Annotated in this window: 101 protein-coding genes (1 of these 101 running past the window's edge); 62 read left to right on the forward strand and 39 right to left on the reverse strand. The window is 49.3% G+C overall.

Translation table 11 applies throughout. The annotated features are described in order from the left end of the window. A protein-coding gene (locus tag ACTHR2_RS00550; protein ID WP_440375231.1) for an NAD(P)-binding protein crosses the window boundary here: on the forward strand, positions 1-1,466 show its 3' portion. The gene continues 139 nt to the left of window position 1, outside the view; only the last 1,466 of its 1,605 coding nucleotides appear in the window; its start codon lies off the left edge, out of view; the stop codon is at positions 1,464-1,466. 61 nt (positions 1,467-1,527) lie between these two features. On the opposite strand, the gene ACTHR2_RS00555 is transcribed toward ACTHR2_RS00550, so the two are convergent. Together ACTHR2_RS00555 and edd are read right to left on the reverse strand one after the other, a co-directional pair. Further along, the gene (locus ACTHR2_RS00555; protein ID WP_003745733.1) at positions 1,528-2,166 is read right to left on the reverse strand and encodes a bifunctional 4-hydroxy-2-oxoglutarate aldolase/2-dehydro-3-deoxy-phosphogluconate aldolase; all 639 of its coding nucleotides are present in this window, start codon (positions 2,164-2,166) and stop codon (positions 1,528-1,530) included. A 90-nt stretch (positions 2,167-2,256) separates the two neighbouring features. Continuing rightward, positions 2,257-4,092, reverse strand: coding sequence for a phosphogluconate dehydratase (gene edd / locus ACTHR2_RS00560; protein WP_263341058.1), 1,836 nt, complete (start codon positions 4,090-4,092; stop codon positions 2,257-2,259). 482 nt (positions 4,093-4,574) lie between these two features. On the opposite strand from edd, the gene zwf reads away from it, so the two are divergent. The 5 genes from zwf (at position 4,575) to pgi (ending at position 10,453) form a co-directional block, all read left to right on the forward strand. After that, the gene (gene zwf, locus ACTHR2_RS00565; RefSeq protein WP_263341062.1) at positions 4,575-6,020 is read left to right on the forward strand and encodes a glucose-6-phosphate dehydrogenase; all 1,446 of its coding nucleotides are present in this window, start codon (positions 4,575-4,577) and stop codon (positions 6,018-6,020) included. Between the two features lie 63 nt (positions 6,021-6,083). Beyond that, on the forward strand, positions 6,084-6,779 hold the full coding sequence (gene pgl, locus ACTHR2_RS00570; RefSeq protein WP_440375232.1) for a 6-phosphogluconolactonase: 696 nt from the start codon (positions 6,084-6,086) through the stop codon (positions 6,777-6,779). Beyond that, a complete protein-coding gene (locus tag ACTHR2_RS00575; protein WP_039861966.1) occupies positions 6,760-7,740 on the forward strand; it encodes a glucokinase in 981 nt (326 codons plus the stop codon). The genes pgl and ACTHR2_RS00575 overlap by 20 nt, the downstream gene beginning before the upstream one ends. Before the next feature lie 77 nt (positions 7,741-7,817). Then, positions 7,818-8,666: a DNA-binding transcriptional regulator HexR gene (gene hexR / locus ACTHR2_RS00580; protein ID WP_004519348.1), complete on the forward strand. Its 849-nt coding sequence runs from the start codon at positions 7,818-7,820 to the stop codon at positions 8,664-8,666. 143 nt (positions 8,667-8,809) lie between these two features. Next, positions 8,810-10,453 (forward strand): glucose-6-phosphate isomerase, encoded by a 1,644-nt coding sequence (pgi, locus tag ACTHR2_RS00585; RefSeq protein ID WP_440366145.1) that lies wholly within the window; start codon positions 8,810-8,812, stop codon positions 10,451-10,453. A 52-nt stretch (positions 10,454-10,505) separates the two neighbouring features. Here the strand turns inward: pgi and ACTHR2_RS00590 are convergent, their stop codons facing one another. The 6 genes from ACTHR2_RS00590 to ACTHR2_RS00615 all read right to left on the reverse strand — a co-directional run bounded on the left by ACTHR2_RS00590 (position 10,506) and on the right by ACTHR2_RS00615 (position 17,529). Further along, the gene (locus tag ACTHR2_RS00590; protein ID WP_440375233.1) at positions 10,506-11,603 is read right to left on the reverse strand and encodes an NnrS family protein; all 1,098 of its coding nucleotides are present in this window, start codon (positions 11,601-11,603) and stop codon (positions 10,506-10,508) included. Between the two features lie 295 nt (positions 11,604-11,898). Continuing rightward, complete coding sequence (locus ACTHR2_RS00595; RefSeq protein WP_070814486.1) at positions 11,899-12,513, reverse strand: CadD family cadmium resistance transporter; 615 nt, start codon at positions 12,511-12,513, stop codon at positions 11,899-11,901. Between the two features lie 312 nt (positions 12,514-12,825). After that, positions 12,826-13,518 carry an ATP-binding cassette domain-containing protein gene (locus ACTHR2_RS00600; protein WP_440375336.1) on the reverse strand — a complete coding sequence of 231 codons (693 nt, stop codon included), beginning with the start codon at positions 13,516-13,518 and terminating at the stop codon, positions 12,826-12,828. Further along, positions 13,518-14,315, reverse strand: coding sequence for an ABC transporter permease (locus ACTHR2_RS00605; RefSeq protein WP_440375234.1), 798 nt, complete (start codon positions 14,313-14,315; stop codon positions 13,518-13,520). The genes ACTHR2_RS00600 and ACTHR2_RS00605 overlap by 1 nt, the downstream gene beginning before the upstream one ends. A gap of 260 nt (positions 14,316-14,575) precedes the next feature. Further along, entirely contained in the window at positions 14,576-15,553 is a 978-nt protein-coding gene (locus tag ACTHR2_RS00610) for an ABC transporter substrate-binding protein (RefSeq protein WP_440375235.1), read from the reverse strand. Between the two features lie 56 nt (positions 15,554-15,609). Further along, positions 15,610-17,529: a TonB-dependent receptor gene (locus ACTHR2_RS00615; RefSeq protein WP_440375236.1), complete on the reverse strand. Its 1,920-nt coding sequence runs from the start codon at positions 17,527-17,529 to the stop codon at positions 15,610-15,612. Positions 17,530-17,837: 308 nt separating this feature from the next. Here ACTHR2_RS00615 and fumC point away from each other — a divergent pair, with 308 nt between their 5' ends. Further along, positions 17,838-19,226, forward strand: coding sequence for a class II fumarate hydratase (gene fumC, locus ACTHR2_RS00620; RefSeq protein ID WP_263341083.1), 1,389 nt, complete (start codon positions 17,838-17,840; stop codon positions 19,224-19,226). A 50-nt stretch (positions 19,227-19,276) separates the two neighbouring features. Here the strand turns inward: fumC and ACTHR2_RS00625 are convergent, their stop codons facing one another. Both ACTHR2_RS00625 and argH read right to left on the reverse strand, forming a co-directional pair. Then, positions 19,277-19,801 (reverse strand): hypothetical protein, encoded by a 525-nt coding sequence (locus ACTHR2_RS00625; protein WP_263341084.1) that lies wholly within the window; start codon positions 19,799-19,801, stop codon positions 19,277-19,279. A 171-nt stretch (positions 19,802-19,972) separates the two neighbouring features. Continuing rightward, the gene (argH, locus tag ACTHR2_RS00630; RefSeq protein ID WP_263341086.1) at positions 19,973-21,352 is read right to left on the reverse strand and encodes an argininosuccinate lyase; all 1,380 of its coding nucleotides are present in this window, start codon (positions 21,350-21,352) and stop codon (positions 19,973-19,975) included. A gap of 93 nt (positions 21,353-21,445) precedes the next feature. Here argH and ACTHR2_RS00635 point away from each other — a divergent pair, with 93 nt between their 5' ends. After that, positions 21,446-22,483 (forward strand): sensor histidine kinase, encoded by a 1,038-nt coding sequence (locus ACTHR2_RS00635; RefSeq protein WP_263341088.1) that lies wholly within the window; start codon positions 21,446-21,448, stop codon positions 22,481-22,483. A gap of 200 nt (positions 22,484-22,683) precedes the next feature. Next, entirely contained in the window at positions 22,684-25,269 is a 2,586-nt protein-coding gene (acnB, locus tag ACTHR2_RS00640; protein ID WP_263341090.1) for a bifunctional aconitate hydratase 2/2-methylisocitrate dehydratase, read from the forward strand. 183 nt (positions 25,270-25,452) lie between these two features. Here acnB and ACTHR2_RS00645 read toward each other — a convergent pair whose 3' ends face one another. Continuing rightward, positions 25,453-26,916, reverse strand: coding sequence for a DEAD/DEAH box helicase (locus ACTHR2_RS00645; protein WP_440375237.1), 1,464 nt, complete (start codon positions 26,914-26,916; stop codon positions 25,453-25,455). 359 nt (positions 26,917-27,275) lie between these two features. On the opposite strand from ACTHR2_RS00645, the gene ACTHR2_RS00650 reads away from it, so the two are divergent. After that, a complete protein-coding gene (locus ACTHR2_RS00650; protein ID WP_263341092.1) occupies positions 27,276-27,608 on the forward strand; it encodes a hypothetical protein in 333 nt (110 codons plus the stop codon). Positions 27,609-27,815: 207 nt separating this feature from the next. Here ACTHR2_RS00650 and clpX read toward each other — a convergent pair whose 3' ends face one another. After that, positions 27,816-29,081 carry an ATP-dependent Clp protease ATP-binding subunit ClpX gene (gene clpX, locus ACTHR2_RS00655; protein ID WP_263341094.1) on the reverse strand — a complete coding sequence of 422 codons (1,266 nt, stop codon included), beginning with the start codon at positions 29,079-29,081 and terminating at the stop codon, positions 27,816-27,818. Between the two features lie 313 nt (positions 29,082-29,394). On the opposite strand from clpX, the gene ACTHR2_RS00660 reads away from it, so the two are divergent. After that, positions 29,395-30,303: a serine hydrolase gene (locus tag ACTHR2_RS00660; protein ID WP_371440889.1), complete on the forward strand. Its 909-nt coding sequence runs from the start codon at positions 29,395-29,397 to the stop codon at positions 30,301-30,303. A 108-nt stretch (positions 30,304-30,411) separates the two neighbouring features. Further along, a complete protein-coding gene (locus ACTHR2_RS00665) occupies positions 30,412-31,185 on the forward strand; it encodes a M48 family metallopeptidase (RefSeq protein ID WP_263341098.1) in 774 nt (257 codons plus the stop codon). Positions 31,186-31,248: 63 nt separating this feature from the next. On the opposite strand, the gene ACTHR2_RS00670 is transcribed toward ACTHR2_RS00665, so the two are convergent. Then, entirely contained in the window at positions 31,249-31,743 is a 495-nt protein-coding gene (locus ACTHR2_RS00670; protein WP_263341913.1) for a DMP19 family protein, read from the reverse strand. A gap of 113 nt (positions 31,744-31,856) precedes the next feature. Between ACTHR2_RS00670 and ACTHR2_RS00675 the strand changes: the two genes are divergently transcribed. Then, a complete protein-coding gene (locus ACTHR2_RS00675; protein ID WP_003745781.1) occupies positions 31,857-32,054 on the forward strand; it encodes a zinc-finger domain-containing protein in 198 nt (65 codons plus the stop codon). A gap of 3 nt (positions 32,055-32,057) precedes the next feature. Further along, positions 32,058-32,414 carry a hypothetical protein gene (locus ACTHR2_RS00680; protein ID WP_263341105.1) on the forward strand — a complete coding sequence of 119 codons (357 nt, stop codon included), beginning with the start codon at positions 32,058-32,060 and terminating at the stop codon, positions 32,412-32,414. 6 nt (positions 32,415-32,420) lie between these two features. Here the strand turns inward: ACTHR2_RS00680 and mutY are convergent, their stop codons facing one another. Further along, positions 32,421-33,455 (reverse strand): A/G-specific adenine glycosylase, encoded by a 1,035-nt coding sequence (mutY, locus tag ACTHR2_RS00685; RefSeq protein ID WP_263341107.1) that lies wholly within the window; start codon positions 33,453-33,455, stop codon positions 32,421-32,423. Between the two features lie 162 nt (positions 33,456-33,617). Here mutY and ACTHR2_RS00690 point away from each other — a divergent pair, with 162 nt between their 5' ends. Further along, on the forward strand, positions 33,618-34,658 hold the full coding sequence (locus ACTHR2_RS00690; protein WP_107858123.1) for a zinc-dependent alcohol dehydrogenase family protein: 1,041 nt from the start codon (positions 33,618-33,620) through the stop codon (positions 34,656-34,658). A gap of 69 nt (positions 34,659-34,727) precedes the next feature. Here ACTHR2_RS00690 and trmA read toward each other — a convergent pair whose 3' ends face one another. The 7 genes from trmA to ACTHR2_RS00725 all read right to left on the reverse strand — a co-directional run bounded on the left by trmA (position 34,728) and on the right by ACTHR2_RS00725 (position 42,872). Further along, positions 34,728-35,810 carry a tRNA (uridine(54)-C5)-methyltransferase TrmA gene (trmA, locus tag ACTHR2_RS00695; protein WP_263341109.1) on the reverse strand — a complete coding sequence of 361 codons (1,083 nt, stop codon included), beginning with the start codon at positions 35,808-35,810 and terminating at the stop codon, positions 34,728-34,730. A gap of 117 nt (positions 35,811-35,927) precedes the next feature. Then, positions 35,928-37,430: a phosphate acetyltransferase gene (gene pta / locus ACTHR2_RS00700; protein WP_263341111.1), complete on the reverse strand. Its 1,503-nt coding sequence runs from the start codon at positions 37,428-37,430 to the stop codon at positions 35,928-35,930. A 161-nt stretch (positions 37,431-37,591) separates the two neighbouring features. Continuing rightward, positions 37,592-38,668 (reverse strand): peptide chain release factor 1, encoded by a 1,077-nt coding sequence (prfA, locus tag ACTHR2_RS00705; RefSeq protein WP_263341113.1) that lies wholly within the window; start codon positions 38,666-38,668, stop codon positions 37,592-37,594. A 155-nt stretch (positions 38,669-38,823) separates the two neighbouring features. Continuing rightward, the gene (locus ACTHR2_RS00710) at positions 38,824-40,092 is read right to left on the reverse strand and encodes an NRAMP family divalent metal transporter (RefSeq protein ID WP_263341115.1); all 1,269 of its coding nucleotides are present in this window, start codon (positions 40,090-40,092) and stop codon (positions 38,824-38,826) included. Between the two features lie 286 nt (positions 40,093-40,378). Beyond that, on the reverse strand, positions 40,379-41,146 hold the full coding sequence (locus ACTHR2_RS00715; RefSeq protein WP_440375238.1) for a TatD family hydrolase: 768 nt from the start codon (positions 41,144-41,146) through the stop codon (positions 40,379-40,381). A gap of 13 nt (positions 41,147-41,159) precedes the next feature. Beyond that, the gene (locus ACTHR2_RS00720; protein ID WP_263341119.1) at positions 41,160-42,143 is read right to left on the reverse strand and encodes an asparaginase; all 984 of its coding nucleotides are present in this window, start codon (positions 42,141-42,143) and stop codon (positions 41,160-41,162) included. 66 nt (positions 42,144-42,209) lie between these two features. Then, on the reverse strand, positions 42,210-42,872 hold the full coding sequence (locus tag ACTHR2_RS00725; protein WP_263341121.1) for a DedA family protein: 663 nt from the start codon (positions 42,870-42,872) through the stop codon (positions 42,210-42,212). A gap of 285 nt (positions 42,873-43,157) precedes the next feature. On the opposite strand from ACTHR2_RS00725, the gene ACTHR2_RS00730 reads away from it, so the two are divergent. Together ACTHR2_RS00730 and ubiD are read left to right on the forward strand one after the other, a co-directional pair. Further along, on the forward strand, positions 43,158-43,667 hold the full coding sequence (locus ACTHR2_RS00730; RefSeq protein WP_128580824.1) for a DUF2199 domain-containing protein: 510 nt from the start codon (positions 43,158-43,160) through the stop codon (positions 43,665-43,667). 326 nt (positions 43,668-43,993) lie between these two features. Next, the gene (gene ubiD, locus ACTHR2_RS00735) at positions 43,994-45,472 is read left to right on the forward strand and encodes a 4-hydroxy-3-polyprenylbenzoate decarboxylase (RefSeq protein ID WP_263341127.1); all 1,479 of its coding nucleotides are present in this window, start codon (positions 43,994-43,996) and stop codon (positions 45,470-45,472) included. Between the two features lie 267 nt (positions 45,473-45,739). Here ubiD and ACTHR2_RS00740 read toward each other — a convergent pair whose 3' ends face one another. Together ACTHR2_RS00740 and rpsO are read right to left on the reverse strand one after the other, a co-directional pair. Then, complete coding sequence (locus ACTHR2_RS00740) at positions 45,740-47,833, reverse strand: AsmA family protein (protein WP_440375337.1); 2,094 nt, start codon at positions 47,831-47,833, stop codon at positions 45,740-45,742. 178 nt (positions 47,834-48,011) lie between these two features. Beyond that, positions 48,012-48,281, reverse strand: coding sequence for a 30S ribosomal protein S15 (rpsO, locus tag ACTHR2_RS00745; protein WP_003679932.1), 270 nt, complete (start codon positions 48,279-48,281; stop codon positions 48,012-48,014). Between rpsO and ACTHR2_RS00750 the strand changes: the two genes are divergently transcribed. Beyond that, complete coding sequence (locus ACTHR2_RS00750; protein WP_039861972.1) at positions 48,280-48,489, forward strand: hypothetical protein; 210 nt, start codon at positions 48,280-48,282, stop codon at positions 48,487-48,489. The genes rpsO and ACTHR2_RS00750 overlap by 2 nt on opposite strands. Before the next feature lie 3 nt (positions 48,490-48,492). On the opposite strand, the gene ACTHR2_RS00755 is transcribed toward ACTHR2_RS00750, so the two are convergent. Both ACTHR2_RS00755 and nirK read right to left on the reverse strand, forming a co-directional pair. Then, positions 48,493-49,248 carry a formylglycine-generating enzyme family protein gene (locus tag ACTHR2_RS00755; protein WP_004519388.1) on the reverse strand — a complete coding sequence of 252 codons (756 nt, stop codon included), beginning with the start codon at positions 49,246-49,248 and terminating at the stop codon, positions 48,493-48,495. Between the two features lie 172 nt (positions 49,249-49,420). Next, positions 49,421-50,590, reverse strand: coding sequence for a copper-containing nitrite reductase (gene nirK / locus ACTHR2_RS00760; protein ID WP_004519389.1), 1,170 nt, complete (start codon positions 50,588-50,590; stop codon positions 49,421-49,423). Between the two features lie 399 nt (positions 50,591-50,989). On the opposite strand from nirK, the gene ACTHR2_RS00765 reads away from it, so the two are divergent. The 3 genes from ACTHR2_RS00765 (at position 50,990) to ACTHR2_RS00775 (ending at position 55,204) form a co-directional block, all read left to right on the forward strand. After that, positions 50,990-53,245: a nitric-oxide reductase large subunit gene (locus ACTHR2_RS00765; protein WP_440375239.1), complete on the forward strand. Its 2,256-nt coding sequence runs from the start codon at positions 50,990-50,992 to the stop codon at positions 53,243-53,245. 95 nt (positions 53,246-53,340) lie between these two features. Next, a complete protein-coding gene (gene prmB / locus ACTHR2_RS00770) occupies positions 53,341-54,240 on the forward strand; it encodes a 50S ribosomal protein L3 N(5)-glutamine methyltransferase (RefSeq protein ID WP_004519392.1) in 900 nt (299 codons plus the stop codon). 274 nt (positions 54,241-54,514) lie between these two features. Then, a complete protein-coding gene (locus tag ACTHR2_RS00775) occupies positions 54,515-55,204 on the forward strand; it encodes a toxin-antitoxin system YwqK family antitoxin (RefSeq protein ID WP_232502742.1) in 690 nt (229 codons plus the stop codon). Positions 55,205-55,253: 49 nt separating this feature from the next. On the opposite strand, the gene ACTHR2_RS00780 is transcribed toward ACTHR2_RS00775, so the two are convergent. Beyond that, positions 55,254-55,814 carry an adenine phosphoribosyltransferase gene (locus tag ACTHR2_RS00780; RefSeq protein WP_003682296.1) on the reverse strand — a complete coding sequence of 187 codons (561 nt, stop codon included), beginning with the start codon at positions 55,812-55,814 and terminating at the stop codon, positions 55,254-55,256. Between the two features lie 168 nt (positions 55,815-55,982). Between ACTHR2_RS00780 and gmk the strand changes: the two genes are divergently transcribed. The 3 genes from gmk (at position 55,983) to ACTHR2_RS00795 (ending at position 59,120) form a co-directional block, all read left to right on the forward strand. Continuing rightward, positions 55,983-56,600: a guanylate kinase gene (gmk, locus tag ACTHR2_RS00785; protein WP_063067948.1), complete on the forward strand. Its 618-nt coding sequence runs from the start codon at positions 55,983-55,985 to the stop codon at positions 56,598-56,600. Positions 56,601-56,652: 52 nt separating this feature from the next. Further along, entirely contained in the window at positions 56,653-56,859 is a 207-nt protein-coding gene (gene rpoZ, locus ACTHR2_RS00790; protein WP_003682294.1) for a DNA-directed RNA polymerase subunit omega, read from the forward strand. Positions 56,860-56,963: 104 nt separating this feature from the next. Further along, positions 56,964-59,120, forward strand: coding sequence for a RelA/SpoT family protein (locus ACTHR2_RS00795; protein WP_440375240.1), 2,157 nt, complete (start codon positions 56,964-56,966; stop codon positions 59,118-59,120). 119 nt (positions 59,121-59,239) lie between these two features. Here ACTHR2_RS00795 and ACTHR2_RS00800 read toward each other — a convergent pair whose 3' ends face one another. The 3 genes from ACTHR2_RS00800 to ACTHR2_RS00810 all read right to left on the reverse strand — a co-directional run bounded on the left by ACTHR2_RS00800 (position 59,240) and on the right by ACTHR2_RS00810 (position 60,751). Then, positions 59,240-59,401, reverse strand: coding sequence for a hypothetical protein (locus ACTHR2_RS00800; protein WP_039861975.1), 162 nt, complete (start codon positions 59,399-59,401; stop codon positions 59,240-59,242). 75 nt (positions 59,402-59,476) lie between these two features. Then, positions 59,477-59,938 carry a recombination regulator RecX gene (recX, locus tag ACTHR2_RS00805; protein WP_070734648.1) on the reverse strand — a complete coding sequence of 154 codons (462 nt, stop codon included), beginning with the start codon at positions 59,936-59,938 and terminating at the stop codon, positions 59,477-59,479. A gap of 99 nt (positions 59,939-60,037) precedes the next feature. Further along, positions 60,038-60,751, reverse strand: a complete 714-nt coding sequence (locus ACTHR2_RS00810) for a phosphoglycolate phosphatase (protein ID WP_263341148.1) — start codon at positions 60,749-60,751, stop codon at positions 60,038-60,040. Between the two features lie 421 nt (positions 60,752-61,172). Between ACTHR2_RS00810 and ACTHR2_RS00815 the strand changes: the two genes are divergently transcribed. The 4 genes from ACTHR2_RS00815 to ACTHR2_RS00830 all read left to right on the forward strand — a co-directional run bounded on the left by ACTHR2_RS00815 (position 61,173) and on the right by ACTHR2_RS00830 (position 64,837). Beyond that, positions 61,173-62,438 carry a Glu/Leu/Phe/Val family dehydrogenase gene (locus ACTHR2_RS00815; protein ID WP_107723550.1) on the forward strand — a complete coding sequence of 422 codons (1,266 nt, stop codon included), beginning with the start codon at positions 61,173-61,175 and terminating at the stop codon, positions 62,436-62,438. 160 nt (positions 62,439-62,598) lie between these two features. Beyond that, positions 62,599-63,414 carry an FKBP-type peptidyl-prolyl cis-trans isomerase gene (locus ACTHR2_RS00820; protein ID WP_070607922.1) on the forward strand — a complete coding sequence of 272 codons (816 nt, stop codon included), beginning with the start codon at positions 62,599-62,601 and terminating at the stop codon, positions 63,412-63,414. Positions 63,415-63,511: 97 nt separating this feature from the next. Continuing rightward, entirely contained in the window at positions 63,512-64,138 is a 627-nt protein-coding gene (purN, locus tag ACTHR2_RS00825; protein WP_263341916.1) for a phosphoribosylglycinamide formyltransferase, read from the forward strand. A gap of 30 nt (positions 64,139-64,168) precedes the next feature. After that, positions 64,169-64,837 carry a DUF3108 domain-containing protein gene (locus tag ACTHR2_RS00830; RefSeq protein WP_070765107.1) on the forward strand — a complete coding sequence of 223 codons (669 nt, stop codon included), beginning with the start codon at positions 64,169-64,171 and terminating at the stop codon, positions 64,835-64,837. A gap of 57 nt (positions 64,838-64,894) precedes the next feature. Here the strand turns inward: ACTHR2_RS00830 and ACTHR2_RS00835 are convergent, their stop codons facing one another. Next, on the reverse strand, positions 64,895-66,388 hold the full coding sequence (locus tag ACTHR2_RS00835; protein WP_070713423.1) for an Rne/Rng family ribonuclease: 1,494 nt from the start codon (positions 66,386-66,388) through the stop codon (positions 64,895-64,897). A 237-nt stretch (positions 66,389-66,625) separates the two neighbouring features. On the opposite strand from ACTHR2_RS00835, the gene grxC reads away from it, so the two are divergent. From grxC to recG, 4 genes are all read left to right on the forward strand, one after another. Continuing rightward, positions 66,626-66,883 (forward strand): glutaredoxin 3, encoded by a 258-nt coding sequence (grxC, locus tag ACTHR2_RS00840; RefSeq protein WP_263341919.1) that lies wholly within the window; start codon positions 66,626-66,628, stop codon positions 66,881-66,883. A 21-nt stretch (positions 66,884-66,904) separates the two neighbouring features. After that, positions 66,905-67,339, forward strand: coding sequence for a protein-export chaperone SecB (gene secB, locus ACTHR2_RS00845; protein ID WP_003745844.1), 435 nt, complete (start codon positions 66,905-66,907; stop codon positions 67,337-67,339). A 258-nt stretch (positions 67,340-67,597) separates the two neighbouring features. Next, positions 67,598-70,642, forward strand: a complete 3,045-nt coding sequence (locus tag ACTHR2_RS00850) for a TonB-dependent siderophore receptor (RefSeq protein WP_440375338.1) — start codon at positions 67,598-67,600, stop codon at positions 70,640-70,642. A gap of 249 nt (positions 70,643-70,891) precedes the next feature. After that, a complete protein-coding gene (recG, locus tag ACTHR2_RS00855) occupies positions 70,892-72,931 on the forward strand; it encodes an ATP-dependent DNA helicase RecG (protein ID WP_440375241.1) in 2,040 nt (679 codons plus the stop codon). Between the two features lie 70 nt (positions 72,932-73,001). Here the strand turns inward: recG and gdhA are convergent, their stop codons facing one another. Then, a complete protein-coding gene (gdhA, locus tag ACTHR2_RS00860) occupies positions 73,002-74,336 on the reverse strand; it encodes an NADP-specific glutamate dehydrogenase (RefSeq protein ID WP_107867725.1) in 1,335 nt (444 codons plus the stop codon). 413 nt (positions 74,337-74,749) lie between these two features. On the opposite strand from gdhA, the gene ACTHR2_RS00865 reads away from it, so the two are divergent. Both ACTHR2_RS00865 and smc read left to right on the forward strand, forming a co-directional pair. Beyond that, positions 74,750-75,544 carry a thymidylate synthase gene (locus ACTHR2_RS00865; protein ID WP_263341157.1) on the forward strand — a complete coding sequence of 265 codons (795 nt, stop codon included), beginning with the start codon at positions 74,750-74,752 and terminating at the stop codon, positions 75,542-75,544. A gap of 134 nt (positions 75,545-75,678) precedes the next feature. Beyond that, positions 75,679-79,164, forward strand: coding sequence for a chromosome segregation protein SMC (gene smc, locus ACTHR2_RS00870; protein ID WP_263341160.1), 3,486 nt, complete (start codon positions 75,679-75,681; stop codon positions 79,162-79,164). A gap of 93 nt (positions 79,165-79,257) precedes the next feature. On the opposite strand, the gene ACTHR2_RS00875 is transcribed toward smc, so the two are convergent. From ACTHR2_RS00875 to pmbA, 3 genes are all read right to left on the reverse strand, one after another. Then, positions 79,258-79,767 (reverse strand): cold-shock protein, encoded by a 510-nt coding sequence (locus tag ACTHR2_RS00875; RefSeq protein WP_263341162.1) that lies wholly within the window; start codon positions 79,765-79,767, stop codon positions 79,258-79,260. Positions 79,768-79,921: 154 nt separating this feature from the next. Further along, complete coding sequence (locus ACTHR2_RS00880; RefSeq protein ID WP_263341164.1) at positions 79,922-81,091, reverse strand: glycosyltransferase; 1,170 nt, start codon at positions 81,089-81,091, stop codon at positions 79,922-79,924. An 87-nt stretch (positions 81,092-81,178) separates the two neighbouring features. After that, positions 81,179-82,510 carry a metalloprotease PmbA gene (gene pmbA / locus ACTHR2_RS00885; protein ID WP_263341166.1) on the reverse strand — a complete coding sequence of 444 codons (1,332 nt, stop codon included), beginning with the start codon at positions 82,508-82,510 and terminating at the stop codon, positions 81,179-81,181. Positions 82,511-82,634: 124 nt separating this feature from the next. On the opposite strand from pmbA, the gene yjgA reads away from it, so the two are divergent. The 4 genes from yjgA (at position 82,635) to ACTHR2_RS00905 (ending at position 86,714) form a co-directional block, all read left to right on the forward strand. Next, positions 82,635-83,168 carry a ribosome biogenesis factor YjgA gene (gene yjgA / locus ACTHR2_RS00890; RefSeq protein WP_283255495.1) on the forward strand — a complete coding sequence of 178 codons (534 nt, stop codon included), beginning with the start codon at positions 82,635-82,637 and terminating at the stop codon, positions 83,166-83,168. A gap of 72 nt (positions 83,169-83,240) precedes the next feature. Then, positions 83,241-83,951: a hypothetical protein gene (locus tag ACTHR2_RS00895; protein WP_263341168.1), complete on the forward strand. Its 711-nt coding sequence runs from the start codon at positions 83,241-83,243 to the stop codon at positions 83,949-83,951. Between the two features lie 108 nt (positions 83,952-84,059). Next, on the forward strand, positions 84,060-85,760 hold the full coding sequence (gene recJ, locus ACTHR2_RS00900) for a single-stranded-DNA-specific exonuclease RecJ (protein WP_263341170.1): 1,701 nt from the start codon (positions 84,060-84,062) through the stop codon (positions 85,758-85,760). An 18-nt stretch (positions 85,761-85,778) separates the two neighbouring features. Further along, the gene (locus tag ACTHR2_RS00905; RefSeq protein WP_263341172.1) at positions 85,779-86,714 is read left to right on the forward strand and encodes a DMT family transporter; all 936 of its coding nucleotides are present in this window, start codon (positions 85,779-85,781) and stop codon (positions 86,712-86,714) included. Positions 86,715-86,809: 95 nt separating this feature from the next. Here ACTHR2_RS00905 and ACTHR2_RS00910 read toward each other — a convergent pair whose 3' ends face one another. Further along, on the reverse strand, positions 86,810-88,288 hold the full coding sequence (locus tag ACTHR2_RS00910; RefSeq protein ID WP_070584307.1) for an aldehyde dehydrogenase family protein: 1,479 nt from the start codon (positions 88,286-88,288) through the stop codon (positions 86,810-86,812). Between the two features lie 340 nt (positions 88,289-88,628). Between ACTHR2_RS00910 and adhP the strand changes: the two genes are divergently transcribed. Further along, positions 88,629-89,672, forward strand: a complete 1,044-nt coding sequence (gene adhP / locus ACTHR2_RS00915) for an alcohol dehydrogenase AdhP (RefSeq protein WP_263341176.1) — start codon at positions 88,629-88,631, stop codon at positions 89,670-89,672. 68 nt (positions 89,673-89,740) lie between these two features. On the opposite strand, the gene ACTHR2_RS00920 is transcribed toward adhP, so the two are convergent. Continuing rightward, positions 89,741-90,664, reverse strand: a complete 924-nt coding sequence (locus ACTHR2_RS00920) for an RluA family pseudouridine synthase (protein WP_440375242.1) — start codon at positions 90,662-90,664, stop codon at positions 89,741-89,743. A gap of 209 nt (positions 90,665-90,873) precedes the next feature. On the opposite strand from ACTHR2_RS00920, the gene ACTHR2_RS00925 reads away from it, so the two are divergent. After that, entirely contained in the window at positions 90,874-91,176 is a 303-nt protein-coding gene (locus ACTHR2_RS00925) for a hypothetical protein (protein ID WP_263341180.1), read from the forward strand. 55 nt (positions 91,177-91,231) lie between these two features. Here the strand turns inward: ACTHR2_RS00925 and ACTHR2_RS00930 are convergent, their stop codons facing one another. After that, complete coding sequence (locus ACTHR2_RS00930; RefSeq protein WP_440375243.1) at positions 91,232-91,738, reverse strand: hypothetical protein; 507 nt, start codon at positions 91,736-91,738, stop codon at positions 91,232-91,234. A gap of 257 nt (positions 91,739-91,995) precedes the next feature. Here ACTHR2_RS00930 and hisS point away from each other — a divergent pair, with 257 nt between their 5' ends. The 21 genes from hisS (at position 91,996) to ACTHR2_RS01035 (ending at position 112,325) form a co-directional block, all read left to right on the forward strand. After that, a complete protein-coding gene (gene hisS / locus ACTHR2_RS00935) occupies positions 91,996-93,291 on the forward strand; it encodes a histidine--tRNA ligase (protein ID WP_263341287.1) in 1,296 nt (431 codons plus the stop codon). Further along, complete coding sequence (locus ACTHR2_RS00940; protein ID WP_440375244.1) at positions 93,292-93,921, forward strand: YfgM family protein; 630 nt, start codon at positions 93,292-93,294, stop codon at positions 93,919-93,921. Positions 93,922-94,062: 141 nt separating this feature from the next. Then, entirely contained in the window at positions 94,063-95,520 is a 1,458-nt protein-coding gene (der, locus tag ACTHR2_RS00945; protein WP_049331367.1) for a ribosome biogenesis GTPase Der, read from the forward strand. A gap of 298 nt (positions 95,521-95,818) precedes the next feature. Next, complete coding sequence (hfq, locus tag ACTHR2_RS00950; protein WP_036493792.1) at positions 95,819-96,115, forward strand: RNA chaperone Hfq; 297 nt, start codon at positions 95,819-95,821, stop codon at positions 96,113-96,115. 78 nt (positions 96,116-96,193) lie between these two features. Next, entirely contained in the window at positions 96,194-96,763 is a 570-nt protein-coding gene (locus ACTHR2_RS00955; RefSeq protein ID WP_440375245.1) for a tRNA (mnm(5)s(2)U34)-methyltransferase, read from the forward strand. Positions 96,764-96,818: 55 nt separating this feature from the next. Further along, entirely contained in the window at positions 96,819-97,193 is a 375-nt protein-coding gene (locus tag ACTHR2_RS00960; RefSeq protein WP_003681989.1) for a SirB2 family protein, read from the forward strand. A 15-nt stretch (positions 97,194-97,208) separates the two neighbouring features. Continuing rightward, positions 97,209-97,697, forward strand: coding sequence for a 2-amino-4-hydroxy-6-hydroxymethyldihydropteridine diphosphokinase (gene folK / locus ACTHR2_RS00965; RefSeq protein WP_263341297.1), 489 nt, complete (start codon positions 97,209-97,211; stop codon positions 97,695-97,697). Positions 97,698-97,794: 97 nt separating this feature from the next. After that, positions 97,795-98,430, forward strand: coding sequence for a deoxynucleoside kinase (locus tag ACTHR2_RS00970; RefSeq protein WP_263341299.1), 636 nt, complete (start codon positions 97,795-97,797; stop codon positions 98,428-98,430). A gap of 36 nt (positions 98,431-98,466) precedes the next feature. Further along, a complete protein-coding gene (locus ACTHR2_RS00975; protein WP_003683206.1) occupies positions 98,467-98,910 on the forward strand; it encodes a peroxiredoxin in 444 nt (147 codons plus the stop codon). A gap of 75 nt (positions 98,911-98,985) precedes the next feature. After that, entirely contained in the window at positions 98,986-99,864 is an 879-nt protein-coding gene (xerD, locus tag ACTHR2_RS00980; RefSeq protein WP_440375246.1) for a site-specific tyrosine recombinase XerD, read from the forward strand. A gap of 227 nt (positions 99,865-100,091) precedes the next feature. Beyond that, on the forward strand, positions 100,092-100,292 hold the full coding sequence (locus ACTHR2_RS00985) for a (2Fe-2S)-binding protein (protein WP_003681978.1): 201 nt from the start codon (positions 100,092-100,094) through the stop codon (positions 100,290-100,292). A 131-nt stretch (positions 100,293-100,423) separates the two neighbouring features. Further along, positions 100,424-100,657 carry a glutaredoxin family protein gene (locus ACTHR2_RS00990; protein WP_263341304.1) on the forward strand — a complete coding sequence of 78 codons (234 nt, stop codon included), beginning with the start codon at positions 100,424-100,426 and terminating at the stop codon, positions 100,655-100,657. Positions 100,658-100,726: 69 nt separating this feature from the next. Next, entirely contained in the window at positions 100,727-101,326 is a 600-nt protein-coding gene (gene scpB / locus ACTHR2_RS00995; protein ID WP_263341306.1) for an SMC-Scp complex subunit ScpB, read from the forward strand. A gap of 251 nt (positions 101,327-101,577) precedes the next feature. After that, on the forward strand, positions 101,578-103,593 hold the full coding sequence (locus ACTHR2_RS01000) for a BCCT family transporter (protein ID WP_263341308.1): 2,016 nt from the start codon (positions 101,578-101,580) through the stop codon (positions 103,591-103,593). A 199-nt stretch (positions 103,594-103,792) separates the two neighbouring features. Next, complete coding sequence (gene recN / locus ACTHR2_RS01005) at positions 103,793-105,454, forward strand: DNA repair protein RecN (protein WP_263341309.1); 1,662 nt, start codon at positions 103,793-103,795, stop codon at positions 105,452-105,454. Positions 105,455-105,569: 115 nt separating this feature from the next. After that, positions 105,570-106,526 (forward strand): glutathione synthase, encoded by a 957-nt coding sequence (gene gshB, locus ACTHR2_RS01010; RefSeq protein WP_263341311.1) that lies wholly within the window; start codon positions 105,570-105,572, stop codon positions 106,524-106,526. Between the two features lie 68 nt (positions 106,527-106,594). Beyond that, entirely contained in the window at positions 106,595-106,978 is a 384-nt protein-coding gene (locus tag ACTHR2_RS01015; protein WP_263341933.1) for a diacylglycerol kinase, read from the forward strand. Positions 106,979-107,109: 131 nt separating this feature from the next. After that, positions 107,110-107,586 carry a copper chaperone PCu(A)C gene (locus ACTHR2_RS01020; RefSeq protein WP_004519448.1) on the forward strand — a complete coding sequence of 159 codons (477 nt, stop codon included), beginning with the start codon at positions 107,110-107,112 and terminating at the stop codon, positions 107,584-107,586. Between the two features lie 126 nt (positions 107,587-107,712). Continuing rightward, positions 107,713-108,816 carry a tRNA 2-thiouridine(34) synthase MnmA gene (gene mnmA, locus ACTHR2_RS01025; RefSeq protein WP_063076386.1) on the forward strand — a complete coding sequence of 368 codons (1,104 nt, stop codon included), beginning with the start codon at positions 107,713-107,715 and terminating at the stop codon, positions 108,814-108,816. 94 nt (positions 108,817-108,910) lie between these two features. Further along, positions 108,911-110,566: an AMP-binding protein gene (locus ACTHR2_RS01030; protein ID WP_263341314.1), complete on the forward strand. Its 1,656-nt coding sequence runs from the start codon at positions 108,911-108,913 to the stop codon at positions 110,564-110,566. Positions 110,567-110,690: 124 nt separating this feature from the next. Next, positions 110,691-112,325 carry a CTP synthase gene (locus ACTHR2_RS01035; RefSeq protein WP_004519451.1) on the forward strand — a complete coding sequence of 545 codons (1,635 nt, stop codon included), beginning with the start codon at positions 110,691-110,693 and terminating at the stop codon, positions 112,323-112,325. Positions 112,326-112,387: 62 nt separating this feature from the next. Here the strand turns inward: ACTHR2_RS01035 and ACTHR2_RS01040 are convergent, their stop codons facing one another. After that, a complete protein-coding gene (locus ACTHR2_RS01040; protein WP_070734635.1) occupies positions 112,388-113,134 on the reverse strand; it encodes a carbonic anhydrase in 747 nt (248 codons plus the stop codon). A gap of 388 nt (positions 113,135-113,522) precedes the next feature. Here ACTHR2_RS01040 and ACTHR2_RS01045 point away from each other — a divergent pair, with 388 nt between their 5' ends. Continuing rightward, positions 113,523-114,638: a porin gene (locus ACTHR2_RS01045; protein ID WP_263341320.1), complete on the forward strand. Its 1,116-nt coding sequence runs from the start codon at positions 113,523-113,525 to the stop codon at positions 114,636-114,638. Positions 114,639-114,701: 63 nt separating this feature from the next. On the opposite strand, the gene ACTHR2_RS01050 is transcribed toward ACTHR2_RS01045, so the two are convergent. Beyond that, positions 114,702-115,313, reverse strand: a complete 612-nt coding sequence (locus tag ACTHR2_RS01050; protein WP_063067910.1) for a CNP1-like family protein — start codon at positions 115,311-115,313, stop codon at positions 114,702-114,704. Between the last annotated feature and the right edge of the window lie 30 nt (positions 115,314-115,343).

The raw sequence follows: 115,343 nt of genomic DNA on the forward strand, positions 1-115,343 counted from the left end.
TGCGCGACGGGGAATTGCTCAGTCCGCCGACCAGTCGTTATGAATGCAATACGTTGATACTCGGTGGCGGTGCGGCGGGTTTGGGGGCGTTGTGGTATTTGGCGAAGCATCATCACCGCGATGTATTGTTGGCAGAAGGGTTTGAACGTAATGGCAACAATGCCGCCTATACGTCTTCAGACGGCCTGAAAGCGCCGAGTGGTGCGCATTATTTGGCTTTGCCGTCGAAAGAAAGCGTGTATGTGCGCGAGATGTTGGAGAATTTCGGTATTTTGCAGTCGGACGGCAGCTTTAGGGAAACCGATTTGGTCTATGCGCCCGAATCGCGCCTCTTATATCAGGATAAATGGGTGGAACATTTATTGCCGAAAGAAGATGCGGATTCCAAACGGTTTTTTGATTTAATCGGCCGTCTAAAACAAGCTTACGGCAATGACGGTAAGAAAATTTTTGCCATTCCAATTGCGCTGTCATCGACAGATGAAACATGGCGCAAACTCGATAATCTGACGTTTAAACAATGGCTTGAGCAAGAAGGTTACCACTCGACCGAGCTTTTATGGTATCTAGATTATTGTTGCCGCGATGATTACGGGCAAGGGATAGGGCAAGTGTCTGCCTTTGCCGGATTGCATTATTTTGCTGCCCGCAACAATGCAGAAACCGTCCTCACTTGGCCCGAAGGTTTGGCACATCTTTCCGAAAACCTGCGCCGTCATGCCGGTTTGCAGGAAGGCTGGCAATGGCCGTCTGAAAACCGTATCCGTTTGGAGAAGCCTGCTTCAATTAATGCTTCCGCCGTCAAAATCAAACCGCTTTCAGACGGCCGGATTGAAGTGTGGCTGCGTGATAATGCAAAAGGCGAAACCGTTGCCGTCACCGCACAACACGTTATCTCCGCCATGCCGCTGATGGTTGCCGCCCGCATTATTGAATCTCCCGAACAATTTGGTCTGGACATCCCAGAATACGCACCATGGCTGGTTTCTAATTTTGAACTGCACAGCTTCCCGAAAGAAAAAAACAACAGCGAACTTGCGTGGGACAATGTGGTTTATGGCAGCCAAGGGCTGGGCTATGTTGTTGCGACCAATCAGTTTATTCGGGTTGCCCGTCCTGAACGCACGATTTTTACTGCCTACGCCGCGCTCAACCACGATACGCCACAAGCCGTCCGCCGCCAGCTGCTTGAAGCAAGCGACGAAGAGCTGCTCCAGCTTGCCGCCCAAGATCTGCTTACCGCTTACGGCGAAGGCTTTTGGCGGCACGTTTCCCATGTTGACATTACCGTTCGCGGGCATGGTATGAGCGTGCCGAAACCCGGCTATTTAAGCGATGAGGCTTTATTAAAAATCAGAAACCGAAATGGCGGATTGTTGTTCGCACACAGTGACTTAAGCAGTTATTCGGTATTTGAAGAGGCTTTGTATTGGGGTGTGGAAGCGGCACGGAAAGTGTTGGCTTAATTGATATAAAAAGGCCGTCTGAAATCATATTCAGACGGCTTTTTTTAACCTTATAACCTGATTAGGCTTTTGGTTTCAAAGCGGCAGCTTCGCGAGCCAGACGGGTGATGGTGTCCCAGTCTTTGTTTTTGATGGCTTCTTTCGGAGTCAGCCATGAGCCGCCGACGCACAAGACATTAGGCAGTGCCAAGTACTCGGGTGCAGTTGCCAGGCTGATGCCGCCGGTCGGGCAGAAGCGTACGTCGGCATAAGGGCCGTAGAGTGCCTTGAGCATGGCTTTGCCACCAACGACTTCGGCGGGGAAGAGTTTAAGTGTGTCGATGCCGTGTTCCAAAGCCAGTTGGACTTCGCCCGGAGTGGCAACGCCGGGAATCAGGGGAATGCCGCTGTTGTGGCTGGCTTTGGCGAGGGATTCGTGCAAACCCGGGCTGATGGCGAAAACCGCACCTGCGTCTTCGACGGCTTTGAGCTGTTCGGGATTGGTTACCGTACCTGCGCCGACGATGGCGTTGGGCACTTCTTTGGCAATCAGGCGGATGGCATCGAGGCCGACAGGGGTGCGCAGGGTGATTTCGAGGGTGGGAATGCCGCCTTCGACAAGGGCGTGGGATAAATCGACGGCAGTACTCAAGTCGTCAATCGCCATTACCGGCACAACTGCGCCGGCAGTCAGAATTTCACGAGGGGTCAGTTTAGACATTTTAGGTCTCCGTTGGGGACTGTATCGTAATAGGGTCGTTAACATGGTTTCAGACGGCCTGATTGTTTTAAAAGGCCGTCTGAAAAGGGTTTAGGCAAATTCGCCGCCGAAGCTCATGGCACCGGTTTCGGCGCTGCTGGTCATGCTGCGGAAGTTTGCGAAGAGTTCGCGGCCGCAACCTTGTTGGTTCGCGCTCAAGTCGATACATTCGACTTCGCGGGCGTTCCATTCGGCTTCGTTGATCAGGACGTTGAGTTCGCCGGTAACAGAGTCGAAGCGGATCAGGTCGCCGGTACGGATTTTGGCGATGTTGCCGCCCATCAGGGCTTCGGGCGTCATGTGAATGGACGCGGGCACTTTGCCGGACGCGCCGGACATACGGCCGTCGGTCAGCAGCGCCACTTTGAAGCCGCGGTCTTGCAGGATACCCAAAGGTGGGGTCAGTTTGTGCAATTCGGGCATACCGTTGGCACGCGGGCCTTGGTAGCGGACAACGCATACAAAATCGCGTTCTAACTCGCCGCGTTCAAATGCGGCCAATACTTCGCGCTGGTCGTTGAACACGATGGCAGGCGCTTCGATGATGCGGCAGCCTTCGCGCACGGCGGATACTTTAATTACGCCGCGACCGATGTTGCCTTTCATCAGGCGCAGGCCGCCGTCCGGGGAGAACGGGTTGTCGGCTTTGCGCAGGATGTCGTCGTTGCCGCTGGTTTCGGGGGCTTCGCGCCATTCGAGTTTGCCGTCGATGAGGAAAGGCTCTTTAGTGTAGTGGCGCATACCGTGTCCGACGACGGTATCGACATCGTCGTGCAACAGGCCTGCGTCCAGTAATTCGCGGATAACGAAAGGCAGGCCACCTGCTGCGGTAAAGTGGTTCACGTCAGCTTTGCCGTTGGGGTACACGCGGATCAGCAACGGGATGATGGAAGAAATTTCGTCAAAGTCATCCCAGTTCAAAATCACGCCTGCGGCGCGCGCCATGGCGACGAGGTGCATGGTGTGGTTGGTCGAGCCGCCGGTTGCCATCAGGCCAATCAGGGCGTTGATGAAGGATTTTTCGGTCAACATTTCGCCCAATGGTTTGATGGTACCGTTTTTAATGCCGCGCGCGAGGTGTCCGGCAGCGTAGCGGGTCAGTGCCTCGCGCAGGTCAGTGTAAGGGTGGACGAAGGCGGCGGCAGGCAGGTGTACGCCCATCATTTCCATCATCATTTGGTTGGAGTTGGCGGTGCCGTAGAAGGTACAAGTACCCGGGCTGTGGTAAGAACCCATTTCGCTTTCAAGCAGGGCATCACGGCCGACTTTGCCTTCGGCAAAAAGCTGGCGGGTACGGGCTTTTTCCTTATTGCCGATACCGCTGGACATCGGGCCTGCCGGAACGAAGATTCCCGGAATATGGCCGAAAGACAAAGCACCAATCATCAAACCCGGTACGATTTTGTCGCATACGCCCATAAACAGGCTACCGTCAAACATTTGATGCGACAGACCGATGGCGGTACTCATGGCAATCACGTCGCGGGAGAACAGCGACAATTCCATACCGGCATAACCTTGCGTGATGCCGTCGCACATGGCGGGTGTGCCGCCGGCGACTTGGGCGGTAGCGCCGTTTTTTTGTGCTTCGTCTTTGATTTGGTCAGGGAAGTCTTTAAACGGCTGGTGTGCGGAAACCATGTCATTGTAGGCAGTGATGATGCCTAAGTTGGGGACGGTTTCCTGAAGCATTTCGATTTTGATGCTCTTAGGCATGGAGGCATAGCCGTGTGCCAAGTTGCTGCAGCCGAGCTGGTTGCGCTCTAAGCGTCCCATCTGTTTGGCGCTGCGGATTTTCGCCAGATACTTTTCACGCGTCGGGCGGCTGCGCTCGATGATGCGCTCGGTAATTTCGGCGAGTTTTGGGTGAATAGGAGTGGGGTTCATGTACGGTCTCCTGGCTAAACGATATGATAGGGATTTTGTTTGCGCGTTTCTGATTTTTGTATTGGGTGTTTTTCAGACGGCCTTGAGCTGTGGGAATGAATAATATGGGCCGTCTGAATATTTGAAGATTTTCTCTTCGAAGCGTCCGCATATTATAGTACAAAATCTGTAATTTTGTTACAAAATAATTTACTAAGTGGAAGAAATTTGATTTAAATCGAGGTATAGTCAATTCGTAAAACGATGAGCTGTAAAAGTCATCAAACTTTTATGTTAAATCAAACAATTTGTAAAAATGAGAATAGACAAAATGTGTAGCCATGTGTAGTATTACTACTCATTAGCCCGCTTGTTTGAAATTTTGGTGCAGGCGATTGGTTTTTTACTGCTTATTGCTTAAAGGCTTTTGATTCTAATCAATTTTTATAGATGATGACAGTCCAAAAGTTTTGAAGCAAGCTTCCTCAACGAGAGATGAAACAATGAGTACACAGACAAATTTTGATTTGGTGTTGTTTGGCGCGACCGGCGATTTGGCAATGCGTAAACTTTTGCCTTGCCTGTATCAGGCGCATGTAGCCGGTTTGCTTCATCCCGAAGGTCGTATTTTGGGCGTAAGCCGTAGCGAATTGGATACTGCCGGCTTTTTGGCCAAAGTGGAAACGAATTCTAAAATCCATGTCAAACAAAACTTCTCAGATGAAGCGTGGGCATCGTTCATCCAACGTCTCGAGTATTTAAAAGTCGATGTGACAAAGAAAGGCGATTTCATTACCTTGGGCGACTTGGTAAAAGCGCGCAAGAATACTGAAAATGTCGTGATCTACCTCTCAACTGCGCCGAAATTCTTTGCGCAAGCCTGTGAAAACCTTGCTGAAATCGGTTTGAATGCTGATAACGTACGCGTGGTTTTGGAAAAACCGTTGGGTACGGACTTGGCTTCTTCTCAGCAAATCAATACAGATGTGGCCCGTTATTTCAAAGAAGAACAAATCTACCGCATCGACCATTATTTGGGTAAAGAAAGCCTGCAAAACCTGCTGGCCTTGCGTTTTGCCAATGTGATGTTCGAGCCTTTGTGGAACAATAAATATATTGAAAGCGTACAGCTGACCATTGCCGAGCAGTTGGGCGTGGAAGAACGCGGCGAGTTTTACGATATTACCGGCGCGTTGCGCGATATGGTGCAAAACCACTTGATGCAAATGCTTTGTATGACTGCTATGGAAGCGCCGGCAAGCTTGGATGCGGATGCCGTACGCGACGAGAAAGTGAAAGTCATCAAATCGCTGAAACCGCTGACCATCGAATCCGTCAACGAAAATGTTATTCGCGGCCAATATGTTGCAGCAAACGGTATGAACGGCTATCTGGAAGAAGTCGACGTACCGAAAGACAGTTTCACTGAAACCTATGTTGCCATCAAAGCCGAAATTGAAAACGAGCGTTGGAAAGGCGTACCTTTCTACCTGCGTACCGGCAAACGCATGGCAGGAAAAGTGGCGGAAATCGTGTTGAACTTCCGTCCGCTGCAAAACCATATTTTTGACAACAGCCAACCTGCGCCGAATCGTTTGGTTATTGAACTACAACCGACCGAATCCGTCCGCCTTTACACGCAAGTGAAAACCCCGGGTGCAGGCAACAAAGTCGAAGTTACACCGATTGGCGTGGATTTGGGCACAGCCGTAGAGGGTCGTCGTGCCGAGGCTTATGAGCGCCTGCTGCTGGATGTGATTAACGGCAAACTCGCTTTGTTCAACCGTCGTGACGAACTCGAAGCTGCTTGGGAATATGTGATGCCTATCCTGGAAAACTGGGCGAACAATACAACGCCTCCGCATGCTTACGAAGCCCATTCTTGGGGTCCTGAAGCTGCGCGCGCGCTGTTGGCACGTGACGGCAACAAGTGGCACGAAGAGCAATAATATTTCTTTCAGACGGCCTTGTTTTCCAACAAAAGGCCGTCTGAAACCATGAAAGGACGAAACATGTTTGTTTGGCACGAACAAGAAAACGCTGCAACTGCCGCGCAAGCTCTCGCCGATGCTGTTGCCGCCGCATTGCAAACCGCGTTGAATGAGAAAGGCCATGCGGTTTTGGCTGTTTCCGGCGGTCGTTCGCCGATTGCATTTTTCGAGGCTTTGTCGCAAAAAGATTTAAATTGGCAAAACGTCGGCATTACTTTGGTGGACGAGCGTATCGTTCCGACCACGCATGCCGACAGCAATACAGGCTTGGTACGCGAATATCTGCTCAAAAATAACGCGGCCGTTGCCACATGGATTCCTTTTGTTGAAGACGGAAAGTCTGAAACTGAATTACAACCTGAAGTTGTCGTTGCTTATGCATTGAAACATTACAAGCAACCTGACGTACTGGTGTTGGGCATGGGTTCAGACGGACATACGGCGTCGTTGTTCCCTCAAGCGCCTCAATTACAGGCAGCAATCAATGAAGCCAATGACCCGACATTGATTCATACTACGCCAGTTACCGCGCCGCATGAGCGTGTGAGCATGACTTTGGGTGCGATTGCCAAAACGCCGAATGTATTTTTGGCTATTCAAGGCGCAGAGAAAAAAGCAGTATTTGATAAAGCCGCCGCAAGGGCCGATACCGAATATCCGACCAGTCTGATTCTCAATCACCAAGGAATTAACTGCCATGTCTACTATGCACACTGAAGCTTATCCTCGTTTGGTCGCCGATATCGGCGGTACGAATGCCCGTTTTGCACTTGAAACTGCACCACAGGTCATTGAAAAGGCTGAAGTCTTGCCTTGCCAGGATTACGACACCATTGTCGATGCCGCCAAAACTTATTTGGAACGCGCAGGCAGTCCGAAAGTCTTGCACGCCGCCTTTGCGATTGCCAATCCGATTTTGGGCGACTGGGTGCAGATGACCAACCACCACTGGGCATTCTCCATCGAAACCACCCGCCAGGCTTTGGGTTTTGAAACGTTGATTCTGTTGAACGACTTTACTGCCCAGGCTTTGGCGGTAACAAAAACCGATAAGAAAGACTTGATACAAATCGGCGGTCAAAAACCCATCGAATTTGCGCCTAAAGCCGTTATCGGTCCGGGTACCGGTTTGGGTGTCAGCGGTTTGGTGCACAGCGCTGCCGGCTGGGTGGCGTTGGCAGGCGAGGGCGGCCATACCAGCTTCCCGCCGTTTGACGATATGGAAGTATTGATTTGGCAATACGCTAAAAACAAATACGGCCATGTTTCTGCCGAGCGTTTCTTGAGCGGCGCAGGTTTGAGCCTGATTTACGAAGCATTGGCCAAACGCGACAACATCAAACAATGCCGTCTGAAGCCTTCTGAAATCACCGATAAGACATTGAGCGGAACATCGCCGATTTGCCGTCAGACTTTGGATATTTTCTGCGCCATGCTGGGTACGGTTGCTTCCAATTTGGCTTTGTCATTGGGTGCGCGCGGCGGCGTGTATTTGTGCGGCGGCATTATCCCGCGCGTGTTGGATTACTTTAAAACGTCTCCATTCCGCAGCCGCTTTGAAAATAAAGGTCGCTTTGAGGCTTATCTTGCCGCCATTCCCGTGTATGTCGTATTGAGCGAGTTTCCGGGCATCGTCGGCGCGGCGGTCGCATTAGACAATCATTTAAATAACGTTTAAACACACAAACGGCGGTGCAGGGTAGGGGGTGGAAAAAACCCTTGTCCTGAACGTCAAAAAATCAAAGGGTAGAGTATATGTTAAGCAAAATCAGCGAATCATTGTCCAACCTCTCCGGCGCAGAACGCAAAGTTGCCGAATCTGCGCTGGCCGAGCCGAAATGGTTCGTTCATGCCGCTGTGGCGGAAATCGCCGAGCGTGCGTCCGTCAGTCAGCCGACAGTAATCCGTTTCTGCCGCAGCTTGGGTTACAAAGGCTTGCCTGAGTTCAAACTCGCTTTGTCTGCCAGCATCGGCCACGAAGGCATGCCTTACGTTCATGAAGAATTAAACGCCGATGACAACATGGGCAGCGTGGTCGAAAAAGTATTGGGCAACGCCGCAGCCTCCCTCTTGGGCGAGCGCCGTTTCCTGAAAGAATCCGAACTGGAAAACGCGATTGCCATTCTGATGCACGCGCGACGCGTTGAGTTTTATGGTGTCGGCAATTCCGGCATCGTTGCCCAAGATGCGCAACACAAATTCTTCCGCTTCGGTATGTCCACCGTTGCCTATGTCGATACGCATACCCAGCTGATGGCGGCTTCCGTATTGACCGAGCAGGATGTGTTGGTGGCGATTTCCAATACCGGCTCATCTATCGAATTGTTGGACGCGGCCAGTATCGCCAAAGAAAACGGTGCAGCCGTTATCGCGCTGACCCGTAATGATTCACCGTTGGCCCAAATGGCCGACTGTGTATTGAGCATTGCTACTCAGGAAAATGCCGAGCTTTATACGCCTATGGTGTCCCGTCTTCTGCAGTTGGCCGTTATCGACATTCTTGCTATCGGCTTGGCTTTACGCTTGGGTGACACTGCCAGCACGCAACTGCAAAAAAGTAAAAAAAGCATACATAACAAACACATCGAATACGATAAAGATTGATTCTTCACTGACATTTTCAGACGGCCCCAACCCACATCAAGGCCGTCTGAAACCTCAAAAAACGGAAACCATCCCGTTCCCGTTTCAGACGACCTCACGGCCGTTTTCTCAACAAAACTGTCCACTATCCAGGAGAGCATCCGATGAAACACCTTCACGATTTACCAGCTTGGTCAAAATTATGGATACATTTTGACGAAACCAAAGAACAACACATGCGCGAAATGTTCGAGCAAGATCCCGAACGTGCCGAGCGCTACTGGCTGCAGGTTGGCGGCCTGACTTTGGATTATTCTAAAAACCGTATCAACGACGAAACCATGTCGCTTTTGTTCGAGTTGGCGCGTGAAGCAGGCGTGCCGGAACGGATGCAGCAAATGTTCCACGGTGAAAAAATCAATACGACAGAAAACCGCGCCGTACTCCACGTTGCCCTGCGCAACCGCACCAACGCCCCTATCGTCGTGGATGGCGAAGATGTAATGCCTAAGGTCAACCATGTCCTGCAACGCATGGGCGAGTTCGCGCATGAAGTCCGCAGCGGCAGCTGGTTGGGCTATACCAATCAAGTCATTACCGACGTCGTCAACATCGGTATCGGCGGCTCTGACCTCGGCCCTCTGATGATGTGTACTGCGCTCAAGCCTTTCGGCCATCCGCGTTTGAACATGCACTTCGTCTCCAATGTGGACGGCTCCCAACTGCGCGACGTATTGTCCAAAGTCCACCCTGAGACCACCCTCTTCATCATCGCCTCCAAAACCTTTACCACCCAAGAAACCCTGACCAACGCCCTGACTGCGCGTAAATGGTTCTTGGATCATGCAGGCGATGAAAGCGCCGTGGCCAAACACTTCGTTGCCGTATCGACCAACCAAAAAGCCGTTGCCGAATTCGGTATCGATACCGCCAATATGTTTGAATTTTGGGACTGGGTCGGCGGACGATACAGCCTGTGGTCGGCCATCGGCCTGCCGATTATGCTGTATCTCGGCGAAGAAAACTTCATCGAAATGCTCAACGGCGCACACCTGATGGACCAACACTTCATCAATACGCCGCTAGAGCGCAACATGCCCGTCATCCTCGCCCTTATCGGCATCTGGTACATCAACTACTACGGCGGTGGCAGCCACGTTATCGCGCCTTACGACCAACATCTCCACCGCCTGCCTAAATTCATTCAGCAGCTCGATATGGAGAGCAACGGCAAACAAGTTACCCTTGACGGTAAACCGGTCGGTTACGAAACTTCCCCGATTATTTGGGGCGAAACCGGTATCAACGGCCAGCACGCATTCTTCCAACTGCTGCACCAAGGTACGCACATCACGCCGATTGACCTCATCGCCTCTCTTGAAAAACGCAGCAATTTGCAAGGCCACCACGAAATCCTGTTGGCAAACGTCTTTGCCCAAGCCGAAGCCTTTATGCGCGGCAAAACGCCTGATGAAGTACGCGCCGAGCTTCAAGCCCAAGGCATGGATGAAGCGCGTATCGAAGAGCTGGTTCCGCACAAAACCTTCTCCGGCAACCGTCCGACCAACCTTATCCTCATGGACAAAATCAACCCGCGCAATATGGGCAGCCTAATTGCCATGTACGAACACAAAACCTTCGTACAAGGCATTATTTGGGGCATCAACAGCTTTGACCAATGGGGCGTAGAGCTCGGCAAACAACTGGCCAAAACCATTCTTGCCGAATTGACCGGCGAGACCGAAGTGCAAAAACACGACAGCTCCACTACACGTCTGATTAATCTTTATTTGAATGCCAACAAATAAAGCATTTAGTTAAATGCCAAGGCCGTCTGAAACTTTCAGACGGCCTTTTGTTTTATTCCGGATCATCCGTAAATGCATTATCCCGAAATATCGGTACAAATGTGAAAAGATATAGTACGAATACAGTGGCAGTCAGAATCGAAGGAATGGTGATGAAAAATATCGGGTTCACGTTCATCAAGAAAGCGCGCGAGACAGCAGCCATAAAGAGTAGGGGAACGGCAATGCGGCAGAGCTTGGGGTAGTCAAGTTTGGTAAAGCCGCTGTGCCACAGTCCGGCGGTCAGCCACACCATCATCACGCCGCCCATCATGCCGCCGAGGGTAATCAGGTGCAGGGGCGCGGAGGCAGGCAGATTTTGCAGTTTCGCCGCGCCTGTCCATAGATAGCCTGCGGCGGCAAAGAGCTGGAGCAGGTAATAAGTGCGGACGTAGTGTTTGCGCAGGAGTTCATGATGGTGAAGCTCACGCAGCTTGGCAAGCAAGATGAAGCCGACGGCAAGCGCGGTAAAACCGGCGGTTTGCGCAGGCAGCCAAAGTTCGGCGGCGGCGTGCAACAGCAGGAAAGTAATGGCGATGTTTTTATAAACGATATTTGGAATAAAAACAGGGTCTTTCAGATGGCATTCTTTAAGGGCTTCCGCGCCCAAAAGAATGCTGACGCGGACGGATACAAACATGACAGCCGCCATGTTCAGATGTACTTGCGCGCGCAGTAAGTTCAAATCGCCGCTGACGGCGTAGGCCGTCTGAAAAACGGTAAATGCAGCGAGCAGCACTAGTAGGGCAAAGTTGTCGGTGTTGCGGTCGAGCCAAATCAGCCAAGCGCAAAACAGTAGCAATACCAGCCAATAGCTGGCAACGAAAAATGAGGCAGTTTGCGGCGAAAAGGGCAGTATGGCGGATGCGGCGAGCAACAATGCCGCCATCAAAGTAGCGACAGGTTTCAGACGACCTTTATAACCCGTCCATTCGAGCATGGCGGCAGTCAGGAAGCCGCCGTATGCTGCAGGCAGCATGAGTTCTAAGAAGATTTGGCGGTGCAAAATGACGGCACCGGGGCTGATGAAAAACACCAACGCGCCGAGTATGGCAAGCACCGCCGCACCGACGAAAAACGGCCGCATGGGGTGGGTGAAAAACTTATTCATGGTTTGGCTTGATTCTGCATGAAGATGCTTTCGGATATAGATTTATTGGGAGGACAGGGTTGTATCTTGTATTGAAGAAGCAAACCTTCGGCTTGCTTGCCCTCTCCCTAACCCTCTCCCACGGGGAGAGGGAATTGGGCTGTCGAGCCTGAACATTTTCAGGTTTACCTGCCATCTAATTCCCAATCCTGCACTCTTTGATTTTCAGCAACTTGATTCCCTCTCCCCGTGGGAGAGGGTTAGGGAGAGGGCAACGAACCGCAAGGTTTGTCAGATACTCAAATGCCTGTATTATTCATATTATTGATATTATTGTTTGAATTGTATTATTTTCAATAATAATAAATAATCCTAAACCAATATAAATAACAGCCATTATCCAACGACTAAACTTCTCTACAATTTCACCAACACCTGAAATATTAGCCAATCTTTGTGCTGTATATACTAAAACAAAAATCAATATTAAAAATACAAGAAGAGTAACTAATAAGTCAACAAGATCTAAAGTCACAAAGTAAGGAACAAAAAGTCCAATATTATCTGCACCACAACTAGCAACTGTAACCAAAGCAACAATACCGACTAATTTTGACAACCCTTTTTCATCCAATTCTTTTTTAGCTCTTTTTTCGCCCTCACAATCGTCGTAAATAGCAACTTTAATACCTAAGTAAATAGGTATTAAACCTAATAAACCCAACACCCATTTTTCCGGAACATAATTCAAAACAAAAGCTAGAAATAAACTAACTAATATTAAAATTGCAGAACCTAAATATTGTCCGATATAAATATCTCGATATTCTTTTCTAGTATTTGCTCTAGCAAAAAATATTAATAGTATTACCAACAAATCTACTGCTGTAGCAATATATAAAACAGCAGCAGTAATCACAGTCGAAAACATAAAGCACCTCATAATGAATCCTCTGCCCCCTTGGCACCACGGCTTTTTCAAAAACCGAATCGCGTTCGGATAACAGATTCGTATCTTTCGCTAAAGAGGCAAGCCTGCGGCTTGCTTACCCTCTCCCTAGCCCTCTCCCACGGGGAGAGGGAATTGGGCTGTCGAGCCTGAACATTTTCGGGTTTACCTGCCAACTGATTCCCAACCCTACGCGCCCTCTGATTTTCAGAAACCTGATCCCCTCTCCCCGTGGGAGAGGGTTAGGGAGAGGGCAACGAACCGCAAGGTTTGTCAGATACTCAAATGCCCGTATCACTCATAATAATGAATCCCTTGAAACTCCCTTGCCACCACGACCTCTTCAAAAGCCGAATCGCGTTCGGACAGCGGCGTGGGCAGGGTTATCACGTTTTGCACGTTCATGCCCTTAGTGGAAAGCAGCATGATTTCATGGCTCAGGCGCGCGGCTTCGAAGCGGTCGTGCGTTACCAGCATACACGCCATGCCCTGCCGCTCGATTTTTTCCACCAGCATGGCAACCAAAATATCGCGCAAATCGCGGTCCAAACCGACAAACGGCTCGTCCAGCAAGGCAAGGTCGCAGCCGCACAGCAGCAGGCGCAAAAACGCCACCCGTTTCGCCATGCCGCCGGACAATTCGGTCGGATATTTGTTCAAATCACCCGCAGTCAACCCAACTTTCGCCGCCAGCGCGATGATTTTGCCTTCATCGGGTTTGTCCATAAAAATCGCGATATTCTGCATCGCGGTCAGGTTTTCCGGCAAGCGGTTTTCCTGAAACAGAAAACCCGTTTTGCGGAAAGTATTGCGTATTGTGCCCGATTTTGGCGTTTCCAAGCCCGCAATCAACCGCAAAACCGTCGTCTTGCCGCAGCCGCTCGGCCCGAACAAGGCCTTCACTTCGCCATGTTGCAAGTTCAAACTGAAATCGCGTACGATGGGGTCGCGGAGAATTTCAAAACGCACGTTTTCAAGACAGAGCATCATCTCCTCCACGGCATAAACAAAATTTCCAAAGGCTTGGTAATCAGGTATTCAAACAGCGACACAAACACGATAACCAACACCACATAAGCCATCACCGTCGAAGTCTCCAGCATCGCCCTTGCGTCTGCAATCCGCGCGCCCACGCCTTCGCTCGCGCCCAAGAGTTCCGCCATAATCACCACCTTCACCCCCATCGCCACCGCCACGCCGACACTGGAAATCACATAGCCCGTCAGATGCGGGATATACAGATAACGGATTTTTTTCAGACGGCCTAATTTATAAGCGTCAAACAATTCCTCATGCTGCTTGTTCACACTCGCCATCCCGACCGCCGCACTCGCAAACGTCAGCGGCGCAACCAATACAATGATGGTAAACAATACGCTCGGATTGCCGAAACCGAACCAAAACAACGCCATTACCACCCAAATAATCGGCGGCATCGCCAACAAAATTGTAATCACAGGCTTGAGCAACGCCATCGCCGTCTTAAAACTGCCCGCCACCAGCCCCGCTGTCAATCCAGCTACCAGCGCAACCGAAATACCCACCACCGATCGCCACAGCGAAATCCCGATTTCGTTTTCCTGAAAATGTTGCAATAAATCCAAAGACTTTTGAAACACCTCTACCGGCGCAGGCAGCATAAATTCGCCGAACACGGCACTGCCCCACGCCCACAACGCCACCACCACCATCGCCACGCTCAAACCGGCAAAGCCGCTCCAAAGGTAGTCGATGATGTAAAACAGCGCAGGCTGCGGTTTGCGGATTTTGTCGGTTTTAATCATGGTTTGAGTGTTGGTTTGTCGTTATGTTTTGGAAAGGAAAGGCCGTTATGTTTTGGCAAGGATAGGCCGTCTGAAAAAAAGTAGGTCGGATACTCGTATCCGACAGCCCCCGTTTAGCCGAAATGTCGGATTCAAGAATCCGACCTACGCTGCTGGGAATTGATTTAACCTACGCAGCGGATAATGCTCTGAGGTCGTCTGAAAATAGAAGATTGAATACTTGCAATTATTCTACACTTTCAGACGGCCTTTCTCCCATTTTAAGCCAAGAAGAACCCATTATCCGGCAGTTTACCGCCTAGAAGTTTCGGGTTGAACTGCATCAGGATTTCGTAAAACTTCAAAATCTCGTTCTTCACTTCGCTGCCTTTGGTTACCGTCAGCCGCGCGCCGTCCAAGCCCATGACTAGGGCGGGTTCGGGGGCCGGGAGGTAGTTTTTGCCGATTTTCGCCGCGCTTTGGCGGTTGGCAAGTATCCAGTTGAGCGCGTTTTTCAAATCCTGATGGAAGAGGTCAAATTGCGCTTTGTGCGCGTGGAAATATTCTTCGTTGGCGATGATGCCCGCCATCGGAATCAGCGGTTTGGTGTCAAACGCCTGCCCCCATGCTTTTACTAAGTCAAAACCGCGCACAACGTTTATGCCCATGGTTTTGCCTTTAAGTAGGCTGGCGGTTGCCATCGGCTCGGGCAGGATGGCGGCGTGGTAGTCTTTGCTTAAAAACAGTCCGACTGCTTCGGGCGGAGTGGCGGTGTAAGTGATGCCGACTTTGTGCGCGTCGATTTTCAGTTTTTTCAACAAGGCTTGCAACACGATGTCGGGCATGTCGTTTTTAAACGGCACGAGGATTTTTTTGCCGACCAAATCCTGCGGCGAGGCAATCGCGCTGCCTTTGCACATCAGCTGCGTGATGCCGTTGGTCAAAATATTGACCATGCCGACTTTCTGCCCTTGGTTGTGCAGGTTTACGCCGACATTGCTCGGACTCATCATCACTTTAAATTGCCCGCTCGCCACGCCCGCGCGCAGTTGGTCGGGCGAACGCCAAATTTTCAGCGACACATCAGCCTGTTTCGCCAGCTTGCCTTGCAACGCCGCTACGGCAATGGTTACGCTGGGCATCGCCGGCGCGCCGTATACGGTAAACTGCTCTTTCCCCGCCGCCAGCAGCGAAGGCGAAACGCTTGCTGCTGCCAGCGCGGCAGTCATTTTTAAGAAATCGCGTCTTTTCATATCCATTTTTATCTCCTAATTCTTAATAAGCCAATGCAGGCATTCTTTCAGACGGCCTGATTTTAAAACGCCGCATGCAAACTCAACCAATATGTCCTGCCCGGTGCATACACTACGCTGGGGGATAGGGCAAGGACGTGGTCGCCGCTGATGTATTCGGCGTATTTTTTGTTGAACACATTGTTCACGCCTAAGCGTAAGCCGTATTTGTCTTTGATGTTTACGCCTGCGTAAAGGTCGGCAACGGTAAAGCCTTTGGCGGCTTCGCGTTTGTCTATGCCCAGGCCGCTTGCCGCATCAAAATCGCCACGCGTTTGTTTGGCGACAAAGCGTGTTGCGGCACCGATGTTGTAGCTGCCGTGGGCAAAGTAGTTTTTGTAGTCGGCTTGGACGGCGGCTTCAAACGGACGGATTTGATAGAGCGGCCTGCCGTCGGTTTCGTTGTGCCCATAGTTGTAGGCGGCTTTGATGCCTGCCGCCCAATGCGGATTGAAGTTGTAACGCGCGTAGGCCTGCGCGGTAAACAATCGTGCGTCCACGTTGCGTGTGATGATGCCGCCGCCTTTGGAAGCCGTGCCGCTTTGTCCGTGGGCGCGGTCAAAAATAATCAGGTCTTTGACTTTGTCCGCCACAAGTGTGCCGCCCACGTTCCAGCCAGCTCCTGCGAGCGAGTTCATATAGCCGTTGTAGTAGTCGTTGCGGCTGTCGGCGGTGAGTTTGATGCGGTTGTGTTTTTCGGTTTTCAGCAGGGGATTGCCTGCGATGGCAGCGGTTGGGTTTGGGTTCATCAGCGCGCCGTTCATGCGGTTTTGCACGATGGCGGCAAGCGAGTTGAAGCGTTCGGTGTTGTCGCCGATGCGTTCTAAGTGAGCAAGGGAAACGCTGTATTTTTGCGTTTCAGACGGCGTGAAATCGTATTTGAGTTCGCCTGAGAAGGCATGACGGCGCACTTTGCCGTTGAAGTCGTAGCCGTAATGGGTTTTCCAGATTTGTTGCGATGAGGCGAAGGCAAGGTTGCGGTTCATCGGATGGGCGGGCTGCGCCGTATTTTTGCGAACGTCCGCTTCGTTGATTTCGTAGCTTAAGCCCAAGCCCAGTTTGTGTTGGTCGTCAAACTTGTAAGACAGGGTATCGGCGATGCGCCAGCGGTCGAGGTGTACATCGGCGAAACGGTAGCCGTTGAGGAAATCGCGCATGACGGTGTGGGCGTTGCGCTCGCCGTTTTGGCTGTCGTTGCGGTAGCTGACGGCAGCGGTGTTGTGGAATTTGCCGAAATCCGCATCGTGTTTGAGCGAGAAGTCGTACACTTTGCGGTCAAGCTCTACGAACACTTGCTGCGGCGTGTTGTTTAGGCGCAGGGAGTAATTGTCAGCATGGCGTTTGAGTTTGATGACACCTGCTTCTGCGCTGACCGTATTGCTCAAATCGGCATTACCCCAACGCGCGTTGAGTTTGGCGATGTGGCGTTCGGTATCTAATGCGTCGTTGACGAACTGCGGTTGGCGGTCGTTGTTGATGTCGTCGTGTAGGTAGGTGAGGCGGTATTCCTGATTTTCAGACGGCACAAAACCGAGTACCAAGGCTTGATTGAAACGGCTGTATTTCCAATCGGTTTGATTGCTGTCGCCGTCTTTGTAGCCGTTGGCCTTGGTGTGATTGAGGTTGGCCACGCCGTACACTTTTGCCCCGCGCGCTTGCGCGGTAACGGAATTGTAAAAACTTTTGCCGTAAAAGCCGCTGTTTGCTTTCAGCGGACGGAAGGCTTGGTCTATGTTTTCGGTAACAAAGTAGTGATCGTTGCGGTCGGTGCGGTCGAATTGGTTTTCGGGGAAATAGCCTTGTGCGGCGGTCGGTGCAATCGGTTTGGGAGGGGAGAAGGTTTTGACAGGCTGGATTTCATCGGGGTCTGCCAAGGTTTCGGCAAAGCCGTTTGCGGCGGCAAAACCGCTCATTAACAGGTAAACCAAATGTTTTCGTTTCATCTTCATCTCCTGATAATCATTTTTATTCATTATGCTCTTGGAGAGAAACAAAGTAAAGAAACGATAAGGTATTTATTGTCGATAAACACCTAGCGCAAAATACAAATCGGCAAGGAGGAAAATTTTTAGAAGAGGGGAGCGGCGGCGCAGGTTGTATTTGCTCCGAAATCGGGTTTTATCTTCTATTAATATTTCAGGTTGATAAAGCAAAAGGCCGTCTGAAAACCTCTCTCTTTTCAGACGGTCTTTTGCTGGGTATAATAAATTTACGAATCATTATTATTTCTGTTTAAATATAGGAGAAACGCATGAGTACCCGTACCGAACACGACACCATGGGCAATGTCGAAGTCCCGTCCGAAGCCTATTGGGGCGCGCAAACCCAGCGCAGCCGCAACAATTTCAAAATCGGCGGCGAAACCCTGCCGCAGCCGCTGATTTATGCTTTGGCGTTGGTGAAAAAAGCCGCAGCCGCCACCAATGTTGCCCTCGGCAGGATTAAGCCTGAACAGGCGGATTTGATTACTCAGGCGGCGGACGATGTGTTGAACGGCAAGCTCGACGGGCAGTTCCCCTTAGTGGTCTGGCAGACCGGCTCCGGCACGCAATCCAATATGAACATGAACGAAGTGCTGGCGAACCGCGCCAACGAAATCGCCGGTACGGGTTTGGCGGCGTATCAGCCCGTCCATCCCAACGACCATGTGAACCACGCGCAATCGACCAATGATGCGTTTCCGACCGCCATCCACGTCGCCGCCGCGATTGAAATCAACCGCCACCTTATTCCGGCGGTAAAAGCCCTGCGCGACACATTGGACAAAAAAGCCAAAGAATTTGCTCCCATCGTCAAAATTGGCCGCACCCATTTGCAGGATGCGACGCCGTTGACTTTGGGACAAGAGTTTTCCGGCTACGTTTCCCAGCTCGATCACGGTTTAGGCCGTCTGAACGATGCACTTAAAGACTTGTATGAACTTGCCTTGGGCGGCACGGCAGTCGGCACGGGTTTAAACAGCCATCCCGAATACGCCGAAAAAGCTGCTGCCAAACTTGCCGAATTGTCCGGTCTGCCGTTTGTCAGCGCGCCGAACAAATTTGAAGCCTTGGGTGGACGCGATGCCGCCGTTGCCGCTTCGGGCGCATTAAAAACGCTGGCGGCAAGCCTGAACAAAATCGCCAACGACATCCGCTGGCTGGCAAGCGGCCCGCGCTGCGGTTTGGGCGAAATCAAAATCCCCGAAAACGAGCCGGGTTCGTCCATCATGCCGGGCAAAGTCAACCCGACCCAATGCGAAGCGATGACCATGGTGTGCTGCCAAGTGTTCGGCAACGACGTTACCATCGGCATGGCGGGCGCGTCGGGCAATTTCGAGCTGAACGTCTATATGCCCGTTATCGCTTACAATCTCTTGCAATCCATCCGCCTCTTGGGCGATGCGTGCAACAGCTTCAACGAAAACTGCGCCGTCGGCATCGAACCCGTACCGGAAAAAATCGACTATTTCCTGCACCATTCCCTGATGTTGGTTACTGCGTTAAACCGTAAAATCGGCTACGAAAACGCCGCCAAAGTCGCCAAAACCGCCTATAAAAACGATAAATCGTTGCGCGAAACCGCCATTGAACTGGGCTTGTTGACAGGCGAAGAGTTTGATGAATTGGTTGTTCCTGCCGATATGGTTCATCCGCGTTAAGCTTTAATAATGAAACATGCCGTCTGAAAATGTGTTCAGACAGCATGTTTTTATGCTGCGCTTGTCTTTTCTTCGAATAGGGCAAAAATCATTGGCAGCAGATGGATGCCCATTAGAAATATTATTGAGCTCAAAAATGTACGCCGGGCATAATGCCACGCTTCCGTTCTGTCTGCTTGGGGGAGGAGCGATGCAGTATAGCGGTTGTGTAGGGTTTTTGCGGTGTCATTGTTTTCCAAATAATCCAACGAAAGTACCAATAATTTGCCCGTGTCTTTGTGTTGTAAGAATTTGGCATGTTCAACCCAGATGCCCGGCTTGGCGTGTTCGCATAAAGATTCAATGCCGACGCAAGAGGCTAAGCTGTTTTGGTTGTTTTGCAAAATCGACAGCTCGTTTTTTTCAGCCTGCATGGTGGCGGCGGAGGTTTGATGAAGGTATGCGCTCATACCGTTGCTCTCTATTGCTTGAAAATCATGGAGCTGGCTGAATCCGCCATTTTCCCAGGCAACGAATACGGCATAGCATCCGCAGCATAGGCAGATCATGATCAATTTTAAGACAATGTTTTTCATCCTTACTCCTTTTTTTGTTTGAAGACGGCGGCAAAGTCAGGAGGCGTGTTTTCTCGTTTGAAGGTAAGTTTAGGTTTTATCTGTTTTTATTGTGAGGTTGAGTGTAACACGGGCAATCAAAAGGCCGTCTGAAAATTTTCAGACGGCCTTTTATTATGTGTTTAGATGGGTTTAAGCCAACAATTCACGCCAGCGTTTCACTTGGAAACGGACTTGTTCAGGCGCGGTGCCGCCCAAGTGGTTGCGCGCGTTTAAGCTGCCTTCGGGTGTCAGCACAGTGTACACATCTTCGGCAATCAAACCGCTGAAACCTTGCAGGACTTCGAGTGGCAATTCGCTCAAATCAACGCCAGCTTCATCAGCATGGCGCACGGCTTGGGCAACGACTTCGTGGCTGTCGCGGAAAGGCATGCCCTTTTTCACCAAGTAATCCGCCAAATCGGTGGCAGTAGCGAAGCCCTGCATCACGGCGGCGCGCATATTGTCGGGTTTGACGGTTACGCCGCGCATCATGTCGGCGTAAATGCGCAGGGTGTCGATAAGCGTGTCGGCAGTGTCAAACAGTGGCTCTTTGTCTTCCTGATTGTCTTTGTTGTATGCCAAAGGTTGCGATTTCATCAGGGTAACCAGGCCGATAAGGTGGCCAATCACGCGACCGGATTTACCGCGCACGAGTTCGGGCACGTCGGGGTTTTTCTTTTGCGGCATGATAGACGAGCCGGTGCAGAAACGGTCGGCAATGTCGATAAAGCCGAAACGCGGGCTCATCCACAAAATCAATTCTTCAGACAGGCGGCTCAGGTGAACCATAATCAGCGAGGCGGCGGCGGTGAACTCAATGGCAAAATCGCGGTCAGACACGGCATCGAGCGAGTTTTGGCAGATTTGCTCAAAACCCAGCAATTCAGCGGTGATTTCGCGCTGAATCGGGTAGGTGGTACCGGCCAGTGCGGCGGCGCCGAGTGGCATACGGTTGACGCGTTTGCGGCAGTCGGCCATGCGCTCAAAATCGCGGCCGAGCATTTCAACGTAGGCGAGCATGTGATGCCCGAAGCTGACCGGCTGGGCGACTTGCAGATGGGTAAAGCCGGGCATGACCGTTTCGGCATTTTGCTCCGCCAAATCAACCAAGGCCGTCTGAAGGTTTTGAATCAGGCTTTGGATAACGGTAATTTGATCGCGCAGCCACAGGCGGATGTCGGTAGCGACTTGGTCGTTGCGGCTGCGGCCGGTGTGCAGGCGTTTGCCGGCGTCGCCGATTTTGTCGGTGAGGCGGCGTTCGATGTTCATGTGGACATCTTCCAAATCCAGCGACCAGGAAATAGTTCCTTCCTTGATTTCTGCTATAATCTCGGCCATGCCCTGACGGATGGCGGAGAGGTCGTCTTCGCTCAAAACGCCCGACTGTGTCAGCATTTGCGCGTGTGCCAGCGAGCCTTGGATGTCCCATTCTGCCAGCCGTTTGTCAAAATCAATCGAGCCGGTATATTTTTTGACCAGCTCGGAAACAGGTTCGTTAAAACGGCCTGACCAGGTTTTGTCCTTGCTCATATCAGCATCCTTAAAATATAAATAAAAAAACAGGGTCTACGTCTTCAATATAGCAGACCCGTCTATACATTATGAAAGAAAACGGTTGAAATCATGTCTATTATACGTCAAATAAACCAGAATTTCGCAGTGCCGGATTTGCGCAATTCCGCAACTTTGGTGCGCCTGCTTATTGTTTTATTAATCAGTTTGTTTATCTTTCCGTTGATGACGGTATCGGGCGTGCCTTATCCGGAACAGATTTTCCAACATTTTTCATGGGCTTGCCCCGTCATCCTCTTAATTTTACTTAAGGTCTATTTTTTACAGGCATTTGCGCCGTCCCTGCTTCGCTCGCAGTACAGCGTCGTGATTTCCTACGTCTCCAACCTGCTGATTTTTTTGTTTGTCGATGTAGTGATTTTGAAGACAGAGATGTGGCAGCTGATTCAACACTTCTTTTTGCTGACCTTTTTTTGTTTCAGTTTCATGTACATCGAAGCCGCCCGCCGCAACAGCCTTGCGCCTTCCATTTCCGAAGCCAGGCTGAGCGCGTTGACGGCGCGTATCCGTCCGCATTTCTTGTTTAACAGCCTGAATGCCGCCATCAGCTTAATTCGTCTGCGTCCGTATGATGCGGAAACTTTGCTGGAAAATCTGGCCAACCTGTTCCGCGCACAGTTGCGCGACGGCAGTCAAAACAGTACCTTGGGGCAGGAAATCGAATGGGCGCAGGAATATATTGCCATCGAGCAAATCCGCATGGGGCATATGCGCGTACAGGTTATGTGGCAACACCATGCGCCCGACGATGCGGAAACGCCGCATCTGCTGCTGCAGCCGCTTTTGGAAAATGCCGTCTTTCATGGTGTCGAATCCACCCACCGTCCAGGGATAATTACGGTATTAACAAAATTGGAAAAATCCTCTATTTTCATCAGTATCGAGAATCCGTGCGGAACGGAACCTAATGAAAATACCAAGCCGCATAAAGGCAATTCTATGGCCTTACGCAACCTGAAAGAGCGCCTGACTTTGATGTATGACACCGATGCGAAAATCAGAAGCCTCCAATCAGACGGCCTGTTCCGCGTTGAAATCATCTTGCCGTACCGTAAAAAATCAGCCGAAGTTTCCCGTCTGTTTGGCTAAAACATACAAGAGAGGGCGGCGTTAGATAGATTAAACTATTAATACATTAAATAAAATAGTTTAAATTTATTACATTCAGTAACATAACTGTTCCCATTTTTTGAAAACTGGTCTATGATGCTTAAAAGGATTGTTTACAATCTTTAATTGCAAATCATTTGCAACTGCCCAGAAGAAAAAACAGAAAAAGGAACAAAGAGATGTTAGAAGCCTATCGTAAAGCCGCCGCCGAGCGCGCTGCCCTTGGTATTCCCGCCCTTCCTCTGACTGCTCAGCAAACCGCTGATTTGGTTGAGCTGCTGAAAAATCCGCCTGCCGGTGAAGGTGAATTCTTGGTTGAGCTGTTGGCTCACCGTGTACCGCCCGGTGTGGACGATGCCGCCAAAGTTAAGGCCTCATTTTTGGCTGCCGTTGCCGAAGGCAGCGCATCCAGCCCGTTGATTTCCCCTGAGTATGCTACCGAGCTGTTGGGTACCATGCTTGGAGGTTACAACATTCATGCACTCATCGAACTCTTGGACAACGACAAACTTGCGCCTATCGCTGCAAATGGTCTGAAACACACTCTGTTGATGTTTGACTCTTTCCACGATGTTCAAGAAAAAGCCGAAAAAGGCAATAAATACGCGCAAGAAGTATTGCAATCTTGGGCTGATGCCGAATGGTTCACTTCTCGTGCCAAAGTTCCAGAAAAAATCACTGTTACCGTCTTCAAAGTCGACGGTGAAACCAATACAGACGACCTCTCTCCTGCACCTGACGCATGGAGCCGTCCTGATATCCCTCTGCACGCGCTGGCGATGTTGAAAAACCCGCGCGACGGCATCAATCCTGACAAACCGGGCGAAGTCGGTCCGATTAAATTGTTGGAAGAACTCAAAGCCAAAGGCCATCCGGTTGCTTACGTTGGCGACGTGGTCGGTACCGGTTCTTCACGTAAATCCGCGACCAACTCCGTCATTTGGCATACAGGCGAAGATATTCCGTTCGTACCGAACAAACGTTTTGGCGGCGTATGCTTGGGTGGCAAAATTGCGCCTATTTTCTTCAATACTCAAGAAGACTCCGGCGCATTGCCGATTGAAGTCGATGTATCTGCTCTGAAAATGGGCGATGTCGTCGATATCCTGCCTTACGAAGGCAAAATCGTGAAAAACGGTGAAACTGTTGCCGAGTTCAGCCTGAAATCTCAAGTATTGCTGGACGAAGTGCAAGCCGGTGGTCGTATTAACCTGATTATCGGTCGCGGTCTGACTGCCAAAGCGCGCGAAGCACTGAAATTGCCTGCTTCTACCGAGTTCCGTCTGCCTCAAGCGCCAGCTGAAAGCAAAGCCGGTTTCACATTGGCTCAAAAAATGGTTGGTCGCGCCTGCGGTTTGCCGGAAGGCAAAGGCGTGCGTCCGGGTACTTACTGCGAACCACGCATGACTACTGTCGGCTCGCAAGATACTACCGGTCCGATGACTCGCGACGAATTGAAAGACCTGGCTTGCTTGGGCTTCTCAGCAGATATGGTGATGCAGTCTTTCTGTCACACCGCTGCTTATCCGAAACCTGTCGATGTCAGAACCCATAAAGAATTGCCTGCCTTCATCTCTACCCGTGGCGGTGTATCTCTGCGTCCGGGCGACGGCGTGATTCACTCATGGCTCAACCGTCTGCTGTTGCCTGATACAGTCGGTACCGGCGGCGATAGCCACACCCGTTTCCCTATCGGTATTTCTTTCCCTGCCGGTTCGGGCTTGGTTGCTTTCGCAGCAGCTACCGGCGTAATGCCGCTCGATATGCCTGAGTCCGTATTGGTACGCTTCAGCGGCAAACTGCAACCGGGCGTAACCCTGCGCGATTTGGTGAACGCCATTCCGTTGTACGCGATTAAACAAGGTTTGCTGACCGTTGCCAAAGCCGGTAAGAAAAACATCTTCTCAGGCCGCATCCTCGAAATCGAAGGCCTGCCTGATTTGAAAGTGGAACAAGCCTTTGAATTGACTGACGCGTCTGCCGAACGCTCCGCTGCAGGCTGTACTGTGAAGCTCAATAAAGAGCCGATTATCGAGTACATGAAATCCAACATTGTGTTGATGAAAAACATGATTGCCAACGGCTATCAAGATCCTCGCACTTTGGAACGCCGTATCAAAGCCATGGAAGCATGGTTGGCAAATCCTGAATTGCTCGAAGCGGATAAAGATGCCGAATACGCCGCCGTGATTGAAATCAACATGGACGACATTAAAGAGCCGATTATTGCTTGCCCGAATGACCCTGACGATGTGTGCTTCATGTCTGAACGCTCCGGCACCAAAATTGATGAAGTGTTCATCGGTTCTTGTATGACCAACATCGGCCACTTCCGCGCCGCTTCCAAACTCTTGGAAGGTAAAACCGACATCCCTGTACGTCTGTGGATGGCGCCTCCGACCAAAATGGATGCGAAAGAGTTGTCTGACGAAGGTCACTACGGTGTACTCGGCCGTGCAGGCGCGCGTATGGAAATGCCGGGTTGCTCATTGTGTATGGGTAACCAAGCACAAGTACACGAAGGCGCGACTGTAATGTCCACTTCTACCCGTAACTTCCCGAACCGCTTGGGTAAAAACACCTTTGTTTACCTCGGCTCGGCTGAGTTGGCGGCAATCTGCTCCAAACTGGGTAAAATCCCGACTGTTGAAGAATACCAAGCCAATATCGGTATCATCAACGAGCAGGGTGACCAAATCTACCGCTACATGAACTTCAACGAAATCGACAGCTACAACGAAGTAGCCGAGAAAGTGAATGTTTAATATAGCAAGGTAAACCGATTTTCAGACGGCCTTAAATAATAAAGGCCGTCTGAAACGGAAAAATAAAGGACGTGTTCATCACGTCCTTTTTATTTTTAGTTTAATAAAAGGCCGTCTGAAAGATAAGTTTCAGACAGCCTTTGCTTAGGATAAATAATCAGAAAACCGAGTAAGCAGCGTTGTTTACTTTACTCCAAAACCAGGTTGGAGCAGGGCGCAAGACTGACGCTCGTGACGGCTGCGGCGTGTTCTGCCGGCAATTTTACCGCAGACAATACCCGGATCGTTTTTCTCTTCTACTTTTTTCGAGTTTTTGTCTGATTTATTCGCGTATTCGTTGCGTTTGTTTCTATCATCACGGCGAGAGCGGCTGTCGTTATGTTGAACCGGTTGCGCTTCGGCTTCATCTTGATTGTCGTTGCCCCACCAATGCGGCTCGAAGCCTTCGATGCGTTCCACATTCAAATCGCTGCCGGTCAGCTCTTTAATGGATTCAAACATTTTCTGTTCGGTTTTATCCATTAAAGAAATGGCAACGCCGTCGGCACCGGCTCGGCCGGTACGTCCGATGCGGTGGACGTAGTCTTCGGGTTGGGTTGGTAGCTCGTAGTTGATGACGAAAGGCAACTCGGCAATATCCAGACCGCGCGCGGCAACGTCAGTGGCAACCAAAACGCGTAATGTGCCTTCTTTAAAGGCGTTGAGGGTTTCCAATCGGCTTTGTTGGGATTTGTCGCCGTGGATGGATTGCGCGGCGATGTTGCGGCGGACGAGGTCGCGGGTAACTTGATCGACGCTTTGTTTGGTTTTGCAGAATACAATGACTTGATTCATATGCAAATCAACAATCAGACGTTCGAGCAGGTTGCGTTTTTTGAGTGCATCAACGGCAATGATGTGTTGCTCGACATTGGCGTTGGTGGTGTTTTGCGCAGCCACTTCAACCATTTCAGGCGTGTGCATAAAATCTTGCGCGAGCTTGCGGATAGGTGGTGAGAAAGTGGCTGAGAAAAGCAGGGTTTGCCGCTGTTTGGGCAGCATCTGCATGATTTTGCGGATATCGTCGATGAAACCCATATCAAGCATACGGTCGGCTTCATCGAGTACAACGATTTCAACTTTGTTTAAATTGATGTTTTTTTGTTTGACGTGGTCGAGCAGTCGGCCAACCGTGGCAACAACGATTTCACAACCGGCGCGCAAGTCGGCAGTTTGTTTGTCCATATTGATGCCGCCGAAGAGGACGGTATGGCGCAAAGGAAGATTTTTAATGTATGCCTGTACGTTTTGATCGATTTGATCGGCCAGTTCGCGGGTCGGGGTCAATACCAGCATGCGGACGGGGTGCATGGCCGGGGAAGTGCTGGATGTAGCGTAGCGTTTCAGGCGTTCGAGGCTGGGCAGCATAAAGGCGGCGGTTTTACCTGTGCCTGTTTGTGCTGCGGCCAAAAGATCGTGTCCTGCCAAGGCTTTAGGAATTGCTGCGGCTTGGATAGGCGTCGGGTTTTCATACCCTTGATCGGTCAGGGCAGAGACCAATTCGCTGCCTAAACCGAGTGAAGAGAAAGGATTCATGATGGTGGCTTTCTGTTCAGACGGCCTTTTGAATGATAGGCCGTCTGAAAAATCTGATTCTGAAATGGACAAACCGCAGTATGATGTTGATTCTGCGGTTTGAAAAAATGGGGAGCGGAATAATCCGTCAAGTAGTTCATTATGCCATAAAAAGAGGGACTCCCCAAATGATGGTTGCGGCTAGAATTGACCAAGTTTTGATATTTTTACAGTTCAAAAACAGAAAAAATGGCTGGCCTGCAAGGTTTTGAGTTTATTGGGAATTAAGCATTTGTCTTAACGTCAATAGAATTAATTTATCAAAAACTTACAGGCTGAAATGAAACTAAATTGTACTCACGTACTCAATATTGAGGTGCAGAGCTTGTTTTGTAGCCTGTATCTCCCGTTTAACGGTAAACCATAAAATCAAAATTTAGGAATATACAATTATGAAAACTTTATTAATCGCTCTTGCAACCGGTAGCCTGATGTTGGCAGCTTGTTCTTCTTCCAAACCTGAAGAAGCGGCAGCGCCACGCATCACTGTTGAAGAAGCAATGACTCAATGCCAACAAGCATCTGGTGAAAATGCTGATCGTGCTGTATTTGATGCCTGCATGAAAGGCAAAGGCTATCAACGTACCGCTGAATCAGCTGCTTCCGAGCCTGCTGCCTCTGAGCCTGTAGCTGATTCTGAAACTGCTGCTCCTGAAGTTGCAGCTTCTGAGCCTGCCGCCAAAGCTGTTCCTGCTAAAAAAGCTGTTAAAAAAGTAAAAAAATAAGCTTCATAAAATTCAAGGAAGTCACTCTCATCAATACTCCGGATGAAGGCAGACTTAGAGCAACTTGAAAACAAAGGCCGTCTGAATATATTTCAGACGGCCTTTGTTTTTTCAAGTATAAGACCATTATTAAAAGATATGCTTTTGGTTTTATTGAAAAATAAAAAAGACGTGTAACGGGTACACGTCTTTTTCGGAGAATGATCCTTATTGCTTATATTCGCTGCCGTCTGCACGGAAAAGTTTTGGCTGTTCGCCTTTTTCCACGACCTCTTTATTGATGACGACTTTTGCTACGCCTTTCAAATCTGGCAGGGCGTACATGGTGTCCAAGAGGCAACGTTCGACGATAGAGCGCAGGCCGCGCGCACCGGTTTTACGTTCCATCGCCAGTTTGGCGATGCTGCGCAAGGCATCTTCTTCAAACTCAAGGCCGACATTTTCCATTTCAAACAAGGTCTGATATTGTTTGACCAAGGCATTTTTCGGTTCGGTTAAAATGTTGACCAAAGCATCTTCGTCCAATTCTGCCAATGTGGCAATCACGGGCAGACGGCCGATAAGCTCAGGAATCAAACCGAATTTAATCAAGTCTTCAGGCTCGACTGTTTCAAACAGGGCTGAAATATCGGCGTTTTCATCTTTGCTGTGTACCGCTGCACCAAAGCCGATACCGCCTTTTTCAGTACGTTGGCGGATGACTTTTTCCAAGCCGGCAAATGCACCGCCGCAGATAAAGAGGATGTTGGTGGTATCAACGTTGATGAATTCTTGGTTCGGATGTTTGCGGCCGCCTTGAGGGGGAACGCTGGCTACCGTGCCTTCAATCAGTTTCAGCAAGGCTTGTTGCACGCCTTCGCCGGATACGTCGCGCGTGATGGACGGATTGTCACTTTTGCGTGAAATTTTATCGATTTCATCGATATAAACGATGCCGCGCTGGGCTTTTTCAACGTCAAAATCACATTTGCCCAAAAGTTTGGTGATGATTTGTTCGACGTCTTCACCGACATAACCGGCTTCGGTTAAAGTTGTGGCATCCGCCATGACAAAAGGCACATCCAGTTTGCGCGCCAAAGATTGCGCCAACAGGGTTTTACCTGAGCCGGTAGGGCCGATAAGCAGGATATTGGATTTGGACAATTCCACTTTGCCCTCTGCTTTCGGGTGGCGTAGGCGTTTGTAGTGGTTGTAAACCGATACTGCCAACGCTTTTTTTGCGTGTTCCTGACCAATAACGTGGTCGTTGAGGTTGGCAACGATTTCGGCAGGGGTAGGCAGTTTTTTCTCGGCGTTTTCTTCTTTCGCTTTGGCAAGCTCGTTTTCAATTTCGCCGGATTCGTTGTCTTGCAGCATTATGCCGCAAGTTTCTACACATTCGTTGCAGATAAAGGCGTGTTCGCCTTCGATCAGATTTTTAACGTCGTTTTCGGACTTCCCGCAGAATGAACAGGTGCGTTTTTCTTCAGACATAATAATTTCTTCGTATGGTTGTATGGAGGCTGTGTTGTAAAGGGGGAACAGATATTTCGGGCGTATTGCCGGATTGAGGGAATGCCTCTGACAAAGGAGCCTAAGTATAATGACTATCTTGTGTTTTTTCAAATCAGAGCAGGTATTGCGCCGTATCGTCTAAGAAACAGATGCGGACGCTGGATTTGAATATCTCGCAAACAAACGCAAAGTTTTCTCAACTCGCTTTACAATTGTCGAAAAATTTAACAGAATGTTGAATTAAATGTATTTTTTTGAATTGGCAGATATGAAAATCTATAAAACTTTAGGAATGGTATGGACAGGTGTGGCATTGGCCTTTGCTTCTGCGCCTGCCGTTGCCGATGATATGGATGTATTGGGACAGTTTTTGGAGCAAAATTTCCCAGTGCAAAATGACCCGATGGAAGCTTTTGCGTTGAGTCATGCCGACCAAGTCGAAGCTCAAGCCGCTTTGGCAGGTCCTCTGCTGTCTTCGCAATCTGCTTTGATTTTCAATAATAAAACCGGTGAAGTGCTGTATCAGAAAAACCCTGATCGTGTCATGCCGATTGCCTCTATTTCCAAATTGATGAGCGCGATGGTGGTGTTGGATGCGCATCTGGATATGAACGAGCCTATCACGATTACCGAGGCTGAAATCGACCGTCTGAAAGGTACGGGCAGCCGTTTGAGCATCGGCACGACGCTGACACGCGGCGAACTGTTGCACCTGAGCCTGATGAGCAGTGAAAACCGTGCTACTCATGCGTTGGGCCGTACTTATCCTGGCGGTATGAGCGCGTTTGTTGCGGCAATGAATGCCAAAGCGCAAAGCCTGGGTATGACCAGCAGCCGTTTCTATGAGCCTACCGGTTTGAATTTCCAAAACGTTTCAACTGCGCGCGATTTGAACCGCATGGTTGCGGCAGCCAGCAAATATCCGCTGATCCGCAAAAATTCTACTTCGAATTACGGCTCGGTTTGGACGGCAAACGGTCGTCAAAACTACAAAAACTCTAATGCCTTGGTGCGTGAGGGTAGCTGGAATATTGAATTGCAGAAAACCGGCTATATCCGCGAGGCAGGACGTTCTATGGTGGTTAAGGCCAATGTACAGAATCAGCCGATTACCATCGTATTGCTCAACTCTCCGTCTTCTACAACCCGCGTGAACGATGCGCGTAAGATTGAGTCTTGGATGTTGCAGCGCCGTTCTTAAATGTTACGCTTAAAGGCCGTCTGAAACCGTTCAGACGGCCTTTTGTGTAAAGTGTATTAAATTTGGGTACAATGTCGTTACATTAACTTAAAAACACAGAGAGAAAACATGTTGAAAAAATGGAATAAAAAATATTGGGCCGGCATGGGCGTGATTTTGGCGTTGACCGGCTGTACTTCTGTAGCGGATATGGTTGGCTACGATACTGCGACTTTGAATGAAGACGCGGCTAAAAGTTACTCACAAGTCATCCAAAAAGCGCGTGGTCAAAAAGTTTTGGATGTTTCATCTCCAACTGCTCAACGCGTTCAACGCGTGTTTGCACGTCTGCGTCCTCATGCTGAGCGCGCCAACAAAACCGGCGTGCCTTTCAACTGGCAGATGAACGTTATCCGCAGTGATGAAATGAACGCATGGGCAATGCCGGGCGGTAAAATGGCCGTGTACACCGGCATAGTAGAAAAATTGAAGCTGACGGATGCTGAAATTGCCGCTGTTGTCGGCCATGAAATGACCCATGCTTTGTTAGAGCACAGTAAAAAAGCTTTGGGCGGACAAGTATTGACCGGTTTAGGTGGTTCTATTTTGGCCAGCTCGACCGGTGTGGATGGTGATTTGGTCGGCTTGGGTGCAGATTTGTTGGCGACCAAACCGTTCTCACGCCATCAGGAAAGCGAAGCGGATGCCGGCGGTGTGCGTTTGATGGCTGAAGCAGGCTACAACCCTGAGGCTGCGGTAAGCGTGTGGGAAAAAATGAACAAAGTACAGGGCGGCAGCTCATTGTCTATTTTGTCGACCCACCCGACCAATCAGGCGCGTATCAATGCAATCCGCAAAATGTTGCCTGAAGTAATGCCGATTTATCAGAAAAACAAACGTTAATTCGATGTATTGATGATTTTGCCGGTTTGAACAGATGATTCAAACCGGCAAAGTTTTATGGTTTCAGTCTGACAGTTTGGCAAATTTATCCCAATTTGCTTGAACGTAGGCTGCTGCGGTTTCCAAGTCTTCGTCGGCAACGTCATAATAATCGCCGTCAAGCTCTTCAAAATTGGGAAAAGCTTTGCGGATTTCGTCGAAATCCCTTTGCTCATCTGCCATTTTTTCAATGGCTTCGCCGTGTTTTTCGTACAAGGCTTTGGCTTTGTCTAAGATTTTCGGTATCGGTTTGATGCGCCAGCGGCGTAGGCTGTCGGCAACCGGATTGCCGAAGATGTATTCTCCGTATCCTGAAGCGATAAGCTGTACGAAGCCGCCTTCTTGAATTTGGCTGTCGAGGTAGCAAAGGGCGGTCAATGTATGCTGTTCGTCGTTGAGGCCGGACATTTCCTCGTCGCCTGCCTGTTCGGTGTGATCCAAATAGGCTGCGCTGAGTGTATAAAGAAATGAAGCGGAATCGGAAGTATCGAAATCTTGGAGGCGGAGCAGGGTAGTCATCATCATCAAAGGCCGTCTGAAAAAAGTGATTATATAATGTTTTCAGTCTGAACCTATCGGCCGTTTTGCTTTACAATATCGGAAGATAAGAAAACATAGTGAGGAACCAAACCATGAGTACACAGTCTGAAAAAAACGTTGTAGTCATCAAGCCGCAGGATTTGCCGCTGCATTGCTCCGGTCCTAATCATGAAACATGGAACGGCCATCCGCGCGTGTTCTTGCCGATTCAGTCCAACAGCGAGATTGAATGCCCGTATTGCGGCACTTATTACCGTCTTGATGGCGAGATTCCGCATCACCATTACTAATCTATGCCTATGTTGAACAAAATCATCTGCGCTTTGTGCGTGAGTTTGTGCGCTGCGTGCGGTTCGTATAAGGCCGTGCGTCCAGACGCGCCGTTACCGATCATTGCACAGGCGCAGACGTATTCTGTCCGTTATCAATCCGCACAAGGTCGGACGATTACTGCAATTTATATCAACAGCCACAGCCCGATGATGGTTGAGCTGCGTGAAGGCAATACGGTTGAGAAACTGGCGCAAGTCCGCTTGCGGAGTCAGGGCGTCGAGTACGCCAATCCAAGCTCGCGTTGGCAGATTGGCGACGGGTTTGCCGTGCTGATTCGCGGTGGGAAAGAAGTTGTATTTAAAGAGATTGTGGAATAGGGCGGTTTAGCCTTTAGCTAAATATTTGATTAAAGGTTTGGGCAAGCCATAATCTGCCAAATGTTCCGCTGATATCCAAAGGCCGTCTGAAAGATGTTCAGACGGCCTTTGTTGCGTCTGAAAAGGGGTAATCATCAATAAACGGTGGGTCAGGCGGTGGGTAAACGTGGTTTGTTCTTCAAGGCCGTCTGAAGTAATACCGAAGCGTTTGGCGTAGGCATACAAATCGTCTAATTTTTCAAAACAGGGTACGCAATACAGACCGCCCCAAATGCCTTTGGCAGGGCGTTTTTCAAGCAATAATGCGCCGTCAGTGTTATGGATAATCAGCCAGTAAAGCGGTAGGGTTTGCACTTCGGGAGCAGTTTTTTTGCGGGGCAGCTCGTCAATGCGGTTTTGTTTTTTTGCTTCGCAGATGTCTGCCATAGGGCATTGATGGCACAAAGGTTTTGTTCGTTTGCAGACGGTTGCACCCAAGTCCATCAGCCCTTGTGTATAGGCAGGCATATCAGCGTTTTCAGATGGTAGCAGGCTTTCGGCAAGTGTCCAAAGCGCGTTTTCAAATTTTTTATCTTGCGGATTGCCGTCTTTGGCAAAGACACGGCAGAGAACGCGTTTGACGTTGCCGTCCAAGATAGTTTCGCGTCGGTTGAAAGCAAAGGCAGAAATGGCGGCGGCGGTACTTCTGCCTACGCCGCAGAGCGTTTCTAAGTCTTTGCGTTCGGATGGAAAGATACCGCCGAATTGTCCGACGACTTGTTGCGCGGCTTTGTGCAGATTGCGTGCACGGCTGTAATAGCCCAAGCCTGCCCATAGGGATAAAACCTCGTCTTGCGGCGCAGCGGCAAGCGATTGCACGGTTGGGAATTTGGCTAAGAAACGCGGATAGTAGTCCAATACGGTAGCAACCTGTGTTTGTTGGAGCATGATTTCTGAAAGCCAGACGGAATAAGGGTCTTTGACCTGCCAAGGCAAGTCGTGACGGCCATGCTGCCGTTGCCAATCGATGAGTCGTCGTGCGAAGGATGTGGGTGTGTTCATTAATATTTGCCGTTTAATTATTTATTTTTAAAACAATGAGTTATATTATAACATTATAAATAATAATCAGAATTGACTTATTAGGTGGAGGGGTATATAAATATAGTTAACGTGGATTTACGCTGTATTGTTAGAGTTTATTAACTGCTCAAGGAGATTCACATGAAAGCAATGGTTTATCATGGCGCAAACGACATCCGTTTCGAAGAAAAACCTCGCCCTCAAATTATCGATCCGACCGATGCAGTCGTCAAAATCGTTAAAACCACGATTTGCGGTACTGACTTGGGTATTTGGAAGGGTAAAAACCCTGAAGTTGCCGATGGTCGCATTCTCGGTCATGAGGGCATTGGTATTGTAGAAGAAGTCGGCGATGCTGTAAAAAACATCAAAGTCGGTGATAAAGTCATTATTTCATGTGTCAGCAAATGCTGTACTTGCGACAACTGTAAAATCCAACTTTATTCACACTGCCGCAACGGCGGTTGGATCTTGGGCTATATGATTGACGGCACTCAGGCCGAATACGTCCGTACGCCTTATGCAGACAACAGCTTGGTTCCGCTGCCTGACAACGTCAACGAAGAAGTTGCCCTGCTGTTGAGCGATGCCTTACCGACCGCCCACGAAATCGGCGTGCAATATGGCGATGTGAAACCTGGCGATACTGTATTCATTGCAGGTGCCGGCCCTGTCGGTATGTCTGCGCTGCTGACTGCGCAACTGTATAGCCCTGCCGCCATCATTGTTTGCGATATGGACGAAAACCGCTTGAAACTGGCGAAAGAATTGGGCGCGACCCATACCATCAACCCTGCTTCCGGCGATGTAAGCAAGCAAGTTGCCGACATTGTTGGCGAAGACGGAGTAGATTGCGCCATTGAAGCGGTCGGTATCCCTGCGACTTGGAATATGTGTCAAGACATCGTGAAACCCGGCGGCCATATCGCTGTGGTTGGCGTACATGGTCAATCCGTTGATTTCAAACTGGAAAAACTGTGGATTAAAAACCTTGCCATTACTACCGGCCTGGTTAACGCCAATACCACCGAAATGCTGATGAAAGCCATTTCCAGCAGCTCAGTGGATTACACCAAAATGATGACCCACCATTTCAAATTCAGCGAATTGGAAAAAGCTTACGATGTGTTCAAACACGCTGCTGAAAACCAAGCCATGAAAGTGGTTTTGGAAGCGGATTGATTTGAAAATTGCTTAATATGCCGTTAATTAAAGGCCGTCTGAACATTCAGACGGCCTTTTTGTATGGTTTTATTTTTTCTTCAACCAAACGCCGCTTTCGATATGGTGGGTAAATGGGAATTGGTCGAACAGGGCGACGCGTTCGATGGTATGGGTTTGACAGAGCGTGTCGAGATTGGCACGCAGGGTCTCAGGGTTGCAGGAAATATAGAGGACGTTGTCGAATCGGGCAACCAATTTGAGCGTCTCATCATCAATGCCGGCGCGAGGAGGATCGACAAAAATAGTTGAAAAATCATAGTTTTTCAAGTCGATGCTTTGTTCTTGCAGGCGGCGGAATTCGCGGTTTTGCGTGTAGGCCTCGGTAAATTCTTCCGCAGACAGGCGGGCGATTTTAAGATTGGTAATTTGGTTGGCTTCAATATTCCATTGGGCGGCGTTGACGGAGGTTTTAGATACTTCGGTCGCCAACACTTGATTGAAATGTTGCGAAAGCGGCAGGGTGAAATTGCCGTTGCCGCAGTACAACTCAAGCATGTCTTTGCCTAAGTTTTGCGCAGCATCACACGCCCAAGTCAGCATTTTTTGGCACACTTGGGCATTGGGTTGGGTAAAGCTGCCCTCGATTTGACGATAGCGGAAGGTTTTGCCGTTGACTTCCAACGCTTCGGTCACAAAATCTTGGCTTAATACGATTTTTTGTCCGCGGCTGCGGCCGATGATGTGGATGCCCAAATTGTGTGCCAACTCTTGCGCGGCTTGTTGCCATGCTTCGTTCAGCTTCTTGTGGTAAATCATGGTTACCAGCATTTCGCCGCTTAAAGTGGACAAAAATTCGACGGCGTACCAGCGGTTTTTCAGCTCGGGATGATTGGACGCGGCTTCAATCAATTTCGGCATCAAGGTATTGATGGATTCGGACGCGGCAGGAAATTGGTCGCAACGGATCAGGCTTGCCCCGCTTGCCTTTTGCCCGCGCTCAAACATGGCGTAAAACATTTCGCCGCCTTCATGCCAGATGCGGAACTCGGCACGCATTCTGTAATGCTGTTCCGGAGATTCAAAGACTTCGATTTCAGGGAAATCCAGTCCTTGGAAAAGTTGCTGAAGATATTGCTTTTTGTCGGCTAGTTGTTGCTGGTAGGCAGTCATTGGGGCAGTCTTTCAGAAAATAATGGCGAATTATAATATAGTTGGCGCAAAGATACGAAAGGCCGTCTGAAACATCGGTTTCAGACGGCCTTTGATTTCAAAGCATCAGCTTGTCAATCAGCCTTGCATTTGTTTGGCTTGAACGGCAGTCAGGGCGATGGTGAAGACGATGTCTTCAATCAATGCGCCGCGGGACAAGTCGTTAACCGGTTTACGCAAACCTTGCAACAACGGGCCTACGCTCAGGACGTTGGCGCTGCGTTGTACGGCTTTGTAAGTACAGTTGCCGGTATTGAGGTCTGGGAAAACCAAAACGGTTGCTTGACCGGCAACAGCGCTGCCCGGAGCTTTGGATTGGCCGATAGATGGAACGGTAGCCGCATCGTATTGCAACGGGCCTTCGATGGCCAAATCAGGGCGTTTTTCATTAGCCAGTTTGGTTGCTTCTATCACTGCATCGACATCAGGGCCGCTGCCTGAGTTGATGGTAGAGTAGGAAATCATGGCCACTTTTGGATCGATACCGAAAGCTTTGGCGCTGTCGGCAGATTGGATAGCGATGTCGGCCAGTTGTTCCGGAGTTGGGTTCGGATTAACCGCGCAGTCGGCAAATGCCAATACTTGGTTAGGCAGCAACATGAAGAATACGCTGGATACAAGGCTTGCACCCGGAGCGGTTTTAATAAGTTGCAGGGCAGGGCGGATGGTGTTGGCAGTGGTGTGGACTGCACCGGAAACCAAACCGTCTACGTCGTTTTGAGCCATCATCATGGTACCGAGTACGACGGTATCTTGCAGCTGTTTGCGTGCATCTTCAGGAGTCAGGCCTTTGGATTTGCGCAATTCGCACATCGGCTCAACGTATTGTTCAACCAAAGTAGCAGGATCAATGATTTCCAAAGAATCAGGCAGGGAAATGCCGCGTTCTTTAGCAACGGCTTCAACTTCTTCTCGGGTAGCCAACAGTACGCAACGGGCGATGCCTTTTTCGTGACAGATAGCAGCGGCAGCGACGGTGCGTGGTTCGGCGCCTTCAGGCAGAACGATACGCATATCGGCTTTGCGTGCGAAATCGATCAGGTTGTAACGGAATTGAGCTGGAGACAGGCGTTTGGCTTCGCGTTTGGCCAAAGCGGAGACATCTTGCAGTTTGTCGCTGGAGCCGAAGAAAGTCAGGCCGGTTTGCTCGGCAACTTGTGCGCCTAAAGCAGCGGCTGCGCCGTCAATGATGAAACCTTCCAATAAGCCCGAGGAGTTGGTGTAGAGCTGTTTGGTGAGGTTTAATTGTTGGGCGATGGCGGCCGCGTCAGTATTGTCGGATTTCAGCGCCAATACAACGCCTGCGTCCAAAGACAACGCCAATTCGACGTTTTTGCCTGCCAAGAACAATTTGTCTGCATCAGGAGTGATGCCTTCGATAACGAGGTTATCTGCATTCAATGCTGCAACTTTACCGACAAGTGCGTCAAACCAGTCGTCGCTCTTACCTTGAGCCAACAGGGCTTCTGTAGTGGAGTCAACGGCTTGGAAAACTTGCGCATTCAATGCCGCTGCAAATGCTTTTGCCGCTGCATCGGCGCTCAAGCCGGTAGATACCGGTGCGATTAAGATTTTTGCCATTTTGTGTCCTCTCTTTCGTTAATTGTAGAAGGGTGTTGCTGTGGCGCAGCTGATGCTGCATTTTAATACTTCAGGATTGAAGTTTCTTTAATGTATTCACGGTCATGTTGACATATGTCATCAGGCCGTCTGAAAAGTATAAACGCAATGGGCTAAATTCATCAATCCCCCATTGCCGCCAAAAGCTCGGCTTGATGCTCGGCAATCAGGGCATTGGTAATTTCTTCCAAATCGCCGTCCATCACAAAATCCAGTTTGTGCAGGGTAAGGTTGATGCGGTGGTCGGTCACGCGGCCTTGTGGGTAGTTGTAGGTGCGGATGCGTTCGCTGCGGTCGCCGCTGCCGATTAGGGATTTGCGTTCGGCGGCTTCTTTGGCTTGGGCTTCGCGTTTTTGCGCGTCGTTTAAGCGGGCGGCGAGGACTTTCATCGCCTGCGCTTTGTTCGCGTGTTGGCTGCGGCCGTCTTGGCATTCGACCACCATACCTGTCGGCAAGTGGGTAATGCGGACGGCGGAGTCAGTTTTGTTGATGTGCTGACCGCCGGCACCGGATGCGCGGAAGGTATCGATGCGCAGGTCGGCGGAGTTCAGTTCAATGTCTTCCAGTTCGTCTGCTTCGGGCATGACGGCAACGGTACAGGCGGAAGTATGGATACGGCCTTGGCTTTCGGTCGCGGGGACGCGTTGTACGCGGTGGCCGCCGGATTCAAATTTTAGACGGCTGTATGCGCCCAAGCCGATAATGCGGGCGATGACTTCTTTATAGCCGCCCAATTCGCTTTCGTTGGCGGAAACGATTTCAACCTGCCAACGGTTGCGCTCGGCGTAGCGGCTGTACATACGCAGCAAATCGCCTGCAAACAGCGCGGCTTCGTCGCCGCCGGTACCGGCGCGCACTTCGATAAAGATGTTTTTGTCGTCGTCGGCGTCTTTGGGCAGTAGCAGTTTTTGCAATTCGGTATCGAGTTCGTCGATTTTGGCTTTTGCGGCTTCGATTTCTTCGGCGGCAAAGTCTTTCATTTCAGGGTCGGACAGCATTTCTTCGGCATCTGCCAAGTCGCTTTGCGCCAGTTGGTAGTTTTGGAAGACTTCGACGACGGGGGTCAGTTCGGCGTGTTCGCGTGTGAGTTTGCGGTAGTTGTCCATGTCGGACGTGGCTTCAGGCTGACCGAGCAGGTGCGTGACTTCTTCCAGTCGGTCGCTGAGTTGTTGTAGTTTTTCTAAGATAGACGGCTTCATAAATTTTCCAAAATACGGATGCCGTCGAGTGGTCTGCAACGGCGAAATAAGGAGTCATTATAATGGGTTTGAATGAAAATTCAAAAAGATATGATGGATTGGAAAGGCCGTCTGAAACCTGTTTTTAAGTTTCAGACGGCCTTTTTTATATGGGCTTATTTAGGCGCAGCCAAGATGCCTGTTTGGTTCAGTAGGAACAAAACGGTAAAGCCGGTCAAATAAATCAAACCGATAATGGCGAGGAAGTTCATGCCCATCGTCAGTTTGTGGCGTTTGTCGCCTTTGACGAGGCGGTAGTTCAACCAAGCGAACACTGGGGCGGCAACGAAAGCGGTGATCATGGCGAATTTGAGCAGCTCGGCCATTGCGCTGTTGAACCAGAAAATCACTGCCAAGCCTGAGCCTGCGACCCAGACGTTCCAAGCAAACAGTTCGACATTGCCGGTTTTGTTTTTGCCGCGCAGCAGGCGTACCGGTTCGGCAATCGCGCGCGCGTAGCCGTCTACTACGGTAATGGTGGTGCCGTACATACAGGCAAAGGCGATAAATGCCACCAGCGGACGCGACCAGTCGCCGATGGTAACGGCGTACATATTAATCAGTTGGCCAACATATTTGCCGCCCGCCATTTGCACTTCCTCGCCGTTGCCGTATTGTACATATGCACCCAAGGCGAGGAAAACGACCGCCAAAATCGCGCTGGTAATGTAGCCGACGTTGAAGTCGAAAATACCGTCGCGGTAGCTGGAAGGGTTGATGCGTTGTTTTTCGGTTACCCACAAAGAGTTGATGGCGGAAATTTCAATCGGCGCAGGCATCCAGCCCATCAGTGCGATGAGGAAGCCCAAGCCTGCCAGTGTCCACGGGGTAGGCTCGATAAAGTCGGGTTTCATCTGCATGCCACGAGACATGGCCACGGCGGCTGCGGCGACGGTGGCGATGGTCAGGCTGACGATGATGATTTTGGAAACGTTGTCCAATGCTTTATAGCGGCCGCTTGCCAAAATCAGCAGGCAGGAAACCATAATCATGGCGGACACCATGCCGGCATCGAAAGTCAGTGATGGGATCGCCATTTTGACGATGGCGGCGGTAACGATGGCGACCGCGCCGGCATTAATCGTTGCCGATGCAATACACAAAATCAAAAATACCCACAAATAAACACGGCTTTTTTCGGCATAGCCTTCAATCAGGCTTTTGCCCGTATCCAGCGTGTAATGTGCGCTGAAGCGGAAAAACGGGTATTTGAACAGGTTGGTCAGAATAATGATCAGCGCAAGCTGCCAGCCGTAAAGTGCGCCTGCCTGCGTGGAGGCAATCAGGTGCGAGCCGCCGACTGCTGCCGAAGCCATCATGATACCCGGGCCGAGAGCATTGATTTTGCTCTTCCAGGTGGAAGCGTGTGTATGTTGTTCAGCCATAATTAGTTTCCGCCTTTTTCAGACGGCCTTATTATCAAAAAAAGGCATATTTTAACGTAAATAAAAAGTTTGCCCAATAATATGCGTAATACTTTTTATCAATCAAAGGGAAAATACGGTGTTAAAAAGCTGAGATGACTGAGTGAACGATATTTTGTGCCAAAAACATTTTTTCAGACGGCCTTGTATCGCTTTTTATTCATGAATATGGGGTAGGAAGGGCAGAGTGTGTCGGTTTGGAAACGAAATGGCAGGGCGAGGTTTTTGATGCCTTGAAGTCGGTATATCAAGGGGAAGTATGGAGCAGGGAATCCACGTTTTGCTCGGTTATTTCAGCCAGTTGCGCCAGCGGTATGCCGCGCAGTTCTGCGGCAATTTCGGCGATACGGCGGATGTTGGCCGGGGTATTGGTTTCGTGGCCGAGCATAAAGGGGCTGTCGGTTTCGAGAACGAAATCCGTGTCGTCTAAGGCTTGTAAGGCGGCACGGACTTTTTTGGCATTGGGATTGAGCAGCAGCGAGCCTATGCCGATTTTGAAGCCGAGTTTCACCAAAATCCGCGCTTCTTCTACGCTGCCGGAGAAGGCGTGGACGATACCGCCTTGCGTGAAACCGGCGGTTTTGACGGCGGCGGCAATGGCGGCGGTGGCTTTCAGATTATGAATGATGACACGGCGGTTGAGGTGTTGGGCGAGGGTAAGTTGGCGGATAAAGACGTCAGTCTGCGTGTTGCGTTGTGCTTGGGTTTGCTCTTTTCCATAAAAATCCAAACCGATTTCGCCAACCCATGCTTGCGGATGCCGGATTAATTCTTTCTCTAATTCTTGGAATGCCGCTTCGTTGAGGCCGTCTGAAAACCACGGATGAATGCCCAAAGCGATATGGATGTTTTCAGACGGCCTTTCCAACTGCGCAACTGCCTGCCAATCATTGGGAGATGTAGCCGGTACGATAAAACGAGCCACGCCAACGGCTTGCGCTTCGGCAAGCACGGCAGGCAGCGTATCGGCAAGTTTAGGATCGGCAAGATGGCAGTGGGTGTCGGTGAAAGTCATGTTTAATGGCGGTTTACAGCAGATTTAATTGACGCAATTCTTGTTGCACCTTATTTGCATTCCAGTCATGGGAAACGGCAAGGGTCATCAGCGCGGTGGCAGTTTCGAGATTGCATTTGCCGCCGTTGATGATACCTGCCTGACGCAAAGCATCGCCTTGGGCATAGACGGCGGCGGCGCAACCTTGCGGTACTTGGCTGATGTTGAGCAGCAATTTGCCTTGTTGCGTAAAGGCTTGGACGGCTCGGACAAACGCATCGTCGCTCGGCGCATTGCCGTGGCCGTAGCTTTTCAGGATTAGGGCTTGGGCGGAAAGGTGGGGCAGGCCGTCTGAAAGTTCTTGCGTGGCATAACCGGGAATCAGCGTGCGGACGGAAACTTTGGCTTCAGGATTTGGAAGATGCGGATTGAGGCTGTCTGAATGTTGGGCTAGGGCGATACGGATATTGTGCCAACCTTTGTTTTCCTCCCATTCGGCGAGCGCGCCAAAATGCAGGTTGTCAAAACCTGCGGCGGTTTCGGTGCTGACCTTGCTGCTGCCGACGGCGGGGAAGAGTTTGCCGTCAAAGGCAATCGCCACTTGTTTGAGTTTGAGCGAGAAGGCGGAAACGGCGGTGGCAAGGTTGCGCGGCGCATCGCTGTTTGCGGCATCGTAAGGCCATTGTGAGCCAGTCAGGATAACGGGTTTGTCCAAACCTTGCAGCGAAAGGGCGAAGAGGTTGGCAGTGTATGCCATGGTATCCGTGCCGTGCAGCACCAAAATGCCGTCATAGTCAGGCAGTTTGGCGATAATAAGCTCCAGCCAGTCGTGCTGGTTTTGCAGCGTTACCGCGGAAGAATCGATGAGCGGCTGGCAAACGTGCCATTCGAAATCAAGGCCGTCTGAAAAGGGGGCAAGGGCTTTATCGACGAGAGCGGTGTCGGGACGCAGGCCGGCGCTGCTTTGGGTCATGCCGATGGTGCCGCCGGTGTAGAGGACGAAGATTTTTTGTTTCATGGTGTTTCTGATGAATGATTGAGGCCGTCTGAAAGCGGGGAAGTGTTTCAGACGGCCTGGAATGGTTTATTGATTGGCTTGTTTTTTGGCTTTTGCAGCGCGTTTTTCGTGTAATTTTTCACGGAAGAAGGTATGGCGGCGGTGTTTTCTCCACCAAATCCAGCCGACAATGACTGCGCCGATGCCCAGTACGGTAAAAATACCTGATTGCAGGCTGTGCATTTTTTCCATCAGCCAGTCTGTATTGCGTGCGCCGTATTCGCCCAGATAAATCCAAACCGGAACGGAAATCAGCGCGGCCAAGCCGTCCATCAGGATAAAGCGCAGGTAGGAAACCTTGCGGCTGATGCCTGCGGTCACGAAAACAGCGGTACGCAGGCCGGGCAGGAAACGGGCGACGAATAAAACCCAGTTGCCGTATTTGTCGAATTTTTCCTGTACTTGAGCATAGCGTTTGGGCGTCATCACGCGGGCAATCGGTTTGAATTTAAGGATTCTTTGTCCCCAAATCCGGCCGGCCGCAAACATAAAGCCGTCGCCTACCAATACGCCGAGCATACCGACGGCAAACATAATATGCGAGTTGGTATAACCCAGGCCGGAAATCACGCCGCCGGTTACCAGTGTTAAATCTTCAGGAATCGGCACGCCGAAGCCGCAAATAACCAAAACGAAAAACACGGCCGCATAGCCGTATTCAACGAAAAAAGATTCTAAAATTGCAAACATGGCCGCCGTCCCACGATAAATATTGATTGATGACTGGATTAAGTTGGAATTTTACCAAAGATAAGGCCGTCTGAAAGCAATCACAAGCAGATATTGTTTAAATTTGACGGTAGTTTGCAAAAAATCTCGAAATTCGGACGTGGAAAGTTGGGATTTGAACAGATTTGGCAGGTACAATAGCTGCTGGTTTATCTTTCAAACCCGAAATGGAAGTCTGTTTTCAGACGGCCTGTTTGGAAAGTTGGTTGTGGAATTAAAGAATCTAAAATTCAAAAGGAATCCATTATGTACACTTGTACTTCCTGCGGCGAAAATCATGAAGAGATGCCCGCAATCGGCTTTATCACTCCAGATCCCTATAATGAGTTAAGCGAGGACGAACGTAGTACCTACCAGGCCGAGTGTAACGGTGATTTCTGCATTATCCGCTATCCTGACCAAACTGACCGCTTTATCCGCACGGTGCTGCATATCCCCATTATCGGACATGAGGAAACGTTGGAATACGGCGTATGGGTATCTGTCAGCGAAAAGAGTTTTAACGATTATAAAAGCCACTTCCATGATAATCCGGAAAACGTTGTTTATTTCGGTATGATATGCAACTGGCTGCCCCCATATGAAACCAACACCTTCGGTCTGCATTGTAATGTCGTTACTCAGCTCAATAACCAACGTCCTCTGCTACAACTCCATCAAAGCAGTAAACATCCGCTGGTACGCGACTTTTACCAAGGCATAGAATACGCTGAAGCGCAGGCAAGGATAGATGCGGTATTCGGATCGGATTACTAAGAACAAAAAGGTAAACATTCCTCTCTTGAACGAAACCATACTTGATATTTCCTACCTTTTCCTGCAACTGTTTTGTAAACCTGTCCGCTATTGAGCAAATTGTCCACTTCAGCGGAATGCCTATTACCTTCGTGTCTGATACGATTACAGGTGAAACGTGGATAGATTTCTGCTACAAGGGCTGGAAGTTCAGTATTCACAACCCATATGGTACATATTGGTTTTTGCTGAAAACAGCGAATGCCCCAAAGCCATATTGCAATATATGATTCAGGCCGTCTGAAATCCAAAATTTGGTTTTCAGACGGCCTCAAATAAGGATCAACATGAAATACAGAGATCTGCGAGAATTTATCGCCGGATTGGAAGCTGATGGCAAACTCAAGCGCATTCAGCATCCGGTGTCGCCGCATTTGGAAATGACCGAAATCGCCGACCGCGTGCTGCGCGCCGAGGGGCCGGCGTTGCTGTTTGAAAATCCGATTAAGCCTGACGGTACGCGTTATGATTATCCCGTGTTGGCGAATCTGTTCGGCACGCCCGAACGCGTGGCGCTGGGCATGAGTGCGGACAGCGTATCCAAGCTGCGCGAAATCGGGCAGACGCTGGCGTATTTGAAAGAACCCGAACCGCCCAAAGGTATTAAAGACGCGTTTTCCAAATTGCCGCTGCTGAAAGATATTTGGAGCATGGCGCCGAACGTGGTGAAAAACGCGCCGTGTCAGGAAATCGTGTGGGAAGGCGAAGACGTTGATTTGTATAAACTTCCGATTCAGCATTGCTGGCCGGAAGACGTTGCGCCACTGGTAACGTGGGGCTTGACCGTCACGCGCGGACCGCACAAAAAACGTCAAAATCTCGGTATTTACCGTCAGCAGTTAATCGGCAAAAACAAGCTGATTATGCGCTGGCTGTCGCATCGCGGCGGCGCGTTGGATTATCAGGAATTCCGAAAACTCAATCCCGATACGCCGTATCCCGTCGCCGTCGTGCTCGGCTGCGACCCCGCCACCATTTTGGGCGCGGTAACGCCCGTTCCCGATACCTTGAGCGAATACCAGTTTGCCGGACTGCTGCGCGGTTCGCGGACGGAGCTGGTGAAATGTATCGGCAATGATTTGCAAGTGCCTGCCCGTGCTGAAATTGTGTTGGAAGGTGTTATCCATCCGAACGAAACCGCGTTGGAAGGCCCATACGGCGACCACACGGGTTATTACAACGAGCAGGATCATTTCCCCGTGTTTACGGTCGAACGTATCACCATGCGCGAAAACCCGATTTACCACTCCACCTACACAGGCAAACCGCCCGATGAACCCGCCGTTTTGGGCGTGGCGTTGAACGAAGTGTTCGTACCGCTTTTGCAAAAGCAGTTCCCCGAAATCACCGATTTCTACCTGCCGCCCGAAGGCTGCTCCTACCGCATGGCGGTGGTCAGCATGAAAAAACAGTACGCCGGACACGCCAAGCGCGTGATGATGGGTTGCTGGTCGTTCCTGCGCCAATTTATGTACACCAAATTCATCATCGTGGTCGATGACGATGTGGACGTGCGAGATTGGAAAGAAGTCATCTGGGCGGTAACCACGCGCATGGACCCTGTACGCGATACCGTTTTGATGGAAAACACGCCCATCGATTACCTCGACTTCGCCAGCCCCATCAGCGGACTCGGCGGCAAAATGGGTTTGGATGCGACCAACAAATGGCCGGGCGAAACCGACCGCGAATGGGGTCGTGTGATCAAAAAAGACCCTGCCGTTACGGCCAAAATCGATGAGATTTGGGAGAGTTTGGGTTTGTAGATGTCGGATTTATTGGAATTTCTACTTCAAATATTGATGGAAATAATTGGGTCTATGTTTGAGGGTACGATAGAAATATTGAGGCTCGATTGGAGAAAAAGAAAACTCTCCAAAAAAGGCTTGATAATGTTGGTTATATGGTTTGCCATCATTGTTGCACTGATTGTGTATATGGTCATTCCCCAATAAACATCTTATTCTGACAATGTATCTGTTAAAAGGCCGTCTGAAACTTTTTGGGTTTCAGACGGCCTTTGATTTAAAAATTTAGCGCGGTTTGAGCCACTTCCATTGTTCTTGTATGGTTTCTTGCAGGGCTTTTTGTTTTTCTGCAGACGTATTCATGCCATTGGTCAAGCGGCTGTAATCAAGGGTAATGGAAGGGTTTTGTACGGTTCCGCCGATTTTGAGGGGAATCGGTTTGTTTTTGGGTTGCAATACGTTGCTGATAAGCAGGTTTTCGGATAGCTTTTGGGTATTCAAATCGGTATAGCCGCTGCTGACAACGTGCAGGCTGTCGGAAAACAGTTCGGTATTGATATGATGGCTGATGCCTTTCTCGATTTCGCTATTGAGGATGAAATGATGGAAAGGGGTTTTGAGGTTGCTGTTGTCGATTTTTTCCGAAGAGATGCCGTTTTTCAGAATGCTGTCCATATCGATGCCGTGCCATGCGCCGTTGGTAATATCGAGGAGCAGGCTGCCGTTTAGGGCTTGTATCATTTGGGTGCGATCGTTGCCGGAAGTTTGAATGTCGATAACGGCGTCGCCGCTGCCGCTGAAGCTGTGGAAGCCGAACAAGTCTTGCAGCAGCGGCTGAATTTGTATGCCTTTTGCGTTTTGCTGAAGGTGGTAGGAAGTGGGTTCGGTGGCTGCAATACTCAGTCCGCCCTCTGTTTTGCCGCCATAAAGCCCGGCTTTGAAACGGTGCAGGGCGATATGTTCTTTATCTGCGGTAAGCAGGGATTCGACGTTTTCAAGTTGCAGGCCGGCAGTTTGAATGGTGCCGATTTGAAGGTTGGCCTCAATGTCGGGCAGCCAGGATTTGGCCAGCAGGGAAGGAAGATTGAGTGACGGCTGGGTTTTCAGGTCTTCTAAGTAAGGGGTCAGATTAAGTTTTTGTAAGGCGATACCGGCGTCAAGGTGCGGACGCGGTTGGGCATCGCGTTGGTATTTAAAGGCCAAGGCAAGGGCCTGCCTGTCAAATGCGCCTTTCAGACGGCCTTCCCATGTGTTCAGGCTGAAGTTGGCCTGCCCTTCGAGTGTGCTGATGAAGCGTGGACGGGGAAGGCGGTTGATGGTGTCTTGCAGGGTGCTGAGGTGCAGTTTGGGCGCATCGATGCCTTTGCCTTTTTGCCAAACCAACGGGCTGGAAAAGGTAAAGTTGGTTTGGAGACGGTCGTTTTTATGGCTGCCTTTGAGTTCAAAATTGGCGGCGGTCAAAACGGTTGCGTAGAGGTTGGCTTTGTCCAGTTTGAATGAGCCGTCCCATTGGTTGTTTTCGCTGCCGGCAGTCAATGCGCCGTTGAGTGTATTAAGGTGTAAATAGCCGTTTTTGAATTGCAATAGGGGCGAACGTGCGTTGATATGCAAGTTTTGAAAGCCGCTTTCGGCTTGCAGATTGAAGTCGCGGAGTAGGGCGGTTTGGTTTTGCCAATTAAGGCTGCCTGCGATTTGGGCATCCAGCTTGTTTTTGAGTAATACGGTTTGCAGGTTCAGCTTAAGGGCGGGAACACTCCAACCGGCATTGTTGGGTACCAGATAGCCTGCACCCTGCCAACTGATGGGGTTGCCGATGTTTTGCAGTGTGCCGCTGATGTCGAAGGGATGGCCGTCTGAATCGGCTTGCTGCAGGGAAAATTGCAGGTTGTTTAAGGCAATATTTTGCTCTTTAGTGTGATAACGGATGCTGCCGTTATTGATGATGATGCGGTTGAGCTGAAAACTTTCTTTTGACGATGGGTCCTGTTGCAGGCAGGCGGGCAGATGGTGTTTTGAATCCAGTGTCAGTGTCGGGTTTAAAAGAATCCATTTTTCAAGAATGGGGGTATCCGACCATAGGCTGCTCCAGCCAAAGCCCATTTTGGATTCGGTGATGTTCAGCGTCGGCGTGTCAGGTTCGGAAGAGGAAAGGCTGAGGTCTTTTAAAATCAGCGTAGGGCGCGGTAGCCATTTTCTGCTGATATTGGCGTTGTATTTGACTTGGCAGCCATGGGCAGAAAAGTTTTTCTGTATGAATGCGTCGATGTTTTCTGTATTGAATATGCGGAACATTAAGGCACTCAATACCGCCGCGAGGCATAAAAGCACGGCAATGCTGAAAACCAGGGATTTCAGCCAAAATTTTCCTGAGTGCAACATGGAATGAACAGACAATTCAGATTCTCGCTTTGATGGGAGCTTTAAGGAGTGATTGGAAGTTTAAGCCTTGCTGCTTAAGCGTGTGGAAGTATAACACAGAGCGTGGGCCTGTGTTTCAGACGGCATCGGTATGTTAATAAAAAACACCGCCCGAAGGCGGTGTTGATTTAAGCATAAATTATTTACGCAGACCCAGGCGGGTAATCAGTGTACGGTAAGTATCAGGCTGAGTACGACGCAGGTAAGACAACAGGCGACGACGTTGGCTAACCATTTTCAACAGGCCGCGACGGCTGTGGTGGTCTTTAGGGTTGGCTTTGAAGTGAGGAGTCAGGTCGTTGATGCGGAAAGTCAACAGAGCGACTTGTACTTCAGAAGAGCCGGTATCGCCTTCTTTGCGTTGGAAATCTTTAACAATTTGTGCTTTTTGTTCTACGGTCAATGCCATGATGGATAACTCCGAAAATAAAAGAACCTTTTCAGGTTCGGACAAGTTTGCCAAGCCAAACGACCTAAGCAAACTCCTAAGTGCCTTTTTAGAAAGACGGGCGGATTATGCCACAATTTGTCTTTGTGCGCCATATCTTTTCAGACGGCCAAAAAAAGCGGCGATACCTTTCAGTACCGCCAAAGCTGCTTTGGTGATAAAAAACTAAACTTTATTTGCTCGCACAGCGGAAGCCCAAGTTATTTAAAACATATTTGGACTGTAGGCTGGTGCGGATGCCGTAGCGTAAGAATGCCGCATAGTTGGACGGGTCGCTTGAGCCTACGGATGCGCCGCTACAGAACATTTGTGTGTTGGACGAGCCGGCAGAGAGTTGGCTGCTGTTGAAGTCTTCAGTCCATTCCCAAATCAGGCCGTGCATATCGTATACGCCCCAGTAGTTGGGTTTGTTTTTACCGATGTCGTGCAGGCCGTTGCGGCCGCCGTCTGCATACCAATCCAAGATGGTGCGGTTGTAGCCGGGTTCGGCAGAGCCATCTTTTTGAGTGGTAGAAGCCAAGCCTGCAAATTCCCACTCGTCAATAGTCGGCAGGCGTTTGCCTTTGGAAACGCAGTAGGCATTGGCGGCAAACCATGAAACATTAGTTACCGGATGTTTGAGTTCGCTGGCTTTAGGCGCATAACTGTTGCTGCCGTTTTTTACCCAATGTTTCAGGTAAGCTTTTTCAGCTTGTTTAGAGCTGATTTTGTCTTTTTGCCATTGTGGATGTGTTTTCAAAAATTCGGCGAATTCGGCATTGGTTACAGGATATTTATCAAGTTGGAAGGGCTTGACTTTAATAAGGGAAGTCTCTTTTTTAAGATAGAGAGGGCGATAGCTGCCTCCTTCGATTTTTACCATTTCGGCTGCAAATGTATTGCCGCAGATTAAGGCACTGCCTAAGAGGAGGAGTCGTATGAGTTTCATGGTACGCCCTTATTATCGATTGAAACAGAAAATTTATTTTTAAGATAGCCTAATCATAACAAGGCCGTCTGAAAAATCAATCTGTCTGATTGAATAGGAAGATTAATTGTGATGGAAGCCACTGCGACTCTAAGAGAAGAGTAGCAGTGGCTTGGCGTATTAAACCGAGGGATTATTTAGCGGCTTCAGAAGCAGCAGGTGCGGCAGACGCAGCGGCTGGGGCAGAAGCGGCAGCACCGGCAGGTTGGTAAACGGTGTCGCTCAGTTTTTTGGTCATGATTTCAGGGTTTTCGTTACCCTCAACTTTCAATTGACCCAAAGCACCTTTGTTGAACGCACGGAAGATAGAGTGGTCAACTATAGTGTAGCTGCCTGGAATATCGACTTTGAATTCGATCATGGCGGCGCCACCGGCAGGAATCACAGTGCTTTGTACGTTTTCGTTAATCAGTTTACCACCTTCAACATATACTTTGTCGAAGATTTCGCCGATAACGTGGAAAGAAGATACCAAGTTAGGACCACCGTTACCAACGTACATACGAACAGTTTCACCAGCTTTGGCTTTCAGGGCGTTGTCACCGGCGATAGAGCCTACGTGACCGTTGAATACAACGTATTCAGGTTGTTCGGCAATTGCTTTGTCCATATCGAAAGGTTGCAGGCCTTGAGCGCCTTTTTTACCTTTAGTATAGAAGTCGCCTTGTACGATGTAGAACTCTTTATCTACTTTAGGCAGGCCTTCTTTAGGTTCAACCAAGATCAAACCGTACATACCGTTGGCGATGTGCATACCTACAGGAGCAACGGCACAGTGGTAAATGTACAAACCGGCTTGCAGAGCTTTAAAGCTGAAAGTAGAAGTGTGGCCTGGGGCAGTGAAAGAAGCTTCTGCACCACCGCCTTGACCGGTAGCAGCGTGGAAGTCAACGTTGTGAGGAACAGTAGAAGAAGGATTGTTAGAGAATTCTACTTCTACGGTATCGCCTTCGCGTACACGAATCATTTGGCCCGGAACGTCGCCGTTGAATGTCCAGTAGTGGTATTCAACACCGTCTTCCATAGTCATGGTTTTTTCGACGGTTTCCATTTTAACGCGTACTTTAGCCGGATGATCGCGATCGATTGCAGGTGGAACTTCCGGAGCGTGAGTCATGATGGCATCGACTACAGGCAATTCTGAAGAAGGAGTCTCGGCAGCAGCTTGTGAGTCAGAAGCAGCAGCAGGAGCTTCGGCAGAAGCGGTGGCAGCCGGAGTTTCAGCTGGTTTAGCAGCTTGTTCGCCGCATGCGGCCAGTGCAAATACAGAAGCGATAAGTGCAGCTAAGGTTTGGCGTTTCATGTTTAAAGTTTCCTTATTGTAAGAAAAGTTAAGTATCCTGATAGGATGGTTTGAAATTTTGTATGATTATGTAGGCGCTTGTTTGGGTGTATTTTGACATAAATCAAATTGTTCAATGAATATGAATCTTTTAATCCTTAAATACTCCTTTAGTAGTATAAAAAACTAAACCGAAAAGTTTATTTTTGTGTGAAAATGTTAGTGTGGGCTTAACACAAAATATAACAAAGGAGGAGTTATACAAGATAATAGGAATCAATATCATGTAAGTTAATGGTTTTAAAGGAATATTATTGACAAAATATTTCTTTACTTTTAAAACCGTGATACAATCTTTAACATTCATATTTGATGAATTAATACCCAACCACTTTTTACCAAAATCAAGGAGTACTCAAAATGGGACAGTACAAGAAGCTTTGGTACTTGCTGTTTGCCGTACTGGCAGTATGCTTTACCATTCTTGGTTATATGGGTAGCGAGGTCTATAAAAAGGCTCCGCCATACCCTGAACAAGTCGTTTCTGCATCCGGCAAAGTCCTGATGACCAAAGACGATATTTTGGCAGGTCAATCTGCATGGCAAACTACCGGCGGTATGGAAGTTGGCTCTGTATTGGGTCACGGTGCATACCAAGCTCCGGACTGGACTGCCGACTGGCTGCACCGCGAGCTGGTTGCATGGTTGGATCTGACTGCGCAAGAAACTTACGGTAAAAAATTTGACGAAGTTTCTCCTGAGGAACAAGCTGTTCTGAAAACCCGTTTGGCTGACGAATACCGCAACCAAAGCCGTATTAAGGAAGACGGTTCTGTCGTTATCAGCGATACTCGCGTGAAAGCGATCGAAAGCATTCTGCCTTACTACCACGGTGTGTACAGCGACGATCCTAAGTTCCAAACCACTCGCGAACACTTTGCAATGAAAAACAACACATTGCCAAGCCAAGAAGCGCGTGAAAAACTGTTCAACTTCTTCTTCTGGACTTCTTGGTCTGCTTCGGCCAACCGTCCTGACGAGAACTTCACTTACACCAACAACTGGCCGCACGAGCCTTTGATCAACAACGTACCGACTACTGAAAACTACATGTGGTCCTTCACCAGCGTGGTATTGTTGCTGATGGGTATCGGCTTGCTGATGTGGGGTTACTCTTTCTTGACCAAACACGAAGAGGTTGAAGTACCTACTGAGGATCCTATTTCCAAAGTACAACTGACTCCTTCTCAAAAAGCGTTGGGCAAATATGTATTCCTGACTGTTGCGCTGTTTGTCGTACAAGTACTGTTGGGTGGTTTGACTGCTCACTATACTGTCGAAGGTCAAGGTTTCTACGGTATCGATACCGCCTTGGGCTTTGAAATGGCCGACTGGTTCCCATATGCGTTGACCCGTACTTGGCACATCCAATCCGCTATTTTCTGGATTGCAACCGGCTTCCTGACGGCAGGTCTGTTCTTGGCTCCGATTGTGAACGGCGGTAAAGATCCTAAATTCCAACGTGCCGGTGTGAACTTCCTGTACATCGCCCTGTTCATCGTAGTCGGCGGTTCTTACGCAGGTAACTTCTTTGCTTTGACTCACATCATTCCGCCTGAGCTGAACTTCTGGTTCGGTCACCAAGGTTACGAATACTTGGATTTGGGTCGTTTCTGGCAACTTCTGCTGATGGTCGGCTTGCTGTTGTGGCTGTTCCTGATGCTGCGTTGCACCATCTCTGCCTTTAAAGAAAAAGGTACAGACAAAAACCTGTTGGCTATCTTCGTAGCTTCTATGGTCGGTGTGGGTGTGTTCTACGCTCCTGGTCTGTTCTACGGTGAGAAATCTCCAATCGCTGTGATGGAATACTGGCGTTGGTGGGTGGTTCACCTGTGGGTAGAAGGCTTCTTCGAGGTGTTCGCTACTGCCGCCTTCGCATTCATCTTCTACAACATGGGCTTTGTTCGCCGTAGTACTGCTACTGCTTCTACTCTGGCCGCTGCCGCCATCTTCATGTTGGGCGGTATTCCAGGTACATTGCACCACTTGTACTTCTCCGGCTCTACCTCTGCTTCTATGGCAATCGGTGCATGTTTCTCCGCTTTGGAAGTTGTGCCTTTGGTTCTGCTGGGTCGTGAAGCTTACGAACACTGGTCTTACCAACACCTGTCCGACTGGGCGAAACGTCTGCGTTGGCCTCTGATGTGCTTCGTAGCAGTTGCCTTCTGGAACATGATCGGTGCTGGCGTATTCGGCTTCCTGATTAACCCGCCGATTTCCCTGTTCTACATCCAAGGTCTGAACACTACTGCAGTTCACGCTCACGCGGCTCTGTTCGGTGTGTATGGTTTCTTGGCTCTGGGTTTTGTATTGCTGGTTGCACGCTACCTGAAACCTAATGCTCAATTTGATGACAAACTGATGACTTGGGGCTTCTGGCTGCTGAACGGCGGTCTGGTCGGTATGATTGCCATCAGCCTGTTGCCGGTCGGCGTGATCCAAGCTTACGCTTCTATCACTCATGGTCTGTGGTATGCACGTAGCGAAGAATTCCTGCAAATGGAAATCCTGGATACCCTGCGTTGGGTTCGTACCGCTGCTGACTTGATCTTCATCGGTGGTGCTGTCTGCGTTGCTATCCAAGCTACCAAAATCGTATTCAGCCGCGATAAATAATCTTAAGCTGAATTAAATCGAAGGCCGTCTGAAAAGTTTTCAGACGGCCTTTCTGTTATAATTTCAACATTCTTAAATCGACAAGACAAAACATTATGTTCAACCAAGCTGCTCAAGAGCTGACCACTGTTCGCGATTTATTGCGTTTCGCCGTCAGCCGTTTTAATGATGCCGGACTGTTTTTCGGACACGGAAGTGATAATGCCCATGACGAGGCAGCCTATCTGATTTTGCATACTTTGAACCTGCCTTTGGATATGTTGGAGCCTTATTTGGATGCCAAATTGTTGCAAAGTGAGAAGGAGGAAGTGCTGTCGATTATCGAACGTCGCGCAGTTGAGCATATTCCTGCCGCGTATCTGACGCATCAGGCATGGCAGGGTGAGTTTGATTTTTATGTCGATGAGCGTGTTATCGTGCCTCGTTCTTTCATTTATGAATTGCTGGGCGACGGTATCCGTCCTTGGATTGAACATGATGAGTTGGTGCATCGAGCTTTGGATTTGTGTACCGGTAGCGGCTGTTTGGCCATTCAAATGGCGCATCACTATCCCGATGCACAAATTGATGCCGTTGATTTAAGCTTGGATGCGCTGGAAGTAGCCGCCATCAATATCGAAGATTATGGTTTGGAAGACCGTATCAGCTTGGTGCATACCGATTTGTTTGAAGGTCTGGATGAAACCTACGACTTGATTGTTTCCAATCCGCCTTATGTCGATGCGGAATCTGTAGAAGCGCTGCCTGATGAATACCTACATGAGCCGGAATTGGCTTTGGGTAGCGGAGAAGATGGTTTGGATGCTACACGCCAAATCATTTTGCAGGCTGCGAAATATTTGAATCCGAAAGGTGTATTGTTGGTTGAAATCGGTCATAACCGTGAAGTATTGGAAGCGGCTTATCCCGAATTGCCGTTTACTTGGTTGGAAACCAGCGGTGGCGATGGGTTTGTATTCTTATTGACCCGTGAGCAATTATTGGGTGAAGAGTAGTTTATTTTGATATGAATAAAACAAAGGATGTCTGAAAAAAGTTTCAGACGGCCTTTATTCTGTATAATCTTTAATGTTTTAAGAAAATACAAATACCTATGGTATGCCGAATATGAAATCCAAGCAGGCTTTGAAACTATAGCTTATAATATTCGTCATAGTTTCTAATGTCAGTGGATTTTTATTACTGACTTTTTGTAGAACATATACTGCCAAACTCCATATTATGAATAATTATTTAAAATCAGGCCTGGTGGCTGCTGCTTTGTTCAGTATGCCCGTTTCTGCCTTTGCCCAGCAACATACCGTTTATTTCAATCAAAACGGTAAACTGACGGCGACCATGCCTTCGGTTGCTTATGTCCGACAATACAAGATTGAGGCAGGCAAGGCTCAGGTACAGGATTTTTACTATCCATCGATGAAAAAATATTCTGATCCTTATGAAGTACCTGCCGGTCAGATTAAGGTTTTTGTGCCGGCGTTGGATAATGGTACGCTGACCCTGTGGCATTTCAACGGTCAGAAAAAGATGGTTGGCAGCTATCGCAACGGAAAACCGCATGGCGAATGGGTCAACTGGTATCCAAACGGCAAAAAATCTGCGGTGATGCCTTATCAAAATGGCCTGAGTGAGGGCGTGGGTTCTCGCTATTACCGAAATGGTGTGAAAGAAAGCGAAATTCAGTTTAAGCATGATAAAGCCAATGGTCATTGGAAACAATGGTATTCAGACGGCAGCCCGAAAACCGAAATGATGATGAGCAATGACAAACCGACGGAGATCATTAGTTGGGATGAAAATGGCCGCGTTGTGTCTGAATTGAGTATTCGCAACGGCAAACGCAGCGGCATTATTTTGGATTGGTATGATGATGGTGCGAAGAAATCCGAGTTGGTTTATAAAGACGACCAGTTGGTGAAAAAAACCTTTTGGGATACAGACGGATACGTTCTCGAATAGTTTTGATCATAAAAAACCGCAGGCTGATCAGCTTGCGGTTTTTTGTGTGTTACATACAGCCTTTGTTTTGGCACAGGGTAAATAACGGCGCGCCGCTTTCACGGATTTTTTTGCCGCCGTCCAAATCGGTAAATTCCAAAATGGCAGCCGCTTCGATTACTTCACCGCCCAGTTTGCGGATCAGTTCGACACCTGCCAGCATTGTGCCGCCGGTTGCCACTAAATCATCTACCAACAAAACGCGTGCGCCCGGCTTGATGGCGTCGGTATGGATTTCTACCGTTGCTTCGCCATATTCTAAAGCGTAACTTTGAGAAACCGTATCAAACGGTAGTTTGCCTTTTTTGCGGATGGGGACAAAGCCGACGTTCAGCTGATAGGCCAAAGCCGCGCCAATGATGAAGCCGCGCGCATCCAAGCCCGCAACGACATCAACTTTTTGCCCCATATAGCGGTAAACCAGTAAATCGACCAGCAGGCGGAAATATTCTGCGCTTTGCAAAACGGGAGTAATGTCATGAAACAAAATCCCTTTTTGCGGCCAGTTTTCAATTTTACGGATTTTGTCCGCTAAAGCTTCTACGCCCATTACTTCAGGATGAATCAACATCTCGACATTCCGAAATCAAAAAGTTTTTAACACGATATTGTAGCGGTCATATGCGGACTTGCCAAATTAATCGATACAATAGCCAAATTTTGCAACATGCCGTCTGAAATTCCGAGAAACATTGTGTTGTGTTATAATTTACAGATACATACCATCGGCTGAACCACCATGCAAAATCATAAAAAAGGCAATATTTACATCATTTCTGCCGCTTCCGGCACAGGTAAAACGACCTTGGTGTCACGCCTGTTGAAAAATCATGACGACATCCGTGTTTCTATTTCTCATACCACGCGCCAGCCGCGAGAGGGTGAGGCACATGGTGTGCATTACCACTTTGTTCCCAAAGAAGAATTTGAATCGCTGATTGAGCAAAGAGCATTTTTGGAACACGCCAATGTGTTCGGCAATTATTACGGCACCAGCATTGCCGGCGTGAATTCGCTGAGTGAAGAGGGCTATGACGTAATTTTGGAAATTGATGTGCAAGGTGCGGCGCAAGTGCGTAAATCGTTGCCTGAAGCCAGCAGCATTTTCATCCTGCCGCCTTCCTTTGAAGTTTTGGCGCAACGTTTGATCGGCCGTGGTACAGACAGCGAAGAAGTTATTCAAACACGTCTTTCAAAAGCCCGACATGAGATTGAGCAATCCGTTTTGTTCGATTACGTTGTCGTGAATGACGATTTGGATCGTGCCGAAGCCGATTTGTTCCACATTATTAAAGCAGGCCGTCTGAAAAAATCCGCCCAGCAGGGATTTATCTCAAACCTGTTGGAAAATTCGTAAAAAACAGCGAAAATAACCGTTTATTTGAAACATAGAAAGAAAGCAAGCAAACATGGCCCGTATTACTACTGAAGACTGCACAGGTAAAATCCCTAACCACTTCGACCTTACCCTCGTTGCCGCCCGTCGCGCACGCCAGCTCGAAAACGGCAATACGCCTTTGGTTGACGACATCCGCAACAACAAACCAACCGTAACCGCCCTGCGCGAAATCGCTGCCGGACAAATCGGAACCGAGCTGCTGACCCGCAATAAATAAACCAACCGGCAAACCGATAAAACCGCCGCGCGGACTGTATCGGTGCGATATCACAACCGATACAGTCTGACGGCTTAAAAATAGCCATAAAAGGCCGTCTGAAAATGCCAGCCCCACTGCCTACCGCCCCCTATGACCCGTTGACAGCAGAAGCGCGCGAGCTTCTGTTTCGCACCGCATCCTATCTCAATACCAACGAGCAGGCCGAGCTTGAAAGAGCCGTTGCCTACGCTTTCCACGCCCATGACGGACAAACCCGTAAAAGCGGCGAACCCTACATCACCCATCCTCTTGCCGTTGCCACGCAGCTTGCAATTTGGCACATGGATGTTCAAGGACTCTGCGCGGGTGTTATGCATGATGTATTGGAAGATACGGGTGTAACCAAAGTCGAAATGGCGGCAGAATTCGGCGATACTATTGCTGAAATGGTAGATGGCCTCTCCAAGCTGGAAAAACTCAAATTTGAAGATCATGCCGAGCACCAGGCGGAAAGTTTCCGCAAACTTATCCTCGCCATGACTAAAGATGTGCGCGTCATCGTCGTCAAACTTGCCGACCGATTGCACAATATGCGTACCCTTGGCTCTATGCGTCCGGAAAAACGCCGTCGCATCGCCAAAGAAACCCTCGAAATTTATGCTCAAATCGCCAACCGCATTGGCCTGAACAATGCGTATCAAGAGCTTCAAGACTTATCGTTCCAAAACCTCCACCCAAGACGCTACGAAACCCTGAAAAAAGCCATGGACAATAGCCGCAAAAATCGCCGCGATGTTGTCGGCAAAGTGTTGCGTGCATTCAGTCAGCGTTTGGTCGGTGTCAATATTGAAGCCAAAATCAAAGGCCGCGAGAAAAACTTATACAGCATCCATCAAAAAATGCTGGCTAAAAAGCTACGTTTTGCCGAAGTAATGGATATCTACGGCTTTCGGGTCATTGTAAACAATATTCCTGCCTGTTATGCCGCGTTGGGTGCATTGCATAATTTATACCACCCCAAGCCCGGCCGTTTTAAAGACTATATCGCCATTCCGAAAAGCAACGGCTACCAAAGCCTGCACACGACTTTGGTCGGTCCTTACGGTTTGCCGATCGAAGTGCAAATCCGTACGCGTGAAATGGACGCTGTGGCAGAGGGCGGTATTGCTGGCCATTGGATTTACAAATCCGGTGAAAATACTCCAGACCAAGCCGTCCTCCATATGAACCGATGGATGAAAAATATTCTTGACCTGCAAGCCAGCAGCTCAGATGCCATCGAGTTTCTGGAGCATGTCAAAGTCGATTTGTTCCCCAACGAAGTCTATATCGTTACCCCAAAAGGCGATATCCTTACCTTGCCTAAAGGTGCGACGCCGATTGACTTTGCCTATGCCGTGCACACCAACATCGGCCATAAAACCGTTGCCGCGCGCATTAATAATGTCATGATGCCGTTGCGTACCAAGCTGAAAACCGGTGATACGGTCGAAATCATTACTTCCGAACATGCCAAGCCCAATGTGGCATGGTTGAATTTTGCCGTTTCCAGCCGTGCGCGCAGTGCCATCCGCCAATACATTAAAAATCTGAATCGTCACGATGCCGTTGTTTTGGGTGAGAACCTGCTGCAAAAAGCTTTATCCAGCCTGTTGCCTAAAGACATCCTGCTTTCAGACGACCTCAAAGAAAAATACCTTGCCGATTTGAATACCAAACAAACCTCGTTTGAAGAGGTCCTCTACAATGTCGGTATGGGGCATACTTTGCCGGTACACGTTGCCATGCACATTGCCGAGTTGGCGGGCCAACATTTTGGCAGTACAGTCAAACTCAGCCCGATCAAAGTCAACGATCAAGAAACCGGCCGGATTCATTTTGCCGAGTGTTGCCATCCGATCCCTGGCGATCCGATTCGCGCCTTATTGGTCAAAGACAAGGGCATGATTATCCACCGTGATACCTGCCAAACTTTGGTTAAAGCCGATCCGGAAGAGCAGTTGGATGCCGGTTGGGACAGTATGCGCAATCAAACGTACCGCACCATCCTCAACGTCAAATCCGAAGATGCGCATGGTTTGTTGGCTTCAATGGCGCAAGCGATTTCCAATTCCGGTGCGGATATCGAATCTGTCGATACGCCAACCAAAGCGCAAGCAGGAACGGAAGGTTTTGTAGAATTTAAATTCACAATTAAAGTCAAAGACTTGGATCAGGTTAATCAGATTATTCATGCAATGCATGCCAATCTGAATATCCGCAAAGTGATTCGAGGATGATCTCGTTATAAGCAAAGGCCGTCTGAAAGTGTTTTCAGACGGCCTTTTTGATGTTTACAAATAAAAGCTGTTGGCTTCTTTTTAAGAGGGTTTATGGCTTTTTTGTAATTGGATTGGGTTTAACTCAACCAAAAACGGAAAACCAAGAAGAAAACCAAGGCTAAAACGCCGGCCCAAACCAGCAACATGAATCCGGCTACCGCCTGACCCAAGCGGTAAACAGGATTTTTGCGTTCGTCTTCGAGTAGGGGATTAGGTGTATCGTGCGGTTTGTCGGACATGATGAAGCTCTGATTGAATTATTGAATAAAAACGTAAGGGTACGCCGATAGAAGCAAAGATTCAAGTGGGAATGATTATTGATAGAAGTCTTCGTCTTCATTCCACGCCGTTTTTAAGGCCGTCTGAATGGTATCGGCACCAAAGCCGCGATAAGCAAGGAAACGCGCTTGTTTTTGTTTTTCTTTCAAATCTTGGGCTTCTTGCTTGAATTTTTTACGCAAGACGGAAATAGCGGTTTGCAGCTCGTCCTCCCTATCGGGTAGGAACTCCCGACAGTCGTCTGCATCAATGCCTTGTTGTGCCAAGGCTTGCTTGAGGCGGAGCGTGCCGTAACGGTTGCTTTTGCTGTGAATATAGGCTTCTGCGTAACGTTGGTCGGATTGCCAATTTCGTTCGACGAATTCGTCCAAAACCTTTTCCAATTCTTCTTCGCTTTCAGCGTGCGGAGCCAGTTTGCGTTTCAAGCCGACACGGCTGACTTCTTGACGGGAAAGAATATCCAAGGCGCGGGCGCGTAAGGTTTTGGGAGGTTTCATGGGATATGGAAGAGGAGGGAGTTTAACTACATTGAATTACATTTCAGACGGCCTGATTAGGTGAAAGAACCGAAAAGGCCGTCTGAAAATAAAGCCGAATTATTCTTCGTCTTTGTTTTTTTGCGGTTGCAGATTTTCGTAGATTTCAGGCAGCGCGCGAATCAACAAATCAGGTTTGGTCGCTTTGTCTTGGGAGAGCAAGGTCATGTCGCCGTAGCCGAATGTTACGCCGACGCTGAAGCAACCGGCTGCTTTAGCGGCAAGAATGTCATTTTTGGAGTCGCCCACCATCAGCATATTGGCAACGTCGATGCCCAGAACTTCGGCCGCATGTTGAAGCAGCAATGGGCTGGGTTTTTTCTCAGTAAGGCTGTCGCCGCCGAGAACCAGGCTGAAATAGTCGTCGAGATTGAGCTGTTTCAGCAGCTCTGCAGCCAGAATTTCGTTTTTATTGGTAATGACAACCAATGGAATCCCCAAGGACTTGAGCAGGCCGAGACCGGCTTCGGTTTCAGGGTAGGGGCGGGTAAAGTCGCTCAAGTGCTCGCGATAATATTTCATAAAGAACACAAAACCTTTTTCCCAGATTTCAGGATCGGCTTCTTTTTCACGATCATTGGTAATAACGCGATGAACCAACTTGCTGATGCCGTCGCCGACATAACTTTCAACCGTTTGGGTGGGCAAAACAGGTAAACCCAAGTGCGCACACATGGCTTGGGCTGCTGCGGCCAAATCGGGAACGGAATCACATAAGGTACCGTCCAAATCAAAGGCAACGGCTTGAACGTGTTCTAAAGCAGCAGTGGTCATTGAGTAGCTTTCTGTCATATTATTTAAGCGGTTATTTTAACATTGTTTGCCTGATTTGCCGATGTTTTGCTGATTCTTTAAAGGGATATTTGTTTAAATTGTTAACAATTTTTGCTGGTGTAAGGCTGTTAGCCTATTTGGAATATGGAAGGGATTTTGTCAACAAAAAGGGTGGTTTGGTAGGTATTAAAAAACAAAGGGTTTGTGTACTTTTTTGAATGGTTTGATGAGTATTTATGCTAGGCCGTCTGAAAATTTTTTGGTCGGCATGCCGATATTTTCAGACGGCCTCAAACTAAATTTATATATAAATGAATGGATTTGCTTTTTATCGACTACATGCTATTACATTTTTTCCTGTTTTTGTATATAGTAACAAGTATGGCTCTCGTCTAATCATGTGTATGAAAAGGAAAAATACATGTCCGCATCTGCTGTTAAAGAAACACTGAATCCGTTTGAAATTGCACAAAAACAAGTAAAAATTGCCTGCGATCGCCTGAATGCCGACCCGGCAGTATTTGAAATCTTGAAAAAGCCGCAACGTGTTTTGGAAGTCAACTTCCCTGTCAAGCTCGACAACGGTACAGTAGAAAACTTCACCGGCTACCGTTCACAACACAATAATGCCGTCGGCCCTTACAAAGGCGGCGTACGTTTCCATCCTCATGTGAATATGGACGAGGTTAAAGCCCTGTCTATCTGGATGACCATCAAATGCTGCGTGGCCGGTATTCCTTACGGCGGCGGTAAGGGCGGTATTACTTTGGATCCGCGTAACTATTCCGAAGCGGAATTGGAACGCATCGCCCGCGCTTATTCCGAAGCCATTTCTCCGCTGATTGGCGAGAAAATCGATATTCCTGCACCTGATGTGAACACCAACGGCAAAATCATGTCTTGGATGGTTGATGCCTATGAAAACGTCGTGAAACATTCTGCACCGGGCGTATTCACCGGCAAACCGGTTGAGTTTGGCGGCTCCTTGGCGCGTACTGAGGCCACTGGTTACGGCGTAAACTTCGCCGCCGTTCAAGCTTTGGAAAAACTGGGCAAAGACGTGAAGGGTGCCACTTACGCCATTCAAGGTTTCGGTAACGTGGGCTACCACACCGGTTACTATGCACACAAAGCTGGCGCGAAAATCGTTGCCGTATCTACCGTTGACGTTGCCATCTACAACGAAAACGGCTTGGATATGGAAGCAATCATCAAAGAATTCCAAGAAAAAGGTTTCATTACCAACGAAGCCGGCTACGGCAAAGAAATCAGCAATGCCGAACTTTTGGCTCTGGATGTGGACGTCCTCGCCCCTTGCGCGCTGGAAAACCAACTGACTTCTGAAAATGCTGGTAAAGTCCGCGCGAAAATCGTGGTTGAAGGCGCAAACGGTCCGACTACTCCTGAAGCAGACGTTATCCTGCGTCAAAACGGCGTATTGGTTGTTCCTGATATTTTGGCAAACTGCGGCGGCGTGGTTGTATCTTATTTTGAATGGGTACAAAACCTGCAAGGCTACTACTGGGAGTTTGACGAAGTTCAAGAGAAAGAAACCGTTGTCCTACGCCGTGCGTTCCGCGATATTTGGAACTTGGCTCAAGAATACGATGTCGACCTGCGTACCGCTTCTTACATGATGAGTATCCGTCGTGTTGAAAAAGCAATGAAACTGCGCGGCTGGTATTAATCGTTTGACCGATAGCTAAAAGTAGGCCGTCTGAAACCTGTTTTCAGACGGCCTTAATGTTTTTGATAAGAGCCTTTACAAATTTTAATCCACCTTGATTCCATTTCAATCAAACTCAGCTATAATCCCCTTTTTTGACCTTTCCGGAAAAGACATAATCATGAACAAAACTTTCAAATTCAGCGCATTGGCTTTGTCTGCTTTGTTGGCACTGACTGCTTGCAACCAAAAAGACACTGCCGCTAAAGATGCCCCTGCTGCTTCCGCAGCTTCAAATGCGACTGCAGATGCTTCTGCCATCGGTTCTACTGCCCAACAAGCCAGCTACGCAATGGGTGTGGACATCGGCCGTTCATTGAAACAAATGAAAGACCAAGGTACGGAAATCGATTTGAAAGTCTTCACCGAAGCCATGGAAGCCATGTTTGAAGGTAAAGAAGTCAAAATGACTGAAGCCCAAGCTCAGGAAGTGATGATGAAATTCCTGCAAGAGCAACAAGAAAAAGCTACTGCCAAACGTGCTGAAGATGCCAAAGTAAACTTGGAAAAAGGCGAAGCGTTCTTGAAAGAAAACGCGACTAAAGAAGGCGTGAAAACCAGCGCTTCCGGTCTGCAATACAAAATTACCAAAGAAGGCGAAGGTAAAAAACCGACTAAAGACGATATGGTTACCGTTGAATATGAAGGCCGTCTGATTGATGGTACCGTATTTGACAGCAGCAAAGCCAACGGTGGCCCAGTAAGCTTCCCTGTAAGCCAAGTGATTCCAGGTTGGACTGAAGGTATCCAACTCTTGAAAGAAGGCGGCGAAGCAACATTCTACATCCCGGCCAAACTGGCTTACCGCGAAGTTGGCGCCGGCGATAAAATCGGCCCGAACGCTACTTTGGTATTCGACGTGAAACTGGTTAAAGTCGGCGCGCCTGATGCTGCCGCACAACAACCAGTACAAGTTGACGTACAAAAAGTTCAATAATCCGAATCAAGGCTTACGCCCTTAAACAACGGATAAAAGGCCGTCTGAAAAAATTCCGTTTCAGACGGCCTTTGTTCCAAACAAACAAGGAATTATGATGAAAAATATCGTCATCCTTATTTCCGGACGCGGCAGCAATATGCAGGCGATTGTGAATGCCAATATTTCCGATGCCAACATTGCAGCCGTATTGAGTAACAGCGAGACCGCAGCCGGATTGGCATGGGCGGCAGAGCGCGGTATTGCCACCGACAGTTTGAACCATAAAAACTTCGACTCGCGTCTGGCATTTGATCAGGCCATGATGGAAAAAATCGATGCCTATCAGCCGGATTTGGTTGTATTGGCGGGCTTCATGCGCATTTTGACCCCCGAATTCTGCGCGCATTATGAAAACCGCCTGATCAACATCCATCCGTCCATCCTGCCTTCTTTCACCGGTTTGCATACCCACGAACGCGCATTGGAAGCAGGTTGCCGAGTAGCTGGCTGCACCATCCATTTCGTGACCCCCGAGCTGGATTGCGGCCCGATTATTTCACAAGGCATTGTGCCGATTTTGGACGGCGATACCGCCGCCGACGTTGCTGCACGCGTGCTGACGGTTGAACACCAGCTGTTTCCGCAAGCCGTTGCTGATTTCGTTGCAGGCCGTCTGAAAATCGAAGGCAACCGCGTTTTAAATGCACAACGCAATGCCGCCGGTCAAAGCCTGTTGGCTTAATTAAAACACGATACACACAAGGAAAACATCATGAATCCGATTAAAACAACCCTGCTGACACTTTCCCTGCTCACTGCCTCCATCGGCGCACAAGCCGCTGAATTGCCGCAATCTGCCGTTTTGCAATACTCAGGCAGCTACGGTATTCCTGCCACCATGACCTTCACACGCAGCGGCAGCCAATACAAAATCGTCTCTACCATCAAAGTACCGCTTTACAATATCCGCTTTGAATCAGGCGGCAGCATCAACGGCACGACCTTGAATCCGTCTTACTACAAAGATGTACGCGGCGGTAAATTGTATGCCGAGGCCAAATTCTCCGGCGGCAACATCACTTACGGCAAAGCAGGTGATTTGAAAACCGAAAAATCCGGCCCGGCCATGGACTTGTTCACTTTGGCATGGCAACTGGCCGCCAATGACGTGCGCCTGCCGTCAGGTTTGAAAATTACCAACGGTAAAAAACTCTATACCGTCGGCAACATGAACAAAATCGGCAGCGAAAGCTATAAACTGAACGGCGGCACAACGCCTGTAAGCAAATATCGCGTCCGCCGCGGCGACGATACCGTTACTTACTCGTTTGCTTCCGATATCGACAATATCCCTGCGCAAATAAGTTATACCGATGACGGCAAAACCTACAACCTGAAACTGACTTCCGTTAAAATCAACGGTAAAGTAGTGAAACCGTAATCTTTATTTACTCAAACAAGAAGGCCGTCTGAAAAGTTTTCAGACGGCCTTTTATCTTTACAGCAACACAATATCGTATTGTTCCTGCGTGTAGGCGGTTTCGACTGCCAGTGAAATCGGTTTGCCGATAAAGTCTATCAACATCGCCAGCGATTGCGATTCTTCGTCTAAGAATAAGTCGATGACATTTGGAGCGGCCAAAATGCGGAAGGCTTGGACATCGTAGCGGCGCGCTTCGCGGACGATTTCGCGTTGGATTTCGTAGCACACGGTTTGTGGCGTTTTCAGACGGCCCCGGCCTTGGCAGGAAGGGCAGGGTTCGCAGAGGATTTGACTTAAGTTTTCACGCGAGCGTTTGCGGGTCAGTTCAACAAGGCCCAGACTGGTAAAGCCGTTGAGAGTGACGCGGGTGCGGTCGAAACTGAGGGCTTTGGCAAGCTCTTGCAGGACGGCTTCGCGGTGGACTTCCTGCGCCATATCGATGAAGTCGATGATGATGATGCCGCCGAGATTGCGCAGGCGAAGCTCGCGGGCGATGGTGTGGCAGGCTTCGAGGTTGGTGCGGAAGATGGTTTCATCAAAATTGCGCGCGCCGACAAAGCCGCCGGTGTTGACATCGATGGTGGTCATGGCTTCGGTGGACTCGATGATGAGGTAGCTGCCGAAGTTGAGGTTGACGCGCGGTTGCAGGGCGCGGGCGATTTCCTGCTCGATGTTGTGGGTTTCAAATAGGGGGCGTTCGCCTTTAAACAGCTCGATTCTGCCCAATGCACCTTGAACATATTGTTCGGCAAACTGGGTCATGCGGCGGTGGTTTTCAGTGGAATCGACCAGGATTTTGTGCGTATCGAGGCTGAACATATCGCGCAAAACGCGCAGGCTCAAAGGCAAATCTTGATACAGCAGGGTTTCGGGCGGCTGGATTTTCGCTTGTTTTTGAATGTGTTCCCACACTTTGGTCAGATAGTTGATGTCTGATTGCAGTTGGTCATCGGAGGCGTTTTCAGCGTTGGTGCGGATGATGTAGCCGTGGCAGGCGTTTTCGGGCAGCAGGTTGTTGAGGCGCTCCCTCAGGCTGCTGCGTTCGGCATCATCCTCGATGCGTTGGGAAATACCGATGTGGTCTTCTTGCGGAAGATGCACGAGGAAACGGCCGGCCAGTGAGATTTGGGTGGACAGGCGCGCGCCTTTGGTGTTGATGGGGTCTTTAATGACCTGAACCAAGACAGACTGGCCTTCAAAGAGCATGTGTTCGATGCGTTGGGTTTCATCCGGATTGCGGCGTTGTTCGAGGACGTCGACGATGTGCAGAAACGCGGCGCGTTCCAAGCCGATATCGATGAACGCGCTTTGCATGCCAGGGAGGACGCGTTTGACGACGCCCAAATAAATATTGCCGACCAAGCTATGGCCGCTGTTGCGCTCGATGTGCAGCTCGCAGATATTGTTCTCTTCCAAAACAGCCACACGCGTTTCTTGCGGCGTGATGTTGACGAGGACAGTTTCGGGCGGACGCACGGCGTCCTTGGGGATGGGAATTCCTGAAAGCATGGGGATACCTGATTTTGAATAGAAAAACTTTTGCGATGTGTTCTTCTCCAAAAAACAAATGGCAAAAGTCATTCTGCGAAAGCGCTTATCATACTTTAATTATGGTTTTTCCGCATCTGCGCAGATGTTTACAGTCAAGAGGCCGTCTGAATGTTTTTTACAACCGTACGGCGGGAATACTTGTAAAATAGCACCTATGCCCATATAGTCATGAACATTGGTATTTTGGAAGAAATCATGCAAACCGTTACTGTTTATACTGGTCCATATTGCCCGTACTGCACCATGGCGAAAAGGCTGTTGCAGGCGGTGGGTGTGAAAGAAATCAACGAAATCCGCATCGACGGCAATCCGGAAGTTTTTGCCGAAATGCGGCAGCTTTCCGGCCAGCGCAGCGTGCCGCAGATTTTTATCGGCGATACCCATGTCGGTGGCTTTACCGATTTGTACCGCTTGCAGCAGGAAGGCAAGTTGGACGAATTACTGAATCCTTAACCCTTAACTTAGGAAAATAAAATGAGCGAAGAATTGCAACCTGTATTCAGCGTTGAGCGTCTGTATGTAAAAGACTTGTCTTTGGAAGTGCCTCACGCACCACAAATCTTCTTGGAACAAGGCGAGCCTGAAGTCGATATGCGCGTTTCTACCGGCAACACCAAACTGGAAGATGGCTTCTACAGCGTTGACGTGACCGTGACCGTGACTGCCAAACTGAACGAAGAGCGCACCATGTTCTTGAACGAAGTTACCCAAAGCGGCATCTTCCGTCTGGAAAACATTCCTGAAGAAGACGTACAACTGCTGCTGGGCGTTGCTTGTCCGAACATCCTGTTCCCTTACGCACGCGAAGCCATTTCCAACAGCGTAACCCGCGCCGGCTTCCCACCTGTACTGCTTGCTCCGATCAACTTCGAAGCAATCTACCAACAACAACAGGAAGCTAACGCTTAATCGCGTTATACCTAAATTAAGGCCATCTGAAACATTGCGTTCAGACGGCCTTTTTTATTTGAGAATTAGGACATAAGAAAAATCTATAATAAAAAGTTCATATATTAATGTAATAAGTATATAATGATATTGTTTATCATTACGATAATATTTTTAATTTTTATAGGTTTATATACCATTTAAAATCAACAAATTAGAATTTTATCCAGCAAGTAGATTCTATTAATTAAGGAAATAGTTGTGAAACCTGATTTTCAAATGAAAACAATTTGTTTGTTATTGGTGCTGCCTTGCCAAACTGTTTTTGCAGATACGGGACATCAAGAAGTTGAACATGTAGATATGGATACGGTCAAGGTCAGTGGCAAACGGCAGGCACAAAGGAATACCGAGCGCAGTCAGTCTTATACAATCGGAACAATGGCAACGGCGACTGGGTTGCGTATTTCAGGCAAGGATACACCGCAGTCGGTGAGCGTAATGACGCGTCGGCAGCTAGATGATAAAGCAATATATTCTTTAGAAGATGCAATGAAAAACACTACGGGAATCAACGTGGTTCGCGATTCGGGCCTGCAAACTCGTTTTTTGTCTCGTGGTTTCTATGTTGATCAGATTGGTGAAGACGGTATTACCACTAATGTGTCTGGACGTTCGGGCTATACGGCAAAAATCGATGTCTCACCCAGTACAGACCTTGCTGTTTATGATCACATTGAGGTTGTCAGAGGTGCAACCGGTCTTACTCAATCCAATTCCGAACCGGGTGGAACCATTAATTTAATCCGTAAGCGGCCAACAGCTCTGTTTAAGCATACAGGTGAAATCAGCACTGACCATAGGGGCAGCAAGCGTTTGGCTTTGGATGTATCTGGAAGCTTGAATAATGAACATACGGTACGTGGTAGGCTGGTTGGTGTTCATGAGGATCACCGTTCTTTTAAAGAGGGTGTATGGAACAAGAAAGATATGGTTTATGGCGTGATTGATGCGGATTTGAGTGATAACAGTATGCTGACTTTGGGTGGTACTTATCAGAAAAATAAAGATATTCCCGATTTTGCCGGCGTGATTTTACCTTGTGAGGATCAAAAAACTGCGGCCTTCAGCTCCAGTCCGGCCTGTAACAATCCTTTGAAATTGCCACGTAATACTTATTTGGGTGAAACCTCATGGTCACGCCTGAATGCTGATAAATACAATATTTTTTCCGGTTTCAAACATGTCTTTGACAATGGATGGCAACTCAATGCCGAAATTTCTTATACGCGTAACGATTCAGATGCCAAAGTCGGACAATTTTTTCTGAAAAACGAACACGCGGCAGGTATTTCAGCATCTGCGGCAACAGGTTTCCTAACTGAAAAGGGAGAGGTTATCCCTTTTGAGCCTAAAGACAAGGCGTTGGCAAAATTAAAAGAATATCGTGATGGCGTCACTAAAACATATGAAGAGAAAAAAGCAGATTACGTTGCCCATCACTTCGATGCATCTGCTTTTGAACAATATCGCTCCCAAAGGGCGGCAGCACGTCGGGCAGGTTTTGATCAATGTATGCAGGACATTGGTTTGGATTTCCTGTGCAACGACTGGCAGGATCCGGGTGTAGAAGTAGATAAAAAAGAGTTTGTTGATAAGGAGCTTGCAAAGCAAGGCATTATTAACAATGCAGAAGGCCTGTTTCCCAACCGTCTATACGACTCAGCATACAATCTTCGCCACACATACAACCGCCGTTACAACTTCATGCCGTTGCACTATACCAAACACGATGTGCAATGGGGCTTTAAGCTGGATCTGACAGGTAACTACCGCCTGCTTGGGCGTGAACATGATTTCTTTGTCGGTTATGCGTATAACAATGAAAAAATCCGTTCTGCCTATACGGAAATATATCAAAACCGTTATTTTGTCCGTCCTCAAGGTTATGCAGGTGCAGGCAGTTGCGGCATTCATCCCGATGGTCCGGAGCGTAATCCTTTAGAAAAAGGTATTGCCGAACCAGATTGGCATATTTATAACGAAAAAGGTAATAACAAAATCTATGTGCCGGAATGCAGTGGCGCGCATATTACCAAATATACTTCCCGTTTGGATGCGGAGGGCAAGCCTGTCTGGACCGTCAACGACAATGGTGAGCGCGTAATGGTGCAAGATCCTGTTTACGAATTGGATGCAAATGGAAACAAAATACAGGAGCGGGATGAAGAGGGAAATTTGAAATGGGCAAACCAATATCTGAAAACGCCGCTGTGGAAAACTGTTCAGGTTGCAGATGATCATGTTCCGGCGTTATACAATTATTCGAAATACCTTAACACGAATAAAACACATTCTTTGACTGTCAGCACCCGCTTTAATGCAACCAACCGTCTGCATCTCTTGGGCGGTATGCACTATACGCGCTATGAAACCACACAAACCAAAGAAATGCCTGTACGCTACGGCCAGCCTGCTACGGCATTTCAAACTGAGAGTAGTAACAAAATCGACAAAGAACACTACACCTCAAAAATGCAAAGTCATCGGTTCACGCCATATGCAGGCATTACCTACGACCTGACGCCGCAACAAAGCTTGTATGCCAGCTATACTAAGATTTTTAAACAACAGGATAACGTTGATGTAACCAGCAAATCCGTTCTTCCACCACTCATCGGGACTAACTATGAAATAGGTTGGAAAGGGTCGTTCCTGCAAGGCCGTCTGAATGCTTCGCTTGCCTTGTTTGTTTTACAGCAGAAAAACCGAACCGTTGTCGATTTCGGATTTGTTCCTGATACTAGTAGTAACGGAGGTTCATTCCAAACCATCGCCAAACCTGTGGGTAAGGTTAAGAGTAGTGGCGCAGAACTTGAATTGGCTGGCGAATTGTCGGAAAACTGGCGTATTTTTGTTGGCTACACATATAACAAAAGCAAGTATAAAAATGCTGCAGAAGTCAACGCGGAGCGGTTGGAGAAAAACACGACTGCCGACCCGTATAACTTCAGTAACTTCACGCCGGTACATATGTTCCGCCTCGGTACAAGCTACCGCTTGCCTCAAACTAAGTTGACCTTGGGTGGCGGAATATCCGCGCAAAGTCGCACAAGTAGCCTTTACAATATTCGCCAAGGAGGCTACGGACTCATAGATGGCTTTGTTCAATATGACTTTCACAAACACGGCAGAATCAGCCTGATAGGAACTAACCTGGCTGACAGGACGTATTTTGAAAACAACTACAACCGTACGCGAGGTCAAAACAATTTCTATGGCGAACCGCGGACAGTCAAACTGAAATTGGATTGGCATTTCTAGAGAGAATGGATAATGATTGGGTATGTAAATATTATTTGCTAAATTCCTGATAAAAGTATGGGTTGAATATCCTTCTTTTCTGAAAGCTGTTTCCTAACAATGGCTGAAGTTGATTCGATAGCCGGCGTATTTTCAAATATTAATTTGTTTCAAGTATTCAGCTTTGAAGGCCGTCTGAAACATTGCGTTCAGACGGCCTTTTTGTTTTCGGATAAAATACAGCAAACTTTCAATCAGCTGCCTTTTAAGATGACGCCCGAAACCCAAAAACAGCTCAAAATTACCGATGTTTCCGCCAAGAAACTCGAAAAACTCAACCTCCATACCGCATGGGATTTGGTGTTGCATCTGCCGTTGCGTTACGAGGACGAGACGCACATCATGCCGATTAAGGATGCGCCGATCGGCGTGCCGTGTCAGGTTGAGGGCGAGGTCATTCATCAGGAAGTAACTTTTAAGCCACGCAAGCAGTTGATTGTCCAAATTGCCGACGGTTCCGGCAGCGTTCTTTTTCTGCGTTTCATCCACTTTTACGCCAGCAACCAGAAACAGATGGCGGTCGGTAAGCGCATCCGCGCTGTGGGCGAAATCAAACACGGGTTTCACGGCGACGAGATGATTCATCCCAAAATCCGCGATGCCGAGGGCAGTGGTTTGGCGGAAAGCCTTACGCCGATTTATCCGACCGTAAACGGTTTGAACCAGCCCACTTTGCGCCGTATTATTCAGACGGCCTTGGACGTTACGCCGCTGCACGATACCTTGCCTGATGCTTTATTAGGCCGTCTGAAACTGCCACACCTTGCCGAAAGCCTGCGCCTTTTGCATTCGCCGCCGCCGAGCTTCACCATCCACCAGCTTTCCGATGGCGCGCTGCCTGCATGGCAACGGCTCAAATTTGACGAACTTTTGGCACAACAGCTTTCCATGCGGCTGGCGCGGCAGAAGCGCGTCAGCGGCACGGCGGCGGCATTGGGCGGCGACGGTACATTGACTCAAGCTCTGCGCCATGCATTACCGTTTGCCCTGACCGATGCACAAGAAAAAGTTGTTTCCGAAATCTGCCGCGATATGGCGCAAACCCACCCCATGCACCGCCTGTTACAAGGCGATGTCGGCAGCGGCAAAACCATCGTCGCCGCCTTGTCTGCTTTGACAGCTATCGAATTCGGCGCGCAGGTGGCTGTAATGGCGCCGACCGAAATCCTTGCCGAACAGCATTTCATCAAGTTCAAACAATGGTTTGAGCCGTTAGGTCTTGAAGTTGTCTGGCTTTCAGGCAGTCAGCGCAAAAAAGCCAAAGACGAAGCCAAAGCCAAACTGGCTGACGGCTCTGTCAAAATTGCCGTTGGTACGCACGCTCTGTTTTCAGACGACGTCGAGTTTCAAAATCTGGGCTTGGTGATTGTGGATGAACAACACCGTTTCGGCGTCGCCCAACGCCTCTCCCTCAAAAACAAAGGGCGCGACGTACACCAACTGATGATGTCTGCCACGCCCATCCCACGCACGCTCGCCATGAGTTTCTTTGCCGACTTGGACGTGTCCGTCATCGACAAATTGCCGCCCGGGCGCACCCCGATTAAAACCCGCCTCGTTAACAACGTCCGCCGCGCCGAAGTCGAAGGCTTTGTCCTCAACATCTGTCGCAAAGGGCAGCAGGCATACTGGGTCTGTCCGCTGATTGAAGAAAGCGAAACCCTGCAACTGCAAACCGCCACCGAAACCCTAGAGCAGCTTCAGGTAGCCTTGCCCGAGCTCAGCATCGGCTTGGTACACGGGCGCATGAAAGCCGCCGAAAAAGCCGAAGTCATGGCGGAATTTGCCGCAGGTCGTCTGAACGTTTTGGTCGCCACCACCGTCATCGAAGTCGGCGTAGATGTGCCCAACGCCGCCCTGATGGTGATCGAACACGCCGAGCGCATGGGCTTGGCGCAGCTGCACCAATTACGCGGGCGGGTAGGGCGCGGCGCGGCAGAAAGCGTGTGCGTCCTCCTGTTTGCCGAACCCTTGAGCGAACTCGCCAAAGCACGGCTAAAAGTCATCTACGAACACACCGACGGCTTTGAAATCGCCCGCCAAGACCTCAACATCCGCGGCCCAGGCGAGTTTCTCGGTGCGCGGCAAAGCGGTGTTCCCATGCTGCGCTTTGCCAACCTTGAAGAAGACTTACACCTTTTAGAACAAGCGCGCGAAATCGCCCCGATGCTGATTGAACAAAACCCTGAAATCGTCGAAGCGCATTTGGCAAGATGGCTTTCCAGCAGGGAAGGTTATTTGGGCGTATAAAATTTATTTGAAAAGAAAAAAGCCGTCTGAAATATTTCAGACGGCTTTATGATTTGTGTTGATGCAGTTTTTAGAAACCTTGCGCCAACATGGCATCGGCAACTTTGACGAAACCGGCAATGTTCGCACCATTGACGTAGTTCACTTTGTCGCCGACTTTGCCGTATTTCAGGCAGGATTCGTGGATGTTGTGCATGATGTCAAACAGGCGTTGGTCGACTTCTTCACGAGTCCAAGACAGGCGGATGGCGTTTTGGCTCATTTCCAAACCTGAAGTCGCTACGCCGCCGGCGTTGGACGCTTTGCCTGGAGCGTAGAGGATGCCGGCTTTGATAAATTGTTCGACCGCGCCCAAAGTTGACGGCATGTTCGCACCTTCGGCAACCACATAGCAACCGTTTGCCAGCAGGATTTTAGCAGCGTCTGCGTCCAATTCGTTTTGGGTGGCGCAAGGCAGGGCGACTTCGGCTGCGATGTTCCACGGTTTTTGGTTTTCAAAGTATTGCAGGCCTTGTTCTTTGGCGTAAGTGGCAACGCGTTCGCGGCGTACTTCTTTCAGCTCGATCAAAGCGGCCAGTTGCGCTTCGGTCATACCGCTGTCAGGGAAGAGGACAAAGCCGTTGGAGTCGGAAACGGTCAATACTTTTGCACCCAGTTGGATGGCTTTTTCGGCAGCGTATTGCGCCACGTTGCCGGAGCCGGAAATCAACACGCGTTTTCCTTCGATGCTGTCGTTGCGGGTTTCCAACATGGCTTGGGCAAAATACACGCAGCCGTAGCCGGTGGCTTCAGGGCGAATCAGGCTGCCGCCCCATTCGAGACCTTTGCCGGTCAGGACGGAAGCAAATTCGTTGCGGATTTTTTTGTATTGGCCGAACAGATAGCCGATTTCGCGGCCGCCTACGCCGATATCACCGGCAGGGACGTCGGTGTCGGCGCCAATGTGGCGGTAGAGTTCGGTCATAAAGGCTTGGCAGAAGCGCATTACTTCGGCATCGGATTTGCCTTTAGGGTCAAAGTCGGAACCGCCTTTGCCGCCGCCCATAGGCAGGGTGGTCAACGCATTTTTGAACACTTGTTCAAAGGCGAGGAATTTCAACACGCCCAAATCGACGGTCGGGTGGAAACGTAAACCGCCTTTGTAAGGGCCGATGGCGGAATTCATTTGGATGCGGTAGCCGCGGTTAACTTGGACTTGGCCTTTGTCGTCCATCCAAGTGACGCGGAACATAATCACGCGCTCCGGTTCAACAATACGCTCAAGCAGGCTTTGTTGGGTGTATTTCGGGTTTTTCGCCAAAAACGGATCCAAACTCATGAACACTTCTTCAACGGCTTGATGGAAGGGTTCTTGGTTGGGGTTGCGTTGTTTGAGATTGGTAAACAGGGTGTTCAGATCAGTCATTTTTCTACTCCTATTGAGTGAGATATTTCAATATTTATGTTTTGAAATATAGCTGTAAAAATTTTACTTGCCAAGAAAAATTTTACCTAGATTGTTGACATTATTTTTTTACCAATTTGTAAAAATGGAATTATATTTTAAATTTAATTAAAAATATCTAAAAATATTTCATTGAATAGATTTAAATAAAAATAAAATGCCGAGTAATTAAACTAGAAAATATTGAAAATTTTTTTGTAAAAATTTAATTTAGCTCATAAATTTGTGTAAATTAGCGCTGAATTGTCAACATTGTTAATGAGTGTACTACGCGAATATGGGGAAGGCGCCCCATTGAAGACAGAGAAGCAGGCCGTCTGAAAATTCGGTACAATACACACGAAATTTCCACAACACATACATTAAGGAAACCCATGAAAGCCTATCACGACCTTATGCGCCATGTTCTCGACAATGGTATCGACAAATCCGACCGTACCGGCACCGGCACGCGTTCCGTGTTCGGTTACCAAATGCGTTTTGATTTGAGTGAAGGCTTTCCGTTGTTGACTACCAAAAAATTGCATCTTCGCTCGATTATTCATGAGCTGCTTTGGTTTCTCAAAGGCGATACCAACATCAAATACCTGAAAGAGAACAATGTGTCTATTTGGAACGAATGGGCGGATGAAAACGGTGATTTGGGCCCGGTTTACGGCTACCAATGGCGCAGCTGGCCCGCACCCGACGGCCGCCATATCGACCAAATTGCCAATGTGGTGGAACAAATCAAAAAAAATCCTGACTCACGCCGCCTGATTGTATCGGCATGGAATCCGGCTTTGGTCGACGAAATGGCCTTGCCGCCTTGCCACGCGCTGTTTCAGTTTTACGTTGCCAACGGAAAACTGTCTTGCCAGCTTTACCAACGTAGCGCCGATATTTTCCTTGGCGTACCGTTCAACATCGCCAGCTACGCATTGTTGACCATGATGATGGCCCAAGTGTGCGGCCTGGAAGCCGGTGAATTTATCCATACGTTCGGCGATGCGCATTTGTACAGCAACCATATCGAGCAGGCCCAGCTGCAATTGAGCCGCGATTTCCGAAGCCTGCCGACCATGAAAATCAATCCTGAAGTCAAAGACTTGTTTGCCTTCAAATTTGAAGACTTTGAATTGGAAGGCTACGATCCGCATCCGCATATCAAAGCAGCCGTATCGGTGTAATTCAAGTTAAAAAACAAAAGGCCGTCTGAAACTTCAGACGGCCTTTTTATTTGATTTGAGTTGTCAGATTTTCTCTCAACGGATAAGCGTATTTCCGTTAAAATACGCCTTCTTTTCCGATTCGAAACATTGCCATGCGCCTGACCCACATCAAACTCTCCGGCTTCAAATCTTTTACCGATCCGACCACGATTCATGTGCCGGGGCAGCTTGTTGCGGTTATCGGGCCAAACGGCTGCGGCAAGTCGAATGTGATTGACGCGGTGCGCTGGGTGTTGGGCGAAGCTTCGGCGAAACAGCTTCGCGGCGAGAGTATGCAGGATGTGATTTTTAACGGTGCGGCAACGCGCCGTCCTGCGCCAAGGGCTTCGGTGGAGCTGGTGTTTGACAACAGCGACCACAGTTTGCAGGGGGCGTGGGGGCAGTATGCTGAGGTGAGTATCAAGCGGCAGCTGACGCGTCAGGGCGAATCGACTTATTTCATCAACAATCAGACCGTGCGCCGCCGCGACATTACCGATTTGTTTCTGGGTACGGGCGTGGGTGCGCGCGGTTATGCCGTTATCGAGCAGGGGATGATTTCGCGCATCATCGAAGCGCGGCCGGAGGAGTTGCGCGCCTATATCGAGGAGGCGGCGGGCGTGTCCAAATATAAGGAACGCCGCAAGGAGACGGAAGGCCGTCTGAAAGACACGCGCGAGCATTTGCAGCGTTTGGGCGATTTGCAGAACGAGTTGGCGCGTCAGGTGGAAAAGCTGGAGAAACAAGCTGAAACCGCCGAACGCTACAAATCCCTGACTGCGCAGTTGAACCAACAACAGGATTTGCTCGATTACGCCCAATGGCAGCAATCGCTTGCAGCAGCCGACAAGGCGACCGCGCAGCATCAGTTTTTGCAGGCGCAGCAGGATGAAACCGCCACGCAGGTTCAGGCGTTAAACGACGAAGTACACGCCTTGCAGACCGCCGAACAGTCGCAGCAACAGGCGGTGCACGAATTGAGCAACAAACGCGGCGTGTTGCGCGAGCAGATTGCCCGTTTGGAAGAACAAATCCGCCATCAGCAAAACCTGCACCAACGCATCGAACGCGACAAGCAGGCGGCGCAGGCGCAGATGCAGCGCATCCATCAGGAGCAGCAGCAAATCCGTGTGCAGCTTGAAGAAAACGAGTTGCAGGCCGAGGAAAAGCAAACCGAATTGGCAGAGTGGGCGATGCAGGTTGCCGAACACGAAGAGCGTCTGCCCGAATTGGAAGAAGCCCAAGCCACGCTCAACGCCGCCTTCCAAACCCAGCAAGACGAGGCAAACCGCATCCGCCGCGAACTGGCGTTGAAGCAGCAGCAGCTTGCCCATGCCGAACAAACCGTTGCCAAGCACGAAGAGCGCAAAGGTCGTCTGAAACAGGAAAACCAAGCCCTGAACCTGCCAGACGAGGCCGAAACCGCCGCCGCGCAGGAAGTCGCCGTTTTGTTGCAAAGCCAGCAAGAGCATTACGAAGAACAAATCATCGCCGCCGAAGAAGCCTTACACACCGCCCGCGAAGCGTTTCAGACGGCCTCAAGCCGCTTCCAAAGCCTGAAGCAGCAACACATCACCTTGCAGGCTCAGCAGCAGGCGTTGTTGCAAATCCTGTCGCAACAGCAGGAAGCCGCCGACTTCTGGCAGGCAACCGACCACGCCGCCGCGCCGCAACTGTGGCAACACATCACCGCGCCCGCCGAGTGGCAGCACGCCTTGTCCGTCATCCTTGCCGAACGTCTGCACGCCCGTAGCGTGCCGTCTGGCTTCGTTCCGCCCGTGCCTTTGCCGCAGGGGCAGGCGGCATGGCTTTCAGACGACCTCTCCGGCGGCATCAAAAAATCCCTGCCCGTACAGGCATTGCTGAATCAAATCCAAGCGCAGCCGCCTTTTCAGACGGCATTGCACCACTGGCTCGACGGCGTATTGTGCGCGCCCGATTTAAGCTACGCCCTCGCGCATCAAAGCGATTTGGGCGCACACCAAATCTGGCTCACGCCCGAAGGCCATCAGGTCGACAAAGTCAGCGTCCTGCTCTATGCCAAACCCGCGCAGGAAAGCCTGATTGCCCAAAAAGCGCGCCTCGACGGCATCGCGTCCGAACTGGAAAGCCTCTCCCCCGAACTTTCAGCCGCCGAAGCCGCGTTCAAACAGGCGGAGGCCGCCGTGCGCTCGTCCGAAGTGCAGCACAAAAACCTGATGCAGCAGCAACAGCAGCACACGCGCCAGTACAGCCAGGCGCAGCAACGCGCTGCCGAACTCTTGGCACGCACCAACCAAGGACAAATCCGCCGCGAACACATCGAGCGCGAACTGGCGCAGTTGGCAGAAGAGCAGACCGTGTTGCAACACACGTCCGACGGGCTTTCAGACGACATCGTTACTTTGCAGGAAGCCGCCGCTGAACTCGAACACCAACAGCAAACCACCGCGCACAGCCGCCAAGAGCAGCAAGGCCGTCTGAAACAGGCGCAGCTTGCCCTGCTGGAAGCCAACCGCCAATACGGGCTGGCGGAAGTCGCCGTCCACAAGCTCAACCAGCAAAAACAAAACTACCAACAGCAAATCGCCCGACTCGAACAGCAAACCCTAGACTGGCAGGAACGCCAGCAAGAGCTTGCCCTCGCCTATGAGACTGAGTTCCAAAACGACGAGCAGCACATCAAGCTCGACGAGCTGACCGAAGCCGTGCACACGCTGGACGAAGAATACATCGCCGTGCAGGAAAAACTCGCGCAGATTCAGGAGCAGGGCAGGGAACAATACGCTCGCGTACAAACCCTGCAAACCAAGCTGCCGCAGCTTCAGGCCGCCACCCAAACCGCCCTGTTGCAGCAGCAGGAAGCCCTGATCAACGCCAAACGCTACCATCAAAACCTGACCGAACGCGCCGCCGATTTGGACGCGCTCGAAGCGTTGGCGAAAGAATCGCCGAAAGTATTGAACAGCAGCATCGGCAGCCTCACCCAGCAAATCGAAGCCCTCGGCGCCGTCAACCTTGCCGCCCTGCAAGAACTTGAAGAAGCGCGTGAACGCGACGGCTACTACCGCAGCCAGAGCGAAGACGTGCAGGCCGCCATCTCCCTTTTGGAAGAAGCCATCGCCCAAATCGACGACAAAACCAAAGCGCGCTTCAAAGAAACCTTCGACGCCGTCAACGGCAAAGTCCAAACCTTCTTCCCGACCCTGTTCGGCGGCGGCGAAGCCACCCTCAAAATGATAGGCGACGACCTCCTGACCGCCGGCGTATCCATCATGGCGCGCCCGCCCGGCAAGAAAAACAGTACCATCCACCTCCTCTCCGGCGGCGAAAAAGCCCTCACCGCCATGAGCCTCGTGTTCGCCCTGTTCAGCCTCAACCCCGCCCCCTTCTGCCTTCTGGACGAAGTCGACGCCCCGCTGGACGACGCTAACACCTCGCGTTTCTGCAACTTGGTCAAAGAAATGTCGGCTCAAACCCAGTTCCTCTACATCTCCCACAACCGCCTGACCATGGAAATGGCAGAGCAGCTCGTCGGCGTAACCATGCAGGAAAAAGGCGTCTCGCGTGTTGTGGCTGTGGACATCAAACAAGCGTTGGAAATGGCTGAGCCGAATTGAGGTAAGAACAAAGGCCGTCTGAAAGAATGAGGGAGAAATCTATAATTTCATCTTCCCATTTTTGCAGACGGCCTTTTTGTATTGGATAAAGCGTTATTGTTTCGACGTATTATCTTTGGCTCGTTGAGGCTGCCCCGAGCGCTGGTTGCTGCCATTGACGGCATCGCGCCATGCTTTGCGTTCGGCTTCGATTTTGGCGGCTACTTCGTGAACCATGGTTTCTTGTTTTTTGACGGCCGGCTCTTCAGGTTTGTTGTCGGAAAAGTGGAGGCCGTACCACAAGGCGGCGAAAATGCTGCAGACGAAGATAACGGCAATCAGGCCGACGATGGCCTGTTTGCCGGCGAGGGGTTTTTCGGGGGGAGGGACGAGGACATCGAAGCAGTCGGCGCAATCGAGGGCGAAGCAGACGTTTTCGGCTTCTTTGCGACCGCGTCGGCCTTCTGTGATGTTGAAGGAGATGTGTTGCCCTTCGGCTGGAAGGCGGGTAAGGGTGGTGAAGGCGGCAAGGGCAAGAAAGATTTCTTGGCCTGTGTCTTCTATGGTAGCGGCGCCGAAGCCGCGCTTGCTGTTCCAGCGAGTAATCGTTCCGTAATAGCGCATAATGTATGTGGGGATATTATTATAAGTAACAGTTTTTCCTTGGACTGATTTTAAATCAAAAAGTTTAGTTATTGTCTTAATTTTACACTAGATTTGTCTTGTTGGAAGCAGGCAGGCCGCCTGAAGGATTTCAGACGGCCTGTATGGTTTATGCCTACTTATTAAGCACTTTTTGGAATGTGCCGATCAGGTGTTGCGCAATGGCACGGCTGCCGAATTGTTGCAGGCAATCTTGGCGCAAGCGGACGGGATCGTATTGTGCATGGTTTTCGTAGAGGGTGAGCAATGCTTTGGTCAGTTCCGGTATGTTTTCGATTGGCACCAGCAGGCCGTTGTCGGAAGTGACGATGGATTGGGGGCCGCCGCAGCGTGTGGCGATGACGGGCAAACCTTGCGACAGTGCTTCGATATAGACGACGCCGAAGGTCTCGGTACGGCTGGCAAGGACGAATGCGTTGCTGTGGCGCATGAGATCCAGGGTTTGGTCGGTGGTTAATGCGCCGGTAAAGGTAACGGCGTGATTGATGCCCAAGTCGCTTGCCAGTTGTTTCAGACGGCCTTCTTCTGCGCCGCCGCCGCCGATTTTGAGTTTGAGTTGCGGATAGGTTTTGAGTGCTTCGGCAAAAGCAGGCAGGAGCAGGTCGTGGCCTTTGAGGTGACGCAGGTGGGAGACACTGCAGAAGGTAAAGTCTTGATTGTTTTTTTCGGGGAACTCGAAATCCTGTTCAAAATTGCCGCCCAGCATATTGGGCAGGTATTGCCAGTCTGTACCGGCGTAGGTTTTTTCGAGAATGCGGCAGAAATCACGGCTGACGGCGAACCGGGCCGCGCTGTGGCGCACGGCTTCGTGCATGGACGGCCATTGGTTTTTGCGGACAAGGCCGCGTGAAATGGCGCTGCTGTGTTCGGTAATCACATAGGGAATGCCGTATTTTTTGAAGATGGCGCAGGCCAAAATGGCGGCGTAGTTGACACAATGGGCGTGAATTACGTCGGGTCTGCCGTTGTCGGCGATATAGGCTTCAAAAGCTTTCATGCCTGCGTTGACCCAGCGGATACGGTCGATATCGACAACCGGACAGCGCGGGAAGAAATACATGCTGTCGTAGGCGTAAGTGTTGAGTCCGCCTTGCTGATGGCGGCGTAGGCCGTAGAAGCGCGAGAAGATGGTTTTCGGCTGGCTTCTCAAGTAGCGGAACATGGGTACGACCATGCCGATTTTCATGCCTTCGCGTTGCAGTGCTTGGGCTTGGAGGCAGAAAAAGATTCCGTCCACGTCGGTTTCGGAAGAAGGATACCAAGAGGGGATAACGACAATATGCATGATGTGTTTTTTATGGAAGTAGATAACGGCGAGGCCGTCTGAAAAGAAAAGATATCTTTCAGACGGCCTTTTGTCTATTTAGTTCAATCAGTTGCCGGCAACCGTCATTTTAGAAACCAAGATGGAGCCGATTTGGTTGGACGAGCGGCGTAATGCGTCGTCAGCCACGCCGATGATGTCGCGGTACATATCCTGCAAACGTCCGGCAATGGTGATTTCCTGAACCGGATAGGCAATGACGCCGTTTTCCACCCAAAAACCGGCCGCGCCGCGCGAGTAGTCGCCGGTAATGCCGTTGACGCCTTGTCCCATCAATTCGGTAACCAGCAAACCTGTCCCCATTTCTTTCAACAGGTCGGCCTGCGTGGCGTGGGTGTGGTTCAGATACAGATTGTGCGCGCCGCCGGCGTTGCCCGTTGTCTGCATGCCGAGTTTTTTCGCGCTGTAACTGCTGAGGAAATAGCCTTCGACTATGCCGTCTTTCACCACAAAACGCGGCTGCGTGGCCACGCCTTCGGCATCGAAATAAGTGCTGCGGAACGAGCGCAGGATATGCGGTTCTTCACGAAGGCTGAGAAACTCGGGCAGCACCTGTTTGCCGATGCTGTCAATTAGGAAGCTGCTTTGACGGTAGAGCGCGCCGCCGCTGAGTGCGCCGATAAGGTGGCCGATTAAGCCGACGGCGACAGTGGTGTCAAACAGTACGGGATAGCTGCCGGTCGGAACGCTGCGGCTGTTCAGACGGCGTAAAGTCCGTTCGGCTGCGGTTTGGCCGATGAGCTCGGGCGCGTCCATGTCTTCGTGACGGCAGGAAGAATCGTACCAATAGTCGCGCTGCATGCCGTGTTCGTCGCTGGCGACCACGCTGCAAGAAATGCTGTGGTGCGTGCTTTGCTGGTGTGCGGCAAAGCCGTGGGTGTTGCCGTAGACGTATTGGTAATGGCCGGTATGAACCGATGCGCCTTCGGAATTTTCAATGCGTTTGTCCGTTGACAGCGCGGCCTGTTCGCATTGCTTGGCCAAATCGATGGCGGATTCGGTACTCAAATCCCATTCGTGGTAGCGGTCGAGGTCGCCGATATGGGTTGCCATCAAGGCAGCGTCGGCAAGGCCGGCGCAATCGTCTTCGGCGGTATAGCGTGCAATATCGATGGCGGCCTTGACCGTATCTCGCAGGGCGCGTTCGGAGAAATCGGCCGTGCTGGCGCGGCCTTTGCGTTGGCCGACATAGACCGTAATGTCTAAAGATTTGTCTTGTTGGAACTCGATTTGTTCGATTTCGCCCAAGCGCACGCTGACGCTTTGACCGAGCGACTCGCTGAAATCGGCTTCGGCCGAGGTGGCGCCGGATTGTTTGGCCAAATCCAGCGTGTGTCCGCACAAGCGCAACAGCTCGTCCGGTGTGTGGTTAAACAGCATAAAAAGGTTTCCTGACAGGGTTTTGCGGCATTTTAACCGTTTCAGACGGCCTCTGCAAAAATCGCACGGAAAGGCCGTCTGAAAACTGATAAAATAGGCAGATTCAGAAAATCAGGGAAACACAATGTTTGAACAAGAAGACGAATGGGTCAGCAAAACCCAAATGAAAAAGCAGATGAACGATTTGCAGGCTTTGGGTATGGAATTGACCAAGCTCTCCAGCGATACGTTGAAAAAAATCGGCTTGGACGAAGAGCTATTCGAGGCCATCGCCACCTATAAAAAAATCACGTCCAACAGCGCGCTCAAACGCCAAGCCCAATTTATCGGCCGCCTAATGCGTGATACCGACCCTGCGCCCATCGAAGCTTATTTGGCCAAACTGCGCGGCGACAATACGGCACACAATGCCTTTTTGCAACGCGTCGAGCAGGCGCGTACCCGACTGTTGGCAGACGATGGCGCGATTACCCAATTTATGGCCGATTTTCCGCAAGCCGACGCCGGCAAATTACGCACCTTGATCCGCAACACTAAAAAAGAGCAGGAACAAAACAAACCGCCGAAAAACTTCCGCGCGCTGTTCCAAGAAATTAAAGCAGTGATGGAGGTCGGTCAATCCGATGCTTCAGAAGAAGGGCAGGATTGGGAAGAATAAACCCTTAAGGCCGTCTGAAAACGGATTGCGGTTTTCAGACGGCCTGTATCGTAATACTGAAGGAGGATGACCATGAAATTTTGCCGCTTTGTACCTGCCTTGTTAATTAGTGCACTAACCCTGAATGGTTGTACTGTCTTTCTTTGGGGAGAGAACAACCCATTCCATAAAATCACAACCGAAAAAACCGTTGCCAAAGACAATATTCAAGCATTTGGCGTGGTTGCCAAAGACAATACGCAACTGGAAACAGGCAGCCTGGTCATGATGGGCAAAAAATATTGGTTTGTCGTTAATCCTAAAGATTCGGCCAAGTTGAAGGCGGTCTTGGATGTTAAATTGGACAAACAGTTTCAAATGGTTCAGCAAAACCCAAGATATGCGTATAAGGCTTTGCCGGTCGAATTGAAATCCCCTGAAGCGCAAACTTTCCGCTCGAATTTCTGCCTGCGTTACGATACTCAAAAAGCTGCCGAGATTGTTAAGTTGAAACAGCTGGCGTTCAAGCCGGTCGAACTCGAGGACGAAACTGTCTACACACGGTGTATTTCTACCGAAGGTCATTATTACGCAACGCCGAAAAATGTTGCTGAAGACCGCCGTTTTGATACTGCCGTCCCAGTCAGAATTTATTATACGGAAACCAAAAAAAGCACTGACGTTCAGAAGTTGACGGAGAATATCCTGCAAACGCCATTCACATTGGCTTTGGATGCAGTCGGCGCAGTGATAGCAGTCCCCTATGTCGTAGTCAGTGAAATTATCGATGCTTCACGCAAATAATATCCAAGGCCGTCTGAAAACGGATTGCAGGTTTCAGACGGCCTTCCCTACCTTAAAATAAACGCTTCAAAAATATATTAATTTTCTCTCTATTTAATCCCACATACCATGTCCGTCAAAATCCAAACACGCTCCATTAATCCGACTGTTTTCAACGAATTGCTCACTGCCGGTACCGATCCTTTGATTGCGCGGCTGTGTGCCGCGCGTGATGTGCAAAGTCCGGCCGAGTTGGACGACAAGCTTGGAGCTCTTTTGCCGTATCAAACGTTGACAAACTGCGAAGCTGCCGCCGACCGTTTGGCGGATGCGATTGAGCGTCAGGAAAAAATCCTGATTGTCGCCGACTACGATGCCGACGGTGCGACGGCGTGCTCCGTCGGTATGAGCGGTTTGGCGGCGATGGGGGCGAAAGTGGATTTTCTCGTGCCCAACCGCTTTGAACACGGCTACGGCTTAACGCCCGAGCTGGCTGAAATCGCGGCAGAGCAAGGTGTGGATTTGTTGGTAACAGTGGATAACGGTATCGCCAGCATTGCAGGCGTGGCGCGTGCGCAGGAGTTGGGTTTGGATGTGATTGTGACCGACCACCATCTGCCTGCCGAGACTGTACCCGACTGCATCATCGTCAATCCAAACCAAAAAGGCTGCAGTTTCCAAAGCAAAAGCTTGGCGGGCGTGGGCGTGATTTTTTATGTATTGATGGCTTTGCGTGCCGAACTGCGTTGTCGCAATTATTTTTCAGACGGCCTAAAAGAGCCGAATTTGGGTGACCTTTTGGATTTGGTCGCACTCGGTACCGTTGCCGACGTCGTCACTCTGGACCACAACAACCGTATCCTCGTGTCGCAAGGTTTGAAACGGATGCGTTTGGGCAAAATGCGCCCCGGTATCCGCGCCTTATTTGAAGTGGCGCGACGGGATTGGCGCAAGGCTCAGCCGTTTGATATGGGCTTTGCGTTGGGACCGCGCATCAATGCGGCCGGACGGCTGGACGATATGTCGGTCGGCATTGCCTGTCTATTGGCGCGAGATGATGCCGAGGCGCAGGAACTGGCGGCTCAGTTAAACAACCTCAATATCGAACGCCGCGAAATCGAGCAGTCTATGCTGCAAGACGCACTGAACGCCTTTCCTGAAACCCTGCCTTCAGGGCAGACGACTTTGGTGGCATATCGCGATGACTTCCATCAAGGCGTGGTCGGCATTGTTGCCAGCCGCCTCAAAGACCGTTTTTATCGTCCGACCATCGTGTTTGCGCCTGCCGACAACGGCGAAGTGCGCGGTTCGGGACGCTCCATTCCCAATCTGCACCTACGCGATGCTTTGGACTTGGTGTCAAAACGCCATCCCGATTTGATTTTGAAATTCGGCGGACACGCAATGGCGGCGGGTTTGAGCATACTTGAACACAATATCCCCGCGTTTCAGACGGCCTTTGAAGAAGCCGTGCGCGAGATGGTGTGCGAAGACGATTTGTCGCAAACCTTCATCACCGACGGCAGCCTGCCTGCCCGCGATATTACGCTGGAACAGGCGCAGAACCTTGCCCGACATGTTTGGGGGCAGGGCTTTGCGCCGCCGAGTTTTACCGACGAATTTCACGTCATCCGCCAGCAGCCTTTGGGTGCGGAAGGCAAACACAAAAAAGTCTGGCTGCAAAAAGACGGCTATGAATTTGAAGCCATGTTTTGGCGTTGCAGCGAAGACATTCCCGAATACATCCGCACGGTGTACCGCCCCGTTGCCAACGAATGGCGGAATAATCTCGAATTGCAGCTTTATATCGACTACTGGGAAGCCGCGTAAGTAAAGGCCGTCTGAAAAATGAAGAAACAAAAACCTTGGCTCGGCTTTTCATTGGCGTTGCTTGCCACCATGACTTGGGGTTCGCTGCCGGTCATCGCTCAACAGGCCTTAAAAGCCGTCGATGCGCCCACGCTGGTATGGATACGCTTTTTAGTGGCTTCGCTGGTGTTGTTTGCGTTGTTGGGGCTGACCGGCAAGCTGCCGAGGCCGTCTGAATTTTCCAAGCAAACCTTATTTTTATTGTTGTTGGGCATTATCGGCATTTCTGCCAACTTTGTGCTTGTTGCCATGGGTTTGCACTATATTTCTCCGACAACCACGCAGGTGTTGTGGCAACTCTCGCCCTTTACCATGATTTTGGTCGGCGTTGGCGTGTTTAAAGAAGCCTTTACGCACTGGCAGAAAATCGGCTTGATGCTTTTGCTGACGGGTTTGGTCATGTTTTTCAACGATAAATTTGGCGAACTTTTCAGCTTGGGCAGCTACGCGGTTGGCGTGATGATGGCGGCTTCGGGCAGCATGATTTGGGTGTGCTACGGTGTGGCGCAAAAACTTTTGTCCAAACATTTCAATTCGCAACAAATTCTGCTCATGATTTATTTTTGCAGCAGCTTTGTTTTCCTGCCGTTTGCCGAACCGTCTCAAATCGCCCATATCGGCAATCCGTTTTTATGGGGCTGCTTTATCTATTGCTGTTTGAACACGCTGATCGGCTACGGTTCATTCGGCGAAGCGCTCAATCATTGGGACGCTTCAAAAGTCAGTATCGTAACCACGCTGATTCCTGTATTCACCATGATATTTTCCACCATCGGCCATCATCTCGCCCCCGATTATTTTGCCGCTTCGGATATGAATCTCGTCAGCTATGTGGGTGCTATGGTGGTTGTGGCCGGCGCATTGCTGGCTGTGGCCGGAGAGAAAGTGATGGGGCTTTTTTTGAGAAAGATATAAAGCATTTATTGTAAAACAGAATAAAACAAGGCCGTCTGAAACAGGTTTCAGACGGCCTTTATATTTTTTAAATCAGATTAATGTGAAACGGCGGATTAATAGAAGCCTTCGCGTTCTTCACGGGTGCTGATGTAGATGTTTTTCACTTGGGTGTAGGCGGCGAGCATCATTTTGTGGGTTTCGCGGCCGATACCTGAAGTTTTGTAGCCGCCAAACGGCGCGCCGGCAGGCAGGCGGTTGTAGCAGTTTACCCAAACGCGGCCGGTTTCCAATGCGTTGGAAACGCGCAGGCAGCGGTTGATGTCGGTACTCCACACTGCGCCGCCCAAGCCGTATTCGCTGTCGTTGGCCATTTTGATGACTTCTTCTTCGGTTTTGAATTTAATCACGGTGGCAACCGGGCCGAAGATTTCTTCTTGGGAAACACGGGCTTCGTTGCTGGCTTCAATCAAAGTAGGCTCGACAAATTCGCCTTTGCCCAATTCGCCTTCGATTTTTTTACCGCCGGTAATGATGCGGCAGCCTTCTTGTTCACCGATTTTGACATATTTCAAAATGGTCTCGAGTTGACCGGCATTGACTTGCGAACCCATTTGGGTGTCGTCTTCCCAAGGCAGGCCGACTTTGATTTTTTTGAATTCTTCAGCCAAAGCATTGACGAATTTGTCGTAAATGCCTTCTTGTACAAAAATGCGCGAACCGGCGCAGCACACTTGGCCTTGGTTGAACAAAATACCTTTTTGCGCGCCTTCGAGGGCTTTGTCGAAAGGCATATCGTCGAAGAAGATGTTGGCGGATTTGCCGCCCAACTCCAAAGTGGACGGAATCAGTAATTCGGCAGCGGCGATGCCGACGCGACGGCCGACTTCGGTTGAGCCGGTAAAGGCCAGTTTGTTGAAGCCTTTGTGGTGCAGCATGTATTCGCCGGATTTGGAACCGCGGCCGGTAATCACGTTCAACACGCCTTTAGGCAGCAGGTGGTTGATTTTTTGAGCGAGGGACAACAGGCTCAATGAAGTGCTGGAAGAAGGGTGGATGACGATGGTACAACCTGCGGCCAATGCCGGAGCGATTTTCCATGCGGCCATCAAGAATGGGAAGTTCCAAGGAATGATTTGGCCGACAACGCCGATCGGTTCGCGCAGAACGATGGACAGGTCTTCTGCATCAAGCTGGGTCGCAGTGCCTTCTTCGCCGCGGATCACGCTGGCGAAATAGCGGAAATGGTCGGAAGCCAAAGGTACGTCGGCAGCGCGGGTTTCGCGGATGGGTTTGCCGTTGTCCAAGGTTTCCTGCAGAGCAAACAATTCGGCGTTTTCGTCAATCACATCGGCGATTTTGTTTAAAATGGCCGCACGTTCGGCAGTCGTGGTTTTACGCCATGTTTTAAACGCTTCTTGTGCAGCGGCTACGGCAGCATCAACATCGGCATCGGTTGCGTCTGTGAACTTGGCCAACTCATCGCCATTGGCAGGGTTGTAAGAGGATAAAAGTTTGCCTTCGCTACCTTTTGTCCATTCGCCGTTGATTAAAAGGCCGTATTCTTTATCAAACACATTTAAATCTTTTGCCATAATGCTGTCTCCTTAATGAATGGGAATAGGTGTTTTGCACCATGAAAAACAGCTTATGCTTTTTTCTTTTTAAGTTCAAGTACTAAAAATGAGAATATTCTCAAAATTTACATTTGCAATGTTGTTTCATGTAGCAGGCCGTCTGAAAAATAAAGGATTTGATTGAAATAAAAGTGCATTTGTTAATATATTTAAAGATTTATAGGGATTAAATGGATTTTGTTATGGTATAACATTATAAACCATTGTTTTAAAAAAGATTATGGGTTGACGGTTTAGGGTATGGGGAGTATTCTCATTTATAGCTAAACAGTTTTTCAACACCCTAGGAGACTCTCTCATGAAAATGCATGCTGTGGTAGTAAACAAAGATGTAGCAGGTGATGTAGAAGTTGTTGAACGCGAACTGCGTCCGCTGGAATACGGCGAGGCGTTAGTGGAAGTCGAGTATTGCGGCGTGTGCCACACCGACTTGCACGTTGCGGCAGGCGATTACGGCGACAAACCGGGTCGCGTGTTAGGACACGAAGGCATCGGTTTGGTTAAAGAAGTTGCCGACGGTGTGAAAAATCTGAAAGTTGGCGACCGTGTCAGCATCGCATGGCTGTTCCAAAGCTGTGGTTCTTGCGAATACTGTAATACCGGCCGCGAAACCTTGTGCCGCTCTGTATTGAACGCAGGCTATACTGCCGACGGCGGTATGGCGACCCACTGTATCGTGAGTGCCGATTACGCGGTCAAAGTCCCTGATGGTTTGGATCCTGCGCAAGCTTCGAGCATCACTTGTGCCGGTGTAACCACTTATAAAGCCATTAAAGTTTCCGGCGTTCGTCCGGGCCAATGGATTGCGATTTACGGTGCAGGCGGTTTGGGCAACTTGGCGGTTCAATACGCGAAAAAAGTATTTGGCGCGCATGTCGTCGCCATCGACATCAACGATGAAAAACTGGCATTCGCTAAAGAAAGCGGCGCAGATTTGGTAATCAATGCCGCCAAAGAAGATGCGGCTCAAGTCATCCAAGAGAAAACCGGCGGCGCACACGCAGCCGTTGTAACAGCCGTATCTGCTGCTGCCTTCAATTCAGGCGTTAACTGCGTCCGCGCAGGCGGCCGTGTCGTTGCAGTCGGCTTGCCACCTGAGTCTATGGACTTGTCTATCCCACGTTTGGTATTGGACGGCATCGAAGTGGTCGGCTCTCTGGTCGGTACCCGCAAAGATTTGGAAGAAGCATTCCAATTCGGCGCAGAAGGTTTGGTTGTACCTAAAGTCGAATTGCGTGCTTTGGATGAAGCGCCTGCCATCTTCCAAGAAATGCGCGAAGGTAAAATTACCGGCCGTATGGTGATTGATATGAACAAAGAGTGCAGCTGCATTCATCACTAATCAAATGATTCCGTGACAAAAAGGCCGTCTGAACAATTTCAGACGGCCTTTTTTATTGGATTGGATAACTACAGCGTAAAGCCGCTTTCAAATACGCGGATTTCTCCGCTGACAGGATCGTTAAACTCTATTCTTTTGGCCAGAAGTTTTAAAGGTTTATCGTAGTCTTCATCACCGGCCGCCAAGGGGGTAGGGTAAAGCGCATCGTTCATCAACGGCATGTTCAAACTCATCATATGCACGCGGAGCTGGTGTTTCTTTCCTGTATGCGGCGTGAGGCGGTAGAGGCTGAATGCGCCGCGGTTTTCGATAAGTTCGATGGTCGTGTGGGCGTTGGGTTCTCCTTCCGTTTCCCGCGTGAGAAAGAATTTTTCGCCGCGTTCCATTCGGGATGAAATATCCAGCGGATAGTCCAAATCCGTCCGCGTCGGCGCCACCGCTTCATAGGTTTTTCGGACGGTTTTTTCTTGGAACATGGTCTGATAATCGCGACGCGTGGCAGGGTTGAGCGAAAGCAGCATAACGCCTGCCGTATCTTTATCCAAGCGATGAATCGGCGTAATGTCTTCAACATTCAAATGCTGCAATTCAGGCCGCAAACGCAGGCGCGTGAGCAGGGTTTCCCGCAAAAACCTGCCGCTGGGGATGACGGGCAGAAAATGCGGTTTGTCCACCACAATCAAATGCTCATCAATATGTAAAATCTTTTCTTCAAACGGAATATGCGGCTCGCTCTCACGGCTGGTTTCACGGTAATAAAACATCGTCTTGCCGGGTTCGAACAAGGTATTCTCATCAAACGGCGCGCCATCCGCGCCCACCACAAAACCGCTGTTCAGCCGCCACCGCCAGTTTTCTTCGCCGACAAAGGGAAAATGAGCGCATAAAAAATGCAGCAGCGGCAAGCCGTAAAACTGCTTTTCATGCGGCAAAACCAAGTAGCTGGGTTTAACACCGTCTAAAAGAGGGAGGGGATTGGTACGTTTTTTCATGCGGCGGATTGTACTCGGTTTTTAGGATTTTTTCAGACGGCCTTGTTTATATGGAAAATAAACTTCTAATAACGGATATGTAGTGATGCAGGTTTTGTGCTTAAATAGATTCTTCAACCGACCAAAGAAACTGGTTTTGTTTGAACTTGCTTTTGTGGCATAAATTAAAGAAATGATAAAGAAGCAATATTTGAGAAAAGGAGAATATCATGCAGAAAGAAATCAGCATAATCATCATGTTATCCGCGTTTTCCGTATCCGCTATGGTGGGAGGGGAAGTTCGGCTTGGTAAGAATAAGGCATACGATAATGAGTATGAACTTGTGGTAGAGCATGAAGTAAATGAAGAAGTTTCACAATTAAATCAAGACGAGTATGCAGCACATCCAATACGCAACGATAGCGACGTCATGCAGTCAGGAAAAGCAGCTTCAGGCAGACAAGCCGTTTCCCAATACGGAAAACCTAATTTGCCGCCTGTACGCTTAAATCCGCATCCTTCACGACCTTGATTGCAAAATCAAAGGGCTGCTCCATTTGTTTGGGCAGCCCTTTTGTTTCGTTGGCTCACTCACATTTTTGTTTGCGCAAAACGAGTTTGTAATCGGTTTTAATACTAGTTTGATCGCCAATCATCTTAAAATCATCTATCAAACAACGGTTTTCTGTACATTTCAACATGAAATCTGCACCGACCCTATGGCCGTCAAATTGTTTAAATGTTGCCCGGACGGTATGGGGAGAAGTGACCTTGACTTGCAAAGTTTTATGGAAGTTATCAGGATGATCCTGACCAAAACCCAAGTAGTAATGTATCGGCATGTCACACCCCATCTCCATATTGGGTTGCTTACGGATATTTGTGTCGAATTTATTGAATTGTCGGATGATTTTTTGTAGTTCAGGCATAGTAACACGATTGTGTTCAGAGCCTAAATCCACTTTGGTCAGATAAACCTTTTTGACTAAATCTATTTTCGTTTGATTGTTTGTGGCGTTATTTGCAGCCGTCGCTTGGGAGAATAAGCTGGTGGTTAACAAGCCGATAACAAAAAGAGAGTGCAGTGTTTTCATGAAGTGCATATGGACGGGATGAAAAGAATCCAAGTATAACGACATTGAATCTATATTGAATATGTTTCTAAGAAATTTAAGTTGAAAAGCAAGGGAAGGATTGAAATCATTGAATATGATTCTGCAATCTGCTTTACAGGCCGTTTGAATGCGAAAACCGATTTTCAAACGGCCTTTTGATTTGTTCCCAACCTCACAAACCCTTAAAAATCAGCTATAATGCCCAACTATTTGATTTTCGCTTATCCCATATTGAAATGGCACAAAAAATTCAATCTGTAAAAGGTATGAATGACCTTTTACCTGTCGAACAAAAAGATTTCAAACTGACGGCTGCGTTTTGGCAGGCGTTTGAAGATACGGTCGGTCGTTGGACACGCGCTTACGGCTATCAGCAAATCCGTACGCCGATTGTCGAGCAAACTGGTTTGTTTGTCCGCTCCATCGGCGAGGAAACCGATGTGGTCGGCAAGGAAATGTACACCTTCTCCGATTCAAACGATTCTTTGAGTTTGAGTCTGCGTCCTGAGGGTACGGCTTCTTGTCTGCGTGCTGTGGTCGAACACAACCTTCTGTACAACAGCCCGCAAAAGCTGTGGTATATGGGGCCGATGTTCCGCCGCGAGCGTCCGCAAAAAGGCCGTTATCGTCAGTTCCATCAGGTTGGTATCGAGGCTTTGGGTTTTGAAGGGCCGGATATTGATGCGGAAATCATCGCGATGTCTGCCGACTTGTGGGAAAAATTGGGTATTCGCGAATACCTGACTTTGGAAATCAACAGCTTGGGCAACCGTGAGGAACGCGCGGCACACCGTGCGGCATTAGTTGAATATCTGACTCGTTATGAAGATAAATTGGACGAAGACAGCAAACGCCGTCTGAAAACCAATCCTTTGCGCGTTTTGGATACGAAAAACCCTGATTTGCAGGAAATCTGCAACGCGGCGCCGCGTCTGGTGGATTATTTGGGCGAGGCTTCGCAAAACCACTATGCACGCTTCAAGGCGATGTTGGACGGTTTGGGTATTCAATATATTGAAAATCCGCGCTTGGTCCGCGGTTTGGATTACTACAATCAGACGGTTTTTGAGTGGACGACCGACAAACTCGGCGCGCAGGCGACTGTGTGCGGTGGCGGCCGTTACGATGGTTTGATTGAAGAGCTTGGTGGCAAACCTGCGCCGTCTATCGGCTTTGCGATGGGTATTGAGCGCCTGCTGCTTTTGGTGAGCGAATACGGCTCACTGGAAGTGAACGCCGCGCCTGATGTCTATGCAATGCACCAAGGCGAAGGTGCGGACTTGCAGGTGATGAAATACGCGCAAGCCTTGCGCGCTCAAGGCTTCAATGTGATGCAGCATTCCGGCTATCAGAGCCTGAAAGCGCAAATGAAAAAAGCAGACAACAGTGGCGCACGCTTTGCCCTGATTGTGGCTCAGGATGAGCTGGCAAACGGTACGGTTACCCTGAAAGATATGCAGGGCGAACACGAACAACAAACCGTTGCCGCCGCTGATTTGACAGACACTTTACAACAATGGAAGAACGCATAAATGGCAGCCCATTTGGAAGAACAACAAGAGTTAGACAACTTTAAATATTTTTGGAAAAAAACCGGCCGTTGGATCTTTGCCTTGCTGATCGTGGCGGCTTTGGGGTATTTGGGTTACACCATTTACCAAGGCCAAAAAACTTCAAAAGATCAGGAAGCCGCCGCCGTATTGGCGCAAATGGTGGAAAAGGCGCAGCAAAAAACCGACCAAAAAGCTATCAACGCCGATTTGGCCGAATTGCAAAAAAACTATCCTGATTCCATTTCGACAGCCCAAGCTACTTTGATGGTAGCGGCAACCGAGTTTGATGCCGGCCGTTATGATGTGGCGGAAGGTCATTTGAATTGGGTGCTGAAAAACCAAAACGCACCGCTGGTTCAAGCTTTGGCGGCGCAGCGTTTGGGCGTTGTCCTGTTGCAGCAGAAAAAATACGATGCCGCCATCAATGCCCTGAATACTCAGATTGAGGCTGATTTCGAGCCTTTGATGCTGGAAACCAAAGGTGATGTTTACGTTGCCCAAAATAAAACCAAAGAAGCCGTACAAAGTTACGAAGCTGCTTTGAGCAAAATGCCGCAAACCGCAGTAGGCCGCGAATTGCTGCAAATGAAAATCGACAGCTTGAAATAAGTTTGTTTGAAATCAAGGCCGTCTGAAGTTGCAATGACTTTTCAGACGGCCTACACTTATCCTTATCAACCGTGTTTTTAAAACACCTGCTTGTGTTCCGCTCCCGTTTTTAGGCGGCACTTGACACAGAAAGACTCAATCATGAAACCAACCATCGCGCTTGTCGGCCGCCCCAATGTCGGCAAATCTACTTTATTCAACCGTTTGACGCGTACCAAAGACGCGCTCGTGCATGACTTGCCAGGTCTGACGCGTGACCGACATTACGGTCATGGCAAAGTCGGCAGCAAACCTTATTTGGTCATCGATACCGGCGGTTTTGAGCCGGTTGTGGACAGTGGCATTTTGCACGAAATGGCGAAACAGACCTTGCAGGCTGTCGATGAAGCCGATGCGGTTGTGTTTTTGGTGGACGGCCGCACCGGTTTGACGCCGCAAGACAAAATCATTGCCGACCGTTTGCGCCAAAGTCCGCGTCCTGTTTATTTGGCCGTGAATAAAGGCGAAGGCGGCAATAGGGCCGTACTTGCCGCCGAGTTCTACGAACTTGCCCTGGGCGACCCTTATGTGATTTCAGGTGCGCATGGCGATGGTGTGTATTATCTGATTGAAGATATTTTGGAAACCTTCCCTGAGCCTGAAAAGGAAGAGGAAGAAGCGAAACATCCTGTTTTTGCTGTGATCGGCCGTCCAAATGTCGGTAAATCGACCTTGGTAAACGCCATTCTCGGCGAAGAGCGCGTGATTGCCTTCGATATGGCAGGCACGACGCGTGATAGTATCCATATTGATTTTGAACGTGAAGGCAAACCGTTTACCATCATCGATACCGCAGGTGTGCGCCGTCGTGGTAAAGTGGATGAAGCAGTAGAAAAATTCTCCGTTATCAAAGCCATGCAGGCGGTTGAGGCGGCAAACGTTGCTGTTTTGGTATTGGACGCGCAACAAGATATCGCCGACCAAGATGCGACGATTGCAGGTTTTGCTTTGGAAGCAGGACGTGCCTTGGTGGTGGCGGTCAATAAATGGGACGGCATCAGCGAAGAGCGCCGCGAGCAAGTGAAACGCGATATCAACCGCAAACTGTATTTCCTTGATTTTGCTAAGTTCCACTTTATTTCTGCATTGAAAGAGCGCGGTATAGACGGTTTGTTTGAAAGCATTCAGGCTGCCTACAACGCGGCGATGATTAAGATGCCGACGCCGAAAATTACCCGTGTTTTGCAAAGCGCGATCGAGCGTCAGCAACCGCCACGTGCTGGCTTGGTGCGTCCGAAAATGCGTTATGCCCACCAAGGTGGCATGAATCCGCCGGTGATTGTGGTACACGGCAATTCGCTGCACGCCATTTCTGACAGCTACACACGTTATCTGACCCAAACGTTCCGCAAAGCCTTCAATCTGCAAGGTACGCCGCTCAGAATTCAATACAATGTTTCGGAAAACCCGTATGAAAATGCGGAAGACAAACCGAAGAAAAAACCGCTGCGCCGTGTCAGCCTGAGCAACCGTATTGAGAAACGCGAAGGCCGCAAGGAAGAGAAAAACCGCTTCAAGAAGAAAACCAAAGTCAGCGTGAAAAAACAATTCAGTAAATAAACACAAAGGCCGTCTGAACAATTTCAGACGGCCTTTTTATCATAAAAAACAGCTTATTAGAACTTCATGGCATATTTTCGACAGGGTTTGCCGAATTTAAAAAAAACATCCAATTTGGGTTTAGGGTTGTTGTGAATATGGAAATGAAACAGTCGGTTTGACGGGAAGTTCCCTTATTGCTGGATTCCTAAACGGTGTGATAGAAAAAAATAGTTGGTAATTTATCTTATTCGGGGCTACAATCCCATCAAACGCCGATTTTGGCGTCTTTACAATCATAATAATGGAGCTCAAGAATATGACAGCTAAAGGACAAATGTTACAAGATCCTTTTTTGAATGCGTTGCGTAAAGAGCACGTTCCGGTTTCGATCTACTTGGTAAACGGTATCAAGCTGCAAGGCCAAGTGGAATCATTCGACCAGTACGTTGTTCTGCTGCGTAATACTTCCGTCACTCAAATGGTTTACAAACACGCTATCTCAACAATCGTTCCTGCACGCGCAGTCAGCCTGCAACACGAAAACAAACAACCTCAAGCCGCTGCCGCAGCTGCTCCGGTTCAAGTTGAGACTGTGCAACAACCTGCCGAATAAATGATGTAACGCATTCCTGTTTTTCAATACCTTACCGCTTTTGCGGTAGGGTATTTTTATTTTCAGACGACCTTTATCATGCTGCTTGAAAACATTCTTCCTTTTGCACATTCCCTGTTACGACAAGCCTTAAAATCAGGCGGCCGCGCTTTGGATGCGACGGCCGGAAACGGGCATGATACTTTGCTGTTGGCGCAGTCGGTTGGCGAGACGGGTAGGGTGTGGGCATTTGATGTGCAACCCAAAGCATTAATGCAGACTCAAGGCCGTCTGAAAGAAAACGGCGTAGATGGCCGGGTAGCCCTGATACATGACGGCCATGAAAACCTTTTATCTTATATCGACGAGCCTTTAGATGCCGCAGTATTTAATTTCGGTTGGCTGCCGGGTGGCGATAAAAGCTGTACGACTGAAGCGGCAAGCAGCATCCGTGCGCTGACGGATACTTTGGGTTTGCTGAAAGAAGGCGGTCTTGCCGTGGCGGTATTGTATCAGGGGCATGAAGCTGGCCGAATAGAGGCTGAGGCGATTGTGCAATGGGCGGAAACTTTGCCGCAGGAAGCATTTGCCGTGTTACGCTATGGCTTTGTCAACCGCCGCAATGAGCCTCCTTATCTGCTGGCGATTGAAAAGTTGCGTCAGAAATAGATGTTTGCGGTAAAATAGCTGCTTTGTTTTTCAACCCTCAACATAAGAAACTGCCATGCAATATCTGTTTGTAAAATACAGCCATCAGATTTTCGTTGCCATCACCATCCTGTTGTTCAACATCCGTTTTTTCCTGCTCTGGCGTCATCCTGAGAAGCCATTGGCTGGCATTTGGAAAGCCATGCCGCATTTGAACGACACCATGTTGCTGTTTACCGGCTTGTGGCTGATGAAGATTACTCATTTTTCGCCGTTTAATGCGCCATGGCTCGGCATGAAAATCCTGCTGTTGCTGGTTTATATTGTGTTGGGCATGATTATGATGCGTTCGCGTCCGCGTTCGCCGAAGTTCTATATCGTCTACGTTTTGGCCATGTCGTGTGTTGCCACGATTGTTTTCCTTGCCAAAACTAAAACGCTGCCGTTTTAAAAGAGGCCGTCTGAAATGTATCCGCATTTTGCCGTTATCGCTTTGGGCAGCAATCTCGCCAATCCTGCTGAACAGGTTCGCGCAGCTTTGGCCGAATTGGCCGCGCATCCTCATATCCGGCTTGAAAAGACTTCTTCCCTGTATCTGACTGCGCCGGTCGGCTATGACGATCAGCCTGATTTTGTGAATGCCGTTTGTACCGTGAAAACTTCATTGGACGGCGTAGCGCTGTTGGCAGAGTTAAACCGCATCGAGGCCGAATTTGGGCGTGAACGTACCTTCCGTAATGCGCCGCGTACTTTGGATTTGGACATTATCGATTTTGACGGTATCTGCAGTGATGACCCGCATCTGACTTTGCCGCATCCGCGCGCGCATGAGCGCAGTTTCGTTATGTTGCCTTTGGCCGAAATCCTTCCAGATTTCGAGTTGGGTGAGCATGGCCGTGCGGCTGATTTGGCTCAGGCTTTGGGCGGGCAGGGTATTTGCCTGTTGAAAGAATAAGGGCCGTCTGAAAAACGGACTAAAACAAGAAAGGGCGTGTTGGACACGCCTTTTTTGCTATAAAATATTGTTGGGAAACACATTACAAAGAGTTACTATGAATCCTCGTTATATTGTTGTCGAAGGCGCCATCGGTAGCGGCAAGACTGCTTTGAGCCGCCGCTTGGCAGAGCATTTCAGTGCGTTGCTGTTGTCGGAGAATCCGGATCACAATCCGTTTCTCATGAAGTTTTACAGCAATGTTTCCAATAATGGCTTGGCTGCCGAACTTTTCTTCCTGATGCGCCGCGCTGAAAGCGTGAATATTATTGAAGACCAATGCGCGCAAGGCGGAATGGTTGTGGCTGACTTTTTATTGGAAAAAGACCGTATTTTTATGCCCATCGTTTTGAATGATGACGAGCAGCAGCTTTTTGCCGATATGAAGCAACGCATTTTGCCGCAATACGCAGAGCCCGATGTGGTGATTTATCTGCAAACCGCCGTCGAAAACAACCGCAAACGCCTGCAAAAACGTCACGAAGGCATCATCAGCTTGTTTCCCGAAGGCTATTTGGGACGGGTGCATGACGAATACAGCCATTTCTTCCATTTGTATCAAAGCGCGCCTTTGCTGACCGTCAATGCCGATGAGTTGGATTTGGCCGGCAATGACGACCACTTCCAGCTTTTGTTGCGCGCACTGGAAGATTTTCAAGGTACGCGCAGTTATTTGAATTTAAGCGAAAAATAAATACAGGCTAGGTTTAGGCCGTCTGAAAGGAATAATATGTCAAAATATCAATTCACACTCCCATCTTCTTCCGGCAGCGATTTTAACTCCGCCGAACATTTGCCGTTGGTTGTCTATTTTTATCCTAAAGACAGCACGCCCGGCTGTACCACCGAAGGCTTGGATTTCAATGCCCGATTGGAGCAATTCAAAGCATTGGGCTATACCGTTGTCGGCATTTCGCGTGACGGCGTTAAATCGCATCAGAATTTCTGCGCCAAACAAGGCTTCCAGTTTGAATTGTTGAGCGACAAAGAAGAAACTGTTTGCAAACTGTTTGACGTGATCAAGCTGAAAAAGCTTTACGGCAAAGAATCACTCGGCATCGAGCGCAGCACGTTTGTGCTGGACGAAAACGGCGAAATCGCCCATGAGTGGCGCAAAGTCAAAGTGGCCGGACACGCGCAGGAAGTTTTGGATACAATTTCTCAAGCCTCTTAATAGGGCTTTGAAAACCTAAGGCCGTCTGAACGGATGTAAAGTTATGCCGTTCAGACGGCCTTTCAATACAGTTTGATGAATATGGACGATTTAATAGACAAGCTGCTTGAATCCCTTTGGCTGCAAGACAGGCTCAGCCACAATACGTTGCAAAGTTACCGCCGTGATTTAGTCAAGGTCGCGGCGCGTTTGGCCGAGGGCGGGCAGGATTGGTTGAGTGCCGATGAATTTGCCCTGTCTGATGCTGTGTATGCGGGGGGAGAAAAAAACACGTCCCAAGCGCGGGCATTGTCGGCTTGTAAGCGCATGTACGGCTGGTTGGAAGAAACAGGCCAAAGAGCAGACAATCCCACCCGTTTTCTCAAGGCGCCGAAATCTGAACGTAAACTGCCCACGCTGATTACCGAAGCTCAAATCGACGCGCTGCTGGCTGCGCCGGATGTGGAAACGCTGCACGGGCTGCGCGACAAAGCCTTGCTTGAAGTAATGTATGCAACAGGTTTGCGCGTGACCGAAGCCGTCAAATTGACGCTCAGCGATATCGATTTACATCGCGGCAGTATCCGTACCATAGGCAAGGGCGACAAAGTGCGTCTGGTTCCGCTGGGGCAGGAGGCAGCGTATTGGGTGGAACGCTATTGCAACGAATCGCGCCCGTTGTTGCTGAAAAACAAAATTTGCGACGAAGTGTTTGTCAGCCAGAAACGCAGCGGCATCAGCCGTCAGCTTGCATGGATGATAGTCAAAGAATATGCCGAAGCGGCCGGTATTGCTTCGCTCAGCCCGCACGGTTTGCGCCATGCTTTTGCCACGCATTTGGTCAATCACGGCGTCGATTTGCGTTCGGTCCAGATGATGTTGGGACATTCCGACATCAATACCACGCAGATTTATACCCATGTTGCCAATATCCGTTTGAAAAACATGGTTGATGAACACCATTCCCGCTCATAAATAAAGGCGGCATCTCGAAGATACCGCCTTTTGTTATCGAGGCCGTCTGAACGGTTATAAAGTTTATTATTTATAAAATAACAATCAAAATACAAATTTACATAGAAAAATTTCAAAACAAAAGGACAGTGCCAATATTGCAATGCAAACCGTTTTTATTTATATTTACGTTCAAGAATAAATCCTACTCTCAATTACAGAGGGTAACAAAATTATTGGAGCACATCATGTTTGTCTGCATCTGCAACGCCATTACTGACCACGACATCAAAGAGACCATCGCCGCCGGTGCAACCACCATGAGCGATTTGCAGGCTCAATTGGGCGTGGCGACTTGTTGCGGTTGCTGCGGCGAATTGGCAGCGTCGTTTTTGACTGCAAGCAGTGCCCAAAATACCGTGACTGCCGGTATCAACGTTCAATCTTAATTTCAGAATACACACAAAGGCCGTCTGAAGGTGTCGTTTCGCGCCTGTTCAGACGGCCTTTGTCATGCCTGTATGGTTTGGCGGCATTTTGCTATACAATGGCCGCTTTTGTCCCTCCGAGAGTAACCGCCATGAAACTGACCTTGATGTTTCGGGAATATTGCAGCCTGTGCCACAAAATGCGCGAACAATTAAAGCCTTATCAGGAGCAGTTTGGATTTGAACTGGATATTGTTGATATCGATGCCGATCCGGTTTTAGAAGAAAAGTACAATGAGCTGGTGCCTGTTTTGCTGGATGGCGATACCGAAATCTGCCATTGGTTTTTGGACGAAGAAAAACTGAAAGCGCATTTGAGCTCGTAACAAACCGTTGACCATATTATCTTTCAGACGGCCTTTGGCTGTTTATGCCGTCTGAACATTGATTTTATTATGACTGAAAAACTTTCTCCCGATGCGCTGATTGAAGCGGCGCTGTTGACGCAAGTCGAACCCTTAAACGAAAAAGCCATGCGCGAATTGTGCGTGCCGCCGTTGTCGCAAGACAAGCTGATTGACGTGTTGGCGCAACTAAAAGCTCGCTGGCAGGGCAGGGCTTTGCAACTGGTGCATACCCATGAGGGCTGGCGCTTCCAAATTGCCCAAGCCGCCTTTGAACGACTGGGCAGCCTGCAAGAGCAGCGCGCTCCGCGTTATTCCCGTGCCGTGATGGAAACGCTGGCGATTATTGCCTATCAGCAACCGGTAACGCGTGGCGATATCGAAGGCATACGAGGCGTGGCGGTGTCGCAAAATGTGATGCAAACCTTGCAGGATAGGGGCTGGATTGAAGTCATCGGCCACCGTGATTCTGTCGGCCGTCCGGCTTTGTGGGCGACGACGGCAACATTCTTAAGCGATTTGTGTTTGGAAAGTTTGGAAGAATTGCCGCCGCTGACTGAATTGGGCGAGCTGGTGTTGCCCGATTTGATGGAAACGCCGCCGACAGGCGATGAAGAAGCAGTAGAATCAGGAAGCAGACTGATTAATTGATTTAAATGTAAAAGCCGTCTGAAACAATCGTGTTTCAGACGGCTTTTATTGTTGTGTAACATTATGATTTTAAATAAAATTTTCGTTTAGTTTTATAACTTATTGATTTTGTGATATAATTTAAAAAAATATTAGAATAAATATCTCTCATTCTGTAATAGTTTGAGAAGGCATACGGAAACGTTTCTTTCTTTATCAATCGGCAGCCCGTTTGTTCTTCAAATATGCGCTGTATCAACTACGGAACCGATATGAAATTCAAACAATTTATTCAAAACAAATCTTCTTTCAACCCAAGCGTGGTCGGTATTACGCTTTTCTTCGTCCTTTTGCTTTTGTCAGCTGCTTTGGTTTGGCCTCAAAATACTGAGGCTTTGTTAAATGCCATGAAGCAGTTTATTTTTCAAAATGTCAGTTGGTTTTACATTCTGACTTTCTCTGTATTCCTTATTTTCTTATTGGCGCTTCCCATCAGCAGCTTCGGCAGTATCAGGCTGGGTACAAACGAGGATGAACCTGAGTTTTCGTTTTTATCATGGCTGGCCATGCTGTTTGCGGCCGGCATGGGCGTGGGCTTGATGTTTTTCGGTGTGGCTGAGCCGTTATCACATTTCTCTTCCCCGATTGCCAAAGGCAATGCGCAAGAGGCGATTCTGCATACGGTGTTCCACTGGGGGATTCATGCCTGGGCAATCTACGGAATCATTGCGCTTGCCTTGGCGTATTTCGGTTTCCGCTATAAATTGCCGCTGGCGTTGCGCTCCTGCTTTTATCCGATTTTAAAAGACAAAATCAACGGCAAAATGGGCAATGCCATCGATGTGATGGCTTTGATTGCGACTTTGTTCGGTATTATCACAACCTTGGGATTTGGCGCGGCACAAATGGGTTCAGGTTTGTTGAAGATGGGCTGGGTGCAGGACAACAGCTATGTTTTGCAGGTCGGCATTATCGTTGTTGTGATGGCGATTGCCATATTTTCCGCAACTTCGGGCGTGGGCAAAGGCGTCAAAATTTTGAGTGAAACCAACTTGGTATTGGCACTGTCATTGCTGTTGTTTGTCTTGTTGAGTATGCCGACGACGTATTTGATTTTCGCATTCAGCGACAATTTGGGCACTTATTTGAGTAACTTCGTTTCGTTCAGCTTTAAGTCATATACCTACGAGCCTGAGCATACAAAATGGTTTACCGGCTGGACGGTGTTGTATTGGGCTTGGTGGTGTTCGTGGTCGCCTTTTGTCGGTTTGTTCATTGCCCGAATTTCGCGAGGCAGAACCATCCGCGAATTTATTTTTGGCGTATTGGCAGTGCCTAGCCTGATGAGTATTTTGTGGTTTACCGTATTTGGCAATTCAGCCTTGTGGCTGGATACGCATGTAGCAAACGGCGCCTTGTCTGCCTTGACCAACGAGCCTGAAAAATTGTTGTTTGCCTTTTTGAATTATTTGCCGTGGCCGGTTGTCAGCAGCTTGGTGGCATTGCTGGTGATTGCGCTGTTTTTTATCACTTCTGCCGACTCGGGCATTTATGTGCTGAACAATATTGCTTCGCGCGATAAAGGGCTGGCTTCGCCTAAGTGGCAATCGGTTATGTGGGGTGTGTTGATTTCGGCTGTGGCTATTGTGTTGCTGGGTGCCGGGGGTTTGCCTATCTTGCAAACCATGACCCTGATTGCGTCTCTGCCGTTTGCGGTGTTGATGATTTTTATGATGGTTTCTTTGTGGAAAGCCCTGAACAACGATGCCAACTATTTTGCAACCGCCGTCAATCCGAGCAGTATTTTCTGGTCGGGCGATCATTGGAGGGAACGCCTTGGCCAAATGATGAATCAGACGCAGGAAGTCGATATCATCAAATTTATGAAAAATACGGCACTTCCGGCAATGCAGGAATTGAAAAACGAATTGACCGAAAAATACAATATGGACGTAGAAATCCGTTGCCTGTTGCAACAGGATGAGCCGTCGGTGGAGCTGGTGGTGCATAAAGGGACGGTAAGGGATTTTGTCTATGGGATTAAATCTGTAAAGCGGGAAATTACCGACCAGTTGATTCGCGAAGACAGCCTGCCTCATTTCAAATATGAGGCAACATTCATACCGTTGACATATTTCTCGGATGGGCGCGATGGATACGATGTGCAATATATGACGCAAAAAGAATTGATTGCCGATATGCTCAAGCAGTATGAGCGTTATCTGAACCTGCTTGCCGGAGTGGGGCAGGAATTAATGGGGCATGAACAAGTAGAACTGGCAGAGTAAAATAAATTTAGGCCGTCTGAACATGTAGCAATATTCAGACGGCCTTTTTATTGCCTGCTTAAAAAATAATTTGTTTAAAATAAATATCTTAGATAAATTATAAGAAAAATCTGATTCAAACTATAAAAAATCTTAGTTATAATCAGTTTATCTAAAGCTATTCCGCATAGGTGCGGGTGATTTACTAAGGAATATTGCAATGCTGTTGGCACTTTCTTTGCGTGATTTTGTCATTGTTGAAAACCTGAATCTTGATTTTCAAAACGGCTTTACCGTATTGACGGGCGAGACCGGCGCAGGCAAATCGATTACTCTGGATGCGATTGGCCTGTTGTTGGGCGATAAAGCCGATTACAGCCAAGTGCGCAGCGGCGCCAAAGAAGCGCAGTTGTCGGCTTTGTTCGATATCAGTAGTTTGCCTGAACTGAAAACGCAGCTGCAGGAGCAAGGCCTTTTGGAAGAAGATGCCGAAGAGCTCAGCATCCGCCGTATTATCGATGCCAAGGGCAAAAGCCGCAGTTATATCAATAATCAGGCAGCAACATTGGCGCAACTGAAAGCCATCGGCGAGCAGTTAATCGATATTCACGGCCAAAATGCCCATCACTCGTTGAATCAAGAATCTGCGCAACGCGAGTTGTTGGACGCATTTGCCGGCAGCAAAGAGCAGGCGGAAACGGTCAAACAGCTTTATCAAAATTGGGTCAATGCGAAAAAGGCACTGCAAGAAGCGCAAGAGCAGGCAGAAACCATGGCCATCGAGCGCGAGCGTTTGGAATGGCAGTTTAATGAGTTGAACCAATTGGAGCTCAAACCCAACGAATGGGAAACCTTAAGCCAAAGCCACGACAGCCTGGCGCATTCGGCCGAGTTGCTGCAAACCGCCGAGCAGGTGGGCGAAAGCATAGACGGCGACAACGGCATCCAACGTCAAATCTACCAATGCCAAAAATTGCTGGGCAATCTGCAAAACATTGAACCGCGCTTTGCCGAAAGCCTGAATATGTTGGCAAGTATTGAAGCCGAGTTGGGGGAAATCAGTGCCAATATGCGCGATGTGGCCGGCCGCAGCGATATCGATCCGAATGAATTGGCCGCACAAGAAAGCCGTATGGGCGAATTGATGAGCATGGCGCGCAAATACCGCATTGAGCCGGAAGAGTTGCCGCAAAAGTTGGCGGAAATTGACGAGCGCCTGCAAAACCTGCAAGCGGCTGCCGATTTGGAAGCCTTGGAAAATACGGTTGCGCGCAATCTTGCCGAATGCCACGAAGCCGCTCACGTTCTCTCCGCTATGCGCCATCAGGCTGCCGGCCGTTTGGGCGAAGAGACTACCGAGCATATGCAGCATTTGGCCATGAAGGGCGCACGTTTTGACATCGTCTTGTTGCCGTCTTCGCCGACCGCGCATGGTCTGGAGCAGGTGCAATTCCAAGTAGCGGCGAATAAAGGCAATCCGTCCCGTCCTTTGAACAAAGTGGCTTCCGGCGGCGAATTGGCGCGTATCAGCTTGGCTTTGCAAGTGGTTGCCAGCCAATACACGCAAGTGCCGACATTGATTTTTGATGAAGTGGATACCGGTATCGGTGGCGGCGTCGCCGAAATGGTCGGTAAAGCTTTGCGTGCCTTGGGTAAAAAACATCAAGTCTTGGCGGTAACCCATCTTCCCCAAGTCGCCTCTTGCGGTGAAAACCATTGGCAAGTGCGCAAACATAGCGAAGGCGAACAAACCGTCAGCGAAATCAGCGTATTGGATCATCATCAGCGCATTGAGGAAATCGCGCGTATGTTGGGCGGCGAAATCATTACCGATACCACACGCAGCCATGCCGCCGAACTCTTGCATTTGGCAGCCGCCTAAAAGCTTCAAGGCCGTCTGAAAATAGGATTCAGACGGCCTTTTCTATATTTTGACACCTTTTCAGGCAGGCAGAATACGAGGTATGATTATATCGTCTGTTTACAAGGAAATTTTGATGAAAGTCCTGTTTATCGCCGATCCGATGGCAAGTTTTAAAACCTATAAAGACACTACTTACGCCATGATGCGTGAAATGGCAAAGCGCGGTTGGCAGCTTTTTCATACCTTGAGCGGAGAATTGTCCGTCCGTGAAGGCTTGGTAGTGGCTCAGGCGGTGGCATTTGAGTTTGTCGGCGCGAAGAATGATGACGATCACGAATGGTTTAAAGCAGAGACAAAAGTTCAGATGGCCTTGAAAGATTTCGATGCGGTCATTATGCGCACTGATCCGCCGTTTGATATGCAATATCTGTACGCGACCCAGTTTTTGACGTTGGCACAGCAGCAGGGCGCAAAAGTATTTAACAGCGGACAAGCAATGCGTGATTTCAATGAGAAATTGGCGATTTTGAATTTCAGCCAGTTTACCGCGCCGACTTTGGTTACCACACGTTCCGCCGATGTCCGTGCCTTTTTGAAAGAACACGGCGATATCATCATCAAACCTTTGGACGGTATGGGCGGTATGGGCATTTTCCGCCTGACCGAATCCGACCCCAATATCGGCAGTATTTTGGAAACCCTGATGCAGCTTGATTCACGCACCATCATGGCGCAACGTTATATTCCTGAAATCGTACATGGCGACAAGCGCATTCTGATTATCGGCGGGGAAGTTGTTCCGTATGCTTTGGCGCGTATTCCGCAAAACGGAGAAACGCGCGGCAACTTGGCTGCCGGCGGCCGAGGCGTGGCGCAGGAATTGAGCGAGCGCGACCGTGAAATTGCAGAAACTCTTGCTCCCGAACTCAAACGCCGCAGCATCTTGCTGGCAGGTTTGGATGTCATCGGCAGCAACCTGACAGAAGTCAATGTAACCAGCCCGACCGGCTTCCAAGAAATCATGAAGCAAAAAGATTTCGACGTTGCCGCCATGTTCGCAGATGCCGTGGCATCTTGGGCAAAACAATAAACCCAAAGGCCGTCTGAAAATTGATCCGACCGTTTCTTTTCAGACGGCCTTTTTATGTTGAGAATATGATGGAACCATCCTCCTACGCATCTGAAAAAAAAGGAAAAAACGGCATCAAGCGCATTATCAATGCGTTTGGTTATTCCAAAGACGGTCTGGCTGCCGCGTATCGTTATGAAAGCGCATTTCGCCAAGTTTTTTGGTTGAACCTGATTTTAATTTTTTTGGCTTTGTTCCTTGATTTTGGCCCGGTCACCAAAATGGTGCTTGTTGTCGCATCGTTTATTTCACTGATTACCGAATTGTTTAATACCGCCGTCGAGGCAGCCGTTGACCATACCTCTACTGAAAAACACGAGCTGGCTAAGCGTGCCAAAGATGCCGGTTCGGCCGCGCAACTGATGGCTTTGTTCATGTTATTTATTGTTTGGATTGTTGCATTAACTGCTTAAAAATGTGGTAATATGGTAATTCGTTAGGATTAGATAGTATTAATTAATCTATATCAAAGTTTTCAGACGGCCTTTGATTGTAAGATGAAGGCTGTATATCCCAGCCATTTGGCAAACACAAGGAGCAAAACATGAAAAAATTAATGGCAACCCTGATTCTGGCAGGCTTGGCAACTTCCGTATCTGCAGCCGGTATCCATATTGAAGACGGTTGGGCACGTGCCACTGTCGAAGGTATGAAAATGGGTGGCGCATTCATGAAAATCCAAAACGATGAAGCCAAACAAGACTTCTTGGTAGGCGGCAGCAGCCCTGTTGCCGAACGTGTTGAAGTACACACCCATATTAACGACAACGGTGTTATGCGTATGCGCGAAGTTAAAGGCGGCGTGCCTTTGGCGGCAAAAGGCGTAACCGAGCTGAAACCGGGCAGCTACCACGTTATGTTCATGGGCCTGAAAAAACAATTGAAAGAAGGCGAAAAAGTGCCTGTAACCCTGAAATTCAAAAACGCCAAACCTCAAACTGTCGAGCTAGAAGTGAAAACCGCGCCTAAAGCCGAAATGCAGCACGATCACGGCGCACACGGTGGTGCACATCAGCACTAATTGCTTGAATTTGCATATAAAGGCCGTCTGAAAGTCATTGGGCTTGCAGACGGCCTTTTCTGTCGTCAAATCAAAATGTGCTAAAATCACGCTTTAAAAAATGTATTTGAAACCCACATTCCGCTCATGAATACTCACAACACACCAGCAAACATCATCGTCGGCCTCTCCGGCGGCGTCGATTCCTCCGTTACTGCGGCCCTGCTCAAACAGCAAGGCCATCAAATCAGCGGCGTGTTCATGCAGAACTGGGAAGATGACGACAACGACGAATATTGCAGCATCAAACAAGATTCCTTTGATGCCATTGCCGTTGCCGACATCATCGGCATCGATATCGACATCGTCAATTTTGCCGCGCAATATAAAGACAACGTATTTGCCTATTTCCTCAAAGAATACAGCGCAGGCCGCACGCCGAATCCGGATGTGTTGTGCAATGCCGAAATCAAATTCAAATGCTTTTTGGACTACGCCATCGAGCAGGGCGCCGATACCATTGCCACCGGACACTATGCCCGTAAAGAAGTTCGCAACGGCGTGCATTACCTGCTCAAAGGCTTGGATCAAAACAAAGACCAAAGCTATTTCCTGTACCGTCTCAAACCTTTCCAACTTGAGCGCGCGATTTTCCCATTGGGCGAGTTGGAAAAGCCTGAAGTCCGCCGTCTTGCCGAAGAATTCAAATTACCGACTGCAACCAAAAAAGACAGTACCGGTATTTGCTTTATCGGCGAACGCCCGTTCCGCGAATTTCTGCAAAAATACCTGCCGACCAATAATGGCAAAATGGTTACCCCTGAAGGCAAAGTAGTCGGCGAACACGTCGGTTTGATGTTTTACACGCTGGGCCAACGCAAAGGCTTGGGTATCGGCGGCGCAGGCGAACCATGGTTTGTCGCGGCCAAGGATTTGACCAAAAACGAACTGATTGTCGTCCAAGGCCATGACCATCCTTTGCTTTATACGCAAAGCCTGATTATGAACGATTTAAGCTTCACATTGCCCGAACGTCCGAAAGAAGGACGCTATACCTGCAAAACGCGCTACCGTATGGCCGACGCGCCTTGTACGTTGCGTTATTTAGATGATGAAACCATCGAGCTTGTTTTTGACGAGCCGCAGTGGGCAGTAACCCCAGGCCAATCTGCGGTACTGTATGACGGCGATGTGTGCTTGGGCGGCGGCATCATCATGTCCACCGACAAGCCTGTCATCATTACTGCTTAACACAAGGGCCGTCTGAAAACGAAGCGGCAGATTAAATCAAGCCTTTCTGACGGCCTTCATTCTAAAAAAACGACTAAAACAAAGACTGATCAATATGGAAAAACTCTGGCTCAAAAGCTACGAACAAGGTGTAAACCCTGAAATCGATATCTCTCAATACAGCTCTATCAGCGATGTATTTCGTCAAAGTGTCGAGAAATTCGCAGATAAACCTGCTTTTCAAAACATGGGCAAAACGCTGACTTATGCCGAAGTGGGCAAGTTGGCGACCGATTTTGCGTCTTACCTGCAAAACGTATTGAAACTGCCGCGCGGTGAGCGTGTGGCGATTATGATGCCGAACGTTTTGCAATATCCGATTGCGCTTTTCGGTATTTTGCAGGCAGGTTTGGTGGCAGTGAATACCAATCCGCTTTATACGCCGCGCGAGTTGGAGCATCAGTTGAAAGATAGCGGCGCGACAACGATTGTCGTGTTGGAGAACTTTGCCAATACGCTGGAGCTGGTGTTGCCGCGTACACAAATCAAACATGTGATTGTCGCATCGATCGGTGAGATGTTCGGCATGATTAAGGGCGCGTTGATGAACTTTGTCATCCGCAAAGTGAAAAAAATGGTGCCGGAATACCGCATTCCCAATACCGTGACTTTTCAGACGGCCTTGAAGCAAGGTGCAGCAAATACGTTCAAACCAGTCGAGTTGACACGCGACGATACTGCCTTGCTGCAATATACAGGCGGCACGACCGGTTTGGCAAAAGGTGCCGTCCTCAGTCATGGCAATATCTGCGCCAATATGTTGCAGGCAAAAGAATGGATTAAAAACAGCCTGCACGAAGGCAAAGAAACGGTTATTGCCGCGTTGCCGCTTTATCATATCTTTGCCTTGACGGTAAACCTGATGATTTTCGCTAATACCGGTTCTAAAATCATCCTGATTACCAACCCTCGCGATATGAAGGGGTTTATCGGCGAATTGAAAAAAGAGCCGATCAGCGTGTTCATCGGCGTGAATACCTTGTTTAATGCGATGGTCAACCGTCCGGATTTCGCCGAAGTCGATTTTTCCCGTTTGAAGCTGACTTTGGGCGGCGGTATGGCAACGCAAAAAGCCGTGGCGGAAAAATGGAAAAAAATCACCGGTACGCCGATTGTGGAAGCTTACGGCTTGACCGAAGCCAGCCCAGGCGTATGTTGCAATCCTTTGAATATCAAGGCTTACAGCGGCGGTATCGGTTTGCCGGTTCCTTCGACCGAAGTCGAATTACGCGATGCGGACGGCAAAGAAGTGCCTATCGGACAGCCGGGCGAATTGTGGGTGCGCGGCCCGCAAGTGATGAAAGGCTATTGGAACCGTCCTGAAGAAACCGCCAAAGCAATCGATGCACGCGGCTTTTTAGAGACCGGCGACATTGCCGTGATGGATGAAAAAGGCTGGCTGAAGTTGGTGGACCGCAAAAAAGATTTGATTGTGGTATCCGGTTTCAATGTGTATCCGAACGAAATTGAAGAAGTGGTGGCCAGCAACGACAAAGTCTTGGAAGTCGCCTGTATCGGCGTGGCAAGCGAGAAAACCGGTGAAGCGATTAAGGTCTTCGTCGTACGCAAAGATCCGTCTTTGACCAAGGAAGAGTTGATCGATTTCTGCCGTAAAGAGCTGACTGCTTATAAAGTGCCGAAAGACATCGAATTCCGCGACGATTTGCCAAAATCCAACGTTGGCAAAATCCTGCGCCGCGAGTTGCGCTGATATATAGAATTAGTATGATAAGGCCGTCTGAAAACGCTGTTTTCAGACGGCCTGAAGCTTTTGCCGTTTGCCAGAATATGCTGCTTCAAGTTAAAATCACACATTCCAACATGGGTATCACATCATGACTAAATTTATTTTCGTAACCGGCGGCGTTGTATCTTCTTTGGGTAAAGGTATCGCCGCCGCTTCTATTGCTACTATTCTCGAGTCGCGTGGCTTGAACGTGACCATGCTTAAGCTCGACCCGTATATCAACGTTGACCCGGGTACCATGAGCCCGTTTCAACACGGCGAAGTATTCGTAACCGATGACGGCGCGGAAACCGACCTCGACCTCGGTCACTATGAGCGTTTCATCAACGCCACCATGACCCGCCGCAACAGCTTCAGTACCGGCCAAGTCTATGAAAACGTGATTGCTAAAGAGCGTCGCGGCGACTATTTGGGCGGTACCGTACAAGTGATTCCGCACATTACCGATGAAATTAAACGCCGTATCCATGAAGGCGCGGCCGGTTATGATGTGGCGATTGTCGAAATCGGCGGTACAGTCGGCGATATCGAATCGTTGCCTTTCTTGGAAGCCATCCGCCAAATGCGCAGCCAGCTCGGCCGTAACAATACATTGTTTGCCCACCTGAGCTATGTTCCTTACATTGCCGCCGCCGGCGAAATCAAAACCAAACCGACCCAGCATACCGTTAAAGAAATGTTGAGCATTGGTTTGCAACCCGACATCCTGATCTGCCGTATGGACAGAGAAATGCCTGCGGACGAGCGCCGTAAAATTGCTTTGTTCTGTAACGTTGAAGAACGTGCCATCGTGGGCAGCTACGATGTGGACAGCATTTACGAATGCCCTGAAATGCTGCACAACCAAGGCATCGACAGCATCATTACCGAGCAGTTGCAGCTGAATGTCAAACAAGCCGATTTGACCGAATGGAAGAAAATCGTTCACGCGATTCAAAATCCGAAACACACCGTCAAAATCGCAATGGTCGGCAAATACGTTGATTTGACCGAGTCCTACAAATCGCTGATCGAAGCCCTGAAACACGCGGGTATTCACACTGAAACCGACGTACAAATTACCTTTGTCGACAGCGAAAGCATCGAGAAGGGCAATGGCGACGTTTCCATGCTCAAAGACATGGACGCGATTTTGGTGCCGGGCGGCTTTGGTTCACGCGGCGTAGAAGGCAAAATTGCCGCCGTACGTTATGCACGTGAAAACAACGTACCATACTTGGGCATCTGTTTGGGCATGCAAATTGCCTTGATCGAATACGCCCGCGATGTTGCAGGCTTGAAAGGTGCGAACTCTACCGAGTTTGACTTGAAATGCGCCGCGCCTGTCGTTGCCCTGATTGACGAATGGCAAACTGCCGACGGCAGCGTAGAAACCCGTGACGAATCTGCCGATTTGGGCGGTACTATGCGTTTGGGCGCACAAGAAGTTGACCTCAAACCGGGCAGCCTTGCTGCAAAAATCTACGGCAGCGAACATATCCGCGAACGTCATCGCCACCGCTACGAAGTCAACAACAACTATGTTCCTCAGTTGGAAAAAGCCGGTTTGGTCATTGGCGGCGTATCCGCAGGCCGCGAGCGTTTGGTTGAAACCATCGAATTGCCAAATCATCCTTGGTTCTTCGCTTGTCAGTTCCATCCGGAATTCACTTCCAATCCGCGCAAAGGCCATCCTTTGTTCAGCGCGTTTGTGAAAGCCGCGTTGGGTAACAAAAAAGCCTGATTGATGTGATTGAAAAAGCACCCGTTTCCGGGTGCTTTTTTGTTTTCAGACGGCCTTAGAAGTTATTTGTCTTCATTGACTTCACGGTTGTTCAAAGGTTGTACGGGACGGTTGTTTTCGCCGCCGATAATGTCGCGCATGGCTTTAAACTGTGCCGCATCTGCCTGAACCGGAGTTTTTAAGACAACCCAAGTCACGTTTTCGCTGCAAGGCGGCGTTGTCAGCGAGCCTTTCAGCTGGAATGACTTGCTATCTTTAGGCAGCAGGGCTTGGATATTCAAGTTTTTCAACATTACGGATTCGCCCGCTTTCAGTTTTTTGGCAGTGAGTGCGGACAAGGCAGGGTTGTTTTTGCCCGGTTTAAATACAGAGCCGATGACCGCCAAAGTACCGTCTTCGGCTTGATGGACGAAATGCGCTTCCATCGGGAAATGTTTGCCTTTGAAAGTATGTTCGCTCGGCGTATGGAAGTGGAATTGTTTGAAGGTATAGGTTTTACCGTTAATCACGATGGTTTGGGCCTTGCCTTGCGGCGTGGCTTGAAGGGTATGGCCGTTATTTTCTACTTTGTAGTCGGCGACGTTGTAACGGTATGCCGGTTGTTTGCCTTTTACTGCTTTTGTTGTGGAGAAGTCAACTGGAGATTGCTGTTTGCCTGTTTTGCAGACGGCAAAGTCTTCACTCAAGTCGCCCCAGTGTGCAGCATCGTTTTCACCTGTGTAAGACCAATGTGCATGATGGGTTTCGGCGGATACCGCTGCAGTAGAGACAGCCATTAGCAAAGATAAAAAGAAATGTTTGTTCAACATAAAGGCTCCTATTTATTTATATTAGGTAAAAGGAAAAATTTATACCAAATAAATTATTGATATAAAAAAACTTCTTCATAAGAAAAAAGTTAATGATAGTGGCAATTTGGGGATATTGGGTTGATATATGGCAAACATTTATCAAGCAATCATTTTTGATTAAATGATTGCAATAAGAGGGATGATTGTCCTTGCCGTGACTTTGAATGGGAGAGGCCGTCTGAAATTTCTTTCAGACGGCCTGTTTTATTTAAAAATGTTGTAAAAAGTCTAAACTCTAATGAATAAAAGTGTCTATCAAGATGAAAGTAGTTGTTTGTAGCGTTGGAAAACATTAATATTGCTAAACGTGTTTTCACGAGATTTTAACTTTGTTTTGGAGAGAATAATGAAAAAATCGATTATCGCTTTGGTTATTGCTGGTTTGCCGCTGGCTGCATCTGCAGAAGTGATTCTGTATGGTCAAATCAAAAGCAGCGTGACGGTCGGTCAAGTAAAAATCAAAGGTGATGCAGGTTCTGAAACCAGCTCTACCGCAACCAGCATCAATGACAATACCTCCCGTATCGGTTTCAAAGGCAGCGAGAACTTGGGCGGCGATTTGAAAGCCATTTGGCAGGTAGAACAAAAAACGGCCATTACCGGCGGTTCCCAAGGTTTTGCCACTCGGGACTCCTTCATCGGCCTGCAAGGTAACTTCGGTAAGATTCGCGCCGGTAAACTCAGCAATATGCTGAATGAAATGGACACCATCGATCCATGGATGTACAAAACCAATGCCGCAGGCTTGGGCATCTTTACCCGTACCGGCAACCGCAACGCCGCCGTACGCTACGACAGCCCGGATTTCGGCGGATTCAAATTCAACGTGTCTTACGCACCGCGCGACAACCGCAATCCTTCAGACAAATACACGCACACCAAACCGGCTAAAGACCAATACACCGGCGGCGTGAGCTTCTCTAAAAACGGCTTTACTGCCAATGCGGCTTACGGCCACTACAACGGCGCATACACCGACAAATCAGGCAAAGTCAAAGCGGCGCAAATCGCCAAAGTCGAAACTTATTACGATAAAGACAATCTCTTTGTCGGCGGCGGCGTACACTATGCCAAAGGCCATGAGACAGGCAACGAATATTTAGGCTATTTCACCGATGGTTTTAATGAGTACAAGGGTAGTGACATTACTGTCGATTCAGGCAAATCTGAAGCCGTGAAAGTAGTTGATGCAGCGGTAACAGTCGGCTACAAATTCGGCAACGTGACCCCACGCATTACTTATGCACATGGCTGGCCTGCCAAGGGCGTGAACAGTGGCGAGAAATTGGTGGATAAATTCGACCAAGTCGTTGTCGGCGGCCAATACACCTTCAGCAAACGCACCGGCATCAATGCCCAACTGGCGTATCTGAAAGTCGGCAACAAAACCCGTCTGACTGCAGCCAACAAAGGCGGCGTTGAACAAAAAGCTGCTTCTGTGGGCCTGTATCACAAATTCTAAGCCGTCTTGAAAGACAAGGCCGTCTGAAAAATTTCAGACGGCCTTTTTCTTGATTAAAGCAGTTTATTTGTCGTGGTTGGTCAGCGTTGTACCGTGACGGCCGCCGCGTTCTTTCAAACGTTGTACCAAGCCTTCGACCGTTGTCGGCATACCGTCGATACAGAATGCCTGATACAGGGCGGTGTGCAGGGCATCGTTGCGGCTGAACGCATTGCCGATCAGCTTCCAATCGCCTTTACGCGGCTCGATCCAGCGGTGATTTACTGTGTCGCCGTATGCGAATACTTTGTAAGAAGAACGCTTGTCATTGCTGTAAGTAAAGGACGTGCGGGCGCAATAGAGGCCTTCGACGGAGAGGTTGTCGTAGCCTTTGTCGGAGCGCACATTCAAGACGTAGCGGATGCTGTTGTCAGGCGCAGGCATGATTTGCAGGCTGCTGAGCAGGATTTTGGGCTGCTTGCCGTAGGTTTCGTTGACATAGAGATCGAACCAATCGCCCGATTGGGTATCGGGCAGGGGCGGCAACTCGGCTTTGTGTTCTTTAAATTCTCGTGCGGCAACTTCTTCAGGGCTTTCCTGATAACGCGTGTTGGTCAGCGTATCCTTTTGGCTGAAACCCAAAGCAAATGCTTGAGTCGCGGCAAGGCTGAGAGCGAGAAGGGCAAAACGGCGCATAGACAGCTCCAAAGTGAAAAACGGCTTTAT

Source organism: Neisseria sp. P0006.S004 (genome assembly GCF_051963015.1).
GTDB lineage: Bacteria > Pseudomonadota > Gammaproteobacteria > Burkholderiales > Neisseriaceae > Neisseria.

Excerpts from the sequence above, each read along its gene's own strand:
- ACTHR2_RS00835 (WP_070713423.1), bottom strand. The coding sequence starts at position 66,388 with ATGCTTTCAGGAATTCCCATCCCCAAGGACGCCGTGCGTCCGCCCGAA.
- ACTHR2_RS00730 (WP_128580824.1), top strand. The coding sequence starts at position 43,158 with ATGTACACTTGTACTTCCTGCGGCGAAAATCATGAAGAGATGCCCGCA.
- ACTHR2_RS00940 (WP_440375244.1), top strand. The coding sequence starts at position 93,292 with ATGGCAGCCCATTTGGAAGAACAACAAGAGTTAGACAACTTTAAATAT.
- recG (WP_440375241.1), top strand. The coding sequence starts at position 70,892 with ATGACGCCCGAAACCCAAAAACAGCTCAAAATTACCGATGTTTCCGCC.
- recN (WP_263341309.1), top strand. The coding sequence starts at position 103,793 with ATGCTGTTGGCACTTTCTTTGCGTGATTTTGTCATTGTTGAAAACCTG.
- ACTHR2_RS00925 (WP_263341180.1), top strand. The coding sequence starts at position 90,874 with ATGCAGAAAGAAATCAGCATAATCATCATGTTATCCGCGTTTTCCGTA.
- ACTHR2_RS00555 (WP_003745733.1), bottom strand. The coding sequence starts at position 2,166 with ATGTCTAAACTGACCCCTCGTGAAATTCTGACTGCCGGCGCAGTTGTG.
- xerD (WP_440375246.1), top strand. The coding sequence starts at position 98,986 with ATGAATATGGACGATTTAATAGACAAGCTGCTTGAATCCCTTTGGCTG.
- prfA (WP_263341113.1), bottom strand. The coding sequence starts at position 38,668 with ATGAAGCCGTCTATCTTAGAAAAACTACAACAACTCAGCGACCGACTG.
- smc (WP_263341160.1), top strand. The coding sequence starts at position 75,679 with ATGCGCCTGACCCACATCAAACTCTCCGGCTTCAAATCTTTTACCGAT.
- ACTHR2_RS00635 (WP_263341088.1), top strand. The coding sequence starts at position 21,446 with ATGTCTATTATACGTCAAATAAACCAGAATTTCGCAGTGCCGGATTTG.
- ACTHR2_RS00810 (WP_263341148.1), bottom strand. The coding sequence starts at position 60,751 with ATGACCACTGCTGCTTTAGAACACGTTCAAGCCGTTGCCTTTGATTTG.
- ACTHR2_RS00615 (WP_440375236.1), bottom strand. The coding sequence starts at position 17,529 with ATGAAACGAAAACATTTGGTTTACCTGTTAATGAGCGGTTTTGCCGCC.
- folK (WP_263341297.1), top strand. The coding sequence starts at position 97,209 with ATGTATCCGCATTTTGCCGTTATCGCTTTGGGCAGCAATCTCGCCAAT.
- pgl (WP_440375232.1), top strand. The coding sequence starts at position 6,084 with ATGTTTGTTTGGCACGAACAAGAAAACGCTGCAACTGCCGCGCAAGCT.
- ACTHR2_RS01030 (WP_263341314.1), top strand. The coding sequence starts at position 108,911 with ATGGAAAAACTCTGGCTCAAAAGCTACGAACAAGGTGTAAACCCTGAA.
- ACTHR2_RS00780 (WP_003682296.1), bottom strand. The coding sequence starts at position 55,814 with ATGTTGATTCATCCTGAAGTAATGGGCGTAGAAGCTTTAGCGGACAAA.
- ACTHR2_RS00990 (WP_263341304.1), top strand. The coding sequence starts at position 100,424 with ATGAAACTGACCTTGATGTTTCGGGAATATTGCAGCCTGTGCCACAAA.
- rpoZ (WP_003682294.1), top strand. The coding sequence starts at position 56,653 with ATGGCCCGTATTACTACTGAAGACTGCACAGGTAAAATCCCTAACCAC.
- ACTHR2_RS01000 (WP_263341308.1), top strand. The coding sequence starts at position 101,578 with ATGAAATTCAAACAATTTATTCAAAACAAATCTTCTTTCAACCCAAGC.
- ACTHR2_RS00895 (WP_263341168.1), top strand. The coding sequence starts at position 83,241 with ATGAAATTTTGCCGCTTTGTACCTGCCTTGTTAATTAGTGCACTAACC.
- ACTHR2_RS00800 (WP_039861975.1), bottom strand. The coding sequence starts at position 59,401 with ATGTCCGACAAACCGCACGATACACCTAATCCCCTACTCGAAGACGAA.
- pmbA (WP_263341166.1), bottom strand. The coding sequence starts at position 82,510 with ATGCTGTTTAACCACACACCGGACGAGCTGTTGCGCTTGTGCGGACAC.
- scpB (WP_263341306.1), top strand. The coding sequence starts at position 100,727 with ATGACTGAAAAACTTTCTCCCGATGCGCTGATTGAAGCGGCGCTGTTG.
- ACTHR2_RS00920 (WP_440375242.1), bottom strand. The coding sequence starts at position 90,664 with ATGAAAAAACGTACCAATCCCCTCCCTCTTTTAGACGGTGTTAAACCC.
- ACTHR2_RS00660 (WP_371440889.1), top strand. The coding sequence starts at position 29,395 with ATGGTATGGACAGGTGTGGCATTGGCCTTTGCTTCTGCGCCTGCCGTT.
- trmA (WP_263341109.1), bottom strand. The coding sequence starts at position 35,810 with ATGACTGCCTACCAGCAACAACTAGCCGACAAAAAGCAATATCTTCAG.
- ACTHR2_RS00740 (WP_440375337.1), bottom strand. The coding sequence starts at position 47,833 with ATGTTGCACTCAGGAAAATTTTGGCTGAAATCCCTGGTTTTCAGCATT.
- ACTHR2_RS00720 (WP_263341119.1), bottom strand. The coding sequence starts at position 42,143 with ATGAAACAAAAAATCTTCGTCCTCTACACCGGCGGCACCATCGGCATG.
- yjgA (WP_283255495.1), top strand. The coding sequence starts at position 82,635 with ATGTTTGAACAAGAAGACGAATGGGTCAGCAAAACCCAAATGAAAAAG.
- ACTHR2_RS00665 (WP_263341098.1), top strand. The coding sequence starts at position 30,412 with ATGTTGAAAAAATGGAATAAAAAATATTGGGCCGGCATGGGCGTGATT.
- ACTHR2_RS00625 (WP_263341084.1), bottom strand. The coding sequence starts at position 19,801 with ATGAAAAACATTGTCTTAAAATTGATCATGATCTGCCTATGCTGCGGA.
- argH (WP_263341086.1), bottom strand. The coding sequence starts at position 21,352 with ATGAGCAAGGACAAAACCTGGTCAGGCCGTTTTAACGAACCTGTTTCC.
- pgi (WP_440366145.1), top strand. The coding sequence starts at position 8,810 with ATGAAACACCTTCACGATTTACCAGCTTGGTCAAAATTATGGATACAT.
- ACTHR2_RS00975 (WP_003683206.1), top strand. The coding sequence starts at position 98,467 with ATGTCAAAATATCAATTCACACTCCCATCTTCTTCCGGCAGCGATTTT.
- ubiD (WP_263341127.1), top strand. The coding sequence starts at position 43,994 with ATGAAATACAGAGATCTGCGAGAATTTATCGCCGGATTGGAAGCTGAT.
- ACTHR2_RS00970 (WP_263341299.1), top strand. The coding sequence starts at position 97,795 with ATGAATCCTCGTTATATTGTTGTCGAAGGCGCCATCGGTAGCGGCAAG.
- ACTHR2_RS00595 (WP_070814486.1), bottom strand. The coding sequence starts at position 12,513 with ATGTTTTCGACTGTGATTACTGCTGCTGTTTTATATATTGCTACAGCA.
- ACTHR2_RS00775 (WP_232502742.1), top strand. The coding sequence starts at position 54,515 with ATGCCCGTTTCTGCCTTTGCCCAGCAACATACCGTTTATTTCAATCAA.
- zwf (WP_263341062.1), top strand. The coding sequence starts at position 4,575 with ATGAGTACACAGACAAATTTTGATTTGGTGTTGTTTGGCGCGACCGGC.
- ACTHR2_RS00985 (WP_003681978.1), top strand. The coding sequence starts at position 100,092 with ATGTTTGTCTGCATCTGCAACGCCATTACTGACCACGACATCAAAGAG.
- rpsO (WP_003679932.1), bottom strand. The coding sequence starts at position 48,281 with ATGGCATTGACCGTAGAACAAAAAGCACAAATTGTTAAAGATTTCCAA.
- ACTHR2_RS01050 (WP_063067910.1), bottom strand. The coding sequence starts at position 115,313 with ATGCGCCGTTTTGCCCTTCTCGCTCTCAGCCTTGCCGCGACTCAAGCA.
- hfq (WP_036493792.1), top strand. The coding sequence starts at position 95,819 with ATGACAGCTAAAGGACAAATGTTACAAGATCCTTTTTTGAATGCGTTG.
- prmB (WP_004519392.1), top strand. The coding sequence starts at position 53,341 with ATGTTCAACCAAGCTGCTCAAGAGCTGACCACTGTTCGCGATTTATTG.
- mutY (WP_263341107.1), bottom strand. The coding sequence starts at position 33,455 with ATGAACACACCCACATCCTTCGCACGACGACTCATCGATTGGCAACGG.
- gmk (WP_063067948.1), top strand. The coding sequence starts at position 55,983 with ATGCAAAATCATAAAAAAGGCAATATTTACATCATTTCTGCCGCTTCC.
- fumC (WP_263341083.1), top strand. The coding sequence starts at position 17,838 with ATGAGTACCCGTACCGAACACGACACCATGGGCAATGTCGAAGTCCCG.
- ACTHR2_RS01045 (WP_263341320.1), top strand. The coding sequence starts at position 113,523 with ATGAAAAAATCGATTATCGCTTTGGTTATTGCTGGTTTGCCGCTGGCT.
- ACTHR2_RS00755 (WP_004519388.1), bottom strand. The coding sequence starts at position 49,248 with ATGAAACTCATACGACTCCTCCTCTTAGGCAGTGCCTTAATCTGCGGC.
- acnB (WP_263341090.1), top strand. The coding sequence starts at position 22,684 with ATGTTAGAAGCCTATCGTAAAGCCGCCGCCGAGCGCGCTGCCCTTGGT.
- der (WP_049331367.1), top strand. The coding sequence starts at position 94,063 with ATGAAACCAACCATCGCGCTTGTCGGCCGCCCCAATGTCGGCAAATCT.
- ACTHR2_RS00680 (WP_263341105.1), top strand. The coding sequence starts at position 32,058 with ATGCCTATGTTGAACAAAATCATCTGCGCTTTGTGCGTGAGTTTGTGC.
- ACTHR2_RS01020 (WP_004519448.1), top strand. The coding sequence starts at position 107,110 with ATGAAAAAATTAATGGCAACCCTGATTCTGGCAGGCTTGGCAACTTCC.
- ACTHR2_RS00865 (WP_263341157.1), top strand. The coding sequence starts at position 74,750 with ATGAAAGCCTATCACGACCTTATGCGCCATGTTCTCGACAATGGTATC.
- gdhA (WP_107867725.1), bottom strand. The coding sequence starts at position 74,336 with ATGACTGATCTGAACACCCTGTTTACCAATCTCAAACAACGCAACCCC.
- grxC (WP_263341919.1), top strand. The coding sequence starts at position 66,626 with ATGCAAACCGTTACTGTTTATACTGGTCCATATTGCCCGTACTGCACC.
- adhP (WP_263341176.1), top strand. The coding sequence starts at position 88,629 with ATGAAAATGCATGCTGTGGTAGTAAACAAAGATGTAGCAGGTGATGTA.
- ACTHR2_RS00670 (WP_263341913.1), bottom strand. The coding sequence starts at position 31,743 with ATGACTACCCTGCTCCGCCTCCAAGATTTCGATACTTCCGATTCCGCT.
- ACTHR2_RS00750 (WP_039861972.1), top strand. The coding sequence starts at position 48,280 with ATGATGGATAACTCCGAAAATAAAAGAACCTTTTCAGGTTCGGACAAG.
- recX (WP_070734648.1), bottom strand. The coding sequence starts at position 59,938 with ATGAAACCTCCCAAAACCTTACGCGCCCGCGCCTTGGATATTCTTTCC.
- ACTHR2_RS00690 (WP_107858123.1), top strand. The coding sequence starts at position 33,618 with ATGAAAGCAATGGTTTATCATGGCGCAAACGACATCCGTTTCGAAGAA.
- ACTHR2_RS00600 (WP_440375336.1), bottom strand. The coding sequence starts at position 13,518 with ATGCTCTGTCTTGAAAACGTGCGTTTTGAAATTCTCCGCGACCCCATC.
- ACTHR2_RS00650 (WP_263341092.1), top strand. The coding sequence starts at position 27,276 with ATGAAAACTTTATTAATCGCTCTTGCAACCGGTAGCCTGATGTTGGCA.
- ACTHR2_RS00815 (WP_107723550.1), top strand. The coding sequence starts at position 61,173 with ATGTCCGCATCTGCTGTTAAAGAAACACTGAATCCGTTTGAAATTGCA.
- ACTHR2_RS00715 (WP_440375238.1), bottom strand. The coding sequence starts at position 41,146 with ATGACTTTCACCGACACCCACTGCCATCTTGCCGATCCTAAACTTGCC.
- ACTHR2_RS00590 (WP_440375233.1), bottom strand. The coding sequence starts at position 11,603 with ATGAATAAGTTTTTCACCCACCCCATGCGGCCGTTTTTCGTCGGTGCG.
- ACTHR2_RS00830 (WP_070765107.1), top strand. The coding sequence starts at position 64,169 with ATGAATCCGATTAAAACAACCCTGCTGACACTTTCCCTGCTCACTGCC.
- pta (WP_263341111.1), bottom strand. The coding sequence starts at position 37,430 with ATGGCAAAAATCTTAATCGCACCGGTATCTACCGGCTTGAGCGCCGAT.
- ACTHR2_RS00795 (WP_440375240.1), top strand. The coding sequence starts at position 56,964 with ATGCCAGCCCCACTGCCTACCGCCCCCTATGACCCGTTGACAGCAGAA.
- secB (WP_003745844.1), top strand. The coding sequence starts at position 66,905 with ATGAGCGAAGAATTGCAACCTGTATTCAGCGTTGAGCGTCTGTATGTA.
- ACTHR2_RS00960 (WP_003681989.1), top strand. The coding sequence starts at position 96,819 with ATGCAATATCTGTTTGTAAAATACAGCCATCAGATTTTCGTTGCCATC.
- ACTHR2_RS00955 (WP_440375245.1), top strand. The coding sequence starts at position 96,194 with ATGCTGCTTGAAAACATTCTTCCTTTTGCACATTCCCTGTTACGACAA.
- ACTHR2_RS00575 (WP_039861966.1), top strand. The coding sequence starts at position 6,760 with ATGTCTACTATGCACACTGAAGCTTATCCTCGTTTGGTCGCCGATATC.
- clpX (WP_263341094.1), bottom strand. The coding sequence starts at position 29,081 with ATGTCTGAAGAAAAACGCACCTGTTCATTCTGCGGGAAGTCCGAAAAC.
- nirK (WP_004519389.1), bottom strand. The coding sequence starts at position 50,590 with ATGAAACGCCAAACCTTAGCTGCACTTATCGCTTCTGTATTTGCACTG.
- ACTHR2_RS00710 (WP_263341115.1), bottom strand. The coding sequence starts at position 40,092 with ATGGCTGAACAACATACACACGCTTCCACCTGGAAGAGCAAAATCAAT.
- ACTHR2_RS01035 (WP_004519451.1), top strand. The coding sequence starts at position 110,691 with ATGACTAAATTTATTTTCGTAACCGGCGGCGTTGTATCTTCTTTGGGT.
- hisS (WP_263341287.1), top strand. The coding sequence starts at position 91,996 with ATGGCACAAAAAATTCAATCTGTAAAAGGTATGAATGACCTTTTACCT.
- purN (WP_263341916.1), top strand. The coding sequence starts at position 63,512 with ATGAAAAATATCGTCATCCTTATTTCCGGACGCGGCAGCAATATGCAG.
- ACTHR2_RS01015 (WP_263341933.1), top strand. The coding sequence starts at position 106,595 with ATGGAACCATCCTCCTACGCATCTGAAAAAAAAGGAAAAAACGGCATC.
- ACTHR2_RS00910 (WP_070584307.1), bottom strand. The coding sequence starts at position 88,288 with ATGGCAAAAGATTTAAATGTGTTTGATAAAGAATACGGCCTTTTAATC.
- ACTHR2_RS00725 (WP_263341121.1), bottom strand. The coding sequence starts at position 42,872 with ATGTTTGCAATTTTAGAATCTTTTTTCGTTGAATACGGCTATGCGGCC.
- ACTHR2_RS00850 (WP_440375338.1), top strand. The coding sequence starts at position 67,598 with ATGAAAACAATTTGTTTGTTATTGGTGCTGCCTTGCCAAACTGTTTTT.
- ACTHR2_RS00610 (WP_440375235.1), bottom strand. The coding sequence starts at position 15,553 with ATGGATATGAAAAGACGCGATTTCTTAAAAATGACTGCCGCGCTGGCA.
- gshB (WP_263341311.1), top strand. The coding sequence starts at position 105,570 with ATGAAAGTCCTGTTTATCGCCGATCCGATGGCAAGTTTTAAAACCTAT.
- ACTHR2_RS00875 (WP_263341162.1), bottom strand. The coding sequence starts at position 79,767 with ATGCGCTATTACGGAACGATTACTCGCTGGAACAGCAAGCGCGGCTTC.
- ACTHR2_RS00930 (WP_440375243.1), bottom strand. The coding sequence starts at position 91,738 with ATGAAAACACTGCACTCTCTTTTTGTTATCGGCTTGTTAACCACCAGC.
- ACTHR2_RS00765 (WP_440375239.1), top strand. The coding sequence starts at position 50,990 with ATGGGACAGTACAAGAAGCTTTGGTACTTGCTGTTTGCCGTACTGGCA.
- mnmA (WP_063076386.1), top strand. The coding sequence starts at position 107,713 with ATGAATACTCACAACACACCAGCAAACATCATCGTCGGCCTCTCCGGC.
- edd (WP_263341058.1), bottom strand. The coding sequence starts at position 4,092 with ATGAACCCCACTCCTATTCACCCAAAACTCGCCGAAATTACCGAGCGC.
- hexR (WP_004519348.1), top strand. The coding sequence starts at position 7,818 with ATGTTAAGCAAAATCAGCGAATCATTGTCCAACCTCTCCGGCGCAGAA.
- ACTHR2_RS00880 (WP_263341164.1), bottom strand. The coding sequence starts at position 81,091 with ATGCATATTGTCGTTATCCCCTCTTGGTATCCTTCTTCCGAAACCGAC.
- ACTHR2_RS01040 (WP_070734635.1), bottom strand. The coding sequence starts at position 113,134 with ATGTTGAACAAACATTTCTTTTTATCTTTGCTAATGGCTGTCTCTACT.
- recJ (WP_263341170.1), top strand. The coding sequence starts at position 84,060 with ATGTCCGTCAAAATCCAAACACGCTCCATTAATCCGACTGTTTTCAAC.
- ACTHR2_RS00675 (WP_003745781.1), top strand. The coding sequence starts at position 31,857 with ATGAGTACACAGTCTGAAAAAAACGTTGTAGTCATCAAGCCGCAGGAT.
- ACTHR2_RS00820 (WP_070607922.1), top strand. The coding sequence starts at position 62,599 with ATGAACAAAACTTTCAAATTCAGCGCATTGGCTTTGTCTGCTTTGTTG.
- ACTHR2_RS00905 (WP_263341172.1), top strand. The coding sequence starts at position 85,779 with ATGAAGAAACAAAAACCTTGGCTCGGCTTTTCATTGGCGTTGCTTGCC.
- ACTHR2_RS00605 (WP_440375234.1), bottom strand. The coding sequence starts at position 14,315 with ATGATTAAAACCGACAAAATCCGCAAACCGCAGCCTGCGCTGTTTTAC.